This is a genomic window from Pseudomonas sp. IPO3747, assembly GCF_013385245.1.
In the GTDB taxonomy this organism is placed as follows: Bacteria; Pseudomonadota; Gammaproteobacteria; order Pseudomonadales; family Pseudomonadaceae; genus Aquipseudomonas; species Aquipseudomonas edaphica.
Map to the genome: position 1 here is coordinate 1 of NZ_JACAQL010000004.1, position 115,343 is coordinate 115,343.

The following is a 115,343-nucleotide window of genomic DNA, read 5'->3' on the forward strand; positions in this document are numbered from 1 at the left end:
AAGACAGTTGCTCCCACATTGACTGTGCCCACTCTAGATGGAGTGGGTGAACGATCAGATCCGCACGTTACCGCGCGGCCCGGCAATGGCCCAGATAATCAGACCCAGTACCGGCAGCAACAGGATCAGCAGGATCCACAGCACTTTGGCGCCGGTGCTGGCGCCACTTTTGAACACGTTGATGATCGCCCAGATATCCAGCGCCAGGATGATCAGGCCGATAAGACCGTTGAAAGTGGAACCCATGGTGTCGCTCCTAAGTGAGGGCATGCACTTGTAGGATAGTCAGCGTTTGCCTGGGTTCCGTTTTATTTCAGACGTGCACAGCGACTTTCAAGGCTTCCAGTGACGGCTCGGCCTTGATCCCCACTTCGGCGCACAGTTGCAACACGCGCGGCAGGTCATTGCCGTACACCAGCACCGCCTGGATCTCGTCATCGAGCAATTGGCTGAAGTTAAGCAACACATAGCCGCCATCTTCGGGGCTCAACGCGCTCATCTGGATCTGGATGCGGTTCAGCGCGGTGAGGTCTTCGGTCTTGGCCAACTGCTTGGGCTTGAGGTTGAACGCCACGCCCGGGCCGAACGAGGCGACGATCTGCGCGAACAGATCGCCATAGGTGTCGGCCTGGAACAGCACCGTGTCCGGCAGGCTGCCAACCACTACCCACTCACCCAGAGGGATAGGGAACGTGTCGTCGTAGTTGATATCCGGGTTCGCCGCCAGAAACGCCACCGGGTCCGCGTAGGCTTGGGCGGCTTCTGTGGCGATGCGCGCCACCTCGTCCTCGCCCATGACGCCGGCGCTGATTTTGCTGATAAGTTCGACGAGGGCGGTTTGCATGGGAAGGTCCTGTGGCGGGCTGGTTTTTGAGGGCGCGTAGCCTACACTAGTTTCTGCAACCGTGCCGCCGTATCCGCCGCGCCCATGGTTTGCGCGGCAGCCAGCGCGGTCGCGCCCTGGGCATCGACGGCCTTGGGGTTGGCGCCCTGGCCGAGCAGGTAGTCGACCATTTCAACGCGGTTGAACATAGCGGCCAGCATCAGCGCTGTGCGCCCGTCCGGGGAGGTTGCATCCACCGGCGCGCCGCCGTCGATCAACGCCTTCACCACCGGCAGGTTGCCTTTGAAAGCTGCACCGGCGATCGGCAGCTGATTTTTGTCGTTGGCAATCAGTGGGTCGGCTTTGAACTCGAGCAACACTTTTACCGCTTCGACATGGCCGTGGTAGGCAGCGAGCATCAATAAGGTGTCGCCGTTGTGATTACGAAAATTGGCCGGCAAGCCTTTGGCCAGCAGCGCAGCCAGCATCGCTGCATCGCCTTTGCGGGCCACATCAAAAACCTGCTCGGCGAATTCGGCGGCTTCATCGTCGGTCATTTGTTTGGGCTGGTCTGACATGCGGGGGCTCCTTGTCTGCGAATGTGTATAAGGCGCTCAGTGTCGCGAGGGAGTTCCCCGCTGTCATGGCTTTTTTGTCAAAAGCATTCATAGCCAGAATCAATAACGGAACTGCCCGCCCTGGATCTGCGCCAGTAATAGCCCGGTGACCGGTACATAACTGTCGGAGCCGGGCAGCCACGCGTACACCGGGTCGTTACCGGCCTTGTCCGGGTCGAAGGCTTCCTCCTTGAGCTTGACCTTCTGGTATTTGAAGGTGCCGGTGGTTTCCATCTTGACCTTGATGCGCAAAAACAACGGCACCGCATAGTGCGGCAACTGGCCGTGGGCAAACTGCAACAGCTCACGCATGTCCAGGGCCGCCAAGGACTCGCTTGGCGTGATGGCGACCATGCCTGCGCGGCCATTGGTGTTCTCGATCTCGACGCCATAGGCCACCACTTCGGCGATCTGCGGGTGCTGCAGCAACACGTTTTCCACTTCGGTGGTGGAGACGTTTTCGCCCTTCCAACGGTACGTATCGCCCAGTCGGTCGACAAATTGCGCATGGCCAAAGCCAATACTGCGTAGCAAGTCGCCAGTATTGAAGTAGCGGTCACCCTTCTCGAACACGTCCGTGAGCACCACCTTGCGGTTCTTTTCCGGGTCGGTGTAGCCGTCGAACGGCGACTTTTCATCGATCCTGGCCAGCAGCAAGCCCTGCCCGCCAGTTTGCACCTTACGCAGGAAACCATCGCTGCCACGCAGCGGCTCACCGGTTTCGTGGGAGTACTCCACCAGCGCCCAATGCTGCAGGCAAAAGCCGATGGTGTTATCGAAATTCAGCACATTGGTAAAACCGATGTTGCCGTCGCTGGCGGCATACAGCTCGCAGATGTGCTCGACGCCATAACGCTGCTTGAACTGCGCCCAGACACCGGGACGCAAGCCATTGCCGACCATCTTGGTGACTTTATTGTCGCGATCCTGCGCACTGGGCGGCTGGTCCAGCAGGTAGCGGCACAGTTCACCGACATACCCCAGGGTGGTTGCGTTGAATTTGCGCGCATCGTCCCAGAACTGGCTGGCGCTGAATTTACGCCGGATGGCGAAACCCGATGCGCCGATAATCGCCGAACCCCAGCACACGCACAGGCCCGTGGCGTGGTACAGCGGCAAAGTGCAATACAGAACGTCGTGCGGCCCCATGTCGAGGGCGATGCTGCCGAAACTCACCGCCGTCTTGGTCCAGCGCCCGTGCTTCATGATGCCGGCCTTGGGCAAACCGGTAGTGCCGGAGGTGTAGATATAGAAGCACGGGTCGTTGAAGAAGATTTGTCCGCTGCTGGCCGGGTTGTCCACCGGGCTGTCAGCGCTGGCGGCCATCAGGTCGGTGTAGCCCAGCGGCACCGCGTTTGAGGACTGATCCGCCACAAACCAGCTGCGCTCGGCCGCAATCGACACTTGCTCGCGCACCACCGCATAGGCGTCTACCAATTCTGCACCTGCCACGATCGCCGCCGGGTTCACCAGGTGAAGGCTGTGCACCAGCGCCGCCTGGGTTTGCGCGGTGTTGAGCATGGCGCAGATACCGCCCAGCTTGGCCACGGCCAGTACGCTGAGGAGCAGTTCCGGGCGATTTTCAATAAACAGCGCGACCACATCACCTTTGCCGATGCCCTGCTCATGCAGGTAATGCGCGATACGATTGGCGCGCTGGTTGGCTTCGCGGTAGCTGAGCACGCTGTCGCCGTACAACAACGCCGCGCCGTCGGGGTTGCGCAACGCAGCCTGTTCAAAGTGCCAACCGAGGCCACAAGGCTGCGCGGGGTCGGTGACATTCGCGGCGCGCATGCCACGCACTACGCGTGGCAAAGCTCGAACAATCGCAGGCACCTTACGTAAGAGCTTGCCCCACGTGATCATGTCGTCTTGCTGATGGCTCATGGCGGAACGTCCTTTTTCTTATTCTTCGTATGATCCAGACATAGCGGCAGCCCTATAGGCAGATGCCGAATGCCATGCGGGAAAATACGCCTGCCATTCTTTGACTGTACATGCGGGATTTGAAAAGTTTTGTATCCCGAGTCGGCTTCCACCGAAAAGGAATTTTGCCCAACCGAGGCGGTCTTTATCTTCGAGGCTGACCTGAAACAGCTGGCGCGAATAACGCAAAATGCAGGATGCACGATGGCCATTCATGCAAATTGCACGAAACCGAAAATCTGTAAAATTTTTAACTAATTGATTTATAACGACTTTTTCAGATATCCAATACTGGCACAATCACTGCACCTATCTCTCCATGCTTGCCAACTTGAGCCAACGGAGCTGATAGACATGAGCCTGATCCAAGATAAATTCGCTTCTGTATTCTCCCAATACGACGTCACCACTCAGCCACGTCCAGACGGCGGTATCCTGCTGACCCTGCGCAACAGCGAAGGCAAACAGGTCAAGCGTTCGATCTCGTATCAACAGCTGCACACCGCTGACCAACTGACCTGGGTGATCAGCGCCATCCGCCGCGACCTGGCCGAACAAGCCAGTGAGCTGCCACAGATTTCGATGCTGCAAAGCCAGAACCGCTTTGCCCTGCCGACCTACCACTCGGCATAAACCACCGATAACCAAAAAGGGCCGCGACGCTTACAGGCGTCGCGGCCCTTTTTTGTGTGGCTTCAGCACAAGCCTTGTCGGCTGGCCTCATTCATCGCCTGTACGCGGTTGGTGACTTCCAGCTTGCCGTAGATATTGCGCAGATGGAATTTCACCGTGGCTTCAGAGGTTGCCCGGATCTGACTGATTTCCCAGACGGTCTTGCCTTCCGAGGCCCAGCGCAAAATTTCCAGCTCTGTCGGGGTGAGGGGCTTGCCGCCCAGGCTCAGACGTCTTCTAACGGTCATCGGCGCGTCCACCGGCGTGCGACACGACTGTTCTGGGCCACTCATTGTGCTCTCTCCTTTTGTAGTGGATGCCCTATCACCTTTCGGATTCCTGCTATTGACAGGTGATATAAACATCGAGTCTGCAGAGAGTTACATAACGAATGGATTGAAAGCACAGGGCGCAGCAGAAACAGCTACGCCTTACAGATAATCAGGCTTATTCCCACAACAACTTCCAACTTGCCTGGGTTGAACATTTAAATATCTGTGCTTAGTCGTCCAAGCCCGGGAAGCCATCGGCAATAGCATCGCCGGTGAGTTGAGGCTCACAGCCTTTAGCTGTGTTGAACAAACGCAAGGTGACAAAGTGCGGGTTCTCGCCCATGTCAAACCAATGCGGCACGCCGGCCGGAATCACCAGCAGGTCATTTTTCTCACAACGTACGGCATACACATAGTCGCCCACGTGCACGTTGAACAGGCCTTGGCCTGCGACGAAGAAACGCACTTCGTCTTCGCTGTAGCGGCGTTCACTGAGGAATTGCGCACGCAGTTCAATGTTCTGTGCCAGATCGCCCGCCGCCCTAAGCACCTCCACGGCGGCGTAGCCAAGGGCGTCGATCTGCGGCTGGTACGCGGCGATCATGTCTGCGTCGCTGGCGCCCTTCTCAATCGGCGCCGGCTGCCAGCGCGCAAAACGCACACCGTGGTCGGCCAGCGTCGAGACGATATCGTCGAAATGGGTCAGGACCTTGTTCGGGGTATCCGGTGTGGCGGCAGCGTAAACAGCGACATAACTCATTGCTCGGTTCCTGTAGTCGGTTCTTGCAATCGAAGGCCAATGATAATGGCGGCGGCCAGGGCGGCGACGCTGGCGATGCTGAAGGTCAGGGTCGGCCCCAACAGGTTCCAGCTGTAGCCGGCGTAAAGGGCGCCCAACGCGCCCCCGGTGCCGGCCAGCGCGGCATACAGCGCCTGGCCCTGGCCTTGTTGTCTGGCGCCGAAACTGCGTTGTACAAAGGCGATGGCGGCCGCATGAAAGCTGGCGAACGTGGCGGCGTGCAGCACTTGCGCCAGCAGCAATACCCAGAAGATTTCAGCGAATGACCCCAGCAGCAACCAGCGGATAGCCGCCAACACGAAACTGGCCAGCAGCACCCGCCGCACCGAAAAACGCGTCAGGATCCGGCTCATGGCCAGGAACATCAGCACCTCCGCGACCACACCCAGCGCCCACAGCATGCCGATCACGCCACGGCTATAACCCAAATGTTCAAGGTGCAGGGTCAGGAACGTGTAATACGGGCCATGGCTCATTTGCATCAAGGCCACGCAGGCATAAAACGCCAGTACGCCGGGGCTGCGCAATTGCTTGAGGAAACCGTCACCGGCCAGGCGATTGCCCTGGACGGCGGGCTGCGCGTTCGGCACCCACAGGCTGGCGCCAATAATGCCGGCCATGATCACCACGACCACCACCGGGTAAATGTCCAGGCTCAGCCCGTCGAACAGGCGGCCCATGATCACCACGGTGAGGATAAAACCGATGGAGCCCCACAGGCGGATCTGGCTGTAGCGCGCGGTTTGCTTTTGCAGGTGCGCAAGCGTGATCACTTCAAACTGCGGCAACACCGCGTGCCAGAAGAACGCATGCAGTGCCATCACCAGGGCCAGCCAGGCGTAGGTTTTGCTGAAGAAGATCAGCGAGAAACTCGCCAGGGTACACACCGCGCCAAAACGCACGATGGCCAGGCGCCGGCCGGTGTAGTCGCCGAGCCAGCCCCACAGGTTGGGCGCCACGCAGCGCATCAGCATGGGGATGGCCACCAGCTCGCCGATACGCGCGCTGGAGAACCCCAGGTGGTCGAAGTACAGCGCCAGGAACGGCGCCGTCGCCCCGAGCAGGGCGAAGTAGAAGAGGTAGAAGCTGGAGAGGCGCCAGTATGGGAGGCTTTGCGTCATATTGTGGGGGGCTGCTGCGCAGCCCAGCGGGAGCAAGCTCCCTCGCCACAGCAAGCTCGCTCGCCACACACCGTCACAGCTGGCCCAACACCGGCGTACTCACCTGCACATCGGCGTTTTGCCCACGGTTGCGCAGCAGGTGGTCCATCAACACGATGGCCATCATCGCCTCGGCAATCGGCGTGGCGCGGATGCCCACGCACGGGTCGTGGCGGCCCTTGGTGATCACGTCCACCGGGTTGCCATGCACATCGATCGAACGGCCCGGCGTGGTGATGCTCGACGTGGCCTTGAGCGCCAGGTGCGCAACAATCGGCTGGCCGGAGGAAATACCGCCGAGGATGCCGCCCGCGTTATTGCTGAGGAAACCTTGCGGCGTCATTTCATCGCGATGCTCGGTGCCGCGCTGGGCGACACAGGCAAAACCGGCGCCGATCTCCACGCCCTTGACCGCATTGATGCTCATCAGCGCGTGGGCCAGCTCGGCGTCGAGGCGGTCGAAGATCGGCTCGCCCAGGCCCGGTTTGACGCCTTCGGCGACCACGGTAATCCTGGCACCCACCGAATCCTGATCGCGGCGCAACTGGTCCATATAGGCTTCCAGTTCCGGCACCTTGTCCGGGTCGGGGCTGAAGAAGGCGTTGTCGTCGACGCTGTCCCAGGTCTTGAACGGGATCTCAATCGGGCCCAATTGGCTCATGTAGCCACGGATCACGATGCCCTGGGTGGCCAGGTATTTCTTGGCGATGGCACCGGCGGCCACGCGCATGGCGGTTTCACGCGCCGAGCTGCGGCCACCGCCACGGTAGTCGCGCTCACCGTATTTGTGGTGGTAGGTGTAGTCGGCGTGGGCCGGGCGGAACAGGTCCTTGATCGCCGAGTAGTCCTTGGACTTCTGGTCGGTGTTGCGGATCAACAGGCCAATGGCGCAGCCGGTGGTGCGACCTTCGAACACGCCGGAAAGAATCTCGACTTCGTCGGGCTCCTGGCGCTGGGTAGTATGGCGGCTGGTGCCGGGCTTGCGGCGGTCGAGGTCACGCTGCAGGTCTTCCAGAGACAACTCGAGGCCTGGCGGGCAGCCGTCGACAATGGCGACCAACGCCGGGCCATGGCTTTCGCCCGCGGTGGTGACAGTGAACAGCTTGCCGAAGGTATTGCCGGACATGCAGGGCGCTCCGTGAAATCAGTTGAATCAACTCAACCGTAATAACTTAAGGCAGCCAGTATACGCAGGCTAACCGAGTAGTTCATCCTCGAAACCTTACCGGTAGACGTTGGTCCAACCGGCACCTTCCTGATGATGGCGTGATGATGCTGCGAGTTTTGCTTTTGACCCTTACCCTGTTTTCCAGCCTTGGCTTCGCCGCCTCCCCCGTCGTGCTGCAACGGCCGATCAGCCTGGACACCGGCAGCGGCGAGCTGTTTGGTTCGCTGCTGCTGCCAAAATCCGACAAGCCCGTGCCCGTGGTGCTGATCATCGCCGGCTCCGGCCCCACCGACCGCAACGGCAACAGCGCCGATGGTGCGCGCAACGACAGCCTCAAGCGCCTGGCCTGGGTGCTGGCGCGCAATAACATCGCCAGCGTGCGCTACGACAAACGCGGCGTGGCCGCGAGCCTGGCCGCCACCCCCGACGAACGCAACCTCACCCTGGACGCCTATGTGGCCGATGCGGTGGCCTGGGGCAAGCTGCTCAAGGCCGACAGCCGCATGGGCCAGTTGATCGTGCTGGGCCATAGCGAAGGTGCGCTGGTCGCCACCCTCGCCGCGCCGCAACTCGACCCGGCCGGGGTTATTTCGCTGTCCGGCAGCGCCCGGCCGGTGGACCAGGTGATCCGCCAGCAACTGGCCGATCATCTGCCCCCTGCCCTGTTGCTGCGCAGCAATGAAATTCTCGACCACCTTAAGGCCGGCCAAGTGGATGCCGATGTACCGCGCCCGCTGGAAGGCATTTTCCGCCCCAGTGTGCAGCCGTACCTGATCAGCCTGTTTCGTGCCGACCCGTCGGCCGCCTTCGCCAAACTGAACATGCCGGCTCTGATCATCCAGGGCACCAACGATATCCAGGTCGGCGTGGCGGATGCCCAGCAGTTGCAAGCGGCCAAGCCCGACGCGCAACTGAGCGTGATTCAAGGCATGAACCACGTGATGCGCATCGTGCCCAAGGATGTAAAGGAACAGCTTGAGTCGTACAACGACCCCAAACTGCCCCTCGCCGCCGAGCTGGGCCAACGCATCGTGCGCTTTATCGACGGACTTCAACCCCGTTAAGCGATTATTTGCCTCCAGTCCTGAATAAAACGGCCGATAAGCCCAGAGTCGACAGTAAAAAGACTGTCGGCTCGCCGGGCTTGGACAGGATCGCGCCGCATGACTACCACCGAAGCAACACCCGAATCTACCGCCGACACCCCGGCCGAAAAACCCGAGGCTGTCGAGGCCGCGGCCCTGCCGTGGGCGGACGTTCAGGCCGAACACTTCAAGATGCTGCGCCTGGCGCCCCTGGCCACTGATCGTGCCACCGGCGCACGGCCGCTGCGGTTCGTACAGTTTGGCTATACCGAACGCCATGACAAGAAACACAGCCTGTTACGCATGGTGATCCAGTTGCCCGGCCAACGTGTGCGCCGCGAGCAGAACCACCTGGATATCTGGGTCGATCACGAGACGCACCGTGTGCACTTCGGCCCGGGTAACAGCCTGGAAATTGAACCGGCCAACCGTGGCCTGGGACGCTTTCTGGTGGCACAGGCCGCCGCGTGGGCGAAAAAGAAGTGGTCACATTACCGCGTAGACGGCGTGGACCTCGCCAACAAGGATGCACTCAACGAAGCCACGCGCCTGCGTCGCGATCATTTCCTGCGCATCCAGGGTTTTGATGTGGCCTACGCCGATGTGCAGCACCTCAAAGGAACCGTGCAACCCGGCAAAGTCAGCGAAGTGCTGGACAGCTGGAACACCGAGAAGGTGCAGTACGTGGAGATCCTCGAAGCTGCGCAAATGCTGCAGCAGGCCGAGCAGAACCTGGCCGAGCATGAAGTGAAGCTGCGCAAGGAAGAAGAAAAGGTCACCAAGTTCAAGCGCGAGGACAGTGGGCTGCGCTTTACCATTACGTGCCTGGTGGCGTTTACGGTGTTTCAGGCGGGGCTGTTGATCTGGATTGCCACACACCGCTGAAAGGTTGGAATGCATTCCAAATGTGGGAGCTGGCTTGTCGGCTCCCACACTGATCGCGTTCCTATTGCGGAATGAAGTTAAACCCGCGCCGCAAACACCGCCTGATGCGCCCGGCACTGCTCAGCCGTCAGCATGAACACACCGTGCCCGCCGCGCTGGAAGTCCAGCCAGGCAAAGTCGACTTCCGGGTACAGCGCTTCGACGTGCACTTGGCTGTTGCCGACTTCAACAATCAGCAAGCCCTTCTCGGTCAGGTGGTCGGCGGCCTCGGCCAGCATGCGTCGCACCAGGTTCAGACCATCGTCGCCGCAGGCCAGGCCCAGTTCCGGCTCGTGCTGGTACTCATCCGGCATGTCGGCGAAGTCTTCGGCATCCACGTACGGCGGGTTGGACACGATCAAGTCAAAACGCTGGCCCGGCAGGCCATCGAAGCCGTCGCCCTGCACGGTGTAGACGCGTTCATCGACACCATGACGCTCAATGTTCTGGTTAGCCACTTCCAAGGCTTCGAAGGACAAGTCGCCCAGCACCACTTCGGCGTCCTGGAACTCGTAGGCACAGGCGATGCCGATGCAACCGGAGCCGGTGCACAGGTCGAGAATGCGCGCCGGCGGCTGGGCCAGCCATGGCTCGAAGCGGTTTTCGATCAACTCGCCAATCGGTGAACGCGGGATCAACACGCGCTCATCGACAATAAACGACATGCCGCAGAACCAGGCTTCCTTCAACAGGTAGGCGGTAGGGACACGCTCGTGGATACGCTTGTGCAGCAAGCGCTGCACATGGGCGACTTCCTCTTCTTCGAGGTTGCAGTCCAGGTAGCTGTCGGCAATTTCCCAAGGCAGGTGCAAGGCGCCGAGCACCAATTGCCGGGCTTCGTCCCAGGCATTGTCGGTGCCATGCCCGAAAAACAGGTCTTCCCCATGGAAACGGCTGACAGCCCAACGGATGTGGTCGCGCAACGTGCGCAGGCGGGAGGTAATCACGGGGGCAAGCTCCTGGAAAAAACGACTGGCGATTCTAACAGCCTTCGCCTGTACCGACGATGTACGAAAACCCTTCACCATCTGTCGGAAATCATTCAAATTGCCATCATTGCGCTGATCAAGCCCACCTCTTGACATGGCTGCACGTCAACAACGGCGTACCTTACGATGGTAGCGATTCACAGAACCGCTCAGCCAGTGGACAATGTGACAAAAGCCCCCCTCACAGGAGCCCCAGAATGTCCGTTCCAAAGACGATGTTTCAACTCAGCGGTCGCGGTTACGCAGCAGCCAACCTGAACCATGCGACCCTCGTGATCATCGACGCCCAGAAGGAATACCTCAGCGGCCCACTCGCCCTGTCCGGCATGGACGCGGCGGTCGACAACATCAAGCAGCTTGTGACAGCCGCGCGTAATGCCGGGCGCCCGATCGTGCATGTACGTCACCTTGGCACCGTCGGGGGCCTGTTCGACCCGCAGGGCGAGCGCGGCGAGTTTATTCCTGGCCTGGAACCCCAAGGCGATGAAACCATCATCGGCAAACTGCTGCCCAGCGCGTTCCATGGCACCGGCCTGGAGAAACACCTGCAAGACCTCGGCTCCCTGGATTTGATCGTCTGCGGTTTCATGAGCCACTCCAGTGTCAGCACCAGCGTGCGCGCCGCCAAGAACCTGGGCTTTCGCTGCACCCTGGTGGAAGACGCCTGCGCCACCCGTGACCTGCCTTACAAAGGTGGCATCCTGAGCGCCGAGCACGTACAGCAAACTGAAATGGCCATCATGGCTGACAACTTCGCCACCCTCGCGTTGACCAAAGATCTGATCTGATCGCCCTTGAGATGAGCGGCGTATTTATTGCCCCGCTCATCCGCAAAGCCCTCTCATTTGGCGCATTTACCGCTGCTGTCGGAACAACCTGTGTATCTTCCGGTCGAAGGGCCGATACCCTGGAGGAAAGGTCGGAATGAAGATATCCGATGGTTTTGACGCTCGTCGCTTGCGCCCCAAAGGCCCGAGCAATTGGCGTCTGCGCCTGGTAGCCGGCTTTGCCGCGTTGCTGGCCATTGTAGGTTTGCTGTTGGCCGGCGCTGGTGGCGCCGGCCTGTTTGGTCATTCGCCGGCCCTTGGCGAGTTGAATGCCAGCCCCGGCGGTTCGACTATCCTGTTGGTAATCGGACTGCTGGTGCTGTGGTTGGGTGTGTGGTTATGGCGTCGTAGCCGTCGGAAAATGCGTCAGCCGCTGTCACTGAACATCGCTTCGCACTTGATGAAAAAGCACGGCTGATGGCGTTTGGATAGCGTTTCCTGCGCCCTGGCCGCCGCGATTTAGGTAAACTGCCCGCCCTTCGCGGAGGCTCACATGCAAGACGACGATTTTTCCCTGTTCAAAAACGAGCTGCGCGGCGTCAAGCCGATCAAGCATGATCGTGCCGACACCGGTAAACCCAAGGCCGACCGGGCGCAGATCGCCAAGTTGCGCCAGGCCGCGACCGTGCGCACCGACGCCACCACGGTGGATGGCCTGTCCGACCAGTTCGTGATCGATGTAGGCCCCGAAGACGAGCTGATGTGGGCTCGCGACGGCGTGCAGGAAAGCCAGATGCGCAAGCTCAAGATCGGCCAGATCCCGTTCGAAGGCAGCCTCGACCTGCACGGCATGAACGTGGAAAAAGCCCGCGAAACCCTTTGGGCCTTCCTGGCCGAAGCGACCAAATTCGAAATCCGCTGCGTGCGCGTCACCCACGGCAAGGCCGTGCGCCTGGACGGCAAGCGTCCCATGATCAAGAGCCACGTCAATACCTGGCTGCGCCAGCATGCCCAGGTACTCGGTTTTACCTCCTGCCAGGCCCGCCACGGCGGCGCCGGTGCGGTGTATGTGATGCTCAAGCGCACCATGATGGAAGGGCGCGACGAGTAACAAGTGCCATCGTCAGGCTTGCAGCGATGTGCCCGCCACCGTAACCTTGCGCTTTGCGAAAATCCCACAGGTAGTTTCATGTCCCTGGAACAGAATTACACCGCGATCCTCGGCCAGCTCGGCGAGGACGTTTCCCGCGAGGGCCTGCTCGACACGCCAAAGCGTGCCGCCAAGGCGATGCAGTACCTTTGCCGCGGCTATGAACAGACGCTGGAAGAAGTCACCAACGGTGCCTTGTTCAGCTCCGACAACAGCGAAATGGTGCTGGTCAAGGACATCGAGTTGTACTCGCTGTGCGAACACCACCTGCTGCCGTTTATCGGCAAGGCGCATGTGGCGTATATCCCAAGCGGCAAAGTGCTGGGCCTGTCGAAGGTTGCGCGGATTGTCGACATGTATGCGCGCCGCCTGCAGATCCAGGAAAACCTCAGCCGCCAGATCGCCGATGCAGTGATGCAAGTGACTGGCGCCCTGGGCGTGGCGGTGGTGATCGAAGCCAAGCACATGTGCATGATGATGCGCGGTGTGGAGAAACAGAATTCGTCGATGATCACTTCGGTGATGCTGGGTGAGTTCCGCGAAAACGCGGCCACCCGCAGCGAATTCCTCAGCCTGATCAAGTAACAGGCTGCGTAAGGAAAAGCCGGCGTTCATCGCCGGTTTTTTTCCGCCCGCGAAATTCAGGTAAGCTGCGGCCCCTTCTTCATGGGCAAGAGGTTTTCAGCCATGTTCGTCAAAGCACTTCGAGTGGGTCTCGGCCAAATCATCATCGCGGGCGACTTCCTGACCCGCCCGCGCAAAAAGCAGCGTTCTGCCGAGCAACAGGCACAGGTCAACGCGGCGGCCAAGGAACTGACGCTGTATCAGTTTCACGCCTGCCCGTTTTGCGTGAAGACTCGCCGCACCCTGCACCGCCTGAATGTGCCGGTGGCGCTCAAGGACGCGAAAAACAACGAACAGGATCGCCAGACCCTGCTGGAGCAAGGCGGCAAGATCAAAGTGCCGTGCCTGCGTATCGAAGAGAATGGCCAGACCACCTGGATGTATGATTCCAAGGTAATCATTGATTACCTCGACAAGCGGTTTGCCGCGGTCTGACAGCCGCTGAAGACCCCAAGTGGGAGCTGGCTTGTGTGGGAGCTGGCTTGCCTGCGATACAGGCACCTCGGTGATTCAGGTAGACTGAGTTGATGCTATCGCAGGCAAGCCAGCTCCCACATTTGTTTGGCTGTGTAATTAAGTCAGTATTACCAGATCCAATAAGGCCGAGCCCAGGCACTTGCCATGGGCGTCCAGCGCCAGCGAGCGGGTCACGCCGCCGCGCAGGATCCCCGGCAGCACGAAGTTCAGCGCCTGCACGTTGGGCAATTCATAACGCCGCACCGGCGCTGCGCCCGGCTCACGCAAGCCGGCAAAAAACGTGGCGACGCGCTCGGGCGTGAGCTGTTCGCACAGCAACGGATAATCCTCGGCGCGGTAGGCGATGATCGAGATGTTCGAAGTGTCGCCCTTATCGCCGGTACGGGAATGGGCCAGTGTGTGAAGTTTCATGCTTCGATCCTCGGGTTGACCACGCTGCGGGGCAGCAATAACGACGCTACTGCCACCACCTGGCGCACACTTTTACTCGCGCCGCCGCCGCCCGACGGACCATTGGTGTAGAGGGTCTCCACTTCATTGCCAACCCGCACCGCTTCGCTGCGATTTTCACAACGGGCGGCCACGCGCAGACGCACTTCCCAGGGCTCGACGCTGCTGCGTGGGCCGTGCAATGAATCCATGCCAATCAGCTCGGCGCGTAGCTCTTGCATCTTTACGCCCATCAGTTCCAGGCGCTTGAGTACGATATCCCGCGCCAACTCAGCCCGTGCGACCGCGCCTGGGCCGCCGTAGGACATCTGCCCTTCACCGATCCATCCGTCCAGGTAACCCACGCTGACCTTTAACTGTTCAGGCCGAGCGCGACCACTGGCGTTTTGGACACGGACGCGATCCACGCCCTCCTCCACAAAGCTCACTTGGGAAAAGTCTGCCGTCACGTCCGGCGTCAAGTAAGCCGCCGGGTCGTGTACTTCGTAGATCATCTGCTCGGTGCAGGTCGCACGGCTGACCCGCCCGCCGGTGCCTGCCACCTTGGTGATCACAGCTTCGCCATCGGCATCGATTTCAGCCAACGGGAAACCCAGGCGTGCCAGCTCATCCACATCCTTGAAGCCGGGATCGGCAAAATAACCGCCGCTGACCTGGCCCGCACATTCCAGCAAATGCCCGACCAACGTGCCGCGCCCCAGCCGCTGCCAGTCGTCCGCAGCCCAGCCGAACTCAAACATCTGCGGCGCCAAAAACAGCGACGGGTCGGCCACGCGCCCGGTGATCACCACATCGGCATCGGCGCGCAAGGCTTCAAGGATGCCGTCGACGCCCAGGTAGGCGTTAGCGGATATCAGCCGCTCGCCCAAAGAGCCAACGGTCTGGCCGTTATCCAGGCGTTGCTCGGGCTGTAAAACATCCAGCACGTCATCGCCTACCACCGCCACGACCTTGAGGTCCTGGCCCAACTCGTTGGCAATGCGCCGCACTTCAACGGCCGCCGCCACGGGGTTGGCCGCGCCCATATTGGTAATTACCCGCAGGCGACGGTGGCCCTTCAAGCCAACAAATGGCAACACCCGGCGCATACGCTCGCTCAGCAGTGGGTCGTAACCGCCCTGCGGGTCGCTGATACGCGCCTGTTGCGCCAGGGCAATGGTGCGTTCGGCCAGGCATTCGAACACCAGGTAATCCAGGTCGCCCTGTTCGGCCAGTTCCACGGCAGGCTCGATACGGTCGCCGGAGTAGCCGGCGCCGGAACCGATGCGCAAGGTTTTCATCTCAAATCACTCCCAGGAGCAATGCGGTCAGGGTCATCAACACCGACGCAGCAAACAGAAACGGAATAGTGAAGCGCTGGTGATCGGCCAGTTCGATCTTGCACAGGCCCACCAGCAGGAAGGTCGCAGGCGTCAGCGGGCTGACCGGGAAACCGGTGGTGTGTACGCCCAGCAACGAGGCCTGGGCCACTTGCAGCGGGTCGACGCCCAGGGCTTTGCCGACCTCGGCGATCACCGGCATCACGCCGAAATAGTAGGAATCGGGGTCAAACAACATGCTCAACGGCATGGAAATAAAGCCCACCACCGCCGGGATCAACTTGCCGTGGCCGGCGGGAATCTGTGCGACCGCCACCTCGGCAATCGCCTTGAGCATGCCAGTGCCTTGCATGATGCCGGTGAACACGCCAGCGGCGAGCAGGATACTGGCCATGGTCAGGGCGGTTTTCGCATGGGCATCGATGCGCGCCCGTTGGGCATCCACATTCGGGTAGTTGATGCACAGCGCCACCACGGTGCCGAGCATAAACATCACCACCGGGTCGACCCAGCCGGCAATCATCACCACCATTACCAGCACGGTCAGCAACAGGTTGACCCAGAACAGCCGTGGGCGCCGCAGCTTGATGTCCTCGTCGCTGAGCACCCGTTGCGGTACCGCCTCCACCGAGGAACCGGCGCCCAGGCCCAGGCGTTTTTCTTCACGACAGCCCAGCCACCAGGCGCAGGCAAACACGAAGACCAGGCCGACAATCTGCACCGGGATCAGCGGCTGGAACAGGTCGGCCACCGGCACATGCAAGGCCGCCGACGAGCGCAGCACCGGGCCGGTCCACGGCAGGAAATTGACCCCGGCGGCCATGGCACAGACACACGCAAGGATGCGCTTGTCGATGCCCAGCCGCGTATACAGCGGCAGCATCGCCGGCACCGTCACCAGAAACGTCACCGCCCCGGAGCCGTCCAGGTGCACCAGCAGCGCGAGGGTCGCGGTGCCGACCACAATCCGCGTAGGACGCGTACCTACGGTGCGCAGGATGCGATCAATGATGGGATCGAGCATGCCGGCGTCGGTCATGATCCCGAAAAACAGAATCGCGAACACAAACATGCCCACCACTGGGGCGACGTTCTTGATTCCGGTAATGATGAAGGCGCTGGTTTGCAGGCCGAAACCGCCGAGCAGTGCGGCGATGATCGGCAAGGCGATCAGCGCCACCAGTGGCGACAGGCGTTTGCTCATGACGGCAGCGAGCAGGCACAGGATGGTGATGACACCCAGGGTTGCGAGCATGGGTTACTCCAGAGCGGCCTTGGTGGCCGGTTATTGTTTTCCCTGGAGTATTGGAAGCAGGTTAGTCTTTGTAAATTGGAATATTCGGCCTGGCACGTTCGGAAAAACAAAATGAAGAACAGTATCCAACACATACAAGCCTTTTTAGCCGTAGCCCGTACCGGCAGTTTCACCAAGGCCGCCAACGAGTTGCACTTATCGCCCTCAGCCCTGACGGTGCAGGTGCAACAACTCGAAGACTGGCTTGGTGTCGCCCTGCTCGACCGCAGCCCTCGTCATGTGAGCATTACCGCCGCCGGCGAGGACGCACGCGGCCCCATGGAAAAACTGTTGCTGGACCTGGACAACATCGTCACTGGCTCGCGCGACCTCGCCGCCCTGCGCCGCGGCGTGGTCACCATCGCCGCACTGCCCTCGGTGTGCGCCGGCGCCCTGCCGCCGGCCTTGCGCCTGTTTCGCGAACGCTTTGCCGGCATCGAAGTACGTTTGCATGACCTGGTCGCCCATCGCATTCATGCACAGGTGCGCGAAGGCGTGGTGGACTTTGGCATTGGTGTGCGCGCACGGCTGAGCCACGGCCTGGTGTTTTTGCCGGTACTCAATGATCGGTTGTGTGCGTTTGTGCCACTGGAACATCCCCTCGCCCACCATCGCCAACTGACCTTGGAGCAATTGGCGGACCAGCCGATCATCCTCACCGGGCGCGACAGCAGTGTGCGTGAGCAGGTGGACGCGTTGTTTGATCAGACACGGCTGACAATGAATGCCGGCATGGAAGCCAACTACATGTCGACGGTGCTGGCGTTGGTGCGCCAGGGGCTGGGCATCAGCGTGTTGCCGGAGTCGGCGGCGGACAGTTTGCAGGGGTTGAAGCGCATCAATATTGACCATCCCGGCGTGAACCGCGAGATCGGGTTGATCAGTCGCAGCGGGATGGGCCTCAGCCCGGCGGCGCAGCGTTGCTTTGAGCTGCTGAGTGATGAGCTGTCTGGCACAACATCGAACTGAAACTGGACACTATCAATGTCGGAGCCAGCTCCCACACAAGCCAGCTCCCACATTTTTGACCGCGTGAACTCAATCAAGCATCGCTACATGTTTTGGATGGCTCGCCACCCGCGCCAGCCACGCCTGCACACCCGGATAAGCGTCCAGCTCAAACCCACCCTCCTCGGCCACATGGGTATAGGCATACAACGCCACATCGGCGATGGAGAATTGATCGCCCACCAGATACGGGGTCAGTTGCAGTTGGCGCTCCATGACCTTGAGGGCCTTGTAGCCACCTTTGTGCAGCTTCTTGTATTCCTCAAGACGGTCTGCGGGCAAGCCCAGGTAAAACTGGATAAACCGCGCCACCGCAATATACGGTTCATGGCTGTACTGCTCGAAAAACTGCCACTGCAACACTTGCGTGCGCAGGCGTGGCTCGGACGGCAAAAATTCGCTGCCATCGGCCAGGAAGTTGAGAATCGCGTTGGACTCCCACAGGCAAGTGCCGTCTTCAAGTTCCAGCACCGGGATCTTGCCATTGGGGTTCTTGGCCAGGAACTCGGCAGTCTGGGTGTCGCCCTTGAGGATGTCGACATCGATCCATTGGTACGGGATGCCCAGCAGGTTGAGCATCAATTTGACCTTGTAGCAGTTGCCCGACTTGTAATCGCCATAAACCTTGTACATGGGGCTCCCCTTATGCCGCTTGCGCGTGCTGTGCTTGACGGACCACCGCAGCCAGGCGTTTGAGACCTTCGTCCAGACGGGCCGGGTCGATATGGCTGAAATTGAGGCGCAACGAACCCAAGTGTTGATCGGGCTCGGAAAAGAACGGTTCACCGGGCATGAACGCCACGTCCTGATCCAATGCTTGCGCCAACAAGGTGCGGGTGTCGAGGGGTTGTTTCAAGGTCAGCCAGAAGAATAATCCACCTTGAGGCACTTGCCAGTCGGCCAGGTCGCCAAAGTGGCGCTCCAGAGCCGACTGAAAGGCATCGCGACGTTCGCGGTAAAAGTCGCGTAACTGCGCCAGGTGTTGCTGGTATTTTTGCGTGCCGATCCACTGCATCGCTTGCCACTGGCCGATGCGGTTGGTGTGCAGGTCGGCCGATTGCTTGAGCTTGAGCAGGTGCGGGAACAAATCCTCGCTGGCGATCAGGTAACCGACGCGCAACCCCGGCAACAGGGTCTTGGAGACGGTGCCGGTGTAGATCCAGCTGGCTTTTTTCAACCGCCCGGCGATGGGCTGCGCACTGGCGCCGTCGAATGTCAGCTCGCGGTAGGGCTCGTCTTCGATCAGGGTTACGCCGAATTCATCGAGCAAGGCGGCCACGGCTGCGCGCTTGGTCTCGCTGTAGCGCACGGCCGAGGGGTTCTGGAAGGTCGGGATGAGGTAGATGAACGCCGGGCGATGGCGTTCGAGGCTGGCGCGCAGCGCGGCCAGGTTCGGGCCGTCGGCCTCCAGTTGCACGGTGAGGCAATCGGCGCCGAACAATTGGAAAATTTGCAGTGCAGCCAGGTAGGTCGGGCCTTCCAGCAAGACTTCAGTGCCCTTGTCGATGTACAGCTTGGCCGCCAGGTCGAGGGTTTGCTGGGAACCGCTGACCACCAGCACCTGACTGGCCTGGCACGGTAAGCCCAAGGCGCGGGCCTCGGCGGCGAGCAGTTCACGCAATTGCGGCTCGCCTTCGCTCATACCGTATTGGCCGATGTTCAGTGGCAGTTCATCCCAATTCAGTACCGGCAACATGGCTTCGGCGGGCAGGCCACCGGCGAACGACATCACTTGCGGGCGCTGGGCCGCCGCAAGAATTTCACGGATCAAGGAGCTTTTGAGGCGCGTAACACGTTCAGAGAAGGCCATAGGGTCACCGGTAGCGAAGTCGGGGGCAAATACGTCAAACTGGTTGACCGAAATTACGACGACTCGCGTGGATACGTCAATATGCTTGACCTTAAAAACCAGGGCAGCCAACAACAAGCCATGGAAGCCTTTTTCTTCGGCTACCAGGCTTTTACCGCCAAGGCCGACGAAATGCTCGAGCGCCGCGGCCTGAGCCGCGTGCATCAGCGCATCGTATTTTTTATCGCGCGTTACCCCGCCTTGAGCGTGAAGCAGCTGCTGGAGTTGCTTGGGGTGAGCAAGCAGGCGCTGAACATTCCATTGCGCCAATTGCAGGAAATGCACCTGGTCGACAGCGTTGCCTCCGAGGCCGACAAGCGCAAACGCCTGCTGGAACTGACGGAAGAAGGCCAGCGTTTTGAGCAGTCGTTGCGCCGCGAACAGGTGAAGCTGTTGCAGCGTGCTTTCAGTGAAGCCGGTGAAGACGCCGTGGCAGGCTGGCTAGCCGTGAACCAGGCCCTCGCCGGCCAACCTTAACCCTATGCCACAACAAGCCGAAGAAACGCCCGCGCATCAGCCTTTCATCCCCTTTCGCAAACAAAATAGAAAACATTATTTGCTTTATTTGTATACAAAAGCATAATTCGCTTCGTGCGAGTTCCTGACCTATTGGTCAACAAAACCCGCCAGTACCTCAAAGCGCTGCTGCCCACCTCTGTGACCGGCGCTGGAAATAACAATAAAACTCTTGAGGAGTACTTGCTGTGGATAGCCAAAAAACCGAAGCCCCTACGCTGGACCTCGCCCCACCGCAAGGCGGCTGGCTGGAACGCCTGTTCAAACTGCGCTTGCATGGCACCACAGTGAGAACCGAACTGATTGCCGGCCTCACCACCTTTATCACCATGGCCTATATCATCTTCGTCAACCCCAACATCATGGCCGACGCCGGTATCGATCACGGTGCGGCGTTCGTCGCCACCTGCATCGCCGCCGCGCTGGGCTGCCTGCTGATGGGGCTGTACGCCAACTGGCCGGTAGGTTTGGCACCGGGTATGGGCCTGAATGCGTTTTTCACCTACACCGTGGTCGGCACCATGGGCTACCACTGGGAAACCGCGCTGGGCGCAGTGTTTATTTCCGGCGTGCTGTTCATGGGCCTGACACTGTCGCGCGTGCGTGAATGGCTGCTCAACAGCATCCCTGTGAGCTTGCGTCATGCCATGGGCGCAGGCGTCGGTTTGTTCCTTGGGGTGATCGGCCTGAAGACCGCCGGCATTATCGTCGACAGCCCGGCCACCTTGATCAAGCTCGGTTCGCTGCACGAGCCTGCGCCATTGCTGGCGGCCGTGTGCTTCCTGTTGATTGCGATCCTCAGCTATCACCGGGTATTCGGCGCGATCCTGATCAGCATCATCGCCGTGACCCTCGCCGGTTGGGGCCTGGGCCTGGTGCACTACAACGGCATTCTCTCAACCCCACCGAGCCTGGCGCCGACATGGATGGCCATGGACATAAAAGGTGTATTCAATGTAAGTATGATAAGCGTGGTATTTGCTTTTCTCTTTGTACACATGTTCGACACCGCGGGTACACTGATGGGCGTCGCGCAACGGGCCGGACTGGTCAACGCCGATGGCAAGATCGATAACCTGTCCCGTGCGCTGAAGGCCGACAGTGCCTCCAGCGTATTTGGCGCCATGGTCGGTGTGCCGCCGGTGACCAGCTATGTGGAAAGCGCGGCGGGTGTGGCCGCAGGTGGTCGCACCGGGCTGACCGCCGTAACCGTGGGCATCCTGTTCGTGGCCGCGATGTTTTTTGCGCCACTGGCGGGAATGATTCCGGCGTATGCCACCGCCGGTGCGCTGATTTACGTGGCGATGCTGATGATGGCGAGCATGGCCCATATCAACTGGGATGAGGCCACCGACAGCATTCCGGCGATTGTCACCGCGATCATGATGCCGTTGACCTTCTCGGTCGCCGACGGGATTGCCTTGGGCTTTATCACTTACGTGGCGCTCAAGGCAGGCACCGGCAAGTACCGTGAGATTTCTGTCAGCCTGTGGGTGCTGTGCGCGATCTTTATCGCCAAGTTCATCTTCCTGTAGTTCGGGAACGGCTGAAAAACCGCCTCACCTTCGGGTGGGGCTTTTGCATAGAGGGAGAAATGTAGATGAACCTGGATACCTGGCTGTTGTTCAGTGGTGCGGCACTGGTGGTGATCCTGATCCCCGGGCCGTTGTCGCTGTTGATGATCAGCAATAGCCTCAACTACGGCCTGCGCCGTTCGTACCCGGCGTTCCTGGGCGGAGTGTTTGCCTCGATCTGCCTGTTGAGCGCCTCGGCTCTGGGCCTGGGCGCATTGTTGCTGGCCTCCGAGCAGTTGTTCAGCGCCTTGAAAATCATCGGCGCGCTGTACCTGTTCTATCTGGCCTGGCAGAGCTGGCAGCAATCGCGGCTGCCGACCCATGGCGCGCAAGTGCCACAGACACCGGCGGTGCCGCGTTTTCGCGCGCTGTTTGGCCGGGCCTTTGTGCTGGGTGCCAGTAACCCCAAGGACATCCTGTTCTTCGCCGCCTTCCTGCCGCAGTTTCTCAGCAGCCAACAGCCGTTTCTGCCGCAACTGCTGATCATGATCGCGACCTGGACCGTACTCGACTTGCTCTGCAAGCTGGCTTACGGCCTCGGCGCCCACGGTGCCGCGCGTTACCTGCGCAGCGGCGCGGGCCAGAGCTGGTTCAATCGCGTCAGTGCCACGCTATTTGGCGGGGCGGCAACCGCAGCGCTGCTCAAGGGTTAAACGGCGCGACTTTGGCAAAATACACACTGGCAGGCTCTCCATAACGAACTTGCCACTGAATGCCTGCAACGATCCGAACCAGACGGTTTTGTGTCATGGCTTGATCAATGGCGGCAAACTCCGCCGAGAATGGCGACTGCGAACCGATACGCTCGCGAAACCAAGCCTCGGAGAGCTGCGGGGCCACCCTGGAACGCAGGCTGACGTTGCGATTATCGACCCAATTATTCAGCACAAAGTAAACCGAACTCGAATGCGGATGGGTGCAGTAAAAGTCCCTCGTACTGGCCCCGCCATGCCGCCTTGGAATGCTCCTGACGGTGAATCCATATCTTTCGAGTATCTGCCTGACAGCTGTGTGAACAGCTCGCGAACGAAGTACGCCGTTGCCGCGGCTGCGCCTGAGCAACGAGGGATCAAGGTGTAAGGGCGGCGTGAAATCCAGCCGCGTGCCTCCCGGCGCTACCCCATCGATCCCTATGTTAATGGTGAGGGCACCCGGCTCGCCCGCAGGCCGTAGCATTCTCAGCAGATCGGGCAGGCGGTCCGGGTTTCCCGGGGCCGTCCAACGGTCGAGTGTCGCCCTGATATTGAGTAAGTGCGTGGCCGTCACCCTGGGGCCGGTGTCCGCCAACTCAGTGAGCCGGTCGGCGACAAACCGCCTGCTGCCCGGGGTCATAGCAGGAAAAGCCCGCCCCACCGTGACGTCCAGGCGTTCATTAAACAGCACTTGATGGGGCGTCCACAGCCCATTGGCACCCAGGGTCGCCGGTATCGGCTGCTCAGCAGCAGCCACGCCCAGCCAGCGCTCTATATCCACGGATGCCCTGAACGAAACATCCTGGTTTCTCATTATAAAGACGATGCTCGAAGACGACGCGCTTGTACCCTGGGGCAACAACCGATAGTAATCAGGCCCTAGTCGCAAGAGATCAAAGGCCGCCGCACCCGGCGTTGCAGCCACCCGGTATATATTGCGGCCCAGGGGCGGTACTTCGATCAGTGAGTCACTGCGCCGAAAACCCCACGCCTGCCAGGAACTGGTGGGCACAGGCAACGCGCGCAAGTTCGCTTCCAGGCCCGTACGCGAAGGCGGTGACCAATCCGCTGCGCTCCTGGTGGGTGCCCAAGGTTGCCATACGCCTGAACTCGGCCCGGGCACCGGTGCATCGGCCCCTAACTGCCACTCGTGGGGCTGCTCGATGTTTAAAATCAGTTCATCTTGCCCTTCTCCCTGGCTATTTTTCAGTCGCAGTCCCCATTCGTTCTCACGCTGATATACCGGGTAAATATCTTTACCCTCACGAATAAACTGCCGGCCATCTTTCGCGTACCGCCCTTTAGCGCCCGGCCCCGCCAATTCAATGGCCCCATCCAGTCCATCAGGGGACTGGAAGTGCTCCAGCAGGTGACGTGGCTTGATCGGTGACGGTTTCAGGCCTGCGCGGGTACCGAGCGTGACCCCTTGATGGCGATGCAAGCGGCCTAAAGCGACACGCGACACGCGCGCGCCTTTCGCGGAAGGGCCAAAGGATGTCAGCACGTCGAAGAACGCAAGCATCGTCAAGAACGCCACATCCACAGCATCATGGGCAGACCCGCTGTGATGATAGCGCCGCGCTGCAAGCAGCATTTCATACAGGCTGATGCCAACACCCAGTACCGGGACAAAGCCCAGCAGCCCGCGAATCGTCGCGTCGTGCTGCTCGCCCAAACGCTGCTCGCGGTATTGCTCCAGCGCCTGGGAAGACTGGGATTGGGCTTGGGTACGCCGTTGCAGATCGAACACCTTGGCGTGGGCCAACAACGCCATGGCATTGCCACAGGTGGTGGGCGCAGCCGCTAACCAATGTTCAGGCTGCGACTCGATTTGCTCCTTGATCAATGCCTCGATGCTTTCATTGTCCACCGCCGGTTTTTTGTGCGGGGCCAAAAAAAACTCCACAAGCATGGCAACAAAACGATATAGAACGGGTTGACCCGGCTCAAGCGAATGAGGCCTGCGGGGTTGCACCTCTAGGTCTTGACCGGGGTAGCCGGCCAGCGCCTGCGCCTCCCAGCCTGGCGCCACCTGGCGCGCCAACGCCTTCTGGTTTTCGGGGAGTGCGCCGATAAGATTCAACGCCTTTTCTGCTTCGTCCAGACTGGCATACGCAACAATCACCCGGCTTGCCGCAGCCATGGGCCAATACACCACACAGAGCTTTGATAACCTGTCATGAATGAACAATAAGCCAGCAATGTGCCGATCATGTTCTGGGGTTGCGTCCATCAGGCGCAGAACCGCCAACTCTACGTCGAACCCATCTTTTTTCAGGTCACTTGCCGACCCAGCGGCCATCGCCAGGGTAAACAGACGCTGCGCTTTATCACTCAAACCTTGCTGGACCGCAGAGTACAGCTGCATCTGAGCGCGTTGTCGCAAAGCCCTATAGACCAAAGCCTGTGAGAGCCCAGGAGACGTGGCCGGAGTAGACGTCGGCGGATAAAATGCCTTGAGGATCCGCTTGTCGTACTCGCCCCCAAGATCGAGCGATGACAGGGTGTTGATCAGGTAACGCACGCTCAAGCGCTCTTTCCAGGCGGGGTCCAGCCAGCGTGCGCGATTTAATCGCCAGCGGGTCCAGGGTGCCTTGGGGTCAAGGTTATGCAACGCTAATTGCAGCAGGCTGAAAGTGGTGCGCTGCGAGCTGACGACCTTTTTTGTATCGCGATCGCCCACTGCGCACTGACTCGACCAGCCACACAATTGGGAGCTGACATCATCGGGCAAATCTATCACGGGTTTGTCGATATCCAGTCGCGGGTAAAACCCGTCCCGAGTCAATCGCGCAATCAAGCCATTACGGGCGAATGACTCCAAGTCCGGTAAATCCCGCCACAGTTTGTTCTCCACCGCAAAGGCATTCATCAGGTAACGGCGTAACAATCGTTTGTAGTGTCTTCGACTACCGGTTGAGGCAATGCCCAACCACGAGGGGAGTTTTTTCGCCTGAGTGGCTGCCATCTGCAACAGGTTGATATTGGCCAAGGCCAGTGTGCGAGCATCATTGGCGGGTACTTGCAGGCACTCGAACAACTCCTGGGCCAGTAACATTCGGCTCAACTGCGGATCGCTCACCTCACTGAACAACCGAACACCCCTGCCCACACGTTTGTTCAACGCCGCGTAACGTTGCATTAGCTTAATGAACAAGTCTTTGAGCATCGTGCGCTTGATGGCCTCATAACTCACTACCAATGGCGCATCCTTGGGCAACGCCTGGATCCAGCCCCGCGCAGCCACACGGTGATCACGCTCGATGCAGCGCCACAACACGGAGCCATCGCGGCTTTTCAGGCTGGCTTGAAGCCCCTTGGCGAACGCGTTCACGTTGTCAAAGGGCACAAGCCCGCCATACAGACCCGTCACGTATAACAATACTGAGTGTGGGCCACTCGGGTGAGCCAGGGCCTGGAGGGTGGTCACGAGCAGAGCCCCCAGCAGCGGGTACAACTGGCCGGACTCACTGCCGACCGTTACTTGCAATACACAGGTATCAGCAGCACTGTCGCCAGGCACCCAAGACTCACTCAATACCGTATTCAATCGCTCCAGATGCACGGAAGGCATCAGGTTCAACTGTTGCTGCATCTGGGCTTCCAGAAGCAAAGCCCGGCGCAGGGCAGTCCCCACCAATGAGCCGCGATTAGACGTGCCCAAAGGCTGTTCAAGCCAGAACGCCTTTTCAAACATGCGCTCGTGCGGGGCACGGGCCAATTGACTCACGGTGCTCACTTGTTCCTGCCATCGCTGATCGAGGTTCAAAAAGTCTTGATAGGGTGCAGTGCTTTTGCCCACATCCGTCGGATCCAGCAGGGCCATCAAGCCTTTTTCGTAACGTTTGAGTTGCGCTTCACGGGTCTTGAGGGCGAGGTCCGGCGTCAAACTTGCACACACAATCTCACCGCTGCGGCGCTGATGATCCCACTCCGGCAAGGCGTCCAGGCTGTTTCCCAGCAGGAGGCTGCATGCCAGCCGGCGACGGCCTTTTTCGATGAATTTGAGGAAGCGTTTCACCTCAGGAGCGTTGAATTGCCCCACACCTTGAACGCCCACAGCCGCAGGGTTGATTGACAAGGCACAGGCCACCTCGTTATCCCACTGCGCCTCCAGCAGCTCGGTCGCACTGGCAAGCAACACGTCTTCCTGGTGTACACCCATAAGCTGAAGGGTAAACGCCTGAGGCGTAACACTGGGTGTGTTACACAGCTCATGCCAACGGCGCAGTGGCAAACACTGCCATAGCACCTGGCTCAAAGGGCCGTTGACCAGCGCAGGCAGATCACATTGCATTCGATACCAGGAACTGAACTCGTAAAACTCCCGAATCAGACCCGGCAGATAAATCACATGGGGCGTGTCCCCCGCGATGCCTTCACGATAAATATGCAAAGCGCCCGGCACAGGAACCAGTGCCCGATTTGTGCCAGGCCACGCCACCCTGCTCACTTGAATATTCGCCCACTCACCTGCGGCGCGACGGCGCGCATCGGCGCCGGGGATCTCCATGACTTTACGGACCATGGCATAGCCGCGGTCCGAGAGCTGGTAAACGCGATGGGCCAGCAGTGCATGCTCGGCGAACAAGGATTTTCGTAACTGGACCCAACGCTGCTTGCGCGTCAGCCAGGAGCCATAGGCCAGTTGCTGCCAATAGTCTCGTTCAGCCTTCTCAACCTGACCGAGCAGCGCCAACCCCTTCACACGTACCAACGCATCCCAAGCGGTAAACGGCAACGTCCGTGCCGGTTCGTCCTTGATACGCAATGTAGTGAACTGGTTAATGTCCAGCGGCACATCCGGATCAATGAGAAGTGCCAAGCCTTTTTCGGTCAGGCTGTAGACCTTCTGGGGCAAAGGCGGCGGCCGGAACTCGGTGAACAACAGCGTATCGGGGTCCAGCGCAAAGGCCTTGCGTAATACGCCCCGGATAATGCCCAAGACTCTCGGCGCACGCCCAATCAAGTCTTTTAGGAGTTTTACCGCCTCTCTGGCCCTGGCTTGGGCTTCGTACAGGCGATTGATTTCAAGACTGGGCTGCGTGACCGCGTTTAGCCGTCGGGTCAGGAGTGTGCGAATCGCCGCATCACGCTGCGCGTCCGAGGTTTGCGGGTCATCAAAATTAAGCGTTTGCGCCGCAGCAGCCTCAGCGGCCAACCAGGCGGTGGTGTCGGTACTCATGGCGGACTGTTCCATACAGAAAAGCCGAGCCTAGGTACCTCGACCGCCCCAGGTGCGTTACATACTTGGGCGGCCCGTGAGCCATTCAGAATAAAAAAAGCCCGCAGTGTGGGCGGGCAAAAAACCAACGAAGAGCTTTGGGGGTGTGAAGCGAGGTGACGACTCAGCTACCGCGATAGGTGGAGTAGCTGTAAGGCGAAATCAGTAAAGGCACATGGTAGTGATCCTGTTCGGCGCTGATGCCAAAACGCAGCACGACGACGTCGAGAAACGCCGGTTCCGGCAATTGCACACCACGGGCGCGGTAGTAGTCGCCGGCGCTGAATTGCAGTTGGTAAACACCACTGCGGTAGTCGTCACCTTGCAGCAGCGGCGCATCGCAACGGCCGTCGCTGTTGGTGGTGGCAGTGGCAACCCGTTCCAGCTGCGCGCCGTCGACGCGGTACAGCTCGACCTTGATATTGCTACCGGGGCAGCCGTGTGCGGCGTCCAAAACGTGTGTGGTCAAACGTCCCATGGCGTCTTCGCGCCTCCTGAAGTCAGTAAAAGAGAAACCTGCACTTTTTCAGGGCATCGAAAAAGCCGGCGATGGCTGATTAAGACACTTTTTAAAAAAATTGTACACAATAAAAATCACAAAGCTTTGGATCTTCCCGTCGGTGTTGCTCGATGAGTCAATTCGTGAGTAAACCTTGCTTTTAAACGACCTTTTGTCCATTAACTGACCAGTCAGGCAAGTTTCTTGCTACAGCATCTGAACCCGGCGATACAGAAAAAATGCAGAAATGTAGGCTTACAAAGTGACAGATAAGTTGTATACAATCACTCATCGCTGTGACGCCACCCAGTCTTTTCACTGCCCGGCCGCCACACACACTTGCTATCACGAACAAGAAGGAAGACTGCAGTGAGCGCTGACTACCCACGCGACCTGATCGGTTACGGCAGTAACCCTCCTCACCCCCACTGGCCGGGCAAGGCACGCATTGCGCTGTCGTTCGTACTCAACTACGAAGAAGGCGGTGAGCGCAACATTTTGCACGGTGATAAAGAGTCCGAAGCCTTCCTCTCGGAAATGGTCTCGGCCCAGCCGCTGCAAGGCGCCCGCAACATGAGCATGGAGTCGCTGTACGAGTACGGCAGCCGTGCGGGTGTGTGGCGCATCCTCAAGCTGTTTAAAGAATTCGATATCCCGCTGACCATCTTCGCCGTCGCCATGGCCGCCCAGCGCCACCCGGATGTGATCCGCGCAATGGTCGACGCCGGCCACGAGATCTGCAGCCACGGCTACCGCTGGATCGACTACCAGTACATGGACGAGGCCCAGGAGCGCGAGCACATGCTCGAAGCCATCCGCATCCTCACCGAACTCACCGGCGAGCGCCCACTGGGCTGGTACACCGGCCGCACTGGCCCCAATACTCGCCGGCTGGTGATGGAGGAAGGCGGTTTCCTGTACGACTGCGACACCTATGACGACGACCTGCCCTACTGGGAGCCGAACAACCCGACCGGCAAGCCGCATTTGGTGATCCCTTATACCCTGGACACCAACGACATGCGCTTCACCCAGGTGCAGGGTTTCAACAAGGGCGATGACTTTTTCGAGTACCTCAAGGACGCGTTCGACGTGTTGTATGCCGAAGGGGCCGAGGCGCCGAAGATGCTTTCCATCGGCCTGCACTGCCGCCTGATCGGCCGCCCTGCACGCCTGGCTTCGTTGAAACGGTTTATCGAATACGCCAAAGGCCATGAACAGGTGTGGTTCACCCGCCGCGTTGACATCGCCCGTCACTGGCACGAAACCCACCCGTACACGGGAGCGGCGAAATGACTGCGTTCCAGACCCTGAAGCCATCGACCCTGAGCCGCGATGAATTTGTCGCCGCTTTCGCCGATATCTACGAACACTCGCCATGGGTGGCCGAAAAGGCCTTCGACCTGGGCCAGGACAGCTCGGTCGACCAGATCGAAACCCTGCACCAGCGCATGAGCGATATCCTGTTAAGCGCCGATCATGCCAGCCAATTGGCCCTGATCAACGCTCACCCGGACCTGGCCGGCAAAGCTGCCGTCCAGGGCCAACTGACCCAAGCCAGCACCGATGAGCAAGCTGGCGCGGGGATTCACCAATGCACGGCCGAAGAGTTCTCGCGCTTCACCGAGCTGAACGACGCCTACAAGGCCAAGTTCAAGTTTCCCTTCATCATGGCGGTAAAAGGCAGCAACCGGCATCAGATCCTCGCTGCGTTCGAAACGCGCATTCACAATTCGGCAGACGCCGAGTTCAAATGCGCGCTGGCCGAGATCAACAAGATCGCGTTGTTCCGTTTACTGACCCTCTAACAGACCATCCCCAGCCACTCTATCTAAGGCAGACAAGAAGAATGAAAGCTTACGCCGTACCTTTCGAAAAGTTCGTCAACCTGGCCGATGCCCGCCTGGGCACCAAGATCATCTCGGTGACCGATGACTGGTTCGCTGACGCCAACCGCCTGTTCCAGCCGACCCCGGCCGTGTGGAAGGAGGGCGTTTTCGATGACAACGGCAAGTGGATGGACGGCTGGGAGTCACGCCGCAAGCGCTTCGAAGGCTACGACAGCGCGGTGATCCGCCTCGGCGTACCCGGCTCGATCAAGGGCGTGGACATCGACACTTCATTCTTCACCGGCAACTTCCCGCCATCGGCCTCCCTGGAAGCCTGCTTCCTGGCCTCGGGCGAGCCGGACGCCAACACCCAGTGGGTGGAAGTGCTGTCGGCCGTGGAGCTGCAAGGCAACAGCCACCACTACCACGAGATCAACAACGACCAGGCGTTCAGCCACCTGCGTTTCAACATCTACCCGGACGGCGGTGTGGCCCGTCTGCGTGTGTACGGCGTGCCGTTCCGCGACTGGTCCTCGGTGGGCGACAACGAACAGGTCGACCTGGCAGCGGCCCTCAACGGCGGTCGCGCCCTGGCGTGCTCCGACGAACACTTCGGCCGCATGAGCAACATCCTCAACCCGGGCCGTGGCATCAACATGGGCGACGGCTGGGAAACCGCCCGTCGTCGTACGCCAGGCAATGACTGGGTGATCGTCGCCCTGGGCCACCCCGGCGAGATCGAGAAAATCGTGGTCGACACCCTGCACTTCAAGGGCAACTACCCGGACACTTGCTCGATCCAGGGCGCGTTCGTGAAGGGCGGCACCGACAGCCAGATCGAAACCCAATCGCTGTTCTGGCGCGAGCTGCTGCCGGCGCAGAAACTGGAAATGCACGCTGAACACACGTTTGCCGAGCAGATCAAGGCACTGGGGCCGATTACCCACATCCGCCTGAACGTGTTCCCGGATGGTGGTGTGAGCCGCCTGCGGGTCCTCGGTAAAGTCGCTAAATAAGCGGTGAGCCCATCGCAGGCAAGCCAGCTCCCACATTTGAATGTATTCACAGATCAAAATGTGGGAGCCGGGCTTGCCCGCGATAGCAATAGAACAAACAACACAGAATCCGGATAAGAAGACAGCCATGCGCACACTAGTGATCGAACCCCTGACCAAAGAAGCCTTCGCCCCTTTCGGAGACGTTATCGAAACCGATGGCAGCGATCACTTCATGATCAATAACGGGTCGACCATGCGCTTTCACAAGCTGGCCACGGTAGAAACCGCCCAGCCTGAAGACAACGCAATCATTAGCATCTTCCGCGCCGATGCGCAGGACATGCCGCTGACCGTGTGTATGCTGGAAAGACACCCGCTGGGCAGCCAGGCTTTCATCCCGCTGCTCGGCAACCCCTTTCTGATCGTGGTCGCGCCACTTGGCGATGAACCTGTATCGGGCTTGGTCCGCGCCTTCGTCACCAACGGCAGGCAGGGCATTAATTACCATCGCGGCGTCTGGCACCACCCGGTGCTGACGATCGAAAAGCGGGATGACTTCCTGGTGGTTGATCGCAGTGGCACAGGCAATAACTGCGATGAGCATTTTTTCAAAGAGGATGAGCGGTTGATCCTCGCCCCCCACCAATAAGAGAAGGTCTGATCACCCGACAACAAGGGTGACAGGCGAGAGGTAAAGACTGTGGAAGCACATTTGATGGAATGGCTGAACCTTAGCGTGCGCTGGGTTCACATGATCACTGGCGTCGCGTGGATCGGCGCTTCCTTCTATTTTGTCTGGCTGGAAAACAACCTTAATCGCGTCAACCCCAAAGACGGCCTGGCCGGTGACTTATGGGCGATTCACGGTGGCGGTATCTACCACCTGGAAAAATACAAACTGGCCCCGCCGACCATGCCGGACAACCTGCATTGGTTCAAATGGGAAGCCTATTTCACCTGGATGTCGGGCATCGCGCTGCTGTGCGTAGTGTTCTACGCCAACCCGACCTTGTACCTGCTGGCCCCGGGCAGCAGCCTCAGTGGCCCCGAAGGCGTACTGCTGGGCATTGGCTCACTGTTCGTCGGCTGGTTCATCTATTCCTTTCTGTGCGATTCGGCGCTGGGCAAACGCCCTGCCCTGCTCGGCTTTATCCTGTTTGTACTGTTGATTGCGGCCGCTTACGGCTTCAGCAAGGTCTTCAGCGGTCGCGGTGCTTACCTGCACGTAGGTGCGGTGATCGGCACCATCATGGTCGGTAACGTATTCCGCATCATCATGCCCGCCCAGCGCGCGCTGGTAGCGGCCATCGCCGAGAACCGCACACCTGACCCGGCGCTGCCGGCCAAGGGTCTGCTGCGTTCGCGTCACAACAACTACTTCACCTTGCCGGTGCTGTTCATCATGATCAGCAACCACTTCCCGAGCACCTACGGCAGCCAATACAACTGGCTGATCCTGGCGGGTATCGCGGTGGCAGCGGTGTTGGTGCGTCACTACTTCAACACACGGCATAACAGCCAGAAGTATGCGTGGACGTTGCCGGTGGGCGCATTGGCGATGATTTGCCTGGCGTATGTGACCGGTCCTAAACCTGTTTCGACTGCGCCTGACGTGGCCAAGGCACCCGCGGCCATCGAGTACCAGCCATTGCCGGAAACCGCATTGGGCGGTGGCTTGAAACCTGCTGCGCCAGCCGCACCCGCTGCAGAACCTGCTGCGGCACCGGCCCAGGCGACGATTGATTTCGACAAGGTGCATGGCGTGATCCAGGAACGCTGCGCCGTGTGCCATTCGGCCAAGCCCACCAGCCCGCTGTTCAGCACCGCACCGGCAGGCGTGATGTTCGATACCCCGGCGCAGATTCAGCAGCAGGCGGCGCGTATTCAAGCGCAGGCCGTGGCCAGCCAGATCATGCCGCTGGGCAACATCACCCAGATGACCCAGCAGGAGCGGGATTTGATTGGCACCTGGATCAACCAGGGGGCGCGCACTAACTGACAGCCCGAGTAACACAAATCCAAAATGTGGGAGCTGGCTTGCCTGCGATGGCGGTGCATCAGCCACCAGATGAGTTGCTGAGCCACCGCCATCGCAGGCAAGCCAGCTCCCACAAGGATTTGTGGTGATTTACAGAGTGCGTTCCAAACAACACAAAAATAAAAAAGATCCGAGGTGTTGCATGACCGAGTTAGCCGAACCGCAGATTCCCGCCGCACCCGCCATGGTGCGGCTGCCCCTCTTGCAACTGATTCTGGTAGGCCTGCAACACGTCTTGCTGATGTACGGCGGCGCCGTCGCCGTACCCCTGATCATTGGCCAGGCCGCAGGCTTGAGCCGTGAAGAAATCGCCTTTCTGATCAACGCCGATCTGCTCGTGGCTGGCATTGCCACCATGGTGCAGTCATTCGGCATCGGCCCGGTGGGCATTCGCATGCCGGTGATGATGGGCGCCAGTTTCGCCGCCGTCGGCAGCATGGTGGCCATGGCCGGCATGCCTGGCATCGGCCTGCAGGGCATCTTCGGCGCGACCATCGCTGCCGGTTTTTTTGGCATGCTGATCGCGCCGTTCATGTCCAAGGTCGTGCGGTTTTTCCCGCCCTTGGTGACCGGCACCGTGATCACTGCCATCGGCCTGTCGCTGTTCCCCGTGGCCGTGAACTGGGCCGGTGGCGGCAGTGCCGCCGCCACCTTCGGCTCGCCGGTTTACCTGGCGATTGCCGCGCTGGTACTGGCCACCATCTTGCTGATCAACCGTTTCATGCGCGGCTTCTGGGTAAATATCTCGGTGCTGATCGGCATGGCGCTCGGCTATGGCTTGTGCGGCCTGCTCGGCATGGTCGACCTCGGCGGCCTGTCCCAGGCACCGTGGGTGCAAGTGGTGACGCCACTGCATTTCGGCATGCCCAAGTTCGAGTTGGCACCGATCCTGTCGATGTGCCTGGTGGTGGTGATCATCTTCGTCGAGTCCACCGGGATGTTTCTTGCGCTGGGCAAAATCACCGGCCAGGAGGTCACGCCAAGGATGCTGCGCCGTGGCCTGTTGTGTGACGCTGGCGCCTCATTTTTCGCCGGTTTCTTCAATACGTTTACCCACTCCTCATTCGCCCAGAATATCGGCCTGGTGCAGATGACCGGCGTGCGTTGCCGCTCGGTGACGATCATGGCCGGGGCGTTCCTGATTGTGCTGAGCCTGCTGCCCAAAGCCGCCTTTTTGGTGGCATCGATTCCACCGGCAGTATTGGGCGGCGCCGCCATTGCCATGTTCGGCATGGTCGCGGCGACCGGCATCAAGATCCTGCAGGAGGCCGACATTGCCGACCGCCGCAACCAGTTGCTGGTGGCAGTCAGCATCGGCATGGGCCTGATCCCGGTGGTGCGCCCGGAATTTTTCGCGCAGTTGCCCCTGTGGATGAGCCCGATTACCCACAGTGGAATCGCCATGGCCACCCTCAGCGCCTTGTCGCTGAACATCCTGTTCAACATCCTCGGCGGTTCGGAACGCCCCGCGGTCGCCCACACGCATTGATTTGGCCTGTTAGCAAAAAACAACAAAAATAATAACCAACAGGAAATACCCACATGCACCCTATTCACCTGGGGCCGGCCACAAGCCGCGCCCCATTCTCGCCCCCTGCGCTCTCTAACAGCGCACTTGAGCCAAGGCCTGGGAGCCAGTATTCTCCGCGCCCGCTCGAATCGACTCAAAAAAAAACAGCGAATGTAAAAGCTGACTGCAGGGCCAACTTATCCTGGCCCAATGTCTGCGGCCAACGTGCAGAAAAAAACCTCCGGATTCGACTGCATCAAGTGCAGCCGAAGGCCTTTTATTGGCTTTTTAAACACCTTGGCGCAGCTCTTGCTAAAAGCATTAAAGCTGACCAAACAGACGATTTTTGCAGCGAACCAAAAGGCGCCACACCAGAGCGCCTGCGTAGAAAAACAACCATAAAACTTTGACTCGGGAGCAACCGAATGAAACCTATGTTCAAAGGCCTGATGCTGGCAGGATCCCTGCTGGCCGGCGGCCAAGCCGTGGCAGGCGATTTGTTGCAGTGGCAGAACAACAGCCTGACGTACCTGTGGGGCAAGAACTTCACCGTTAACCCGCAGATCCAGCAAACCGTCACCTTCGAGCACGCCGATGCGTGGAAGTACGGCGACAACTTCCTGTTCGTCGACCGCATCTTTTACAACGGCAAGGAAGACGGCAACGTCGGCCCAAGCACTTACTACGGCGAGTTCAGCCCACGCTTGTCGTTCGGCAAGATCTTCGACAAAGACCTCTCGTTCGGCCCGATCAAAGATGTGCTGCTGGCCTTCACTTACGAGTTCGGCGAAGGCGATAACGAGTCGTACCTGCTGGGCCCGGGCTTTGACCTGAACATCCCTGGCTTCGACTACTTCCAGTTGAACTTCTACCAGCGCCAGACCGAAGGCAACCGCCCGGGCGATGGCGTGTGGCAGATCACGCCGGTGTGGTCGTACACCATTCCCGTGGGCAACTCCAACGTGCTGATCGACGGCTTCATGGACTGGGTGGTGGACAACGACAGGAACGCCCGTGGCACTTACCACGCCAACCTGCACTTCAACCCACAGGTCAAGTACGACTTGGGCAAGGCGCTGCATTGGGGCGAGAAGCAGCTGTATGTCGGCTTCGAATATGACTACTGGAAGAACAAGTACGGGATCGAAGATTCCGGCGCGTTCAAGACTAACCAGGACACGGCGAGCTTCCTGGTCAAGTATCACTTCTGATTGAGCAACACCAATCCCCTGTGGGAGCTGGCTTGCCTGCGATAGCGATCTGTCAGCCAACATAATTGGCACAGGAATACCGCTATCGCAGGCAAGCCAGCTCCCACATTTAGTTCACTGTCAGCCCAAGGAATTTGGACAATTCCTCGCGCTTGGCAAGTGCGTCCTTGCGCCCCAGCTCAATCAACTCGCTGCAATACCCCGCCTCGAACAACAAGTAACTCAACACCCCCGCCCCACTGGTCTTGGTCGCCCCCGGACCGCGCAAGAACAGACGCAACGCCGCCGGCAATTCCTGCCGATGCCGCGCCGCGATTTCATCGATCGGCTGGCTGGGCGCAATCACCAGCACCTCTACCGGCGCCAGCCCAGGCGCAACATGGCTGAATTGGTTCAGACGCTCCAACAGCTCAATATCGCTTTCCAGGCTGTCAATAAACGTGCTGTTAAGCATATGCCCACCAATCTGCGCCAAGGTCGGCTCCTGGCCAGTGTAAGTACGTTGCACCGAAGGTTCATTGCCACGCGGGTTGCCGCTCACGCCCACCACCAGCACCCGGCTGGCCCCCAGGTGCAAGGCCGGGCTGATGGGCGCGGATTGGCGCACGGCACCGTCACCAAAATATTCCTGGTCGAGTTTGACCGGCGCAAACAGCAAGGGGATCGCGGAGCTGGCCAGCAAGTGCTCAACCGTCAGTTGGGTCGGCACACCGATGCGCCGATGGCGCAGCCAGGCATCGATCTTGCCGCCGCCCTGATAGAAGGTCACCGCTTGCCCGGACTCATAACCAAAGGCCGTGACCGCGACTGCATGCAGATGCTTGTTGCGGATCGCCTCATCAATGCCGTGCAGGTGCAGTTTGTCGTTGAGCAAGTCGCGCAACGGCGCACTGTTGAGCAACGCCACCGGCACCTGGGCACCCAGGCCCAACAGGCTATGGATAAAGAAACGGCTGGCCTGGTGCACCACGCCCGGCCAATCGCTGCGCAGCACCAGATGGCTGCGAAAGCCCTGCCAAAAGGCGGTAAGGCGTTGGATGGCCGCAGTGAAATCCGTGGCGCCACTGGCCAGGCTCACCGCATTGATTGCGCCGGCGGAGGTGCCGACAATCACCGGAAAAGGATTCGGCGCCCCCGGCGGCAGCAACTCGGCAATCGCCGCCAGTACGCCCACCTGATACGCCGCTCGCGCCCCGCCACCGGAAAGAATCAAGCCTGTGACCGGTTCAGCTGGGCGCATTGCGTCACTCCCTGGAAGAAAAGTAGCGGTTACCGGCGGCGCGGTTCGTACAGCTTAGCCTCGCCGGGCGGGCGGCTCTTGAAGCGCCGGTGCGTCCACAGGTACTGCTCGGGGCATTCGCGCACCGAGGCTTCGACCCACTGGTTGATGCGCAGGCAGTCAACCTCGTCGCTCTCACCGGGGAAGTCGGTCAGCGGCGGGTGGATCACCAGGCGGTAACCGCTGCCATCGGCCAGGCGCTCCTGGGTGAAGGGCATCACCAACGCCTTGCCCAGCCGCGCAAACTTGCTGGTGGCGGTCACTGTAGCGGCCTGGATGCCGAACAGCGGAACAAAAATGCTTTGCTTGGCGCCGTAGTCCTGATCCGGCGCATACCAGATGGCGCGGCCCGAGCGCAGCAGCTTGAGCATGCCGCGCACGTCGTCGCGCTCTACCGCCAGGGAATCGAGGTTGTGCCGCTCACGGCCACGGCGCTGAATGAAGTCGAACAGCGGGTTGCCGTGCTCGCGGTACATGCCATCAATGGTGTGCTTCTGCCCGAGCAGGGCCGCGCCAATTTCCAGGGTGGTGAAGTGCAACGCCATCAGGATCACACCCTTGCCATCCAGATGCGCCTGCTTCAAATGCTCAAGCCCTTCGACATGGGCCAGGCGTGCCAGGCGCGATTTGGGCCACCACCAGCTCATGGCCATCTCGAAGAAGGCGATGCCGGTGGACGCGAAGTTTTCCTTGAGCAGCCGTTTACGCTCCTTGGCGGATTTTTCCGGGAAGCACAGCTCGAGGTTGCGCGCGGCGATGCGGCGGCGATCAGCGGCCACACGGTACATGCCGGCACCAAGTAATCGACCAATGGTCAGCAAGGCACGGTAGGGCAACTGGGTAATCAGCCACAGCAGGCCGAGTCCCAGCCATAACAGCCAAAAGCGCGGGTGAAAAAATACAGCTCGAAAACGCGGGCGATCCATTACAGATTCCGGTAAAGACAAGGGCCGCGCATTCTACAACGTTCGACTCGGCTTGCGGCCCGTGGTTGTTATCGTTATAAGTCTCGACACTTTTCGTGACAAGCCGCTTTTGCCGACCATGAGCCAAACCGAACCGCTAGACCAAGATCCCGTGTTCCAGCTGAAAGGCAGCATGCTCGCCATCACCGTGCTGGAACTGGCCCGCAACGACCTCGACGCCCTGGACCGCCAGCTCGCCGCCAAGGTCGCCCTGGCGCCGAACTTCTTCAACAATGCCCCGCTGGTACTGGCCCTGGACAAACTCCCGGCCGGCCAAGGCGCGATTGATTTGCCCGGCTTGATGCGCGTCTGCCGCTCCCACGGTTTGCGCACCCTGGCCATACGCGCCAGCCGTATCGAAGACATTGCCGCGGCCATCGCAATTGAACTGCCCGTATTGCCACCCTCCGGTGCCCGCGAGCGCCCGCTCGAACCGCTGGAAGGTGAAGTGAAGAAAAAACCGGAAAAACCGCCGGAACCTGCGGTCAAGCCTACAAAGATCATCACCTCCCCCGTACGCGGCGGGCAGCAGATTTACGCCCAGGGTGGCGATCTGGTGGTGATCTCCTCGGTTAGCCCCGGGGCGGAACTTCTGGCCGATGGCAACATCCATGTATACGGCCCCATGCGCGGACGTGCCCTCGCCGGCATCAAGGGCGATACCAAGGCGCGGATTTTTTGCCAGCAGTTGAGCGCTGAGCTAGTGTCCATCGCAGGCCAGTACAAGGTTTCAGAAGATTTGCGCCGTGATCCGCTGTGGGGGGCCGGGGTGCAGGTCAGCCTGTCGGGCGATGTGTTGAACATCATCCGTCTTTAACGGATACTGCCGCATTTTCCAAGCATCTCTAGACTCTGATAGCAAAGCGAAACCGGCAAGACTTGTGTAGGAATAATTGGAAGTTGGCGTTTCCCTGCGGAAATCACATCTTTTTCCTACAAAGGCTGTCCGCCTGCAGCGAGTTCCAAGAGATGTTTTTCAGGGGCTGAAAAGTCCTTTTTCCTTAGGGGTGAAACACCTTGGCCAAGATTCTCGTGGTTACATCCGGCAAGGGTGGTGTGGGTAAGACCACCACCAGCGCCGCTATCGGTACCGGCCTCGCTCTGCGCGGCCACAAAACAGTCATCGTCGACTTCGACGTCGGTTTGCGTAACCTCGACCTGATCATGGGCTGCGAACGCCGCGTGGTGTACGACTTCGTCAACGTGGTGAACGGCGAAGCCAACCTGCAACAGGCCCTGATCAAGGACAAGCGCCTTGAGAACCTGTACGTGCTGGCCGCCAGCCAGACCCGTGACAAAGACGCGCTGACCAAAGAAGGCGTAGGCAAAGTCCTGGCCGAGCTTAAAGAAACCTTCGAATACGTGGTGTGCGACTCACCGGCCGGTATCGAAACCGGTGCTCACCTGGCGATGTACTTCGCCGATGAAGCCATCGTCGTCACCAACCCGGAAGTCTCCTCGGTACGTGACTCGGACCGCATGCTCGGCCTGTTGGCCAGCAAGTCCCAGCGTGCCGAAAAAGGTGAAGACCCGATCAAGGAGCACTTGCTGCTCACCCGTTACAACCCTGAGCGCGTCAGCAACGGCGAAATGCTCGGCGTTGAAGACGTGAAGGAAATCCTCGCAGTGACCCTGCTGGGCGTGATCCCCGAATCCCAGGCGGTCCTCAAGGCTTCCAACCAAGGTGTTCCGGTGATTCTTGATGACCAGAGCGACGCCGGCCAGGCGTACAGCGATGCAGTTGATCGCTTGCTGGGCAAGACCGTGGAACATCGCTTCCTCGATGTTAAGAAGAAGGGATTCTTCGAGCGTATCTTTGGAGGCAACTAAATAATGAAATTTCTCGACTTCTTTCGCGCCAACAAAAAGCCAAGTACCGCGTCGGTAGCGAAAGAGCGTCTACAGATCATCGTGGCGCACGAACGCGGCCAACGCAGTACCCCGGACTACCTGCCAGCCTTGCAGAAGGAACTGGTCGAGGTGATCCGCAAGTACGTCAATATCGGCAACGATGACGTGCATGTCGCCCTGGAAAACGACGGCAGCTGCTCGATTCTGGAACTCAATATCACCCTGCCTGATCGTTAATCGAAAAGGCGGCCGCCACGGCGGCTCGATCACCTTGATCCCGTTTGGGAACCGGGTGGCCGAGCCGCCGTTGGCGTTTGTTACGAGGCTGTTTAATGCCGCTGTCCACTATTCATATCCTGCATCAGGACGCCGCCGTCCTGGTGGTGAACAAGCCGACCCTGTTGCTCTCGGTGCCTGGCCGCGCCGATGACAACAAAGACTGCCTGATCACCCGCCTGCAGGAAAACGGCTACCCCGAAGCCCGCATCGTGCATCGCCTGGACTGGGAAACCTCGGGGATCATCCTGCTCGCGCGGGACGCCGACAGTCACCGCGAACTGTCGCGCCAGTTTCATGACCGCGAAACCGAAAAAGCCTACACCGCCTTGGCCTGGGGTCAGCCGGAGCTGGACAGCGGCAGCATTGACCTGCCTTTGCGCTACGACCCGCCGACCAAGCCGCGCCACGTAGTCGACTATGAGTTTGGCAAAAACGCACTGACCTTCTGGAAAGTGCTGGAGCGTTGTGGCGATTGGTGCCGCGTGGAACTCACGCCGATCACCGGGCGTTCGCACCAGTTGCGGGTGCATATGCTGTCGATCGGCCATCCGCTGCTCGGTGATGGCTTGTACGCCCATGAACAAGCCCTGGCCGCCTGGCCACGCCTGTGCCTGCATGCGAGCATGTTGAGCTTTACGCACCCGCAAAGCGGCGAGCGGCTGCGCTTTGAGTGCCCCGCCCCCTTCTAAACTGAAAACACAGTCAAATGTGGGAGCTGGCTTGCCTGCGATAGCGATCTGTCTGTGCCAAATATATTGGCTTACACACCGCTATCGCAGGCAAGCCAGCTCCCACATTGGCCTTGCAGGGTTTTCAAGCGAGTAGCTTCACTTCAAATGTGGAGCCAATACGGTAAACTCCGCGCATTGCTGTCTGGAGCTATTTATGCGCGAAGCGTTGAATCAAGGCCTGATCGACTTCCTCAAGGCCTCCCCTACTCCTTTTCATGCCACTGCCGCCCTCGCCCAGCGCCTGGAAGCGGCCGGTTACCAGCGTCTCGACGAGCGTGAAACCTGGGCCACCGAGGCCAACGGGCGCTATTACGTCACCCGTAACGATTCCTCGATCATCGCCTTCAAGCTCGGTAAGCATTCGCCGCTGCAAGACGGTATCCGCATGGTCGGCGCCCACACCGACAGCCCGTGCCTGCGGGTCAAACCCCAGCCGGAGCTGCAACGCCAGGGCTTCTGGCAGTTGGGCGTGGAAGTCTACGGCGGCGCGCTGCTGGCGCCGTGGTTCGACCGCGACCTGTCGCTGGCCGGCCGCGTGACCTTCCGCCGCGACGGCAAGGTCGAGAGCCAACTGATCGACTTCAAGTTGCCGATTGCCATCATCCCCAACCTGGCTATTCACCTGAACCGTGAAGCCAACCAGGGCTGGGCGATCAATGCACAGACCGAGCTGCCGCCGATCCTTGCGCAGTTTGCCGGTGACGAGCGGGTGGACTTCCGCGCCGTGCTCACTGAGCAACTCGCCCGCGAACACGGCCTGAACGCCGATGTGGTGCTCGACTACGAGCTGAGTTTCTACGACACGCAAAGCGCTGCGGTGATCGGCCTCAATGGCGATTTCATCGCCGGTGCGCGCCTCGACAACCTGTTGTCGTGCTACGCCGGCCTGCAAGCCTTGCTCACCAGCGAAAACGACGAAACCTGCGTGCTGGTGTGCAACGACCACGAAGAAGTCGGCTCCTGTTCGGCCTGCGGCGCGGATGGCCCGATGCTGGAACAGACCCTGCGCCGTCTTCTACCGGAAGGTGAGGAATTCGTACGCACCATTCAAAAATCACTGTTGGTCTCGGCAGACAATGCCCACGGCGTGCACCCTAACTACGCCGAGAAACACGACGCCAACCACGGCCCCAAACTCAACGCCGGCCCGGTGATCAAGGTCAACAGCAACCAGCGCTACGCCACCAACAGCGAAACCGCCGGGTTCTTCCGCCACCTGTGCATGGCCCAGGAAGTGCCGGTGCAGAGCTTTGTAGTGCGCAGCGACATGGGTTGCGGCTCGACCATCGGCCCGATCACCGCCAGCCACTTGGGCGTGCGCACCGTGGATATCGGCTTGCCGACGTTTGCCATGCACTCGATTCGTGAGCTGTGTGGCAGCCATGATCTGGCGCACCTGGTGAAGGTGTTGGGTGCGTTTTATGCGAGCCGCGATTTGCCCTGACCTCAGGGGCTGAATGCGGTCAAAACTGTGGGAGCGGGCTTGCTCGCGAAAGCGGAGTGTCAGTCAATTCATCTGTAACTGGCACACCGCATTCGCGAGCAAGCCCGCTCCCACAGTTGGTTTTGCATAAACCTGACCCATATCACTCCAACTTCCCACAATCCGGCCTAGACTTGTCAGTATTCCCACTCCGACAAGGCCGTCGCCCCATGATCTCCATGTCTTCGTTCCACGCCATGCTCATTCCCATCATCATCGGCATGATCCTGCTCGCGACCGGCTTCAACTTTCGCGACAAGCCGGTGGGTGTGTTTGGTATGTGGGTCGGTATGCTGTTGATCCTCGGCACTGTGGTTTACAAGATCCTTGCCAAACTGGCGGAATAACAAATGCACTCGCATTGGGCATAGCGGCCTCGTACACTCGGTCAATTCGTCGTTTTCAAGGTTGACCGCCTCGTGCTTTCCCGTCTCTTTGCCCTGCCCTGCTATTTTCTGATCGCCCTGCTCACGCTGCTGCCCCTTGCGCCAGCGCAAGCCGTGAGCCTGCCCGGCCTGCTGGGCAGCACCAACAAGACCCAGCCTCAGGCCGATGTGCCGCTGGGCCAGTCGCTGGACGAGGTGATCAAGACCCTGGAAAACGATCAGCAGCGCACCCAACTGCTGAGCGACCTGAAGAAGCTGCGCGAAGCCACGCAAAAAGCCCAGCCCGCTGCCGAACAAGGCGTGCTCGGCTTGATCGGCAGCACCCTGGCCGAGCTTGAAGCCCAGTTTTCCGGGGCCGACAGCCCGTTGGGGCGCTGGTCCAACGAGATCGACCTGGCCCAGGAAGAACTCACGGCGCTGATGCTGCCGGCCACCGAATGGCTGCCGATCATTTTCGGTTTTGCCGTGATCCTGGCAGTGTGGAGCCTGCTGGCCGCCGCGCTGATCTGGCTCAGCCACCGTGTGCGTGAACGTTTCGGCCTGCCCGAAGAACTGCCGCAACACCCGCGTACCTGGGACATGGTGCGCTTCGCCCTGCGTAAACTGGGGCCGTGGCTGATTGCGTTGATCATCACGGTTTACCTCAGCTATGCACTGCCTTCGTCCCTGGGCAAATCCCTGGCGATGGTGCTGGCTTATGCGTTGGTGATCGGCACGTGTTTCTCGGCGATCTGCGTGATTGCCTTCTCGGTTCTCGACGGCCCACACCGTCACCGGGCCTTGTATATCCTGCGCCACCAGGCCTTCCGTCCGCTGTGGTGGATCGGCAGTTTTGCCGCCTTCGGTGAAGCCTTGAGCGACCCAAGGCTGGTTGCGGCGCTTGGCCAGCATCTGGCCCACACCGCCGCGACCGTCGCCAATGTGATGGCCGCGCTGTCCACCGGCGTGTTTATCCTGCGCTTCCGCCGCCCGATCGCGCACCTGATCCGCAACCAACCGCTGTCGCGCCGCCTTACACGCCGTGCCCTCACCGACACGCTCTCGATCATCGGCTCCTTCTGGTACATCCCGGCGTTGTTGCTGGTGGGCATCTCGCTGTTCGCCACCTTCCTGTCGGCCGGCGACACCAGCACCGCGCTGCGTCAATCGCTGCTGTGCACGGTATTGCTGGTGTTGTGCATGGTGATCAACGGGCTGGTGCGCCGCCATGCGCTCAAGCCGCAACGTGGGCATAAGCGCCACGCGCTGTACTCCGAGCGCCTGAAAAGCTTCGTCTACACCCTGGCCCATCTGGTGGTGTGGCTGGTATTCATCGAGCTGGGCCTGCGCGTGTGGGGCTTGTCGATGATTCGCTTCACCGAAGGTGACGGCCATGAAGTCAGCGTCAAGCTGTTCGGCCTGGGCGGCACGCTGCTGTTTGCCTGGCTGATCTGGATCCTCAGCGACACCGCGATCCACCATGCCCTCACCCGCTCGCGCAAAGGCCTGGCCAATGCGCGTGCGCAGACCATGATGCCGCTGATCCGCAACGTGCTGTTCGTGACCATTTTTATCATCGCCGCCATCGTCGCCCTGGCGAACATGGGCATGAACGTCACGCCGCTGCTGGCCGGTGCCGGTGTGATCGGTATCGCCATCGGTTTTGGCGCACAGTCGCTGGTCGCGGACTTGATCACCGGCCTGTTCATCATCATCGAAGACTCCCTGGCGATTGATGACTACGTGGATGTCGGCGGCCACCTCGGCACTGTCGAAGGCCTGACCATCCGCACCGTGCGCCTGCGCGACATCGACGGCATCGTGCACACCATCCCGTTCAGTGAAATCAAGAGCATCAAGAACTACTCGCGGGAGTTCGGCTACGCGATCTTCCGGGTGGCGATCCCCTTCAACATGGAGATCGACGACGCCATCAAGCTGATGCGTGATGTCGGCCAGAAAATGCGCAACGACCCGCTGCAACGCCGCAACATCTGGTCGCCGCTGGAGATTCAAGGTGTGGAAAGCTTTGAGTCCGGCAGCGCGATCCTGCGGGCGCGCTTCAAGACCGCGCCGATCAAGCAGTGGGAAGTGTCGCGGGCGTTCAACCTGTCACTCAAGCGTCATCTGGATGAAGCCGGGCTGGACCTGGCAACACCGCGCTTGAGCGTGCAGGTGGTGACCGCCGGTACGGTGCAGGAGAAAGATCAACAACAATAAACAAGGAGAGGTCTGTATGCGTTTAAACGGTCTGACACACCAATGGGTTTTCGGCATGCTGTGCGGGCTCGCCAGCAGCGCGGTGATTGCCGCCAGCAGTGGCCAGGGCAATGACCTGGAGAGTGCCCGGGAAGAAATCGCCGCCCAGGCCAAAATCCTCGAACCGGCGTTGCTGCAAACCCGCCGCGATATTCACGCCCACCCCGAGTTGGGCAATACCGAAACCCGCACCGCCGAACTGGTCGCCAAACAACTGCGCGACCTGGGCCTTGACGTCAAAACCGGCGTGGCCCGCACCGGCGTGGTCGCCATCTTGAAAGGCGCGCTGCCCGGCCCGACCGTGGCCCTGCGTGCCGACATGGATGCGCTGCCGGTCAAGGAAGTCGCCGACCTGCCCTTCGCCTCCAAAGCCAAAGGCACTTACCTGGGCAAGGAAGTCGACGTGATGCACGCCTGCGGCCACGATGCTCACACGGCAATCCTACTGAGCACCGCGAAAATCCTCAGCGGCATGCGTGAGCGCCTGCCCGGCACCGTGGTGTTTTATTTCCAGCCGGCCGAAGAAGGCCCGAGCGACTTTATCCCCGACGGCAAAAACACCTGGGGCGCGAAAATGATGGTGCAGGAAGGTGTGATGAAAGCGCCCAAGCCGGACGCGGTGTTCGGCCTGCATGTCTGGGCCGGTGTGCCTGCCGGGCAGATCGCCTATCGCCCCGGCCCGACCCTGGCCAGCTCCGATGACCTGCGCATCAAGATCCTCGGCAAACAGACCCACGCCGGCCGCCCGTGGGACGGCATCGACCCGATCACCGTCGGCGCACAGACCATTGTCGGTTTGCAGACCGTGGTGAGTCGGCGCACCGACATCTCGTCGTTTCCGTCGGTGGTGAGCATCGGCACCATCAACGGCGGCACCCGCTACAACATCATCCCCGAGTCGGTGGACATGAGCGGCACCATTCGCTCCTACGACTACGGCATCCGCCAGAAACTGCACGCGGACGTGCGCCAGACGGTGGAGAAAATCGCCGAAAGCGGTGGCGCCAAGGCCGAAGTCACGATCATCGAAAAATACGACCCGACCATCAACAACCCGGCACTCACCGAAAAAATGCTGCCAAGCCTGCGTTGGGCAGCCAAGGATGATGTGGTGCAAGGCCCACTGGTGGGTGGCGCCGAGGACTTCTCGTTTTACGCCAAGGAAGCGCCGGGGTTGTTTGTGTTTCTGGGGGTGACGCCGAGGGATCAGGATATGAGCAAAGCGGCGCCGAACCATAATCCGGGGTTCTTTGTGGATGAGTCGGCGTTGGTGGTGGGGGTGCGGACGCTGGCGTCGTTGGCGACGGATTATCTGTATACCAACACAAAGCAGTAGCGAAGCGCTTACTGTGGCGAGCGAGCTTGCTCGCGCTGGACCGGGCTGGCGCTCCAGTGCGAAGCACTCCCGTTTTTGGGGCTGCTCCGCAGCCCAGCGGGAGCAAGCTCCCTCGCCACAGGAAGCCCGCTCACAGTGCTCCGACGCATCAGCCAGCCAGCGCAGCGCCATCCATCTTCTGACGCAGGCTCAACGGGCGCATGTCAGTCCAGACTTCCTCAATGTAAGCCAGGCATTCTTTCTTCAGGCCGCTCTTGCCCACGGTGCGCCAGCCTTCGGGCACCACTTTGTAGTCGGGCCAGATGGAATACTGTTCTTCGTGGTTGACCACTACCTGAAACAGGATGTCGTCGCGGTCAAATACTGAGGTCATTGCTGTTCTCCATCGCTAAAAAACTGGCTGCGCACCACGCGCAGCACTGATATCTGTAGAAACGTACCAGGCCCGCTAAAAATTAGAGGCTGGCGACGGCTGCCACCAGCGCGCGCCCGAAGATCTCGGCCACGCGGTCGACTTCGGCGGCGGTGATCACCAGCGGCGGCAGGAAGCGCACCACGCTGCCGTGCCGGCCGCCCAGCTCCAGGATCAGGCCACGCTTGAGGCATTCGCGCTGCACCAGCGGTGCCAGTTGGCGATGCACCGGCGGGTGGCCCTGGATATCGGGCGTGCCGTTGGGGTCGACCAGCTCAACGCCCAGCATCAGCCCACGCCCACGAATATCGCCCAGGTGCGGGAAGTCGCGCTGCAGGATGCGCAGGTGCTCAGCCAGGCGCTCGCCCATGGCCGCCGCGTGGCCGGCCAGGTCGTGTTCCTTGAGGTAGCGCATCACCGCCGAGCCCGCCGCCATCGCCATTTGATTACCCCGGAACGTTCCGGCATGCGCGCCCGGCAACCAGGTGTCGAGCCAGTCGCGATACACCACCACCGCCAGCGGCAAGCTGCCGCCAATGGCCTTGGACATCACCACAACATCCGGGATGATGCCGGCGTGTTCAAAGGCAAACATCTTGCCGGTACGACCGAAACCGCTCTGGATTTCATCCACGATCAAGGCCACACCGGCCTGCTCGGTGATGCGTCGCAGGCCGCGCAACCAGTCGAGATCGGCCGGGATCACACCGCCCTCGCCCTGCACCACCTCGACAATCACCGCCGCCGGCAACAGCACGCCGGCTTCCGGGTCGTTGAGCAGGTTTTCCAGGTAATGCAGGTTGACCCGCACGCCTTCTGCGCCGCCCAGCCCGAATGGGCAGCGGTAGTCATAGGGGTACGGCAAGAATTGCACGCCATTACCCAGCAGAGCGCCCAAGGGCTTTTTCGGCCCCAGGCTGCCCATCAGGCTCAGCGCGCCCTGGCTCATGCCGTGGTAACCGCCCTGGAACGACAGCACCGTGCTGCGACCCGTGGCAGTGCGCACCAGCTTCAGCGCGGCTTCCACCGCGTCAGTGCCGGTGGGGCCGCAAAACTGGATTTTCGCTTCTTGCGCAAGCTTTGCCGGCAGCAGGCCGAACAGGTCTTGGACGAACTGGTCCTTGACCGGCGTAGTGAGGTCGAGCGTATGCAGTGGCAGCTCGTCACTCAGCACCTGCTGGATGGCTGCGATCACCACCGGATGGTTGTGACCCAATGCCAAGGTGCCAGCACCGGCCAGGCAGTCGATAAAGCTACGGCCTTCGACGTCTTCCACGTAGATGCCCTTGGCCCGCTTGAGCGCCAGCGGGATACGCCGAGGGTAGCTGCGGGCATTGGATTCCTGCTGACGCTGGCGGGCCAGCAGTGGGGTTTCTTCGAAGTGGTAGAGCGTTTCCACCGGTGGTGCGTCTTCGATACGGCTGGTAGCGACTGACATCTCTCGATCCCTCAATACGCGGGTGGGGTGACCAAACGGGCGATCCGCGTATGTGCGGATTTCATGTTCTGGAGACGCACCAGCGCTGGGGGGATTTAGGGGGGTTGTGGTTTTTTGATGGGGGGCATATCCGTTTTTAGGTAACGGCGGCCTAGGGTTCCGCCCTTACGGCGGGTCACTTTTGCAAGGACCGGAATGCCGGCCCAGTCAAAAGTAACCAAAAGGTCCTCGCCCCAACACTCGGTGCCTCGCTATGGCTCGGCATGCCCGCAATCCGCCAGTGATTTGGGGGGCCGCCGCGATGGGCCATCCTTGGCCCAGCGCGGCTAAACCGGCATCCCTGCCGGTTTACCCCCCAAATCCCTGTCAGATTCCGGCCATCGTGTTTNNGCCAGAGCAACAGCAACAGCAAAGCCATGCTCGGTCTAATGTGGGAGCTGGCTTGCCTGCGATGGCATCAACTCGGTGTGCCTGATGTACCGAGGTGTCTGAATCGCAGGCAAGCCAGCTCCCACAGAAAAGCAGCTCTTCAGTGTATGCGGACCCGCTTTTGCTTTTGATTCAACCACTCAGGTCGGCTTTCAGGCCGCCGTGCTGTAGATCTTGATCTTGATCTGAGACGCCCCGTTAACCACGATGGCCGAACGCAGGCTTGAATCCGTGGGTAACCCGGCAGGACGCCGGGTTACCCACGGATTCAAGCCGGAGTGAGGGCACACCGAGCCCAAGCGAGGTGCCGAGTGGTGGGGCACAGACCTTTTGGTTACTTTTGCCTGGGCCGGCATTCCGGGCGTTTGCCAAAAGTGACCCGCTGTAAGAGCGGAACCATAAGCGGCCGTTACCGCAGCAACGGATATGTACCCCACCAAACAACCACTCAAATCCCTCGATAGCGATCATTCAACGCATACAAAATCGCACACGTCTCCCCATCCAGCACCCCGCAATAATCGCGCGGCCGAAAGTGCATCTGAAACGCCCGCGTCCTCCATTCAAACGCCTGCCGGTTCCAGGCCGGTTTATACCCGCACCGCTGAAATGCCCGCTCCACCTCTACTTCCGGCGGCAACCCAAGACAAAACCGTCGCTGGTACATCCTGCGCGTAGTCTCATCAAACCAGGCGCCGATCCCGGCCTCGAACAAGTACCGCCAAGGCAACCGAGGCCCCGGATCACTCTTGCGCCAATACGCCACATCCGAATGCCCGAGCACATCCAGAGGCCCCACCTGCGGATAACGCCCAAGCATGTCGCGAACCAACGCGATCAACGTATCAACCTGCTCCCGGCCATATTCGGGGAAGGTAAAGACCCCGGCATCATCGCGCGCCAAATTGACGATCTCGATGCCGATCGCACGGCTGTTGAGGTTATCCAGCCCGCCCCAATGGCTAACCCCGGCATGCCAGGCCCGTTTGTCCTCGTCCACCAGGCGAAACACCCGCAGTTCGTCATAACCGGCAGCGCCATAGCTGGGCTCATCAGGGTCAGGAAGCAAATAGTGAGCGCTGACGCCACCTTGTGTCAGGGTACGCAAAGACGACGCAAAGGGCGCCGCGGTGTAATGCAGGATCACCTGCCGCACAGCCTCGCCATTGCGTTGATTAAAATCTTTAGCGGGGAAACTGCTGTCGATCACCAACATAAGAACCGTCCTTTTCAATACAGGCTGAGTCATTCAGCCCGTTCAAACGCAAAAAAATTACCGCCATCCTGAAGGGATCAATGTCAGGCTGGCGGTAATTATTCAGTGCTTGAAGAAAAGTCCTCAGCGTCGCAACGGCATCCCCAGATCGACCCGCAGGCCATCCGGTTGGCTGTCGAATTTCAGCGAGCAGGAGCAGCGCTGCACGATGGCCTGCACGATCGCCAGGCCCAAGCCACAACCCTCGCTGCTGCCATTGCGCCAGAAACGTTGGGTCAGGTATTGCAAGTCTTCGGCAGAAATCTGCTTGCCATGGTCGCGCACGCGAAATACCACGGTGTCGGCGCTGGTGAACACGCTCAGCTCAACGCGAGTGTCACCCGGCGTATGGCGCAGCGCGTTATCCAACAGGTTACGCAAGGCCGCTACCGCCAGGGCCACCGGCATTTCCACCGGCGCTTGCGTGAGGTTGTCCGCCAGGATCAGGTCGATGCGGCGGTTATCGCCGGCATTGGCATCCTGAATCGCCAGCCGCGCCACTTGTTCGGCACTTGATTGCAAGCCATCGTCAAACGACAAGCTGCCCTCGACCCGCGCCAGCAGCAGCAATTGCTCCAGGGTGCGATGCAAGCGGTCGGCGCCCTCTTCGGCGTGGGCCAGGGACTGGTCGCGGGCGGCGCCGTCGGTCATGCGGGCCACTTGCAGGTGGGTCTTGATCGCCGTCAGCGGGCTGCGCAGTTCGTGGGCGGCATCGCCGGTGAGTCGGCGCTCGCGCTCGATGGTCTTGGCAATGCGCTGCAACAGTTGGTTCTGGGTGTCGAGCAGCGGCTTCAACTCGCTGGGCAGTGGGTGAATCTGCAGCGGTTCGAGGGAGTCGGCACTGCGGCGCATCAGGGCATCGCGCATGCGGTTAAGTGGCAACAGGCTTTGGCCGATGCCCAGCCACAGCAGGCACAGGCAGCCCAGCAGGGCTACGCCCACCGGCACCGAGGCCGCCAACAGGATCGACAGGTTCAGCGCCTCACGCTCCACCTGGCGGTCAGCGGTGGTGATCAGCAGGTCGCCACGGGACAACGTGAAGCTGCGCCAGCCCACACCGTCGATAATCTGGTCGCGAAAGCCACTTTTGCGCGACTCCAGGCCTTCATCCGGGGTCATGTGGCTGCGCGCCAGGATTTCCCCGCGCAGGGAGCTGACCTGGCAGGCCATGCCGCCTGGCACGTTCAGTTGTTCAGTGCGCAAATGCGTAGGCGCGCCGCTCACACTGGCCAGGCCCGGCATCTGCTCGGTCAGCCCGGCCACCATGCGCGCCGATGCCACCAGACGCTGGTCGAGGGAAAACATCATCTGGTTGCGCAGATCGTTGAGCATCCAGGCGGCTGCCAGAATCCAGATCAGCACAAAAGCGGCGCCCAACTTGAACGTCAGGCGCAGGCGCAAACTCATCACGACGCGTCCTCTCCCCCATCCGCCGTGCCCAGGCGATAACCCAGGCCGCGCACGGTTTCGACGATGCCGTTGCCCAATTTGCGCCGCAGGTGGTGGATATGCACGTTGAGAGCGTTGCTTTCCAGTTCGTCGTTGAAGCCGTAGACGCTGTCTTTAAGCTGTTCGCTGGACAGCACACGGCCCTTGTTATGCAACAGGGCTTGCAACAAGGCTTGCTCGCGGCGCGACAGGTCGACCGGCTGGCCGGCCAGGAAGGTCTCGCGGCTGCTGGGGTCGTAGGCCAGTTGGCCATGTTCGATCAGGTTGACCCGGCGCCCCGCCACGCGGCGCAACAGGGTTTGCAGGCGTGCGGCAAGTTCACGCAGGTCGAAGGGTTTGAGCAGGTAGTCGTCGGCACCGGCTTGCAGGCCGTCGACACGGTTGGTGACTGAATCGCGCGCGGTAAGGATCAGCACCGGGATTTCCAGGCCCTGGCTGCGCTGTTGTTGCAACAACTTGAGGCCGTCTTCATCGGGCAGGCCAAGGTCGAGCACCATGATGTCGAACGTGGCGGCCTTGAGCATCGCGCGTGCAGCGGCGGCCGAGGCCACGCGCTCGACGGTAAAACCCTGGGCGCCAAGCCCGGCCACGATGCCGCTGGCGATCAGTTCGTCGTCTTCACAGACCAGTACGTGCATGGTTAACCCTTCATGAAAGATGGGGGAATTAAAGGTTGGGCGGATTAAGCGCCGATTATGCCGTGAAAACCGGCAGGCTCAGTTTAGAATAGCGCCCGGTTAATCATCGGTTAATCAACGCCACACATTGTGTGCCTAACTTGCATCAAACTAAGGCTTGACCATGCGGTATCTGTTTACCTTTCTGCTGGTGTTATTCGCAGGGTTCGCCCAGGCCGCGCCGGGCAATCCATTCGAGAGCAAACCCGACTTCCTGCCGGTGGGCAAAGCGTTCACCTTTACCTCCGAGCGCCTTGAAAGCGGCGAAACCCAGCTGTATTGGCAGATTGCCGATGGTTATTACCTTTATCAGCAACGCATGAAGTTCGACGGGCTGGCGGAAAAACCCGTGCTGCCGCAAGGCGAAGCCCACAGCGATGAATTCTTCGGCGAACAGCAAGTGTACCGCCAGGGCCTGGAAGTGAAGATCCCGGCGGGCGCCACCGGCCAGCTCAAGCTCGGCTGGCAGGGCTGCGCCGATGCCGGCCTGTGCTACCCGCCGCAATCGATCACTGTAGACCTGGGCGGCAACCCGGCTGTTGCGGCGACCGCACAAGCCCAGGACCAAAGCCTGGCCAGCGGCCTGCAACAGCGCAGCCTGGGTTGGAGCCTGCTGGTGTTCTTCGGCCTGGGCCTGCTGCTGGCATTTGCCCCGTGCTCGCTGCCGATGCTGCCGATCCTCGCGGGTTTGGTGGTCGGCAGCGGCGCCAGCCCCCGCCGTGGCTTTGCCCTGGCCAGCAGCTATGTGGTGTGCATGGCGCTGGTGTATGCGGCGCTCGGCGTACTGGCCGCGCTGCTGGGCGGCAACCTTGCCGCCCTCCTGCAAACGCCGTGGATCCTTGGCAGCTTCGCCGCGCTGTTTGTGATCCTGGCCCTACCGATGTTCGGCTTCTTTGAACTGCAACTGCCGACCTTCCTGCGTGATCGCCTGGACAACGTCAGCCGCCAGCAAAGCGGTGGCAGCCTGGTCGGCGCCGGTATTCTCGGTGCGCTGTCCGGCCTGTTGGTCGGCCCGTGCATGACCGCGCCACTGGCGGGTGCCCTGCTGTATATCGCCCAGAGCGGCAACGCGCTGCACGGCGGCCTGATCCTGTTCGCCATGGGCATCGGCATCGGTATTCCGCTGTTGCTGCTGGTGACCGTAGGCAACCGTTTCCTGCCCAAGCCGGGCACCTGGATGAACGTGCTCAAGGGCATCTTCGGCTTCCTGTTCCTCGGCACTGCCGTGCTGATGATCCGCCCGGTGGTCGGCGAAAGCCTGTGGCTCGGCCTGTGGGGCGCCTTGGCGCTGGTGATGGCCTACTGCGGCTGGACACTTGCCCGCGAATACGGGCTGGCGGCCAAGGTATTCGGCGCAGGCTCGCTGGTGCTGGGCCTGTGGGGTGCGCTGCTGGTAGTGGGCGCGGCCGGTGGCAGTGACGACCTGTGGCAACCGTTGAAGGTTTACAGCGGCTCCAAGGTTGGCGCTGCACCCAGCGCCCACGATGCGTTCATGACCATCAACGACCCAGCCGTGCTGCAAAGCCAGCTCGACAGCGCCAAGGCCCAGGGCCAGTGGGTGCTGGTGGACTACTACGCCGACTGGTGCGTGTCATGCAAGATCATGGAAAAACAAGTTTTCGGCCAACCCCAGGTGATGGACGCGCTTAAAGACGTGCGCCTGTTGCGCCTGGACGTCACCGCCGACAACGCCGCCAGCCGCGAGCTGCTCGGGCGCTACAAGGTGCCGGGGCCACCGAGCTTCGTGTGGATCGGCCCGGACGGTGAAGAACGTCGCGCCCAACGCATCACCGGCGAAGTGGATGCCGCCGCCTTCCTGCAACGCTGGACGCAAACCCGAGACGCGCGCTGATGCTGACCCTGACCATCGGTACGTTCGCCATCGCCCTGAATCACATCCTGCTGATCAGCGCGCTGATTCTCGCCACGCTGGTGGGTTGGCGCGTGGCCAAGCGTGGCGGTGAAAACCCCGAATCGGTGCTGTTCAGCCTGTTTTTGCTGGGCATGCTGGTGGCACGCTTAAGCTTTGTACTGATGTACTGGAGCGACTACAGCCACGACCCATTGCAGATAGTCGACCTGCGCGACGGCGGCTTCCTGCCCTGGCCCGGCGTGATTGCACTGGTGCTGGGCGCCGTGTTCTACGGCTGGCGCCGCCCGGCCATGCGCACACCGCTGAGTGCCGGGGTAGTCACGGGCCTGGTGTTCTGGGGCCTGACCAGTGTGTCCCTGAGCCTCTACGACAAGGGCGCACAATTGCCGGACATTACCTTGCGCAACGCCAATGGCGACGTGGTGCAACTGGCCGACTACAAAGGCGGGCCGCTGGTGATCAACCTCTGGGCCACCTGGTGCCCGCCGTGCCGCCGTGAAATGCCGGTGCTGGAGCGTGCGCAACACCAACGCCCGGACGTGACCTTCCTGTTCGTCAACCAGGCCGAAAGCATGCAAAGCGTCAGCACCTTTCTCGCCACCCAGGGCCTGACCCTCGACAACGTGCTGTTTGATGCGAGTGGCCGCCTTGGCCAGGCCGTGGGTTCGATGGCCTTGCCGACTACCCTGTTCTACCAAGCCGATGGGCGTCTGATCAACAGCCACCTGGGCGAGTTGTCCCAGGCCAGCCTGGCCCGAGCCATGGAACCCTTCGACACTGCCCCTGCTGCCACAAGGAAACCGACATGCCAAGACTCCGCCACCTGCTGACCCTGCTGCCGCTGACGCTTGCGGCCACACTGGCCCAGGCCGAAGACTGGCCGGCGCCGATCAAACAGATCGAAGCCAAGGGTGCCAAGATCCTCGGCAAGTTCGACGCGCCCAGCGGCCTCACCGGCTACGCCGCGCAATACCAGAACCGTGGCATGGCGCTGTACCTGACCGCGGACGGCAAAAGTGTGCTGGCCGGCAACCTGTACGACGCCCAGGGCAATGACCTGAGCAACGCGCCACTGGAGAAACTGGTGTACGCGCCGATGGCCAAGGAAGTCTGGGCCAAGATGGAACACAGCAACTGGATCCAGGACGGCGACAAAAACGCGCCGCGCACCGTCTACCTGTTCAGTGACCCCAACTGCCCGTACTGCAACATGTTCTGGGAACAGGCACGCCCGTGGGTCAAGGCCGGCAAGGTGCAATTGCGCCACATCATGGTCGGCATCATTCGCGAAGACAGCCCAGGCAAATCCGCCGCGCTGCTGGCCGCCAAAGACCCGCAAAAAGCCCTGGAAGAACACGAAGCCGCCGGCAAGGGCAGCAAATTGCAGGCATTGGACAAGATTCCGGCGGATATCGAAGCCAAGCTCGATGCCAACATGAAGTTGATGGAAGAGCTGGAACTGTCGGCAACGCCAGCGATTTTCTATCTGGATGACAAGGGTGGCTTGCAGCAACAGCAAGGCGCGCCGTCGCCGGACAAGCTGGTGAAGATTCTCGGCCCTAAATAGCCCATCAGATCGTTCCCTACGCTCTGCGTGGGAATGCCTCAGGTGACGCTCTGCGTCACGCTTTGGGACGCAGAGCGTCCTGGGCTGCATTCACACGCAGAGCGTGGGAACGATCAGTTACAAACCCTCCAGCTCCGCCATCAGATCACTCAACCGATCGACCTTCTCTGCACTGATCTCATTGGCCGCCAGGCCGTCGATATACTCGGCCAACTCCGCCACCGTGCCGCATTCGAACATCGCCCGCAGCGGCACATCCCGTTGCAGGGTTTTCTGCACCCGCGAAGCAATCTGCGTGGCCAGCAATGAATGCCCCCCCAGCTCGAAGAAGTTGTCCTGCACGCCTACCCTTTCGACCTTCAACACCTCAGCCCAAATCGCTGCCAGGGTAGCTTCCAGTTCGTTGCGTGGCGCCAGGTAATCCTGACTGTGCAACTGGCCAATCTCCAGGGCCGGCAGAGCGTTGCGGTCCAGCTTGCCGTTGGCGTTCAGCGGCAGGCGGTCAAGCCATAACCAGTGCAGCGGCACCATGTATTCCGGCAGCTCCGCGCGCAGGCGTTGCTTGATGCGGTCCAGGCGCTCGCCTGGATTCAGCGCTGCATCCGTCGCCACCAGGTAACCCACCAAATGCTTGCCGTTGACGCCTTCCTGCACACTCACCGCCGCATCCCGCACATCCGGCTGCTCATGCAGGCGCGCTTCGATTTCACCCAGTTCGATGCGGTAACCACGAATCTTCACCTGATGGTCGATACGCCCGACATATTCCAGCACACCATCACTGCGCCGACGCGCCAGGTCGCCGGTGCGGTATAGCCGCTCGCCCGGCGCGCCGAACGGGTTCGGTACAAACACCTGGGCGGTGCGCAATGGGTCGCTGACATAACCACGCCCTACGCCCGTGCCTGCCACACACAACTCGCCCACCGCACCTTGCGGCACCAGCGCCAGCGCACCATCAAGCAGATACAAGCGGTTGTTATCGGTTGGCGTGCCAATCGGCAGGTACGTGCCACGGGTCGACGCCAGGTCAACACGGAAGAACGCCACATCATCCGAGCACTCCGCCGGGCCATAAGCGTTGACCAAGCCGATCTCGGGGTAACGCAGCAACCACTGGTGCGCCAGCTCCGGCGGCATGGCTTCACCCGTCGGCAGCATCCAGCGCAAGTCGTCCAGGCTCATGCGTTCTTGAGCGAGCATGCCCTGGATCAGCGACGGCACGCTCTCCAGCACGGTAATACCTTGGGCCTGCACGTGCGCCAACAAACCCTGCGGGTCATGGGCGATGGTGTTCGGCACAATATCCACCCGCGCGCCAAACAGCGGCGCGGTGAGGAACTGCCACACAGAAATATCGAAACTCTGCGAAGCGGTCTGCGCGATCACATCTGTCTCGCTCAGTTGCAGATACGGCACCTTGCTCAACTGGTTATTGAGCATGCCGCGCTGTTCCACCATCACACCTTTGGGCAACCCCGTGGAGCCGGAGGTGTAGATCACATAGGCGAGGTTATCCGGCGTGCTGTAGATGCCGGGGTTTTCGCCACGGCCGGGCACTTCTTCCCATACCAGCAACTGGCAGTCAGTGCCGTCCAGCAATTCAATCGCCTGCTCGCGGCACGCCTCGGTGCACACCAGCAACGGTGTGCGGCTCAGGTCGATGATGCGGTTCAGCCGCTGGCTTGGCAGGCCTGGGTCCAGCGGCAGGTAACCGGCACCGGCCTTGAAGCTGCCGATGATCATGCCGAGCAAATCCAGGTTACGCTCGGCCAGCAGCGCCACCGGCTGATCCAGCCCGACACCGGCCTCGATCAGCGCGTAGCCCAGGCCGTTGCTGCGGCGGTTCAATTCATCGTAGGTCCATTGCTGGTCGAGGCAACTGGCGGCGATGCGCTGCGGATGTTGCGCCACCTGCACTTCGAACAACTCGACATAGCTGCGTTCCAGCGGGTAGTCATGCTCACTCTGGTTACAGCCGTCGACCAGAAACGCCCGCTCCTGCTCGCCGATCAGCGGCAAGTCCGCCATGTCGCCATGGAAGCCCTGCACCAACGCCAGCAGCAGGCGCTTGAACTCGCCCAGCATGCCTTGCACGGTGGTTTCATCGAAATAACGCTGGTCGTAGGACAGGTGCAAGCCGAGGTCATCGCCCGGATAACACACGGCCGTCAGCGGGAAGTTGGTGTGGGTGCGGCCGGAGTCCGAGGTGGCATTCAGGCTTTGCGCACGGTCCAGCACCGAGACTTCCACCGGTGCGTTTTCAAACACGAACAGGCTGTCGAACAGCGGCTGGCCTTTAGGCAATTCGCTGTGTTCCTGGATAGTCACCAGCGGCAGGTATTCGTATTCGCGCAGTTGCATATTGCTGTCGAGCAAGCCGCTCAGCCACTGACGCACACTGCAAGTCTGGTCGTCTTCCGGCAGTTTCACCCGCAGCGCGATGCTGTTGATGAACAGGCCGACAGTGCGTTGCATCTCGGGCATCTCCACCGGCCGCCCGGCGACGGTGACGCCAAACAGCACGTCACGATCACCGCTCAAACGCCGCAGCACCAAGGCCCACGCCGCTTGGGCGAAGGTGTTGACGGTGAGTTGATGGGCCTGGGCCAATTCGCGCAATTGCGCACCGTCGCGGGCATCCAGGCGGGTGTAGCAATCGCCTACCACCATGCCGCCGCTGTGGCCTGCGTGTTCACGCAGGAATGGCCGGTCGCTCGGGATCGGCGTGGTGCGCTCGAACCCTTGCAGGTTCTGTTGCCACCACTGGCGCGCTTCATTGAGGTTCTGGCGTTGCAGCCAGGCGATGTAATCGCGGTAGCGCGGCGGCGTGGCCAATTGCGCATCGCGGCCCTCGCCCAGGGCCATGTAGATGTCGAAGAAATCATTCATCAGCAACGAGCGGCACCAGGCATCGATCAGGATGTGGTGGTTGCTCATCATGAACCAGTAGCGCGCCTCGCCCACGCGGATCAGCCGCAGGTGGAACGGCGCCTGGTTGAGCAGATCAAAACCGGCCTCGCGTTCGGCCTTCAGTAAGGCTTGCAGGCGCGGCTCCTGCTCGGCTTCGGGGTCATGGCTCCAATCCAGATACTCAATCGGCGTGCTGCCCGGCTTGTGGATCACCTGCAGCATGTCCTCGCCGACGTTCCAGCAGAACGACGCACGCAAGGCTTCATGCCGGGCGATCACCGCCTGCCAGGCCTGGGCGAAACGCTCGGGGTCGAGGGCGCTGTTGATGCGGTAGCGGTCCTGCATGTAGTAGAGGCCGGTGCCCGGCTCCAGCAAGGTGTGCAGCAGCAGGCCTTCCTGCATTGGCGTCAGCGGGTAGACGTCTTCGATGACGTTTGCCGGCACCGGCAGGCTGTCGAGCTGCGATTGAGTCAGGTGCGCCAACGGGAAGTCGGACGGCGTAAGGCCACCCGCCTCGTCGTTGAGGCAATGCGCGATCAGGCTTTGCAGCTCGCTCAAGTACCCATCCGCCAGTTCACGGATGGTCTGTGGCTCATGGCGCTCACGGCTGAAGGTCCAGCGCAGCACCAATTCGCCGCCGTACACTTGGCTGTCGACACTCAGCTCGTTGGGCAGCGGCGCATCCGGGTCATGGGCCAGGCCCGCCGATTCATCCAGCGGGTGGAACAGTGCATCGGCGCCGAAACTCTGGTCGAACTGGCCGAGGTAGTTGAAGGTGATCTGCGCCGTTGGCAATGCGGCCATGGCCTGCTTGCACTGATCGTCCGCCAGGTAACGCAGCACGCCATAACCCAGGCCTTTGTGCGGCACGCCGCGCAGTTGTTCCTTGATGGCCTTGATCGAGTCGCCCTGCCCGGCTTGCGGTGTCAGGCGCAACGGGTAAGCACTGGTGAACCAGCCGACGCTGCGGGTCAGGTCGATTTCATCGAACAGGGTTTCACGGCCATGGCCTTCCAGTTGGATCAAGGTCGAGGCGTGCCCCGTCCAGCGGCACAGCACGCGGGCCAAGGCGGTCAGCAGCAGGTCGTTGACTTGGGTGCGATACGCGCTCGGCGCCTGTTGCAGCAACTGTCGGGTATGGTCGGCACCCAGGCGCACGCTGACGGTCTCAGCCTCGCCATTGCGCAGTGAACCCTGTGGACGCGCCACTGGCAATTCCACCGCAGGACCGGCCAGTTGGTCTTGCCACAGGCTCAACTCTTCGCGCAGGGATTCGCTGCCGGCATAAGCGCGCAGACGCGCGGCCCAATCGCGCAATGCGCTGGTCTTGGCGGGCAGGCTGACGGACTGGCCGTCGCTCAACTGGCGGTAAACCGTTTGCAGGTCCTCCAGCAGTACGCGCCACGACACGCCGTCTACCACCAGGTGATGAATCACAATCAGCAGGCGTTGCTGGCCTTGCGGGCCGTCCACCAGCAAGGCGCGCAACAGCGGGCCATGCTCAAGGTCGAGGCTGCGTTGGGTGTCAGTGAACAGCTCAGTGCAGGCCTGCATATCGCGCACTTGCGCCTGCATCAGCACACCGCCTTGGGGCACGGCCAGGTGCTCGGCATGCCAGTGTGCGTCGCGCGTGGAGAAGCTCAGGCGCAAGGCGTCGTGATGCTCCAGCACCGCCAGCAGTGCTTGCTCCAGGCGATGGGGCTCCAGCAATTGCAGCGGCTTGAGCAGCAATGCCTGGTTCCAGTGCTGACGGTTGGGGATCTCGGTATCAAAGAACCAATGCTGGATCGGCGTCAGGCCCGAGCTGCCGGTGAGCAGCCCCTGCTCGGCTGTCACTTGCTCGGAGCGCGTAGCCACGGCGGCCAGGGTTTGCACGGTCTGGTGCTGGAACAAATCCCGTGGGCTGAAATGAATCCCGGCCTGCCGCGCACGGCTGACCACCTGGATCGACAGGATCGAGTCACCGCCCAGCTCAAAGAAGTTATCGTCCAGGCCGACTTGCTGCACGTTCAACACCGCGCACCAAATGGCCGCCAGGCTTTGCTCCAACTCATTGCGTGGCGCCACGTAGGTTTGGCGATTGGCCGTAGGATCCGGCTGCGGCAAGGCGCGGCGGTCGAGCTTGCCGTTGGCGGTCAGCGGCATGCTGTCGAGCACGATCAGGTGCGCGGGCACCATGTAGTCCGGCAGTTGCGCCTTGAGGTGCGCCTTGAGTGCATCACGCAAGGCGGCAGGGTCGGCGTCGCTGACCAGATACGCCGCCAGCTGTTTACCACTGGGTGAATCCAGCGCCAGCACCACTGCTTCGCGCACGGCTGCGTGCTCCAGCAGGCGCGTTTCGATTTCACCCAGCTCGATGCGGAAACCGCGAATCTTCACTTGATGGTCGATACGGCCCAGGTACTCCACCAGGCCGTCGGCGCGTTGGCGCACCAGGTCGCCGGTGCGGTACAAACGGCCGCCATCGGCAGCAAACGGATCGGCGACAAACCGCTCGGCCGTCATGCCAGGACGTTCGTGATAACCCTGGGCCAGACCGGCGCCGCCCACATACAACTCACCGGTCGCGCCTTGGGGCACCAGCGCCAGGTCGGCATCGAGGATATAGGCCACGCGAGCGCCGATGATGCTGCCGATCGGCACGCTGGCGGCGCCTTCTTCCAACACGTGCGGCGCCAGGCTGGCCAGCGGCATCACCACGGTTTCGGTCGGGCCATAGGCGTTGAAAAATAGCTCGGGCTGGAACACCGCACGAATCCGCTGCAAGTGTTCGCCGGTCAGCGCCTCGCCGCCGGTGATGCACATGCGCACCGGCAAAGTCTGTTGCCGGGTCGCCAGCCATTGCGCCAATTGGCTGCCGTAGCTTGGGGTAAAGCCGAGGATAGTGATGCCATGGGCACGGATCAGTGCGCAGATTTCTTCGGCATCCCATTGGCCTTGGGCGCGCAATACCACCTGCGCACCGCTGAGCAGCGGCACCAGTAGACGCTCGGTGGCGGCGTCGAAGTTGATGGAGTAGAAGTGCAGCTCGCAATCATCCGCGCGCATGCCAAAGCGCTCGATCACCGCCTGGCAATGCATGGCGATTTCGCCGTGGGACACCACCACGCCCTTCGGCTTGCCAGTGGAGCCGGAGGTGTAGATCAGGTACGCCTGATGTTGCGGCAGGCTGATAAAGGGCGGCTCGGCGGCAGGGTAATTGGCCAACACCGGCAAGTCATCTTCCAGGCACCAGCACGCGACCGTCGCCGGCAATTCGCCGAGGGCTTCGAACATCGCCGCATCACTGAGCAGCAGGCCGATGCCACTGTCTTCAATCATGTAGTGCAGGCGGTCGAGCGGGTATTCCGGGTCCAGCGGCACATAAGCGCCGCCGGCCTTGAGGATCGCCAGCAGGCCGATGACCATTTCCAGCGAGCGCGGCAGCGCCAGGCCGACCCGCACCTGCGGGCCAACGCCGCGCTCACGCAGCATCCAGGCCAGGCGGTTGGCGCGCTCATCCAGTTCGCGATAACTGAGCGTGACCCCGGCAAAGGTCAACGCCGCTGCATCGGGGCGGGCCAATGCTTGTTGGCTGAACAGCGGGTGAATGCACTGATCCAGGCGGTGTTCACCCGCCTCGATACCCAGGCTGCTCTGCAAGGCGCGCTGCTCAGTGGCCGTCAGCAAGGGCAACTCGCTCAGACGCTGTTGCGGGTTGGCGATCAACGCTTCCAACAGGTTTTTCCAATGTGCGGCCATCCGCGCAATACGCGTCTCGTCGAACAGATCGGTGCTGTAGGTCAGGCAGCAACCCAGCCGATGGTCGAGGTCGGTGACTTCCAGGTTGAGATCGAACTTGGTCGCCCGCGCATCGTTGACCAGGTATTCGACGGTCATGCCCGCCAGTTGGCGGCTCTGCTGGAATTCCCAGCGCTGCACGTTGCACATCACCTGGAACAGCGGGTTATATGCCGCGCTGCGCGATGGTTGCAGGGCTTCCACCAGATGATCGAATGGCAGGTCCTGGTGAGACTGGCCTTCGATCACGGTATGGCGCACCTGCTCTAACAACTCGGCCACATTCATCTGCCCATTGAGCTGGCAACGCAGCACCTGGGTGTTGAGGAATGCGCCGATCAGCCCTTCGCTTTCCGGGCGAATGCGGTTGGCCACCGGCGCGCCGATGCGCAGGTCGGTCTGGCCGCTGTAGCGGTAGAGCAGCACCGCCAGGGTGGCGGTCATGGTCATGAACAACGTCAGGCCACGTTCGGCGTTAAAGGCGCGCACGCGAGCGGCCAAGTCATCGCTCAGATCAAAACGGTACAACTCGCCCTGATGGCTTTGCACCGGTGGCCGTGGGCGGTCGGCGGGCAGTTCGAGCAAAGGATGCTCATGGCCCAGTTGCGCAGTCCAGTAGTCCAGTTGGCGTTGGCGCTCGCCAGCCTCCAGCCACTGGCGCTGCCACACGCTGTAGTCGAGGTATTGCACCGCCAGCGGCGCCAGCGGCGAGTCGCGTTCGTCGATAAACGCCTCGTACAGCGCGCCGAGCTCACGGGCGAAGATGTCCATGGCCCAGCCTTCGGTGACGATATGGTGCAGGGTCAGCACGAAGTAGTGCTCTTGCTCGCCGGCCTTGACCACGCAGGCCCGCAACAGCGGCCCGGTTTCCAGGTTGAACGGCGTGTGAGCTTCCTGATCGGCGAAATCTTGCAGGCGCTGCTGACGCTCGGTTTCATTGAGCGCGGAGAAATCCTGCCAGCCCATGCGCATACCGGTTTGCGGTGAGACCTTTTGGTACGCCACGCCATCGACGCTCGGGAAGGTGGTGCGCAGGGTTTCGTGACGCATGATCAAGGCTTGCAACGCCGCCTCAAAACGCCCTACATCCAGTATGCCGCACAGACGCGCCATGCCACCGACGTTGTAGGCCGGGCTGTCGGGCTCCATCTGCCAGAGGAACCACATGCGCTGCTGGGAATAAGACAGCGGCACCCGCGCGCTGCGGTCGACCCGGGCGATAGCGGTTTGCTGATTGCGTTGGCCCGAAGCCTGGATCGCGCCCACTTGCTCGGCAAACGCACCCAGCTCGCTGGCTTCGAACAGGCTGCGCAACGGCAACTCGACGTCGCAGGCCTGACGGGTGCGGGAGATGATTTGCGTGGCCAGCAACGAGTGGCCGCCGAGGGCAAAAAAGTCGTCGCGCAGGCCGATACGTGGCAAGCCCAGCACTTCGCGCCAGATCGCGGCAATCTGCTGCTGCAACGGCGTTGCAGGCTCGATGTGCTCGCGGGTTTGCCACACAGGCTCTGGTAATGCGCGGCGGTCGAGTTTGCCGCTGGGGCTCAGGGGCATGGCGTCCAGACGCATCAGCAAGGTGGGCACCATGTACTCCGGCAGCTCGGCGGCCAGGGCGGTTTTTACCTCCTGCTCGGTAAGCTTCGCAGGCGCGGTGTAGTAACCGATCAACTGCGCATCACGCACCAGCACCACGGCTTGGGCGATGCCGTCCAGCGCCAGCATCCGTGCTTCGATTTCTTCAGGCTCCACACGGAACCCACGCAGCTTGACCTGCTGATCAAGGCGGCCCAGGTATTCGAGCACGCCATCTGCGCCCCAACGCACACGGTCACCGGTGCGATACAGGCGTGTGCCGGGTGCGCCCAACGGGTCAGCCACAAATCGCTCGGCGGTCAGCCCGGCGCGACCAAGATAACCGCGCGCCAGGCCGATGCCGCCGATGCACAGTTCGCCCGGCACACCGGCCGGTAATGGGTTGAGTTGCTCATCCAGCACGCGGCAGATCACATTGCCCAGCGGCCGGCCGATGGGCGAGCGTTCGCCATCCGCAACCTGGCAATGCCAGTGGGTCACGTTGATCGCGGTTTCAGTCGGGCCATACCGGTTGTGCAGTTGCACCGCCGGCAGCTGCGCCAATACGCGGTTACGCAGCTCGGCAGGCAAGGCTTCACCGCCGGAGAACAGACGCCGCAGGCTGGTGCACTCAGTCACCAACGGCTCATCGATAAACAGCTGCAGCAGCGGCGGCACAAAGTGCAGCGTGGTCACGCCGTGTTCCTGTACCAGCTGCGCAATGCGGTGCGGATCGCGATGTTCGCCAGGGCCGGCCAGCACCAGGCGGCAGCCGCTGATCAGTGGCCAGAAGCACTCCCACACCGATACGTCAAAGCTGATCGGCGCCTTTTGCATCAGCACATCGGTGTCGTTGAGTTGATAGGTGGCCTGCATCCACTGCAAGCGCTCGGCCAGGGCCGCATGGGTATTGCCCACGCCTTTGGGCTGGCCGGTGGAGCCGGAGGTGTAGATCACGTAGGCGAGGTTGTCTCCATTCAAGTGCAGGCCCGGCGCCTGGGTCGGCCAGCTGTCCAGGTGCAGGCTGTCCATGGCGATCACGCACACGCCCTCGGTGGCCGGCAGCAGTTCAAGCACTGCGGTTTGGCTCAGCAACAGGTGTACGCCGCTGTCCTTGAGCATGTAGGCCAGGCGGTCGGCGGGGTAATCCGGATCGAGCGGCACATAGGCGCCACCGGCCTTGATGATTGCCAGCAGACCGATCAGCAGCTGCGGCGAACGCTCGGCGGCGATGGCCACGCACACATCCGGGCCGACGCCCTTGTCACGCAGGTAGTGGGCCAGGCGGTTGGCCTGGGTGTGCAGTTGGGCGAAGGTCAGGCTGCCGCCTTGCCAGACCAGTGCGGTGTTGTCAGAGATCTGTTGGCTGAGCAGCTCGGGCAGCCACTGCCGGGCCGGGGCACACGGGGCTTCGCTCCATGGCTGCTGCTCGTCTGTGTGCATCAGCTTGAGGTCGCCGATGGCGTGCTCCGGCTGCTCGCACACCGCGTGCAGCAGGTTGATGAAGTGCTCGGCGAGGCGCTGGATGGTCGCGCTGTCGAACAGCTCATCGGCGTAGTCGAACGCCAGGCTCAAACGCCCGTTGCGGTCTTCTTCAGTGTGCAGTTGCAGGTCGAACTTGGCTTCGCGACTGTGCCATGGCAGCTCATCGGCAAGCATGCCCGGCAAGCGGCGCAAGGCGCTCAAGTCGCGCTGCTGGTGGTTGAACATAACCTGGAACAGGCCTTGTTCGCGGGCCTGGGGGAAGGCTTCCAGCAATTGTTCGAAGGGCAGGTCCTGGTGAGCCTGAGCGCCCAGCGCAGCCTGGCGCGTGGCAGCCAACAGCTGATTGAATGGCAGGCGCCCGTCCAGCTCAACGCGCAACACCAAGGTGTTGATGAAGAAGCCAATCAGGCCTTGGGTTTCCTGGCGTGGGCGATTGGCGTTGGGCACGCCGATACGGATATCGCGCTGGCCGCTGTAGCGGTAGAGCAGGCTCTGGAACGCCGCCAGCAACAACATGAACGGTGTGGACTCATGGGCTTGAGCGGCATGGCAAATGGCTTCGCTGAGCGCTGCGTTCAAGCGCACGCTATGGCGCGAGGCACTGTGGGTGTGCTGCGCAGCGCGTGGATGGTCGGTGGCCAGGCTCAGGGCCGGGTGCTCATCACCCAATTGCGCCTGCCAATAGGCCAATTGCCGCTGGCCTTCGCCTTCGGCCAGCCATTGACGCTGCCAACTGCCGTAGTCGGCGTATTGCAGGGCCAGTGGCGGCAGTTCCAGGGTTTGGCCTTGGGTTGCGGCGGCATACAGACGCGAGAATTCGTCGATCAGAATGTTCAGCGACCAACCGTCGGCGATGATGTGATGCAAGGTCACCAGCAGTTGGTGATCTTCATCGTCCAGGCGCACCAGCGTCACCCACAGCAACGGGCCTTTTTCCAGGTCGAACCGGGTGCGCGCTTCGTCTTCGCGGATCTGCTGCGCGCGGGCTTCGCGTTCGGCGCTTGGCAGGTCGCTGAGGTCGATCACTTGCAGCTCGAAACCGGTGTTGGCCTCGACGCGCTGGAAGGCTTGGCCATCGCGTTCATAGAAGCGCGTGCGCAGGGCTTCGTGGCGCTGGATCAACTGCTGGAAGCTCGTGCGCACGGCATCTTCGTCCAGCTCGCCGCGCAACCGCAGGGCGCCGGGGATGGTGTAGGCGCTGCTGTGCGGGTCCAGTTGCCAGGTGATCCACAGGCGGTTCTGTGCCAGGGATTGCGGCAAGTCTGCCTGGCGTGACAAGGCCTGGATCGCGCCTTGGGCAACGCCGCCGTCTTGCTGCAATTGCGCCACATTGGCGGCGAACGCCGAAAGCGTCGGCGCCTCGAACAGCAGGCGCAGGTTCAGCTCCAGGCCCAGGCTTTCACGCAGGCGCGCGACCACCTGGGTGGCGGTGATGGAGTTGCCGCCGAGCAGGAAGAAGTGGTCATCGGCCGCCACGGTTGCGACCTGCAACTGCTCGCACCAGATCGCTGCAATCTGTTTTTGCAGCTCGGATTCAAGCAGCGCATCACTGGCCTGGGCTTGCAGACTCGGGAACTGCGCATAGCTGTCGAGGCTGCCATCGGCATAACGAAGCGCGCACGCCGAACGCTGCACCTTGCCGCTGGAGGTCTTGGGCAAGCCACCGGGGTTGAGCAGTACCACCACGCTCGGGGCTTCTTGATAAGCCTCGGCCACCGCCTGGCGAATCGCCTTGATCAAGGCCTCCGGCGGCAGGATTTTCTGCACGCTGCGGCTGATTTCTGCGGCGATGCCGATGCCTTCCAGGCCTTGGTGATTCACGGCAAACGCCGCTACCCGACCCTTGCGCACCACTTCGACTTCGCGCTCGACGGTCTGCTCGATGTCCTGCGGATACAGGTTGTGGCCGCGCACGATCAGCAGGTCTTTGAGGCGACCGGTGATGTACACCTCGCCGTCGCGGATAAAGCCCAGGTCGCCGGTGCGCAGCCAGGTGCGCCCCGCGTGTTGTACAAAGGTTTTGGCGCTGGCCTCGGGGTTGCGCCAGTAGCCGTGGGCGATGCTGGGGCCGGCGGCCCAGAGTTCGCCGACACGGTTGTCGGGCAATTCGGTGAGGGTGTGCGGATCGGCGATCAGCACCGCGTGTTCCGGCTGGCTCGTGCCGCAACTCATGATCGCGCTGCCCTGCCCCGGTTCAGCGCGGTTGGCGGCCAGCGCCTGTTCATCCACACGCAACGCGGGGATGCCTTGACCACGGGTGCCACCGGCGACAAACAACGTCGCCTCGGCCAGCCCGTAGGAGGCGAAGAAATTATTCGAGGTGAAACCACAAACGGCAAACTTCTCGGCGAAACGTTCCAGGGTGTCGAGGCGGATCGGCTCGGAGCCCGAATACGCCACGCGCCACTTGCTCAAATCCAGGCGTTCCAGCGCGGTTTCACTGACCCGCTCGCTGCACAGGCGATAGGCGAAATCCGGCCCGCCGCTGATGGTGCCACCGTATTCGCTGATCGCTTCCAGCCAGCGCAATGGGCGGCCGAGGAAGTACGCCGGCGACATCAACACACAGGGCACGCCACTGAAGATCGGTTGCAGCAAGCCGCCGATCAGGCCCATGTCGTGGTACAGCGGCAGCCAGCTGACGATTACATCATCCGGGTGCAGATCAATGCCGAAGCCGCGACGGATCAGCACTTCGTTGGCCACCAGGTTGCCGTGGCTGACTTGCACGCCCTTGGGTAGCGCGGTGGAGCCGGAGGTGTATTGCAGGAAGGCGATGTCGTCCGCTTGCAGCGCGGGCTCGACCCAATTGCCAGCGCTCTGCAGGGTATCGACGCTCAATACCGGCGGCGCGTTCTCGATCTGCGCCAGGCCGTCGGCGAGGCAGGCGATGGTCAGCAGCAGGCGCGGCTCGGCATCGCTGATGATCGACAGCAGCCGCTCCTGATGATGGCGCTTGGTCGACTCCGGCGGATAGGCCGGCACCGCGATGACCCCAGCGTACAGGCAACCAAAGAACGCCGCGACGTAATCCGGGCCGCTGGGGAACAACAGCACCGCACGGTCGCCCAATGCCGCATTGGCCTGCAAGGCGGCGGCGATGGTGCGGGCGCGCTGGTCTAGGTCGCGGTAACTGAGCACAACGCTGTCGGCGGCGGATTCGGCCAGGAAGCGCAGGGCCACCTGGTCCGGGGTCTGCGCGGCGCGGTGTTGAAGGGACTGGACCAGGGTGCGGGGAAGTTCGAAGGCGTCCATCATGGGGTTCCTGCCTGAAATCGGCTTACGGGAAAATCGGGAATTAGGGCCGTGCTAAACGGCAGCCAGTTGGCGCGCCGCATCATTGCGCCAGCGGGCCAAGTGCTCGTCGGCATAGCGGCGCAAGCAGCGCAGCACCGCGCTTTCGTGCTGCACGAGGAAGAAGTGGTGGCCGTCGAACATATCCAGGGAGAAGCCGCTGGCGGCATCCAGTTGCCAGTCGAGCAACTGGTCGGCGCGCACACTGTCCTGCTTGCCGCCAAACACATGGATCGGCATGCCCAGTGGCGCGCGCTCGCCATAGGTGAAGCTGCCGCACAGCAGGAAGTCGGCGCGCAGAATCGGCAGCATCAACTGCATCAATTCCGGGTTGGCCAGCGCCTCTTCGGCGGTGCCCTGCAGTTCGCGCAGGCGGGCGATCAGTTGTTCATCGGTCTTTTCGATGGCGTATTCGCTCACATCGCGGCGCGCCGGGCCGGCGGTACCCGAAGCAAATAACGCCAGCGGCGCAGGCAGATTGCGTGCCTTCAGTGCATGCGCCAGTTCAAATGCCAGCAGGCCGCCCAGGCTGTGGCCGAACAAGGCATAGGGGCTGCCCAGGTCACGACCGATCTCGTCGGCAAGCTGCGCGGCCAAGGTTTTGATATCGCGCTGCAACGGCTCATCCATGCGCATGCCGCGACCCGGCAATTCCAGCGGGCACACCTGCAACCAGTCAGGCAGAGCCCGGCGCCAGCGTGCATAGACCATCGCGCTGGCCCCCGAATAGGGCAGGCAGAACAGGCGCAATCGCGTGGAAACGCTCATTGATCGCGGTCTCCAAACTGAAAAACGCTGCCTGCACGATAAAAACCCATTTCGCCCTCCTGCGGGTGCTGATCCTTGGCCGTTGGCTAACGGGCCTGTCACCCAGAAGAACGGACGGCCCGGGCAAATAATTAGTCGCCGGGAGCGAGGGAGGCGTAGTTCACAGCGAACAAGAAAGCATAAGATTAGTTCGTCTTCTCATTTGACAATCATTATCATTAAGCATAATTTGTTGCCCGATGTGTAGGAGGCCTCAGCAAGGACGCCCTCCCCTAACTCTTTCGCGACAAGGTGATTTCCATGACGGAACAAGTATCCACAGGCAGGTGCGACTCACCCCTTTTGCAGGCATTCGTCGACAATCGACTTATTTTGGTGAAGATCGCCGCCCGGATTACCGGTTGCCGCTCGCGCGCCGAAGACGTCGTGCAGGACGCCTACTTTCGGCTGCAATCAGCGCCGACCATCACCTCGTCGTTCAAGGCTCAATTGAGTTATCTGTTCCAGATCGTGCGCAACCTGGCGATCGACCACTACCGCAAGCAGGCCCTGGAGCTCAAATATTCGGGGACGGAAGAGGAAGGCTTGAATGTGGTCATTCACGGCGCTTCACCGGAAACTTCGCATATCAACTTCAACACCCTGGAAAACATCGCTGACGCCCTGACGGAGTTGCCCCAGCGCACCCGCTATGCGTTCGAGATGTACCGTCTGCACGGCGTGCCGCAAAAGGACATCGCCAAGGAGTTGGGCGTATCGCCAACCCTGGTGAACTTCATGATTCGTGATGCGCTGGTGCATTGCCGCAAGGTGTCGGGCAGCCATAGCGATACGTTTGCACGCAGGGTGTGAAGCTGTAGAGATATGTGGCGAGCAGGCTTGCCCTGCGTTGGGGCGCGAAGCGGCCCTAAAACCGGACACTCGGTACTAATTGGAAGAGCGCGGTGGCCTTACTGGGGCCGCTTCGCAGCCCAACGCAGGGCAAGCCTGCTCGCCACAACAAGCCTGCTCGCCACAGCAAGCCTGCTTGCCACAACAAGCCAGGTGGCCACAACAGGCCTGCTCAACGCAGATAATCAGGGCACCGGCCTCACATCAATGCGATACGGCTCGAAGATCTTCAACATCTCCCCGCTCTCACGCAGGTGCTTGAGCAGCTCGGCGAACGCCGCGCCGGTGATCGGCGCTTTGGGCCGTACCAGCGCGTAGTGGTGATACACCTGGTCAATCCGCTCCGAGACCAGGAACTGCCCGGCCATGTCCGCATTACGCACCATGAAGTCGCTCAGGTACGAACGCGTGACCAGCGCAATATCGGCACGCCCGCGCGCCACCATCAGCAGGTTGCTGTCATGGGAGTAGGTCAATGTGGCGTTGAAGTGTTCGGCCATGTTCTTGGGGTCGGGGTTGAAACCGGCAAAGGCGTAGTGATAACCGCTGAACACTGCCAGGCGCTTACCGGCGAGGTCGGTGAAATAGCTTTGGTCCCGGCCGGGCTTACGTTGGGCGACGAAGATTTCTGCATCTTCCAACCCCATGTCGACACTGGTGTGGGGAATATCCTGCCAACCCCAGTCGGGGTTTTCGAAGATGGCCATGTCGACCCGACCTTGCTCGAAATCACGAAAGCGCCGTGGAATCGAAGTCGGCACCAACACAAACTGGTAGTCGGTTTGCGCAGCGTTCAGGGCTTCGACCAGTTGCGGCAACAAACCGGTATCGGCGCCCTGCTCGGGCCGAACGGTGTAGGGCGGGAAGTGCGCGGCGCCGATCCTGACCAATTGCGCGGCCGACGCCGGCAGCCACCACGCGGTGCCCAGTGCCCATATAGTCAGTCCTGCAGCCAGCCGCCATGGCGAAAACATTGAGGCACACACCGTTTAACACTCTGATGGCAATAAGCTAGGCGTTTTTGTCAGGGGAGACAACTTTCCGTCGGCAAATTAATAGCTTGCGCCTCAATCAGCTTTAAGCACCATCAACAGCGCCTCCTCGGCCAACTGCTCGAGGGTCAGGCTGCCTTCGGCGCGAAACCAGGTGGTGGTCCAGGACAAGGCGCCGGTCAGGAAGCGTCGAGTGATAAACACATCGCCCCGGATGTAACCCGCCGCCTTGGCCTCGCCCAGCACCTGCAGCCAGATGTCCTCATACACATCGCGCAGCGCCAGCACCTGAGCCTGGCCCTCGGCCGACAGCGAACGCCACTCGTAAACCAACACCGCCATCGCCTCGCCACTGCCGCCCATGATCGACTGCAACTCGCAGCGGATCAGCGCCAGCACGCGCTCACGCACGTTGCTGGCCTCTTCAAGTGAAGCGCGCATCATCGCGGTGTTGTAGTGGATGGTTTCCTCCATCACGGCACGCAGGATCTCGTCCTTGCTCTTGAAGTGATGAAAGATGCTGCCGGACTGAATGCCCACGGCACTGGCCAAATCACGCACGGTCGTGCGCTCGAAACCCTTGTTGCGAAACAGGTGAGCCGCGGTTTGCAGCAACTTGCCCCGGGCACTGTCGGGGTCGGTCAACTGGCCGCCGTCGACCATGGTGCGCATCACCCGCAGGGCTTTTTGCTCATCCATGCTGCTCTCCTTCATCTCTACTGACGTCTTGGGCGGCAATTTAGGCCGTGGCCGCCAGCCAAGCAAGCGCTTGGGCAAAACTTATATCAACCGTTTACAAACCAAGCGCTTGCTTGGTAGTCTCGACACCAGCCATCGGAGGAAGGATTTCTCATGAGCAAGACGGTTCGTATTGGCTGCGCCAGCGCCTTCTGGGGCGACACCTGCACGGCCGCCGCCCAATTGGTGCACGGCGGCGCCCTGGATTACCTGGTGTTCGACTACCTGGCGGAAGTCACCATGTCGATCCTCGCCGGTGCGCGGATGAAAGATCCCCAGGCCGGTTACGCCACGGATTTTGTCGAGGTGCTCACGCCGTTGCTGGGGGAGATCCAGCGCCAGGGCATCCGTGTGATCAGCAACGCCGGAGGCATCCACCCGCACGCCTGCGCCGCCGCCCTGCAAGCGGCCTGCGACAAGGCCAGTGTGCCGCTGAAAATCGCCGTACTGCTGGGCGACGACCTGCAACCTCAACTCAAGCAATTGCACAACATTACCGATATGTTCAACGGCGCGCCCCTGCCGCCGATGTGCGTTTCGGCCAACGCCTACCTCGGTGCACCCGGCATTGCCCAGGCACTGGCGCTGGGCGCCGATATTGTGATTACCGGGCGCGTGGTCGACAGCGCCGTGGTCAGCGCCGCGTTGGTGCATGAGTTCAACTGGTCGTGGCAGGACTACGACCGCCTCGCTCAAGCTGCGCTCGCCGGTCATATCATCGAATGCGGCGCGCAGTGCAGCGGCGGTAACTTCACTGATTGGCGTGATGTACCGGACTACGAGCACATCGGCTTTCCCATCGTCGAAGTCAGCGCCGACGGCCAATTTACCGTGAATAAAGTCGCCGGCACCGGTGGGCTGATCAGCGAACTCAGCGTAGCCGAACAGTTGCTGTATGAAATCGGCGACCCGCGCGCGTATTTACTGCCCGATGTGATCTGCGATTTCAGCCAGGTCAAGCTGCAGCAGCAAGGCCAAAACTGCGTGCGCCTGCACGGCGCCAAGGGTTTACCGCCCACCGACCAGTACAAGGTCAGCGCCACTTACCCCGACGGTTTCCGCTGCACCGCCAGCTGCCTGATCGCCGGGATCGACGCGGTGGCCAAGGCCGAGCGAGTCAGCCAGGCGATCATCAACAAGACCTCGGAACTGTTCAGCCAACGCGGCTGGGCGCCTTACACCGAGGTAAACATTGAACTGCTCGGCAGCGAAGCCACCTACGGTGCCCACGCCCAGCGCCAGGATTGCCGCGAGGTGGTGGTGAAATTGGCGGTACGCCACCCCAGCAAGCAGGCCTTGGTGCTGTTCGCCCGCGAGATCGCCCAGGCGGCGACCGGCATGGCACCCGGCTTGACCGGCATTGTCGGCGGGCGACCGACCGTGTACCCGCTGATCCGGCTGTTTTCATTCCTGATCGACAAATCATCCTGCGCACCGCAGGTCGACTTCCAAGGCGCGCGTCACGCCGTTGCATTGCCTTCATCAGCGCCGATGCGCACACCCGCCGCGCCGATTGATCCACCCAAACCCGAAGGCCGCGCGGACGCCAGTGTGCCCCTGGTGAAACTGGCCGTGGCGCGCTCCGGCGACAAGGGCAACCACAGCAATATCGGCGTAATCGCCCGCCACCCCGACTACCTGCCTTGGATCGCCGAAGCGCTGACCCCGGAGGTGATCGTCGACTGGATGAGCCACGTGCTCGACCCACTTCACGGCCGTGTCGAGCGCTGGTACTTGCCCGGCAGCCACAGCTTGAATTTCCTGCTGGAAAACGCCTTGGGCGGCGGCGGCATCGCCAGCCTGCGCATCGACCCGCAAGGCAAGGCCTTCGCCCAACAGTTGCTGGAAATCCCCATCGCCGTGCCGCAACACATAGCCGATCAACTCTCCTAAAGGACCGTCGCCGTGGCCTTCGACTCGATCTTCAAAGCCGACCTGTTCCAGGGGCAAACCGTGATAGTCACCGGCGGCGGCAGTGGCATTGGCCGCTGCACCGCCCATGAACTGGCGGCCCTTGGTGCCAGTGTGATACTGGTGGGGCGCAAGCCGCAAAAGCTGCAACAGGTGGCCGCCGAAATCGCCGAAGACGGCGGCACCGCGCATTGGCAGGCCTGTGATATTCGCGATGAAGAAGCAGTGACAGCGCTGGTCACGCAGATCATCCGCGAGCATGGGCCGATCCATGGGTTGGTGAACAACGCCGGCGGTCAATACCCGTCGCCACTGGCTTCGATCAATCAAAAAGGCTTTGAAACCGTACTGCGCACCAACCTGGTCGGCGGTTTCCTGATGGCCCGTGAAGTGTTCAACCAGTCGATGAACAAGCACGGCGGCGCCATCGTCAACATGCTCGCCGACATGTGGGGCGGCATGCCCGGCATGGGCCACTCGGGTGCTGCACGCTCAGGCATGGACAACTTTACCAAGACCGCCGCTTTCGAATGGGGTTACGCCGGTGTACGCGTCAACGCCGTGGCGCCGGGCTGGATTGCGTCCAGCGGCATGGACACCTACGAAGGCGCGTTCAAGGCAGTGATCCCCACCCTGCGTGAGCACGTGCCGCTCAAGCGCATCGGCACCGAATCGGAAGTCAGCGCGGCCATCGTGTTTTTGCTCAGCCCCGCCGCCGCGTTTATCAGCGGTAGCACCTTGCGCATCGACGGCGCTGCCAGCCTGGGCAGCCGCGCCTGGCCGCTGCACAAGGCGCAGCCGCCGAGCGAGCCGTTCAACGGTTTCCACCGCGCCTATTTACCCGATGTGCTGAAGACGGAGCACTGAACCATGCCGGTGATTGAAAGCCTGATCGACGCCCACAGCCCACAGTTCGCGCACAACCGTGAAGCCATGCTGGCAAGCATCCAACAGTTGCGCCAACTGGAGCACAACCTGCTCGCCAAAGCACAGGAAGCCAAACCCAAGTTCGACAAACGCGGCCAGTTGTTGCCCCGCGAGCGCCTCAACCTGCTGCTGGACCCCGGCGCGCCGTTTCTGGAATTGGCCAGCCTGGCCGGCTACAAACTCCACGATGACAAAGACGGCAGCGCGGCCGGAGGCGGCTTGATCGCCGGTATCGGCTACGTCAGCGGCGTACGCATGCTGGTGGTGGCCAACAACAGCGCGATCAAGGGCGGCACCATTTCGCCGTCCGGCCTGAAAAAATCCCTGCGTCTGCAACAGATCGCCATGGAAAACAAACTGCCGGTGGTGACCCTGGCGGAAAGCGGCGGTGCCAACCTCAATTACGCCGCCGAGATTTTCGTCGAAGGCGCACGCAGCTTCGCCAACCAGGCGCGCATGTCGGCCATGGGCTTGCCGCAGATCACCGTGGTACACGGCTCGGCCACGGCGGGCGGCGCGTATCAACCGGGGCTGTCGGATTACGTGGTGGTGGTGCGCGGCAAGGCCAAGCTGTTTTTGGCCGGGCCGCCGCTGCTCAAGGCCGCCACCGGCGAAGTCGCGACTGATGAAGAGCTGGGCGGCGCCGAGATGCACGCGCAAACCGCCGGCACGGCCGAGTACCTGGCGGAAAACGATGCCGATGGCGTGCGCATCGTGCGCGAAATCGTCAGCCTGCTGCCGTGGGATGATCGCCTGCCACCCGCTCCACAACGGGCTTACAAGGAGCCGCTGTATCCTATCGACGAGTTGCTGGGGTTGATCCCCGATGACCCGAAAAAACCCTACGACGTGCGCGAAATCCTCGCACGCCTGGCCGACGGCTCGCACTTTCTGGAGTTCAAAGGCGAGTTCGACGCCCACACCGTCTGCGGCCACTTGCATATCCAGGGCCGCGCCGTCGGTGTGATCGGCAACAACGGCCCCATCACCCCCAAGGGTGCGAGCAAGGCGGCGCAATTTATCCAACTGTGCGACCAGAGCCGCACGCCGCTGCTGTTCCTGCACAACACCACCGGCTTTATGGTCGGCACCGAGTCGGAGCAACAAGGCGTGATCAAGCACGGCGCGAAGATGATCCAGGCGGTGGCCAATGCGCGGGTGCCTAAACTCACGGTGGTGGTCGGCGGCTCTTATGGCGCGGGCAACTATGCAATGTGCGGCCGTGGCCTGGACCCGCGTTTTATCTTCGCCTGGCCCAACAGCCGCACGGCGGTGATGGGCGGCGCGCAGGCGGGCAAGGTGCTGCGCATCGTGACTGAGGCCAAGCAATTGAAGGACGGTCTGGTGCCCGACCCCAAGGTGCTGGACATGCTCGAACAGGTCACCGCGCAGAAACTCGACAGCCAGTCCATCGCCCTCTATGGCAGCGCCAACCTGTGGGACGACGGGCTGATAGATCCACGCGATACCCGCACGCTATTGGGGTTCTTGCTGGATATCTGCCACGAGGCCGAGGTGCGCCAACTGCAGCCCAACAGCTTTGGTGTAGCGCGCTGATCGTTCCCACGCTCCGCGTGGTAACGCAGCCAAGGACGCTCCGCGTCCCAACAAGGAGAACAACAACAATGATCTTCACCCAGGAACACCAGGAACTGCGCCGCACCGTGCGTGCCTTCGTCGACCGCGAGATCAACCCGCACGTGGACGAGTGGGAAAAAGCCGGGCGCTTCCCCATTCACGAAATTTTCCGCAAGGCCGGCGACCTCGGCCTGCTGGGCATTTCCAAGCCGGAACAATTCGGCGGCATGGGCCTGGACTACAGCTACTCCATTGTCGCCGCTGAAGAATTCGGCACCATCCGCTGCGGCGGCATCCCCATGTCCATCGGCGTGCAAACCGACATGTGCACGCCCGCCCTCGCCCGCTTCGGCTCCGATGAACTGCGCGACGAATTCCTGCGCCCGGCCATCAGCGGCGAGCAAGTGGGTTGCATCGGCGTCTCGGAAACCGGCGCCGGCTCCGACGTGGCGGGGCTTAAAACCCACGCGCGCAAGGACGGCGGCGACTACGTGATCAACGGCAGCAAAATGTGGATCACCAACTCGCCCAGCGCCGACTTTATCTGCCTGCTGGCCAACACCTCCGACGACAAGCCGCATATCAACAAATCACTGATCATGGTGCCAATGACCACCCCTGGCATCAGCGTCAGCCCGCCGCTGGAAAAGCTCGGCATGCACAGCTCCGAGACCGCCCAAGTATTTTTCGACGGTGTGCGCGTGCCGCAACGCAACCGCATCGGCCACGAAGGCGCAGGGTTCATGATGCAAATGCTGCAGTTCCAGGAAGAACGCCTGTTCGGCGCGGCCAATATGATCAAGGGCCTGGAGCACTGTATCGACAGCACCATCGAATACTGCAAAGAGCGCCAGACCTTCGGCAAGGCGCTGATCGACAACCAGGTGATCCACTTTCGCCTGGCCGAGCTGTCCACCGAAATCGAATGCCTGCGCGCGCTGGTCTACCAGGCCACCGAGCAATACATCAAAGGCCAGGATGTGACCCGCCTGGCCTCCATGGCCAAACTCAAGGCCGGGCGCCTGGGCCGTGAGGTCAGCGACAGCTGCCTGCAATACTGGGGCGGCATGGGCTTTATGTGGGACAACCCGGTGGCCCGCGCCTACCGTGATGTGCGGCTGGTGTCGATTGGCGGCGGCGCCGACGAAATCATGCTGGGCATCATCTGCAAATTGATGGGCACCCTGCCCGGGAAAAAATCATGAACACCCTGCTGCTCGAGCCGCACAACGGCGTGCTGCACATCACCCTTAACCGCCCCGCCAGCCGCAATGCGATGAGCCTGGAGATGGTCAACGAACTGCGGTCGGTATTGGCACAATTGGACAGCCAGGTGCGCGCCGTGGTGATCAGCGGCGCCGGTGGGCACTTCTGTGCCGGGGCGGATGTGAAAGACATGGTCATGGCGGGCGGGCAGTTGCCGGCGCTGAACCGCGCCTTCGGCACCCTGCTGCAAGCTGTCGAAGCCGTGCCGCAAGTGGTGATCGTGGTGCTGCAAGGCGCGGTGCTGGGCGGCGGCTTTGGGCTGGCGTGCGTGAGTGATATCGCGATTGCCGACCACCAGGCGCAGTTCGGGCTACCTGAGACCAGCCTGGGCTTGTTGCCGGCGCAGATTGCGCCGTTTGTGGTCAAGCGCATTGGCTTGACCCAGGCACGCCGACTGGCGCTGACGGCGGCGCGGTTTGATGGGGTTGAGGCTGAGCGGTTGGGCGTGGTGCATTACGTCGAGCGCGATGCACAAGCATTGGCGGAACGATTGGATGAGGTGCTGGGGCAGGTGTTGCGCTGTGCGCCGGGGGCGAATGCGCGGACTAAAGCGCTGTTGCTCGCCAGTGTGGAACAACCGGTGGGCCCGCTGTTGGATCAGGCCGCAGAATGGTTTGCCGAGGCGGTGACGAGTGAAGAAGGGATTGAGGGGACGCAGGCGTTTGTGCAGAAGCGTAAGCCTGGGTGGTCTCGATGACGCCATCGCAGGCAAGCCAGCTCCCACAAGGGGAATGCATTTCAAACTGTGGGAGCTGGCTTGTCGGGTCGCCGCATCGCTGCGATAGGGGCCGAACATTCACCCAATGTGCCAAGGGATAAACCCATGCCTGCATTCACCAAAATCCTGATCGCCAACCGCGGCGAAATCGCCTGCCGCATCCAACGCACCGCCCAAGCCCTGGGCTACCGCACCGTCGCCGTCTACAGCGACGCCGACGCCCAGGCCCTGCACGTGCAAATGGCCGACGAAGCCGTCCACATCGGCCCCGCGCCGGTTAACCAGTCGTACCTCAACATCCCGGCCATCCTCGACGCCGCCAGACGCACAGGCGCCGACGCCATCCACCCCGGCTACGGCTTCCTCTCCGAAAACGCTGGATTCGCCCAAGCCTGCCTGGACGCCCGCCTCACCTTCATCGGCCCCAGCGTTGCCGCCATCGAGCTGATGGGCAGCAAACGCCAGTCCAAACTCGCCATGCTCGACGCGGGTGTGCCGTGCATCGCCGGTTACCAAGGCAATGCCCAGGATGACGCGACCTTGCAGCAAGAAGCCAACCGTATCGGCTACCCGCTGATGATCAAAGCCAGTGCCGGCGGTGGCGGGCGTGGCATGCGCCTGGTCCACGACGGCAGCCAACTGCTCGATCAACTGCGTACCGCACGCTCCGAAGCCCTCAACGCGTTTGGCAGCGACGAACTGATCCTCGAACAAGCTTTGATCGACCCGCGCCACGTTGAAATCCAACTGTTCGGCGACAGCCACAACAACCTCATTTACCTGGGCGAACGCGACTGCTCGATCCAGCGCCGCCACCAGAAAGTCATCGAAGAAGCGCCCTGCCCGGTGATGACACCTGCGCTGCGCCAAGCCATGGGCGAAGCTGCGCTGAAGGCTGGGCGTGCGGTCAATTACGTCGGCGCCGGCACCGTCGAATTTCTGCTCGACCGCAACGGCCACTTCTACTTCCTGGAGATGAACACCCGCCTGCAAGTGGAGCACCCGGTCACCGAACTGATCACGGGGTTGGACTTGGTTGAGTTGCAACTGAACATCGCCGCTGGCGAACCGCTGCCCTTGCAACAGGCCGACGTGACCCTGACCGGCCACGCCATGGAAGTGCGCCTGTACGCCGAAGACCCGGCCCAGGGCTTTTTGCCGCAAACCGGCGACGTGCTGCGCTGGGAGCCGGCTGCCCGGGTACGCATCGACCACGGCGTGCTTGAGGGCCAGCGCATCAGCCCGTTCTATGACGCCATGCTGGGCAAAATCATCGCCCACGGCGCCACCCGCGAAGAGGCCCGGCGCAAATTGCTGCGCGCAGTGCAAGACACCGTGTTACTGGGCGTCACCACCAACCAGGGTTTGCTGGTGGACCTGCTCGGGCAAGCGGACTTTATCGCAGGCGAGTTCAGTACCGGGTTTATCGCCAAACACTTCAATGACATCCCACGTCACGCCGCGACAAAGGAGCAGGTCGCGCTGGCCGCCGCACTGTTTTACCAACACAGCGCCAACACCCACCGCCAAGGCTTGTCGGGATGGCGCAACAAGGCCGCCTGGCGCTATCGCCTGGCGGTGAACGACGAGGTGCAGGACCTCGACGTCAACGTATTGGACGGCAACCATCTGCAAGCCAACGGCATCGAGATCCATGACCTGACCACCGACGGCCGCTGGGCCACACTGGTGATCGACGGCATTCGCCGTCGCCTGCCCTACCATCTGGACGACACTCAGCTCTGGCTGCCGGGCGTGAAGATCATCAACCGCACCCAACACGTCGCCAGCCGCCAGGCCGACGCCAGCACCGGCATCGTCAAGGCACCGATGGACGGCGCGATTGTCGATATCCGCGTGAGCGCCGGTGAAAGCGTCAGCAAAGGCCAACTGCTGCTGGTGCTCGAAGCCATGAAAATGGAACATCCGCTGACGGCCGGCATCGACGGTGTGATCAAGGGTGTGCAGGTCGTCGCAGGTGATCAAGTGCGCAATCGCCAGGTTTTGCTGGAGATCGAATAACACCCTAGGCGGAACTACACGGCCCAGCTACGCTCTATCCCCATCAGGAAAGGACGAGTACGGGAACCTGCACGATGCCCCATTGGCTGATTATTGACCTTGAAGCCACAACGGATGAAGGCGGCTGGCCCGTGACGGAGATGGAAGTCATCGAGATCGGCGCCAGCCTCGTGAACCGCCAGGGCCGCGAACTGGATCACTTCCAGCGCTTTGTGCGGCCGCTGCGTCGCCCCTTGCTGACGCCGTTCTGTCGCCAACTCACGCATATCACCCAGGCCAACATCGACGCGGCGGCGCCGATCACCGAGGTGTGGCCCTTGTTTGAGCGTTGGCTGGGCCAACATCAAGCGCGCCTGGAAGGCTGGGCCAGCTGGGGCGACTACGACCGCGCGCAGCTTGAACTTGAATGGCAACGCCATGGCCTGACCAGCGCGCTCGCCCAGACCGCGCATGTGAACCTCAAGCAGCGTTTCGCCAAGGCCCGGCGGCTGGACAAGCCCTTGGGGCTCAACGGTGCGCTGCAATTGGCGGGGATGCAGTTCCATGGCCAGCAACATCGGGCATTGGAAGACGCGCGCAACACCGCACGCCTGCTGCCGTTGATTTTGCCGGTCTAGGCAGCACCCCCGGCCTTGGGCATACTGGCCGACCTTTCCAGACCCTTTTCCGAGGATTCACCCATGTTCAAAGTCAACGAGTACTTCGACGGCACCGTCAAGTCGATCGCTTTCGGCACCGCAGAGGGCCCTGCGACCATCGGCGTGATGGCACCGGGTGAATACGAATTCGGCACCGCCCAGCGTGAAATCATGCACGTGGTGTCCGGCGCCCTGTCCGTCAAGCTGCCAGATGCCAACGCCTGGGAAACCTTCGCGGCCGGCAGCCAGTTCAACGTGCCGGCCAACAGCAAGTTCCAACTGAAGGTTGCCGTAGACACCGCTTACCTGTGCGAATACCGCGGCTAAGGGTTACAGCGCAAAAAAATGCCCGTCTCGCAGGAGACGGGCATTTTTTATTCCAGGATCGTCACGGGCATTCCGACGGCTAATTCACCGCTGCCATCGTTGACCAGGTTCTGGCCGAACATCACGTCACCGCCCTGCTCACGGTAGGTCTTGAGTGTCGCCAGCGGCTCACGGTCGGCGCTGCGCTCGCCGCTGGCCGGGTCGATGGTGGTGAGGATGCAGCGCGAGCACGACTTGACCACGCGAAACTCCACGTCGCCGATACGCACGCGCTTCCAACCGTCTTCGGCGAAGGCCTCGCTGCCTTCAATCACTAGATTGGGACGGAAACGCAGCATTTCCATCGGCCGGCCGATGCGCTGGGACAGGTCGTCCAACGAGGCCTGGCCGATCAGCAGCAAGGGGAAACCATCGGCAAAACCGACCTGATCGTCGTCCTTGCCATAACCGGCCTCGGTAGTACGTGCACGTGCCAGCGGCACCTGCACCAGCCGCGTGGGCTTGCCGATAAAGTCGCTGACCCAGGCCGCCGCCGCATCGCCGGCATCCGGCACACGCAGTGTGTCGCGCCATATCGTCACGCCGCGCAACTCGGCATCGCTGCCCGGCAGCGCCACGTCCAGCGTGGCAAAGCCAGGCGAATTAAGGGTCAGGCCACCGGCGCTGTTCCACAACGCCGACAACTGGCTCATCTTCGCCACCGCCCGCTGGGTCAGGAATCGGCCACTGGCTTCGTCCACCAGCATCCAGCGTCGATCCCCATCCAGCCCGAGTTTATCCAGGCCGATGTGCTGCAAGGCTTCGGCCTTGCCAGACTTCAAGGGGTAACGGTACAGCGCGCTGAGACGAAGCATGGGCCTGCATTCCTGAGGGGGACAAAGCGCCACCCTATAGGACGGGACTTCCAGAATCAAAGGTCGCTGGAGCTCTTGTGACCGGTAAGCTTACTGTGGCGAACAGGCTTGCCCGGCGTTGGGGGGCGAAGCGGCCCTGAAACCAGGCGCTTTGGTTTTGCCTGGAAGTACGCGGCGCCTTTATAGGGGCTGCTTCGCAGCCCAACGCAGGGCAAGCCTGCTCGCCACAACAAGCCTGCTTGCCACAGCAAGCCTGCCTGCCATCACGAGACTGCCTGCCACAATAGGCCGCCTGCTCAGGCGGGCACTTCGTCCAACATCAAGCGTTGGCGCACCACATCCACCAGCTTGTCGGGCTGGAATTTGGACAGGAAGTTGTCGCAACCGACCTTCTTGACCATTGAGTCGTTGAAGCTGCCCGACAGCGAGGTGTGCAGCACCACATAAAGGCCACGCAGGCGCGGGTCGTTGCGGATTTCGGTGGTCAGGCGGTAGCCGTCCATCTCGGGCATTTCGGCGTCGGTGAAGATCATCAGCAATTTGTCGGTCATGACCTGGCCGCTGTCGGCCCAGGCCTTGAGCATGTTCAGCGCCTTGAGGCCGTCGCTGGCAATGTGCATCTTCACGCCGAGTTGCCCCAGGGTGTCGCGCAGTTGCGAGAGGGCCACGTTGGAATCGTCCACCAGCAGCACTTCGCGGCCACGGGCACGTTCCAGCACCGGGTCTTCGAGTTTTTCGCGGGAGACTTTGGCGTTATAGGGCACGATTTCGGCGAGGACTTTTTCCACGTCGATGATTTCCACCAACTGGTCATCGACCTTGCTGATGGCCGTGAGGTAATGCTGGCGCCCGGCGCTGGCCGGTGGCGGCAGGATGGCTTCCCAGTTCATGTTGACGATACGGTCCACACCGCCCACCAGGAAGGCCTGCACCGAGCGGTTGTACTCGGTGACGATAATCGTGCTGTTCGGCCCCGGCACCAGCGGGCGCATGCCGATGGCCTGTGACAGGTCGATGACCGGCAGGGTCTGGCCACGCAGGTTGACCACGCCGCATACAAACGGGTGACGCTGGGGCATCAGGGTCAACTTGGGCAGTTGCAGGACTTCCTGAACCTTGAACACGTTGATCGCAAACAATTGCCGCCCGGCCAGGCGAAACATGAGGATCTCCAGGCGATTCTCACCCACCAGTTGCGTGCGTTGATCTACCGTGTCGAGAATGCCGGCCATTAAAAGCTCCTGATGTGGGATTGTGCAGCTCACTTAAGGGTGGTTATCGGCGGCAAGCGCCAGACCTTGACCCCGGTAAAATGCCATGTAAATACATTGATGTCACACTGACATCATGGTTTACTGCAATCCGCTCTCCAGACGGCAGTACAGCGACCTTGCGCGACATTCAAATCGACGTAGGGTTCCGCTGTGTAAGGGATTCCCCTATGCACAATCAGGCCCGACCTGATATTCGCGATATCTAATAGCCATTAATGTGACGCCATTCTCATTGCATGAATGGAGTCAGGCTTTTGTTTGCCATCCCAAGCCCTCGGCCCACGGGTCTTCCAGACTTATACGTGGCGGCAACCAAAGTTGTGCAAATGACCCGAATGACCAGGGCCTTCCACGGCTACTCTGATCATTCAAGTAACGGTCCTACTGAAATTTCAGAAGCAGGCTACAGATCTCAGTCATATTTCAGCGGTAGTTTTACGCCATTCACCCGGTGCGACATCTCATCACCCGACCTTATGTTGCGGAGACTTGCATGATGAATAGCGCAAACGAATGGCAGACTGCACTTCCCGAGTTTCTGCTGGAAGCCGAAAAGCTTTTGGCCAAGTCAGAAGAGTGCCTGCACCATTTACATCTGATTCGCAACGACAGCGATGCCATCGACTGCATGAAAACCAGCCTGGCCAAGCTGGCGGAAAAAGCCGAAGGCCTGGCCCTGCAGGCGATCAGCGAGTTTTCCCGACATATCCAATACCTGATCGCCAACGCCGCAAGCCCCATGGAGCTGCACGACCAGGCGCTGAGTGCCCTGCATGACTGCCTGACGCTGCTGGCCTGGCAACTGGAGCTGATCGACATCCGCACCGGCGAACTGACGCTGGACGACAGCGAACAAACCACACTGATCGCGACCGTCACTTTGCACATCCCGCAGAAAGACTTCACGCATAAACCACAACAGCGCGTACATCACGCGTCCTGAGTACTGACAGGTCGTATTTGATCGTCGAGTTATCTAAAAACGACCGTACATTAAACGGTCGACAATGATGCGTGGGCGATATATATCAATTAGCCATCAACGCAATATCGATACAAACAAACCAAATTAATATAACTATGCTGAGTAAACCGCTGGCTCTTTGAACTACGGAGTCAGGTTCCTCGGCGTTTGGCGCAGATTAGGCGGCACCGGGTAAGGCGCCAGGCGACCGACGGTAATAGTGGTGGTACTATGCCCCGTTCGAAGTGACTCAACTTCATCATGTATAAAAAAACGTTCCAGCACCGTATTCTACACAGAGCCCTGTCAGCCGCAGTGACCGGTCTTCCCGCAGCGAACCTTCATTGGCTCCATCCGCTATGTACGCCAGCCTAAAGTCACTCATCGCAAGGTCCGTGTCCCGCAGCAATGCTCGCCGCCTGGCCCTCGCCCTGTGCCTTTGCTCGCTGTTGGTCAGTCTGTGGGCCTACACACGCTCAGCTCCCCTGCCTTTGTTGATAGTGCTGCTCAACCTGGCCACCCTGGTGGTGGTGGGGCTGCAGCAGTGGCGCTCGCGCAAGTCGATAAAATTCCAGCCGCAGGAACTGGCCGACCGCCTGCTACAGGTCCAGGAAAACGAACGCCACCGCCTCAGCCGCGAACTGCATGACGATATCGGCCAACTGCTGACCGCCGCCAAACTGCAAAGCGAATGGCTCAAGCGTCGCCTGCCCGACGACCTGCAAAGCCAATGCACGGTGTTATGCAATACCTTGAACGAAACCCTGGCCAAAGTGCGCGACGTGTCCGCCATCCTCAACCCCCGCCAGTTGGCCAGCCTGGGCCTTGAGGCGAGCCTGCGCGCGCACTTGCTCAAGACCCTGGAAAACACCTCGGTGCACTGGAGCCTGGAATGCCAGCAGCGCCTGACCGGCATCCCGGAAGAAATGGCCGTGGCCGCCTTTCGCATCACCCAGGAAGCGGTGACCAATATGTTGCGCCATGCCCAGGCGCAGAATTTGCTGGTACGCCTGCAACGCCTGCCCGAAGGCCTGTCGCTGATGATCTGCGATGACGGCCTGGGCTTTTCACCGGCGACCAACCCAGGCCTTGAAGGCCAACGAGGCATGGCCGGCATGACCGAGCGCATCGACCAACTGGGCGGTGCATTGTCTGTCAGCAGCCAGCCAGGCAAAGGCACGCGCATCGACGCGCTTTTTCCCTGGGCGCCCCGCGCCCTCGAACGGGCCAATTCCCCTAAGGTTCTCGAGTGACTTGCAACTTACTCCTGGTGGATGACCACGCACTGATCCGGGCCGGCGTACGCGCGCTGATCCAGGATATCCAAGGCTACAGCGTGATCGGCGAGGCCAGCGATGGCGCGCAATTGCTGGAGACATTCAGCGCGCTGCAGCCAGATATCGTGCTGCTCGACCTGTCGATGAAATACACCGGCGGCCTCGACGCCCTTCAGCAACTCAAGGCGGCCTACCCCAAAAGCAAGGTGCTGATCCTGTCGATGCACACCGACCCGGAGCTGATCATGCGCGCGCTGGAGTCCGGCGCCCATGGCTACCTGCTCAAGGACACCACCGCCAGCGAGCTGGAACATGCCCTGCTGGCCTTGCGTAACAACGAGCGCTACCTGAGCCCTGCGATTGCCCACACGGTGATCAACCAGGCGCTGATCCGCAGCCAGGGGCCTGTCTCCTCCGCCGCCGACAGCCATAACCTTACGGCGCGCCAGCTGGAGATCCTGCGTTTGATCGTGCGCGGCAAGTCCACCCGGGAAATCGCCCATGGCCTGGGCTTGAGTATCAAGACAGTGGAAGCGCATCGCTCGCAGATCATGAAACGCCTGCAGATCTTCGACGTGGCGGGCCTGGTGTTATTCGCCGTTCGCGAGCAGATCATCAGCCTGGACGACTAACGGCGAGCCCGCCGGCAAGTGCACGCGCAGGGCCTTGGGCAGCGCGGAAAAACGCAGGTCATCGCCTTTCAATGGCTCGCCATCAAGGTTGATATACAGCCCTTCGGCCACTTTGATCTCGACCCATGGCAGGCGCGCGCGGACAAACATATTGTCCAGGCCCCAGCCGTCACTCATCAGGGTCATCAGCGTGCCGACCACTTCCTGGGGCGCCGGCAAAATACTGATATCAAGCAAGCCATCATCGGCCAGCGCGCCAGGGCACAGCACATGCCCACCGCCCGCCTGGCGGCCGTTGCCGATGCCCAGTGCAAGCAAATCGCCCTTCCAGTGAAAGCCAGGCCCTTCCAGCTCGCCATACGCCGCCTTCAACTCGCTGAAACGCGACAGCCCGGTGAACAGATACGCCGCGCCGCCCAGCACTTTTTTCAGGTCTTCAGAGGTATTTGCGGTGACCTGGCTGCCAAAGCCGCCGGTGGCCATATTGAGGAACATCTGCCCACCGGCCTGACCGAGGTCGATGGCCCTGGGCGGCACATCCAGCAGCGCCAGCGCGCGTTCAGGCTCCAGCGGCACACCGGCGGCGCGGGCAAAGTCGTTGGCGGTGCCCAGCGGCATCAACACCAGGCTGGCGTCGGTCTTGGCCAAGGCCATGGCCTCGGCTACATCACGCAACGTGCCGTCGCCACCACCGGCGATCAAGTGGGTATAACCGTCGGCCAAGGCTTCATTGACCAGGCGCTGGGCATCGCCGCCCTCCCACGTCACCCGTACCGCCAGCTCCCAACCCTGCTCGCGCCGGGCCTGCACGGCAGCGCGCACGTCCTCATTGAGGGCTTGCTTGCCGTGCAGGATCAACAGTGCTTTGGGGGTGGTCATGGGGGCATTCTCCTGGGTTCAAGGGTTCCTGAAGGATGTGGACCTTTGAGGAGGAGAAAAAAGCCATCCGCTTGAAAATTAATTCGTCGCCGGGTTACATCAATTTCAAAGCCTGCGATTAAAAACCGACTACATTAAAACCCATGGTGCAGCGTTAACCGCTGGTGAGTCGCCAAAATTTTTGCTCAGGAGAGCCAGAATGAAAGACGACTCAACAGACGATAAACCCGCAATCGCCGCGCCCCTGGCTCGCCGGGACTTCCTCGGCAAAACCAGCCTGCTGGTTGGCAGCGCCGCGCTCGGGGTTGCTTTTGGCCCGTTGGCGCGCGCGGCACAGTCTCCCGGATCAGCCGATGAACAACTGGAAGTGCCGGCCTGGACAAAAACCTTGGGCGGTCCCACCGGTGTGCCCTACGGTAAACCGTCCAGCTTTGAGACGGATGCGGTGCGCAATCTCTACCCCGGGCTTACCGAGCGCATGTCGGCCTACAGTACTTCGCCCCTGCAGGAACTGGACGGCATCATTACGCCCAACGGGCTGTTTTTTGAACGCCATCACGCCGGCGTGCCAGCGATTGATCCGGCCAGGCACTTCCTGGTGATTCATGGGCTGACCGACACAGCCTTGCTATTCACCCTCGATGAGCTACGCCAGTTTCCCGCCGTCTCGCGCATCCACTTCATCGAATGCTCGGGCAACCCTTCATTCCTGCCGCCCTGGGGCAAAACCGCCGCTGAAGTCGCGGGCCTGGTCAGCTGTGCCGAGTGGATCGGCGTGCCGCTGAAAACCTTGCTGCACGCGGCTGGCCTTAAGCCAGGGGCGAAATGGGTTGTGGCTGAAGGCGCCGATGGCGCCGCCATGACCCGCAGCCTGCCGCTCGAAAAATGCCTGGATGACGTGTTGGTCGCCTACAGCCAAAACGGCGAAAGGCTGCGCCCCGAGCAAGGTTACCCCCTGCGTCTTATCGTTCCGGGTTATGAAGGCAATACCCACATCAAGTGGCTGCGCCGCCTGCATGTCACCGATGCCCCGGCGTACAGCCGTGAAGAAACGGCCAAATACACCGACTTGATGCCAGATGGGCGAGCCAGGAAGTTCTCCTTCGTGATGGAGTGCAAGTCACTCATCACGGCCCCGTCCGGCACCCAGACACTCACCCGCAAAGGCCCGCATGAAATACGCGGGATCGCCTGGAGCGGCAACGGCAAAATCACCCGCGTGGACGTGTCCGTCGACGGCGGGAACAACTGGTATGCGGCCACGCTGCAGGAGCCGGTGCTGAACAAATGCCTGACGGTGTTTCGCGCGCCCTTCCAATGGCAGGGCAAAGAAATGCTCATCATGAGCCGCGCCATCGACGAGACCGGCTACGTGCAACCCAGCCTGGAACAACTGAAAGCCGTGCGCGGGGACTTCTCGTTCTACCACAACAATGCAGTCCAGCCCTGGCGCATCAACGCCAATGGGGAGGTGAGCAATGGCCGTGCATAACCTTACCGCCATGGCATTGGGGCTACTGAGCATGGGCGTGGTCGCATGCGCATCGACGGCTGCGCAATCCGGCTTGGGGCAGCCGGTGACAGAGCACTACATCGCCCGCTGGAACATCGACGTCGCTCCCGATGGCAAGAGCCTGCCCGCCGGACAAGGCACGGTCATGGAAGGCGAAAAGGTCTATCAAACCAGCTGCCTTGGCTGCCACGGCGCCAACCTGGAGGGCGGCACCGGCCCGGCACTAATGGGCGGCGCAGGCTCGCTCCCCACATCCAAACCGGTCAAAACTGTCGGCAGTTATTGGCCCTACGCAACCACCCTGTTCGACTATGTCAGGCGCACCATGCCCTTCCAGCAACCACAGTCGTTGAGCAATGATCAGGTGTACGCAGTGGTGGGTTATATCCTGAACAAAAACGAGATAGTGGAAGCGAACGCCACGGTGGATGCTGCCACCCTCACTCATCTGAAAATGCCCAATCGCGACGGCTTCTACGTCGACGACAGGCCGGATGTGCGTGTGGAGCCTTGCTATAAGGAATGTATCGGCAGCCCGAAAGCACATTGATGCGCTTTTGATCCAACCACTCCGGTCGGCTTTCGATCTCAAGCGCAGATCAAAAGACCGCTGATTTTGCCAGCGAAAAGGATGTAATGGCCAGAGCAACAGAACAATACTCGGTCAACTGTGGGAGCTGGCTTGCCTGCGATGCAGGCACTTGGGTACATCAGGTACACCGAGTTGATGCCATCGCAGGCAAGCCAGCTCCCACATTTCGACCGCGGTGTCTCAGAGGATCGCCGCAATCAGCTCTTGTGCAACTTGCTCATCAACTGCGCCTCAGCCTGGGTCAACCCACACGACTGCGTCAGCTCATCCACCGTCGCCCCCATGCCGACCAATTTGGCCGCCTGGGCAAACGACAGGCTTGAAGGATCACGCTGCTCAATCTGCGCCAACTTATCCGGCAACGGCCCAAGAATCGCGCGCAGTTCATGCACTTCATCCCCGACCTTCACCGCACTCTGCTGGAAGTGATCCACACGCTTGACCAAATCCAGAATCCGTCGGTCACGCACAGCATCGCGCTCGGCCTGCTGCACGGCCAGTTCCCGTTGCTGGCGCATATAGCGCAGCAGGAATGCCAACGTCCCGGCCCACAACAGGGCCAGGACAATCACCGCCGCATCAAGGAACAATCAGATGCTCTCCAGTTCCGACCATTCTTCTTCGCTCATCATCTTGTCCAGCTCAACCAGAATCAACAGCTCGTTGTTCTTGTTGCACACGCCCTGGATGAACTTGGCCGACTCTTCGTTACCGACGTTCGGCGCGGTTTCCACTTCCGATTGGCGCAGGTAAACCACTTCAGCCACGCTGTCGACCATGATACCGACCACTTGCTTGTCGGCTTCGATGATCACGATACGCGTGTTGTCGTTGACTTCAGTAGGCATCAGGCCAAAACGCTGGCGGGTATCGATCACCGTCACCACGTTGCCACGCAGGTTGATGATGCCCAGCACGTAGCTCGGCGCGCCTGGAACCGGGGCGATTTCGGTGTAGCGCAGCACTTCCTGCACGCGCATCACGTTAATGCCGTAGGTTTCATTGTCCAGTTTGAAGGTAACCCATTGCAGGATCGGATCATCCAAACCTTGTGCGGATGCTGACTTGTTCATACCCCTGACCCCTTCAGTGTGTGCTTCTTCGACCGCGCAACCGCACGGCCCTTATTGTTCAATCAACTGCGTTTGTTCTGTGGCATCGTCTTGACCGCCCCACTGGCGATCAACTCGGCCAGTTCGGCGACGTCGAGCAACGCGCACATATGTTCAATCACGGTGCCCGCCAGCCAAGGCCGCTGGCCCCGGTGGCTGCGCCACTTGATTTCATTCGGGTCCAGGCGCAACGAGCGGCTGACTTGATGCACCGCCAGCCCCCACTCGTAGCCCTGCACCGAGATCACGTATTGCAAGCCCTGGCGAAAATCATCGCGGTAGCGGTCGGGCATCACCCAGCGCGCCGTATCCAGCACCTTGAGGTTGCCGGCCTGGCTGGGCAGGATGCCGAGGAACCACTCCGGTTGCCCGAACAGCGGCGTCAGCTCCTGGCCTTCCAGCGAGTAGATCGACCCCAGGCACACCAGCGGCACCGCCAGGGTCAACCCGGCGACGTCGAACAGCAGGCACTCGAACGGCTCGGCCGCCCACGATGGGCGACCGTCACCCGTGACCGGCGGCGGCGTGATGCTCGGCGGCAGGTGCACATCGACCACCGGTTCAACCACCACGGGCGTGACCACCACGGGCGCAGGCACAATCGGCACCACCACGTGGGCATCACGAGCCTGTTCTTCCAGCACCGCTAACTGAAATTCATCCAGGGTGCTTTCGGGTTCGACTACGACCGGTTCAAGGACCAGAATCGGCTCGGGCAATTCTTCTGCCGTCGCATCCTGCAACAAGGCGTCCAGGTAGGATTCCAGTGCCAGTTGCGGCCGGGTCTTAAGCTCAACGGGACGGTTCATCACGCCACCTGCGCCACAAGTTGCTGGGACAGCAGATGTTTAAGCAACGCACGGTAAGCCAGTACGCCACGGCTCTTGCCGTCGAACTGCGACGGCGTGAGCCCGGCGCGGCTGGCGTCACGCAAGCGCGTGTCCACCGGAATGTAGCCGTTCCAGATCGTTTCCGGGTAAGCATCGCGCAACACCCGCAAGGTGCCCAGCGACGCTTGGGTACGACGGTCGAACAGTGTAGGCACGATGCTGAACGGCAGCGCCTGTTTGCGCGAACGGTTGATCATCGCCAAGGTGCTGACCATACGCTCCAGGCCTTTGACCGCCAGGTGTTCGGTCTGTACCGGGATCACCAACTGCTGGCTGGCCGCCAAGGCATTGACCATCAGCACGCCCAGCAACGGTGGGCTGTCGATGATCGCGTAGTCGAAGTCCTGCCACAGTTGCGCCAGGGTCTTGGCGATCACCAGGCCCAGGCCGCTCTGCCCCGGCGACTGGCGCTCAAGGGTCGCCAGCGCGGTACTCGACGGCAACAGCGAAATGCTCTCGTTGCTGGTGGGCAGCAGCAATTGCCCGGGCAAATCTGCCGGTACGCTGCCCTTGTGCAGGAACAGGTCGTAACAGCTGTGCTCCAGCGCATCCGGGTCATAGCCGAAATAACTGGTCATCGAGCCGTGCGGGTCCAGGTCGACCACGACCACACGCTTGCCCGCCTCGGCCAGCAAGCCGGCCAAGGCGATGGACGTGGTGGTCTTGCCGACTCCACCCTTTTGATTGGCAACTGCCCAGACTCTCATTCAGTTGGTTCCTCCCGGTAGGCTAAGGCGCGACCGAGACATTACATAACATTATTGAGCCGGTGACGGAGAATTGACGGCGCTCTGACGAACCGGCGGCTTAACGGTTGGCGGTGCAGTTTGTGTGCCAGCCCGCTTCAAGGCTGCATCCGGTGTTGCGTTGGCAGTACCGGTGCCGGTCAGGCTGCGGCGCACATCCAGGTTACGTGACACCACCAGCACCACACGGCGGTTGCGCGCGCGGCCTTCGGCAGTGGCGTTATTGGCCACCGGTTGGAACTCACCGTAACCCACCGACGCCAGGCGCCCAGGGTTCACGCCCTGCATCGCGAGCATGCGCACGATGCTTGAGGCCCGTGCCGATGACAGCTCCCAATTGGTCGGGTATTGCGCGGTGCTGATCGGGAAATTATCGGTAAAGCCTTCGACGTGGATCGGGTTCTCAAACGGTTTGAGAATCGCCGCCACCTTGTCGATGATGGTGAACGCCTGATCGCTCGGCAACGCATCGGCGCTGGCGAACAGCAGGCTGGAATTAAGCTCGATCTCCACCCACAACTCATTGCCGCGCACGGTCATCTGGTTGGATTTGATCAAGTCGCCAAACGCGGCACTGATGTCATCGGCGATGCTTTTGAGCGGGTCGCTGGTGCCACCGATGCCGGCGGCGGTTTCGTCACTGTCATTGACCAGCGGCTTGGCCGGCGTCACGGTCTTGGGCCGCTCCTCGCCAATCGGGATCGGCTTGAGCGAGCGGTCGGTGTCGTTGAATACGCCCACCAGCGCCTGGGAAATAATCTTGTACTTGCCCTCGTTGATCGACGAGATGGAGTACATCACCACAAAAAACGCGAACAGCAAGGTGATGAAGTCGGCGTAAGACACCAGCCAGCGTTCATGGTTGACGTGCTCTTCAGGCTCGCGGCGGCGACGGCTCACAGGCAGATACCTCCCTGACCCCTATTGAGCGCTTCACGGTGGGCCACTTCACGGGTGCCCGCTTCACTGTGGCGAGCGAGCTTGCTCGCGCTGGGGCGTGAAGCGGCCCCACTCCGGGCAATGCGTTTGTTCAGGCAGGTTGCGGTGTATGGTTTTGGGGCTGCTTCGCAGCCCAGCGTGAGCAAGCTCACTCGCCACAACAAGCTCGCTCGCCACATCGAGTTCGCTCGCCACATAACGCTCACTGGCCACAGGTCGATGTGCATGGGCATTAATCCATGAAGCCCTGGAGCTTCAATTCGATGGAGCGCGGGTTCTCGCCCTCGGCAATCGACAAGATGCCCTCCAGCAGCATTTCGCGGTAACGCGATTGGCGCATGGCGATCGACTTGAGCTTGCTGGCCACCGGCAACAACACCAGGTTGGCACTCGCCACGCCGTAAATGGTGGCGACAAACGCCACGGCAATGCCGCTGCCCAGCTGCGACGGGTCGGCCAGGTTGCCCATCACGTGGATCAGGCCCATCACGGCACCGATGATGCCGATGGTCGGCGCGTAGCCGCCCATGCTTTCAAAGACTTTGGCGGCGTTGATGTCGCGGCTTTCCTGGGTGTAGAAATCCACCTCAAGGATGCTGCGAATCGCCTCGGGTTCGGCGCCGTCGACCAGCAATTGCAGGCCTTTGCGTGCGTAACTGTCGGGCTCGGCATCGGCCACGCCTTCCAGGCCCAGCAGGCCTTCCTTGCGCGCGGTGAGGCTCCAGTTGACCACACGGTCGATGCCGCCGGGCAGGTCCACGCGCGGCGGGAAGATAATCCACACCAGAATCTGCATGGCGCGCTTGAACGAACTCAGCGGCGACTGCAACAGCGCCGCGCCCACAGTACCGCCAATCACGATCAGCGCCGCCGGGCCATTGGCCAAGGCGCCGAGGTGGCCGCCTTCCAGGTAGTTGCCGCCGATAATCGCGACAAACGCCATGGTGATGCCAATCAGGCTCAAGACATCCATCAGAGGCAGGCCTCCACCAGATGTTTGCCAATGTCGTCCAGGCTATAAACCGCGTCAGCCAGGTCCGCCTTGACGATGGCCATGGGCATGCCATAAATCACGCAGCTGGCTTCGTCCTGCGCCCAGATCGCGCTGCCACCCTGCTTGAGCAGGCGTGCGCCTTCACGGCCGTCGGCGCCCATGCCGGTGAGTACCACCGCCAGAACTTTGTCGCCGTAGGACTTGGCCGCCGAGCCGAAGGTGATATCCACGCACGGCTTGTAGTTCAAGCGCTCGTCGCCCGGCAGGATTTTGATCGCGCCACGGCCGTCGACCATCATCTGCTTGCCGCCCGGTGCCAGCAGTGCCAGGCCAGGACGCAGGATGTCACCATCCTCGGCTTCCTTGACGCTGATGCGGCACAGCTTGTCCAGGCGCTCGGCAAAGGCCTTGGTGAAGGCGGCGGGCATGTGCTGGATCAACACGATCGGCGCCGGAAAGTTGGCCGGCAGTTGGGTCAATACGCGCTGCAAGGCCACCGGGCCGCCGGTAGACGTACCAATGGCGACCAGCTTGTAGGCTTTGCGCTTGGGCGCAGGCGAATGCGCGCTCGGTGCCGGGGCCCGCACCGGCGCCACTGCGGGCCGGGCTATCGGGGCCGGGGCCGGGCGAGCAAACGTCGAGGTGCTAGGCGTCGGCGCGGCAACTGGCGCAGGCGCAGGCGCACTGAACAGGCTGCGACGGTTACTGCGCGAAATGCTGTGCACCTTCTCGCACAGCATCTGCTTGACCTTGTCGGGGTTGCGCGAGATGTCTTCGAAATTCTTCGGCAGGAAGTCCACCGCACCCGCGTCCAGCGCGTCGAGGGTCACCCGGGCGCCTTCGTGGGTCAGCGAGGAGAACATCAACACCGGGGTCGGGCAGCGCTGCATGATGTGCCGGACTGCGGTGATGCCATCCATCATCGGCATCTCGTAGTCCATGGTGATCACGTCCGGTTTCAACGCAATGGCTTGATCAATCGCCTCTTTACCGTTGGTGGCCGTGCCGACCACCTGGATGGTTGGATCGGCGGAAAGAATTTCCGAGACGCGGCGGCGGAAGAAACCCGAATCGTCCACCACCAGGACCTTGACTGCCATAAACACTCCGTTAGGCGGGGCGGGCACTACCGCCCTGCCCCACCAGAATCAAATACGCCGAGCGGCGTAACGCTTGAGCATGCTCGGAACATCAAGAATCAGCGCGATCCGACCGTCACCGGTGATGGTCGCACCCGACATGCCTGGGGTTCCCTGCAGCATTTTGCCCAAAGGCTTGATGACCACTTCTTCCTGGCCCACCAGTTGATCGACCACAAAGCCGATGCGCTGGGTGCCCACGGACAGAATCACCACATGGCCCTCGCGCTGCTCTTCATGCTTGGCCGAAGCCACCAGCCAGCGCTTGAGGTAGAACAGTGGCAACGCCTTGTCGCGCACGATCACCACTTCCTGGCCGTCCACCACGTTGGTGCGTGACAGGTCGAGGTGGAAGATCTCGTTGACGTTGACCAGCGGGAAGGCGAACGCCTGGTTGCCCAGCATCACCATCAGGGTCGGCATGATCGCCAAGGTCAACGGCACCTTGATCACGATCTTGGAGCCCTGGCCCTTGGTCGAGTAAATATTGATCGAGCCGTTGAGCTGGCTGATCTTGGTCTTCACCACGTCCATGCCCACGCCACGGCCGGACACATCGGAAATCTCGGTTTTGGTCGAGAAGCCCGGCGCGAAGATCAGGTTGTAGCATTCGGTGTCGGTCAGGCGGTCGGCGGCGTCCTTGTCCATCACGCCGCGCTTGACCGCGATATTACGCAGAATCGCCGGGTCCATGCCTTTGCCGTCATCGGTGATCGACAGCAGGATATGGTCGCCTTCCTGCTCGGCCGCCAGAATCACCTTGCCGTTACGCGACTTGCCCGAGGCTTCGCGTTCTTCCGGGGTTTCGACGCCATGGTCGACGGCGTTGCGCACCAAGTGGACCAGCGGGTCGGCCAGGGCCTCGACAAGGTTTTTGTCGAGGTCGGTTTCTTCACCCACCAGTTCCAGGTTGATTTCTTTCTTGAGCTGGCGCGCGAGGTCGCGAACCAGGCGCGGGAAACGGCCGAAGACTTTCTTGATCGGCTGCATGCGCGTTTTCATTACGGCGGTCTGCAAGTCTGCGGTGACCACGTCGAGGTTCGACACGGCCTTTTGCATGGCTTCATCGCCGCTGTTCAGGCCCAGGCGCACCAGGCGGTTACGCACCAGCACCAGTTCGCCGACCATGTTCATGATGTCGTCCAGGCGCGCGGTATCAACCCGCACGGTGGTTTCGGCTTCACTGGCAGGCTTTTCGGCTACCGGCGCCGCTGCGGCACGCGCAGGTGCGGCAGCCGGTGCCGGTGCGGGCTTGGCAGCCACAGGCGCGGCGGCTTTGGCTGGCGCAGGTTTGGCAGCCACAGGCGTTGCAGTCGCTGCTGCAGCCGGGGCCACTTCAGAGAACTTGCCTTTGCCATGCAACTCGTCGAGCAGCGCTTCGAATTCGTGATCGGAGATCAGGCCGTCAGCGCCAGGCTCAACGCTGGCAGGCGCGGCGCTGGCGGCAGGTGCGGCCGCGATGGCGGCGACTTCCGGCAAGGCTTCGGCGGCAAACGTGCCCTTGCCATGCAGTTGGTCGAGCAGTGCTTCGAATTCGTCGTCGGTAATGTCGGTGGCGCTTGTAGATGTGGCAGACGCAGCAGGCGCTGCCGACTCAGCAGCAGGTGCCACGGCGTCCGGCGCAAACTGGCCTTTACCGTGCAACTGGTCGAGCAGGGATTCGAACTCTGCGTCGGTAATGTCTTCGCTGGTCGGCACGGCAGGCGCAGCCACCGCTTGCGGTGCTTCAGCTTCGGCTTTCACCGCGCTCAGGGAGTTGAGCAGCTGTTCGAACTCGCTGTCGGTCACATCCGGCTCGGCTTCAACCTCAGGCTCAGGCGCGGCGACCGGCGCAACCGAGGTATCGGCAGGTTCGGCCAGGCGTGCCAGCGCAGCCAGCAACTCCGGCGTGGCAGCCGTGATCGGCGCACGTTCACGCACCTCGCTGAACATGCCGTTGACCGCATCCAATGCTTCGAGAATCACGTCCATCAGTTCCGAGTCGACGTGACGCTCACCCTTGCGCAGGATGTCGAACACGTTCTCGGCGATGTGACAGCACTCCACCAGCTCATGGAGCTGGAGGAAGCCGGCGCCCCCTTTTACAGTGTGAAAACCGCGAAAAATTGCATTGAGCAGGTTCGCATCATCCGGTCGGCTTTCCAGCTCGACCAGTTGTTCGGACAGTTGCTCTAAAATTTCGCCGGCCTCTACAAGGAAATCCTGAAGGATTTCTTCATCGGCGCCGAAGCTCATGTGGGTGCTCCTTAGAAGCCTAAACTGGATAACAGGTCATCTACGTCATCCTGACCTGACACAACGTCTTCACGTTTATCGGCATGAATCTGCGGACCTTCACCCTTGGCGAGATGTTTTTGTGGATCTTTTTCCGAGAGGATCGCTGCGCGGTCATGTTCGATGCCGGCAAAACGGTCGACCTGGCCGGCCATCAGCACCAATTTGAGCAAGTTGCTTTCCACTTCGGTGACCAATTGGGTCACGCGCTTGATCACTTGACCGGTGAGGTCCTGGTAATCCTGGGCCAGCAGAATGTCATTGAGGTTGCTGGCCACCGTGCGGTTTTCCTGTTCGGTGCGCGACAGAAAAGCCTCGACCCGACGCGCCAACTCACGAAACTCCTCAGCCCCCACTTCCCGGCGCATGAAGCGGCCCCAGTCAACGCTGAGCGCCTGAGCTTCGGTGGCCATGCCATTGACCAAGGGCGTGGCGTTTTCCACCAGATCCATGGTGCGGTTGGCCGCCGCCTCAGTCAGCCGGACCACATAGGACAGGCGTTCGGTGGCATCGGTGATCTGCGAGATTTCTTCGGCCTGGGGCATGTGCGGGTCAATCTGAAAATTGACGATTGCACTGTGCAGCTCGCGTGTGAGCTTGCCCACTTCCTGATACAGGCCGCGGTCACGGGTCTGGTTAAGCTCATGGATCAACTGCACCGCGTCGCCGAACTGGCCTTTTTCAAGGCTGTCGACCAACTGGTGAGCATGCTTTTTCAGGGTCGATTCAAAATCGCCCTGTGACGTTTCTTTATGCTCCATAGCTCCCCCGTGGTGACATCAGCCGTGGATGCGTTCGAAGATTTTTTCGATCTTCTCTTTCAAGGCCAATGCAGTGAATGGCTTGACCACGTAACCGTTAACCCCGGCCTGGGCGGCTTCGATGATCTGTTCACGCTTGGCTTCGGCGGTCACCATCAACACAGGCAAGCTGCGCAGTTTTTCATCGGCGCGCACGTGACGCAGCAAGTCGATACCGGTCATGCCCGGCATGTTCCAGTCGGTTACCAGAAAGTCGATGCTCCCGCTGTTGAGGATCGGAATCGCCGTCAGGCCGTCATCCGCCTCGACCGTGTTGGTGAACCCAAGGTCACGCAACAGGTTTTTTATGATCCGCCGCATCGTTGAGAAGTCATCAACGATGAGGATTTTCATGTTCTTGTCCAATTCGACCTCCAAGCAGTCTTAAACGCGCCCAGCACCTGGACGCGCCATTTCAATCAACAGGCGTTACACAAAAAGGACTGCCCAGGGCACCACGGCACGAACCCGCAAAAGCGTAGAGCCTTTGCGGTAGCGTCTGCAGTGTCCCCACACTGCCTGTCAGCGCGCGCGCCACTCTCCCAATCGCCCCCGCAAGCGGGCGGCGCACTGGCTATGCAGCTGGCTGACACGCGATTCGCTGACCCCCAGGACCTCACCGATTTCCTTGAGGTTCAGCTCTTCGTCGTAGTACAGCGCCAACACCAGTCGCTCACGCTCCGGCAAATTGGCAATCGCCTCCGCCAACGCGCTCTGGAAACGTTCGTCTTCCAGGTCGCGCGACGGTTCCAGATGTGCACTCGCGCCGTCCTCGTGCAGCCCTTCGTGTTCGCCGTCCTGCAAAAGGTCGTCGAAACTGAACAGGCGGCTGCCCAAGGTATCGTTCAAAATCCCGTAGTAATCGTCGAGACTCAATTGGAGTTCGGCCGCAACTTCATGATCTTTAGCGTCACGACCGGTTTTTGCTTCAATTGCACGAATTGCGTCACTGACCATACGCGTATTGCGGTGTACCGAACGCGGCGCCCAATCCCCTTTACGCACTTCATCGAGCATCGCACCGCGTATGCGAATACCCGCATACGTCTCGAAACTCGCGCCCTTGCTCGCGTCGTATTTGGTCGACACTTCGAGCAGGCCGATCATGCCGGCCTGGATCAAGTCCTCAACCTGCACACTGGCAGGCAGGCGTGCCAGCAAGTGATAGGCAATGCGCTTGACCAAGGGCGCATAGCGCTCGATCAGTTCGCCCTGACTGTCACGTGCCGACTTTTTGTAAAGGTTGTAGCCGCTGGATGTCATAGCACAGGTCCCGCGCTCGTCTGATGCACCAATCGCTCGACGAAAAACTCCAGATGCCCCCGAGGGTTGGCAGGCAACGGCCAAGTATCGACCTTCTGAGCAATAGCCTTGAACGCCAATGCGCACTTCGAACGAGGGAACGCTTCATAGACTGCACGCTGCTTTTGCACAGCCTTGCGCACACACTCGTCATAAGGAACTGCGCCCACGTATTGTAAGGCGACATCGAGGAAGCGATCCGTGACCTTGGTCAACTTGGCAAACAGATTTCGCCCTTCCTGCGGGCTTTGGGCCATGTTGGCCAGCACGCGGAAGCGGTTCATGCCGTAGTCACGGTTAAGCAGTTTGATCAGGGCATAGGCGTCGGTGATCGACGTGGGTTCGTCGCACACCACCAGCAGCACTTCTTGCGCGGCGCGCACGAAGCTGACCACGGACTCGCCGATCCCGGCGGCGGTGTCGATCACCAGCACATCGAGGTTGTCGCCGATGTCGCTGAACGCCTGAATCAGGCCGGCATGCTGCGCCGGGCTCAGGTGCACCATGCTCTGGGTGCCTGAGGCAGCCGGCACGATGCGAATGCCACCGGGACCTTGCAGCAGCACATCGCGCAGCTCACAACGGCCTTCGATCACATCGGCAAGGGTGTGTTTGGGTGTCAGCCCCAGCAGAACGTCCACGTTCGCCAGGCCCAGGTCAGCATCCAGCAGCATGACGCGACGGCCAAGCTCTGCCAGGGCCAGGGACAAATTCACTGACACGTTAGTTTTCCCGACGCCACCTTTGCCGCCGGTCACCGCGATCACCTGTACGGGATGCATGCTGCCCATTTTATTTCTTTACCTTGTCTTGCTTAGACGCAGGCTACATGGCTTGGCCGCGTGAATCGCTTGCAGACCATCGATGTAGATACATTTCACGGTGTTCATCCTGCCTCACCCCACCCGCTTAGCCGGGTTGTGGTAAAGGTCGGCGAACATATCGGCCATCGCTTCCTCGCTAGGCTCTTCTTGCATTTGCACGCTGACAGCACGGCTGACCAACTGATGACGGCGCGGCAGATGCAAATCATCCGGGATCCGCGGCCCGTCGGTCAGGTAGGCAACCGGTAACTCATGACTGATAGCCAGGCTCAACACCTCGCCCAGGCTCGCAGTTTCGTCGAGCTTGGTGAGGATGCAACCGGCCAGGCCACAGCGTTTGTAGCTGTGGTAGGCAGCGGTAAGAACCTGTTTCTGGCTGGTGGTTGCAAGCACCAGGTAATTTTTCGACTTGATGCCACGCCCGGCCAGGCTTTCAAGCTGCATGCGCAGTGCCGGGTCGCTGGCTTGCAGGCCGGCCGTGTCGATCAACACCACGCGCTTGCGCAGCAGTGGGTCGAGTGCATTGGCCAGCGACTGGCCCGGGTCGACGTGGGTCACCGTCACATTGAGGATGCGCCCCAAGGTCTTGAGCTGCTCCTGGGCGCCGATGCGATAGCTGTCCATGCTCACCAGCGCGATGTTCTGCGCGCCGTACTTGAGCACATAACGCGCGGCCAGCTTGGCCAGGGTGGTGGTCTTGCCCATGCCGGCGGGGCCGACCATGGCAATCACACCGCCCTCTTCCAGCGGTTCGATTTCCGGCGTGGCGATCATGCGCGCCAGGTGCGCCAGCAACATGCGCCAGGCTTGGCGCGGTTCTTCGACTTCAGCCGTCAGTGCAAGCAAATCGCGCGACAACGGGCCGGACAGGCCGATGCGTTGCAGGCGACGCCACAGGTTGGCCTGGTGCGGTTTACTGCCTTGCAGCTGCGTCCACGCCAACGAGCCCAACTGCACTTCGAGCAACTCACGCAGGCCATTGAGTTCAAAACGCATCGAGTCGAGCGCGCGCTGGTCGACAGCGGCGGCCGGGGCTGGCGCTGCAGGGCGTGGCGGTTCTTTGAAGGTCGGTTCTACCAACGGCTCGGCGGCGGTCAGCGGCAAGCCGGCGAACAATTGGCGATTGGTGCTGGCATCGCTGTCGCCACGCATGCTCAATTCAGCCTGGGCCGAGACAATGCGCGAAGCGGTCTTGCGCAGTTCGTCTTCGAGTTCCATGTTCGGCACGCGCGGCGCCAGCGCCGACGGGGTGTAATCCAGGGCAGCCGTCAGCTCGACACCGCCGGCAATGCGACGGTTTCCAATAATCGCGGCATCGGCGCCCAGCTCATCACGTACCAGTTTCATGGCCTGACGCATATCGGCGGCGAAAAAACGCTTAACTTGCATAACCCACTACCTCAGCCGTTGGGCCCTACTGTCGCGACGATAGTCACTTGCTTATTGTCAGGAATTTCCTGATAAGCCAAAACGTGCAAATTCGGAACTGCCAGGCGACCAAACCGCGACAACATCGCTCGAACCGGGCCTGCCACCAGCAGAATCACCGGGTGGCCCGCCATTTCCTGACGCTGGGCGGCTTCGATCAACGAACGCTGCAGTTTCTCAGCCATGCTTGGCTCCAGCAGAACGCCCTCTTCCTGGCCAAGTCCGGCCTTCTGAATACTATTGAGCAATATTTGTTCCAACCTTGGTTCCAAGGTGATCACAGGCAGCTCAGACTCAATACCTACAATGCTTTGCACGATGGCGCGGGACAACCCGACACGCACCGCGGCCACCAAAGCGGCAGTATCTTGACTCTTGGCGGCATTGTTGGCGATGGCCTCGGCAATGCTGCGAATGTCGCGCACCGGCACCTGTTCGGCGAGCAAGGCTTGCAGCACCTTGAGCAACTGCGACAGCGACAGCACGCCGGGTACCAGTTCTTCGGCCAGTTTCGGCGAGGCTTTGGCCAGCAAACCCATCAATTGCTGGACTTCCTCGTGGCCGATCAGCTCATGGGAGTGCTTGTAGAGGATCTGGTTGAGGTGGGTGGCGACCACGGTGCTGGCGTCGACCACGGTGTAACCGAGCGATTGTGCCTGGCTGCGCTGGCTGACTTCGATCCATACCGCTTCCAGGCCAAAAGCCGGATCTTTGGCGGTAATGCCATTAAGCGTGCCGAACACCTGGCCAGGGTTGATCGCCAACTCACGATCCGGGTAGATCTCGGCTTCGGCCAGGATCACGCCCATCAGGGTCAGGCGGTAGGCGCTGGGGGCCAAATCAAGGTTGTCGCGGATGTGCACGGTGGGCATCAAGAAGCCCAGGTCCTGGGACAGCTTCTTGCGCACACCCTTGATCCGCGCGAGCAGTTGGCCACCCTGGTTGCGGTCCACCAGCGGAATCAGGCGGTAGCCGACTTCCAGGCCGATCATGTCGATCGGGGTCACGTCATCCCAGCCCAGCTCCTTGGTTTCCTGGGCGCGGGCCGGGGATGGCAGCAAGTCTTGCTGGCGGGCGATTTCCTGCTGGGCCTGGACCTTGACCGCATTTTGCTTGCGCCAGAACAGGTAGGCACCACCGGCGGCCATGGCCGCCATGCTCAGGAACGACACGTGCGGCATGCCCGGCACGATGCCCATGATCGCCATGATGCCGGCGGCTACGGCCAGCGCCTTGGGCGAGGCGAACATCTGGCGGCTGATCTGCTTGCCCATGTCTTCGGAGCCCGAAGCACGGGTGACCATGATGGCTGCAGCTGTGGATAACAACAGTGATGGCAATTGCGCCACTAAACCGTCACCAATGGTCAGCAAAGCGTAGACCTTGCCCGCATCGCCGAAGGTCATGCCGTGCTGGAAGATCCCGACCGCGATGCCACCGATCAGGTTGATAAACAGGATCAACAGGCCAGCGATGGCGTCGCCGCGCACGAATTTACTCGCGCCGTCCATGGAGCCATAGAATTCGGCTTCCTGGGCGACTTCCAGGCGGCGGGATTTAGCTTGGTTCTGGTCGATCAGGCCGGCGTTGAGGTCAGCGTCGATCGCCATTTGCTTGCCGGGCATGGCGTCGAGGGTAAACCGCGCGCTCACCTCGGAAATCCGCCCGGCGCCCTTGGTCACCACCACGAAGTTGATGATCATCAAAATCGCGAACACCACGATACCGACCACATAGTTACCGCCGATCACCACCTCACCAAAGGCCTGGATCACCTTACCGGCGGCGGCGTGGCCGTCCTGGCCGTGGAGCATCACCACTCGTGTGGATGCCACGTTCAGCGCCAGGCGCAGCAGGGTCGCGATCAGCAAAATGGTCGGGAATACGGCGAAATCCAGCGGCCGCAGGGCATACACGCAGACCAGCAGCACCACCACCGACAGCGCAATGTTGAAGGTGAAAAACACGTCGAGCAGGAACGGCGGCATTGGCAACATCATCATTGCCAGCATCACCAGCAACAACAACGGCACACCCAGGTTGCCCCGCGACAAATCAGTCAGGGTGCCACGGGCCGTGTTGAGCATTTGAGAGCGATCTACCACCGGTATTCCTCGTGTTCCTTGAAGCAAAGTTTTGACGCGGGAGAGCGTCCTGGAGGCGGTATTGCAAGAAGCCTTCCAACTTTGGTTTCAGGGCGACGATCGTCGAGCGGTCACCGGTTCAACTGTGGGAGCTGGATGGGGGTGTGATGATCGTTCCCACGCGCAGCAAAGGAATGCAGCCAGGGACGCTCCGCGCCCCGACTTGAGCCTTGCGCAACGGTGACGCAGAGCGTCACGGGAGGCATTCCCACGCGGGAGCGTGGGAACGATCTTCAGCGGGCTTGCTCGCGAAGGCGGTGGTTCAGTTAGAACAGTTTTGGCTGACACACCGCTTTCGCGAGCAAGCCCGCTCCCACAGCTGGATGGGGGTGTACCTGTTGTAAAGATCGTTCCCACGCTCTGCGTGGGAATGCAGCCAGGGACGCTCCGCGTCCCGACTTGAGCCTTGCGCAACGGTGACGCAGAGCGTCACAGGAGGCATTCCCACGCGGGAGCGTGGGAACGATCTTCATAAGGGTTGGATGTTGGACGCTTGCTTGCCTTTGGGCCCTGTCGTTACGTCATAGCTGACTTTTTGGTTCTCTTGCAGAGATTTGAACCCAGCACTCTGAATCGCTGAAAAATGTGCAAAAAGATCCGGGCTACCATCATCTGGAGTAATAAAACCGAACCCTTTTGTTTCGTTAAACCACTTCACAGTACCCGTCGCCATAACCCTTCTCCTGACATTGCGCGCAAAAAATCCCGCTAGATAAGCCTGATACAAAACGCAAACACACCCTTTGGCCGGTGAATCCTGGCGAACTGTACCCGCTGGCCTTCTCTCCACCGGGTACACGCTGAACTCAAGCGGTCCAAACACACCGGTTCATCATCGCCATCCAACGCAATCAGCCCTTCACCGGTCTTGCGGTTATAAACCTTGATCGTCCCCGTCACCGCTTCCATCACCCTTCCCCTGCATCTCGTTACTACTTGCGTACAGTGCCTGGCACCATCAAACCGCGAGAACGCAGAGCTGACTACTGTCAGAGTTGACAGGTAGACGGGGATTAACGACCAGTGGTAGTGATTGTTTGCTGAGCAGGCGGGGGGTTATTTTTTTCGTTTGCGGGATTTGCGCGCCTTGGGCGGCGCATCGATTTCGCTGCAGGGATTGCCCGTTGCCTGAACGGGTACTGCATTGCCTTCGCGGTCGCGGGCGACAAAACCAATGCCCTTGACGGCGTCAAACCACCTGACCGTAGCCCTGTCCATGACCGCTCTCCCGAGCCGCGCATGACGGCGCACCTCGCCGCTCTATGTAACAGTGAAGGCGGTGCAATGGATACTGTCAAAGTTGACAGGTAACGCTGAACTTTAGACAGATGGCAGCGCTGGTTGTTATGCCGCCAAGGGCTCCGCCCGCCGTGCCTGCACCGCAGCCAGTCCGGCAAGTTCGGACAAGGGAGCAACCGAAGGGGTTGCCCAAGCAGGGTGCGGAGCTTCAAGGCTGGTGTTCAAACGTTCCGATTCTCACCTACGAGGTGTCAGCGCTTGGTAGGTCGTATCAGTTTGAAGTAGTCATGGTCTTGTTCCAGAACAGCTTTGTAACCGGCGCCTGCTTTGAGGGGAATCCTTACACTTTTGAAAATGTCATCCCATTGGGCAAATGCGGCTAGCGTTTGCTCAATGTAGTCGTTCGGCTTGAGGTACTTGTAGTCTGCGCACAGCTCCTGAATCAGCCTCCGGGTTGCCTTCCCTCGACCGTTATATGCCGTTGTGTGTTCACCCCGAGCCTCCGAGAAAGTCAGGTCGTATGCCGGCGCGAGCGTCCACCTTGCTTCGTCGCCAGGCTTCTCTGGCTCACGCCCGATGAACGCGAAGTTCTTGGTGTGATCGTCGTAGTTGTGAAACAGTGCATTGAAAACCATCACCCTGGCCATTTTTTCGACCTCTGCGGCACTACGCGTCAGCATGTTTGTGAGCTTCAGTAGCCCGCTGTAGTCCATGGATGGCAGTTTGTACGCAGCGTACATAAGCGCAGAAACCGTGATCATGTGAAGCTTTTTATCGCCCTGCCGGTCAAAGCGCTTTGTTGCGAAGAAGCCCTCGCGACTACCGTCATGCATGGTCATGTTCAGGACAGTCGACTCAGCCATTTCGACACCTGCGTCCCTGGCCATCAGGTAGTAAGCATACTCAATTGCGCCGGTTTCAACCGGCTCATCTGGTGCCCTGAATTTGACTATCCAGTGATCATAGCCCGGCAGAATTGGCCCAAAAGCGGACGTTGCATGCTGCCCATCAGGAGACATTGCGACAATCGCTTTAGGGCGGGCACCACCAGGCGATCCCCCTGCAAGCCTGAGCTTGGTAAGCACTGCCGAAGTGTCTCCTGACAGGACTTCCACGGAATTCTCGAAGAGCTCTGCAAGGTTAATTGTCCCCCTCAGCTCTCCTCTTTCCGCTTTTGGATGGTACTCAAACGCTCCCATGGCTCTGTCGCCCATGTAAGCGAGCCGATCCAGGGCAGTAACTGTGTAAGCAGTTCCCTCACCGAATGTGGCATTAAGGAATCTGTCCATCAGCAGCATGCCCCAGCCGTCTGGAAGAGAGTCCGCAAAGGGGCCGTGCAATCCTTCGAACAGTTCAGGAGCACGAGCAAGCTGGGGTTTGTCGTCAAACTTCATCGTGAACGGCGACAGGTTGAAGCCTGTAGCGAGCCATACCGGGTCGTAAGTGAAAAAAATCCCAACCCCCTCCTCCCTGTACAGATCACCGACTTTCACACCGCTTTTGGTGACCTCAAGGGATTCGAAACGCTTCAGCTTCGGATAATCCTGGCGCGGTTTCATTTAGAACCCCGTTTGCGCTTTGAGTTTTTCAGCTCTGTGAGGGAGTTCGGCTGCGAAGGTTTAAACAGAGTCGTTAGCGGAGTCAGCTCATCGAGCGCGGTGGCGAGCAGAATCATCGATTCGAGAGTAATAGAACCTGCAGTCTCGAACCGCTGGATCGACGACTCCGATACCCCTGAAAGCTCTGCCAAGGTCTTCCTCGTGAGGTTTTTCGATAGCCGTAGCTTTTTTGCATTTTTCCCCACATCGCGAGCGATCTCTGCGGGGGAGTTGAGCAAATGCATGAAGGACATGGCAGGCCTCGTTTAATTTTTCCTAATGGCTAAATCTGACTTATTAATGGCGTAAAATCAGCATTATTAGTCAGTTTTGACCATTATAGTGCTATTGGCGTGCGCGAGGAAAAATCATATACCTTGCTAACAGTCAGATATGACTATTTATATGGAAAAATTCGCTTTAATAGGTCAGTTATGACTAATTATATCTTCCATGCGCACAACTCAAACTTTGGTTGTCCGTCAGGCTCTGTATCCATTGGGGTTTAGATCATGCGCCGAACGGCGCGCTGCAAGCTCGGCGCACGGGCAGGAAAAAACGCGAGGTCGGAGCCGGGCTTGCCTGCGATGGCGTCGGTGCAGGACGACTCAGGAATCGCGGCGCAGCTCCGGCGGAATCGGCAGGTCCTTGAGCGGGTCTGGCCGCTTGCCCTTGCCCGCGCGGTATTGGCGGATCTGGTACACGTAGGCCAACACCTGCGCCACGGCCAGGTACAGGCCAGCGGGGATCTCCTGGTCGAGGTCGGTGGAGTAGAAGATCGACCGCGCCAGCTCCGGCGATTCCAGCAGCAGAATGTCGTTGGCCACGGCGATTTCGCGAATCTTCAGCGCGGTAAAGTCGCTGCCCTTGGCCAGCAACATCGGCGCGCCGCCCTTCTCCGGGTCGTACTTGAGCGCCACGGCGTAGTGGGTCGGGTTGGTGATGACCACGTCGGCATCCGGCACCGCCGCCATCATCTTGCGCTGGGACATTTCGCGTTGCAGTTGGCGAATCCGCTGTTTGACCTCGGGGCGACCTTCCTGGTCCTTGTGCTCGTCACGCACTTCCTGCTTGGTCATCAGCAGTTTCTTGTGGCTTTCCCACAGCTGAATCGGCGCGTCCACGGCGGCGATGATGATCAGCCCGCAGGCCATCCACAGCGCACTCCAGCCCACCACCTGCACGCTGTGAATAATCGCGGATTCCAGCGGTTCATGGGCGATGCGCAGCAAATCGTCGATGTCGGAGGACAACACCGTCAACGCCACAAACAGGATCAGGATAAATTTCGCCAGCGCCTTGAGCAGTTCCACCAGCGCCTTGGTGGAAAACATACGCTTAAGCCCAGGCCCAGGGTTCATGCGGCTGAACTTGGGCGCCATGCTGCCGGCGGCAAACAGCCAGCCGCCGAGGGACACCGGCCCGATCAGCGCCGCCAGCAACAGGGTGATAAGCACCGGCTGCACCGCCAGAATCGCGATCTTGCCCGAGTGCAACAGGTACTGGCCCATGGCGCCGGGGCTCAGCAGCACTTCGCGCGGCAGCGAAAAGTTGAGCTTCATCAGCTCCATCAGGTCCAGCGCCAGGCCACCGCCGTAGATCAGCAGGCCCCCGGCACCGGCGAGCATCACCGCCAGGGTATTGAGTTCTTTGGAGCGGGCAATCTCGCCCTTTTCCCTGGAGTCCTTTTTACGTTTCTCCGTGGGGTCTTCTGTTTTGTCCTGGCCACTCTCGCTCTCGGCCATGGCTCAACGCGCCCGTGCCAGATCACGTAAAAACTGCAAGGCGTCGGTGGCCAGCGGTTGATACTGATTGAGAATGTCGGCCATGCCGATCCAGAAAATCCCCATGCCCAACACCAGGGTCAGCGGGAAACCAATCGAGAAAATGTTCAGCTGCGGCGCCGCGCGAGTCATCACGCCAAACGCGATGTTGACCACCAGCAGCGCAGTAATCGCCGGCAACACCAGCAACAACGAGGCGCCCAATACCCAACTCATGCGGCCGACCAATTCCCAGAAGTGATTGACCACCAGCCCCGAGCCCACCGGCAAGGTGGTGAAGCTTTCGGTCATGACCTCGAACACCACCAGATGGCCGTTCATCGCCAGGAAAATCAAGGTCACCAGCATGGTCAGGAACTGCCCGATCACCGCCACCGACACACCATTGGTGGGGTCGACCATGGACGCGAAGCCCATGCCCATCTGGATCGAGATAATTTGCCCGGCGATCACAAAGGCCTGGAAGAACAAGGTGAGGGAAAAGCCCATCAGCGCACCGATCAGGATCTGCTCGGCAATCAGCAACAACGCACTGAGGTCCAGGGCATTCACCGGCGGCATCGGCGGCAAACCGGGCACGATGACCACGGTAATGGCGAAGGCAAAATACAGGCGGATGCGCCTCGGCACCAAGGTGGTCCCGAACACCGGCATGGTCATCAGCACTGCCGTGACGCGAAACATCGGCAAAATGAAAGACGCCACCCAGGTGCTGATCTGGGTGTCGGTCAAGGCCAGCACAGATTGCATCGGTCAGCCGATCAACTGCGGAATACTGCCGTACAGCTGCAGGATGTATTCCATAAAGGTTTGCACCAGCCACGGGCCGGCGACGATCAGGGTGATCAGCATCACCAGCAAACGCGGGAGGAAGCTCAAGGTTTGTTCGTTGATCTGGGTCGCGGCCTGGAACATCGCCACCAGCAGGCCCACCAACAGGCTCGGCACCACCAGCACGGCGACCATCATGGTGGTCAGCCACAGCGCTTCACGGAACAGGTCGACCGCTACTTCTGGCGTCATGTCACTACACCCCGCCGAAACTGCTGGCCAGGGTGCCGATAATCAGCGCCCAGCCGTCCACCAGCACAAACAGCATGATCTTGAACGGCAACGAAATAATCAGCGGCGACAGCATCATCATGCCCATGGCCATCAGCACGCTCGCCACCACCAGGTCGATGATCAGGAACGGGATAAAGATCATGAAGCCGATCTGGAACGCGGTTTTCAATTCGGAAGTGACGAAGGCCGGCACCAGGATGGTCAGCGGCGCCTGATCCGGCGTGGCAATGTCGGTGCGCTTGGACAGGCGCATAAACAGCTCCAGGTCGCTGGAACGGGTTTGCGAGAGCATGAAGTCCTTGATCGGGCCTTGGGCTTTGTCGATCGCATCCTGGGCCGTAAGTTTCTCGGCCAGATAGGGCTGCAAGGCTTGCTGGTTCACCTTGTCGAACACCGGCGCCATGATGAACAAGGTCAAAAACAGCGCCATGCCGGTGAGGATCTGGTTCGACGGCGTCTGCTGCAGGCCCAGGGCCTGACGCAAAATCGAGAACACGATGATGATCCGCGTAAAGCTGGTCATCAGCATGACAAACGCCGGGATAAAACTCAGCGCAGTCATGATCAGCAAAATCTGCAGGCTGACCGAGTATTCCTGCGCGCCGGCCGCGTTGGTGCCCAGGGTGATCGCCGGGATCGACAACGGGTCGGCTGCCAACGCCAGCGGCGCGGCCAGCAACAGCATGAGCGTCAATAAAACGCGCATTACTTCTTATCCTTCTGATCCTTGCCCAGCAACTCCATCAGGCGCTGGGCGAATTCCGGCGTGGCGGTCTCGGTCCTGGTTGCTTCCACCGGCGTCTTGAGTACGTGCAACGGGGTGATGCGGCCGGGCGTGATACCCAGCAGGATTTGCTCTTCGCCCACCTGCACCAGCACCAGCCGATCACGCGGGCCGAGGGCGCGCGAGCCGATCATCTCGATCACCTGGGCATTGCCCGGCCCGATGCGCTGCACGCGGCGCATCAGCCAGGCGAGCACGAAGATCAGACCGACTACCAGCAACAACCCAAGCACCAGCTGGGTCAACTGGCCGCCGATACCACTGCTGACCACAGGTGCCGCAGCCGCCACTTGGGCGACCGGCTCAGCCGCCAGGGCGCTCAATGGCAGCGCCAGAAACAGTCCCGCCATCGAATACTTCATCTCAGCGCAACTTCTTGATGCGTTCGCTTGGGCTGATCACGTCCGTCAGGCGGATGCCGAACTTCTCGTTGACCACCACCACCTCGCCATGGGCGATCAGAGTGCCGTTGACCAGCACGTCCAGCGGCTCACCGGCCAGGCGGTCGAGCTCGATCACCGAACCCTGGTTGAGTTGCAGCAGGTTGCGGATGTTGATTTCGGTGCTGCCGACTTCCATGGAGATCGACACCGGAATGTCGAGAATCACATCCAGGTTCGGGCCGTCGAGGGTCACCGGGTCGTTGTTTTTCGGCACGCTGCCGAATTCTTCCATCGGCAGGCGTTTGCCGGCCGGCGCCATGGCGGCGTCGGCGGCCAGCAGCGCGTCGATGTCGTCCTGGCCGACATCGCCGGTTTCTTCCAGGGCCGCAGCCCATTCGTCAGCCAGGGCCTGGTCTTCGGCGGAAGTGTTTTCGTGTTCGGTAGCCATTACATGTCCTCGGCGCAGCAAAAATTCATCGATAGAAGGGGCAGATCAGCGACGGTTGATCGGTTCGATCACTTGCAACGCCAGGTTGCCCTTGTGGGAACCGAGCTTGACCTTGAACGACGGCACGCCATTGGCGCGCATGATCAGCTCTTCCGGCAACTCCACGGGGATCACGTCCCCCGGTTGCATGTGCAAAATATCGCGCAAACGCAGCTGGCGACGGGCCACAGTGGCGCTCAAAGGCACGTCGACGTCCAGCAGGTCTTCGCGCAGGGCCTTGACCCAGCGTTCGTCCTGGTCGTCGAGGTCGGACTGGAAACCGGCGTCGAGCATTTCGCGCACCGGCTCGATCATCGAGTACGGCATGGTCACGTGCAGGTCGCCGCCACCGCCATCAAGCTCGATGTGGAAGGTGGAGACCACAATGGCTTCGCTGGGGCCGACGATGTTGGCCATGGCCGGGTTCACTTCCGAGTTGATGTACTCGAAATTGACTTCCATGATCGCCTGCCAGGCTTCCTTCAAGTCGATGAAGGCTTGCTCCAGCACCATGCGCACCACACGCAATTCGGTAGGGGTGAATTCACGCCCTTCGATCTTGGCGTGGCGGCCGTCGCCGCCGAAGAAGTTGTCCACCAGCTTGAACACCAGCTTGGCGTCGAGGATGAACAGCGCGGTACCGCGCAACGGTTTGATCTTGACCAGGTTGAGGCTGGTGGGCACATACAGCGAATGCACGTACTCGCCGAACTTCATCACCTGCACGCCGCCTACCGCTACGTCTGCCGAGCGGCGCAGCATGTTGAACATGCTGATACGGGTGTAACGGGCGAAACGCTCATTGATCATCTCCAGGGTCGGCATGCGCCCACGGACGATGCGATCCTGGCTGGTGAGGTCATAACTTTTGACGCTGCCGGGTTCGGCAGCCATTTCGGTCTGTACCAGACCATCGTCGACGCCATGCAACAGCGCGTCGATTTCATCCTGGGACAGCAGGTCTTGCACGGCCATGTCGTGATCCTACTGCAATACGAAGTTAGTGAAGAGCGCCTGCTCGACCACGACTTTGCCGAGCTCTTTCTGGGCCACTTCCTGCACGCTGGCAGTGACCTTCTGGCGCAGCATTTCCTGGCCGACCGGGGTGGCCAGACTGTCGAAGCTCTGCCCGGAGAACAGCATCACCAGGTTGTTGCGGATCACCGGCATATGCACTTTAAGCGCATCCAGGTCCGCCTGGTTACGCGCCAGCAAGGTGATGCTCACCTGCAGGTAGCGTTGGCGACCGTTCTGATTGTAGTTGGCGACAAAGGCCGGCAGCATCGGCTCGAAGATTGCCGGTTGCTTGACGTTAGTGGCGGTTTCGGCGGCGGGAGCCGGTTTGCTCGCGCTGCTGTGCATGATGTACCACGTGCCGCCAATCGAGGCGCCAATGGCCAGGAGCAGGCCCAGCACAATCAGCAGGATCAGCTTGAGCTTGCCTTTGCCTGCGGGTGGGGTTGCTGCTGCGTCGTCACTCTTCGCCATGCCAATAATCCGTCACTATTCGGGGATTCATAGATCTACGGGAAGGCAAGAGCAAGTGTTATGCCAGAGTTGTCTGACTAACCGGGGAACGGCGAACACCCAAAATCAAATGTGGGAGCTGGCTTGCCTGCGATAGCGGTGGATCAGCTCACATCTCTGTGCCTGATACAGCGCCATCGCAGGCAAGCCAGCTCCCACATTGACCGCGTTTTTTGGCTCAAGTCAGGCGTAGTAATCGACGGCGCTGGAGCCGATCACGGTCTGGCTCACCGGCGCGACCGCCGCCGCCACTTCAGCAGCGTCACCCGCATCGCCGCCATCACCACGCCCACCACTGCCGCTTATGCCGCGGGCCTGATTCTGCTGCTGTTGCTCCTGGCCCTGACCCTGCCAGCCACGCGACTGGTCGGAGACGTTGACGTCGACCTGCCCCATGCCTTGCTGGGCAAACATCTCGCGCAAACGGCCGGACTGGCTTTCCAGCGCTTCACGTACCACGGCGTGGCCGCTCATGAAGTTGACCTGGGCTTGCTGGTCGGCGGTCATATTGACCTTGATATCCAGGCGCCCCAGTTCAGCCGGCTGCAACTGAATCTCCGCCGACTTGAGGTTGGCGCTGGACAGGTACATCACGCGGTTGACCACCTCTTCGGTCCAGCCGCTCTGGTGCATGGCCAATGGCGCATTGGCCACGGGCGGCAAGGCGTTCGCGGTTTTCGGCGTGGCAGCCTGGGTCAGCGCGGCCAGGCGGTTGGCGAAATCATCCACCCGCGTGTCGCTGCCGGCGTCTTTCAAATCCTTGAGGCCACCTTCGATCAGCCCACTGAAGGCCTTGTCGCCGCCCTGGTCAGTGCTGTCTTTGGTGGCTTGCTGGTCGACCATGTTGGCAAGACCTGCGGCAAAGTTCTGCGCGGCGGTTGGCTGGTCCTGAGCGGTGGTCGGCGCGGCTTTCTGTGGCGTCTGGCTGCTGGCCGACACATGGCCGCCCTGCTCCATGGCCAAGCGCACGGCCGGCATCGAATCCAGCGGATCGGCTTCGGGGTCGAAGGCCGGTTGCTTGGCGTCATCGGTGGCTGCAAGCGGCGCCGCGACCACCGGCTGGGCCGTGTCGTCATGGGTGGCTACCGGCGCGGGCGCTGGCACCGGAACAGGCACCGGCGTAACAACGGCGACCAATGCCGGGTCGACCACCGGATCAGCCGGGGGCTGCTGCGCCACGGCCGGGTCGGCGGGCTTGTCGTCATCACTGCTGGCGCTGTCGTCAGCCTTGGCCGGCTTGGCAGGCAAGGGATTGCCGCTATCGGCAACCGCTGGCGTGCTGGCGGCAGGCTTGTCGTTGTTGGCGACCGGCTTGGTGTTGGTATCCGAAGGCTTGTCACGCGAGATTTTGACCGGAGTGTCATCGGTCTTCAGCGTGGGCTTGGGGCTTTGGTTGGCAAACACTTGAGCGAAACCAGGGCCCTTGTCCCGTGGGTCCGCGGCCGCTACAGGCGGTGTGGCGGCCGGCGCTTGAGGCTTGGGCGCAGCGGCAGCCTGAAGGAGCGAATTGGGGGCGACTGGCATAGTTAAAGGTCTCCACTGCATTGGGGGTCGGGGATGCAGTATCGGGAGATAGAGCAAGAGTCGGGCCAGGTTTGGTTTTTTGACGGTAGATCCATTGTGCTCTGTGGGAGCTGGCTTGCCTGCGATGCAGACACCTCGGTGTATCAGGCAAAACCAGTCGATGCCATCGCAGGCAAGCCAGCTCCCACATTTGGCCGAGACCGGCTTGGCGACTCAATTCAAAGCTGAAAGCGCTGCCTTTCCGACTCATACAGCGGCCGCACCAACGCAAACTCATGATCAATCTGATCAACCAGCGCACCCAAGTCCGCCGACAACTCGACGGACTCCACCTCCAGCCGCTGACACAACTGCGCCAACCGCACCGCCCCAAGGTTGCCACTGCTGCCCTTGAAGCTATGCGCAATCCGGCCCAACGCCTTGGCGTCACCACGCGACTTGCGCAACGCATCGATACGCTTTTGCGAATCGTCCAGAAAGGTATCCAGCAATTTCGGATATTCGCTTTCCATCACTTCCTGCAGGCCCGTCAGCACATCAGGGTCCAGATGAATCTCAAGCACTTGTTCGCTCCTTGATCAAGAATCGGCGGATTATGCCAGAGCCCCCCAGCAAAACTCCACGCACACACTGCGCCCGCCATCGGTCCAGCGTACATCGCTGCTCAGTTGCCGTACCAGGCTCAGCCCCCGGCCAGACAAACGGTCGATATCCAGCGGCCGCGCCAGCACCTGTTCCACGTCAAACCCTGGGCCACTGTCTTCGATGCGCAGCGTCATTTTGCCGCCCGTGGCAGTCGGCACCACCTGCACATGTACCCGCACATAACCGCTGTTCAACTGCGACAGGCGCTCGTTGCGCTGGCGGTAATACTCGGCAAATCCTTGGGCATCGCGCTTGAGTCGCGAATCCAGGCCCAGCACGCCATGCTCCAGCGCATTGGAATACAACTCGGCCATCACGCTGTACAGCGCCCCGCTTTGCCCACGCAGGCCATGAATCTCCAGCAGCAATTGCAACAGGTACGGCAACGGGTTGTAGCTTTTGAGCGTTCGCGCACGAAACTCGAAGCTCACCGACCAATCCAACGGGCACGACTGGCCACTGTCGGCATACAGCGGCTCAGCCGCCCGCGACGGCTGGCCAGGCTGCAAGGTGATCTCCACCATGCTGACATCATCGCGCGCCTCACCCCGGAACGCCGCCAGGGCCTGCTCAATCTCCTCAAACAAGCGGTCAGGCTTGCGATTGCTGGCAAATACCTGCTGCAAACGCGCCGCGCCAAATAACTGTTCACTGGCGTTGGCGGTATCCAGCACCCCATCGGACAACAAGAACACCCGGTCGCCCAAGGCCATGGGCCAGACTTCGGTGCTGTCATCAAACGCCTGTGCCGAAAGCACACCCAGCGGCAGGTGCCGGGATAACAAAGGCGTACGCTTG

At 60.9% G+C, this 115,343-nt stretch carries 103 protein-coding genes (1 of these 103 running past the window's edge); 44 read left to right on the top strand and 59 right to left on the bottom strand.

Annotated elements, in window-relative coordinates:
- Positions 1-54: 54 nt before the first annotated feature.
- From HX790_RS06990 to HX790_RS07005, 4 genes are all read right to left on the bottom strand, one after another.
- A complete protein-coding gene (locus tag HX790_RS06990; RefSeq protein ID WP_003172956.1) occupies positions 55-246 on the bottom strand; it encodes a PLDc N-terminal domain-containing protein in 192 nt (63 codons plus the stop codon).
- 67 nt (positions 247-313) lie between these two features.
- On the bottom strand, positions 314-844 hold the full coding sequence (locus HX790_RS06995; RefSeq protein WP_017137821.1) for a hypothetical protein: 531 nt from the start codon (positions 842-844) through the stop codon (positions 314-316).
- A gap of 41 nt (positions 845-885) precedes the next feature.
- Complete coding sequence (locus HX790_RS07000) at positions 886-1,401, bottom strand: ankyrin repeat domain-containing protein (protein ID WP_017137822.1); 516 nt, start codon at positions 1,399-1,401, stop codon at positions 886-888.
- A 99-nt stretch (positions 1,402-1,500) separates the two neighbouring features.
- Positions 1,501-3,327 (bottom strand): long-chain-acyl-CoA synthetase, encoded by a 1,827-nt coding sequence (locus HX790_RS07005; protein WP_176991387.1) that lies wholly within the window; start codon positions 3,325-3,327, stop codon positions 1,501-1,503.
- A 393-nt stretch (positions 3,328-3,720) separates the two neighbouring features.
- Here HX790_RS07005 and HX790_RS07010 point away from each other — a divergent pair, with 393 nt between their 5' ends.
- Entirely contained in the window at positions 3,721-3,999 is a 279-nt protein-coding gene (locus HX790_RS07010; protein ID WP_016970113.1) for a DUF3509 domain-containing protein, read from the top strand.
- Between the two features lie 62 nt (positions 4,000-4,061).
- Here HX790_RS07010 and HX790_RS07015 read toward each other — a convergent pair whose 3' ends face one another.
- From HX790_RS07015 to aroC, 4 genes are all read right to left on the bottom strand, one after another.
- A complete protein-coding gene (locus tag HX790_RS07015) occupies positions 4,062-4,331 on the bottom strand; it encodes a response regulator transcription factor (protein WP_017137824.1) in 270 nt (89 codons plus the stop codon).
- 208 nt (positions 4,332-4,539) lie between these two features.
- Positions 4,540-5,070 carry an acireductone dioxygenase gene (locus tag HX790_RS07020; protein WP_138454054.1) on the bottom strand — a complete coding sequence of 177 codons (531 nt, stop codon included), beginning with the start codon at positions 5,068-5,070 and terminating at the stop codon, positions 4,540-4,542.
- Positions 5,067-6,230 (bottom strand): MFS transporter, encoded by a 1,164-nt coding sequence (locus tag HX790_RS07025; protein ID WP_017137826.1) that lies wholly within the window; start codon positions 6,228-6,230, stop codon positions 5,067-5,069. The genes HX790_RS07020 and HX790_RS07025 overlap by 4 nt, the downstream gene beginning before the upstream one ends.
- Before the next feature lie 73 nt (positions 6,231-6,303).
- Positions 6,304-7,395 (bottom strand): chorismate synthase, encoded by a 1,092-nt coding sequence (aroC, locus tag HX790_RS07030; RefSeq protein ID WP_099548922.1) that lies wholly within the window; start codon positions 7,393-7,395, stop codon positions 6,304-6,306.
- Positions 7,396-7,538: 143 nt separating this feature from the next.
- Between aroC and HX790_RS07035 the strand changes: the two genes are divergently transcribed.
- Together HX790_RS07035 and HX790_RS07040 are read left to right on the top strand one after the other, a co-directional pair.
- Complete coding sequence (locus tag HX790_RS07035) at positions 7,539-8,501, top strand: alpha/beta hydrolase (protein ID WP_099548921.1); 963 nt, start codon at positions 7,539-7,541, stop codon at positions 8,499-8,501.
- 99 nt (positions 8,502-8,600) lie between these two features.
- Complete coding sequence (locus HX790_RS07040) at positions 8,601-9,407, top strand: hypothetical protein (RefSeq protein WP_099548920.1); 807 nt, start codon at positions 8,601-8,603, stop codon at positions 9,405-9,407.
- A 77-nt stretch (positions 9,408-9,484) separates the two neighbouring features.
- Here the strand turns inward: HX790_RS07040 and prmB are convergent, their stop codons facing one another.
- Positions 9,485-10,393: a 50S ribosomal protein L3 N(5)-glutamine methyltransferase gene (gene prmB, locus HX790_RS07045; protein ID WP_058420625.1), complete on the bottom strand. Its 909-nt coding sequence runs from the start codon at positions 10,391-10,393 to the stop codon at positions 9,485-9,487.
- Between the two features lie 239 nt (positions 10,394-10,632).
- On the opposite strand from prmB, the gene HX790_RS07050 reads away from it, so the two are divergent.
- From HX790_RS07050 to HX790_RS07070, 5 genes are all read left to right on the top strand, one after another.
- A complete protein-coding gene (locus HX790_RS07050; RefSeq protein WP_017137831.1) occupies positions 10,633-11,223 on the top strand; it encodes a cysteine hydrolase family protein in 591 nt (196 codons plus the stop codon).
- 136 nt (positions 11,224-11,359) lie between these two features.
- Positions 11,360-11,680, top strand: a complete 321-nt coding sequence (locus HX790_RS07055) for a hypothetical protein (RefSeq protein WP_017137832.1) — start codon at positions 11,360-11,362, stop codon at positions 11,678-11,680.
- Positions 11,681-11,755: 75 nt separating this feature from the next.
- Positions 11,756-12,313 (top strand): Smr/MutS family protein, encoded by a 558-nt coding sequence (locus HX790_RS07060; RefSeq protein ID WP_017137833.1) that lies wholly within the window; start codon positions 11,756-11,758, stop codon positions 12,311-12,313.
- Between the two features lie 78 nt (positions 12,314-12,391).
- The gene (gene folE / locus HX790_RS07065) at positions 12,392-12,937 is read left to right on the top strand and encodes a GTP cyclohydrolase I FolE (protein ID WP_003442011.1); all 546 of its coding nucleotides are present in this window, start codon (positions 12,392-12,394) and stop codon (positions 12,935-12,937) included.
- 102 nt (positions 12,938-13,039) lie between these two features.
- Positions 13,040-13,411 carry a glutathione S-transferase N-terminal domain-containing protein gene (locus HX790_RS07070; RefSeq protein WP_017137834.1) on the top strand — a complete coding sequence of 124 codons (372 nt, stop codon included), beginning with the start codon at positions 13,040-13,042 and terminating at the stop codon, positions 13,409-13,411.
- A 138-nt stretch (positions 13,412-13,549) separates the two neighbouring features.
- On the opposite strand, the gene HX790_RS07075 is transcribed toward HX790_RS07070, so the two are convergent.
- The 3 genes from HX790_RS07075 to HX790_RS07085 are packed head-to-tail and all read right to left on the bottom strand — an operon-like array spanning position 13,550 to position 16,477.
- Positions 13,550-13,864, bottom strand: coding sequence for a hypothetical protein (locus HX790_RS07075; protein ID WP_017137835.1), 315 nt, complete (start codon positions 13,862-13,864; stop codon positions 13,550-13,552).
- On the bottom strand, positions 13,861-15,183 hold the full coding sequence (locus HX790_RS07080) for an acyclic terpene utilization AtuA family protein (RefSeq protein ID WP_017137836.1): 1,323 nt from the start codon (positions 15,181-15,183) through the stop codon (positions 13,861-13,863). The genes HX790_RS07075 and HX790_RS07080 overlap by 4 nt, the downstream gene beginning before the upstream one ends.
- Before the next feature lies 1 nt (position 15,184).
- Positions 15,185-16,477 carry a CitMHS family transporter gene (locus HX790_RS07085; protein WP_017137837.1) on the bottom strand — a complete coding sequence of 431 codons (1,293 nt, stop codon included), beginning with the start codon at positions 16,475-16,477 and terminating at the stop codon, positions 15,185-15,187.
- Positions 16,478-16,588: 111 nt separating this feature from the next.
- Between HX790_RS07085 and HX790_RS07090 the strand changes: the two genes are divergently transcribed.
- Positions 16,589-17,485: a LysR family transcriptional regulator gene (locus HX790_RS07090; RefSeq protein WP_017137838.1), complete on the top strand. Its 897-nt coding sequence runs from the start codon at positions 16,589-16,591 to the stop codon at positions 17,483-17,485.
- A 69-nt stretch (positions 17,486-17,554) separates the two neighbouring features.
- On the opposite strand, the gene HX790_RS07095 is transcribed toward HX790_RS07090, so the two are convergent.
- Both HX790_RS07095 and HX790_RS07100 read right to left on the bottom strand, forming a co-directional pair.
- Positions 17,555-18,157 carry a glutathione S-transferase family protein gene (locus HX790_RS07095; protein WP_017137839.1) on the bottom strand — a complete coding sequence of 201 codons (603 nt, stop codon included), beginning with the start codon at positions 18,155-18,157 and terminating at the stop codon, positions 17,555-17,557.
- A gap of 10 nt (positions 18,158-18,167) precedes the next feature.
- Complete coding sequence (locus HX790_RS07100) at positions 18,168-19,334, bottom strand: PLP-dependent aminotransferase family protein (protein WP_026013765.1); 1,167 nt, start codon at positions 19,332-19,334, stop codon at positions 18,168-18,170.
- Positions 19,335-19,415: 81 nt separating this feature from the next.
- On the opposite strand from HX790_RS07100, the gene HX790_RS07105 reads away from it, so the two are divergent.
- The 3 genes from HX790_RS07105 (at position 19,416) to HX790_RS07115 (ending at position 22,116) form a co-directional block, all read left to right on the top strand.
- Positions 19,416-19,850, top strand: a complete 435-nt coding sequence (locus HX790_RS07105; RefSeq protein ID WP_017137841.1) for a MarR family winged helix-turn-helix transcriptional regulator — start codon at positions 19,416-19,418, stop codon at positions 19,848-19,850.
- A 227-nt stretch (positions 19,851-20,077) separates the two neighbouring features.
- Complete coding sequence (locus HX790_RS07110; RefSeq protein ID WP_017137842.1) at positions 20,078-21,424, top strand: NCS2 family permease; 1,347 nt, start codon at positions 20,078-20,080, stop codon at positions 21,422-21,424.
- Positions 21,425-21,489: 65 nt separating this feature from the next.
- Positions 21,490-22,116 carry a LysE family translocator gene (locus tag HX790_RS07115; protein WP_017137843.1) on the top strand — a complete coding sequence of 209 codons (627 nt, stop codon included), beginning with the start codon at positions 21,490-21,492 and terminating at the stop codon, positions 22,114-22,116.
- Here the strand turns inward: HX790_RS07115 and HX790_RS07120 are convergent.
- A complete protein-coding gene (locus HX790_RS07120) occupies positions 22,106-27,340 on the bottom strand; it encodes a dermonecrotic toxin domain-containing protein (RefSeq protein WP_176991388.1) in 5,235 nt (1,744 codons plus the stop codon). The genes HX790_RS07115 and HX790_RS07120 overlap by 11 nt on opposite strands.
- A gap of 163 nt (positions 27,341-27,503) precedes the next feature.
- A complete protein-coding gene (gene uraH, locus HX790_RS07125; RefSeq protein WP_017137845.1) occupies positions 27,504-27,857 on the bottom strand; it encodes a hydroxyisourate hydrolase in 354 nt (117 codons plus the stop codon).
- Between the two features lie 390 nt (positions 27,858-28,247).
- Between uraH and puuE the strand changes: the two genes are divergently transcribed.
- The 7 genes from puuE to HX790_RS07165 all read left to right on the top strand — a co-directional run bounded on the left by puuE (position 28,248) and on the right by HX790_RS07165 (position 35,464).
- The gene (gene puuE / locus HX790_RS07130; RefSeq protein WP_017137846.1) at positions 28,248-29,174 is read left to right on the top strand and encodes an allantoinase PuuE; all 927 of its coding nucleotides are present in this window, start codon (positions 28,248-28,250) and stop codon (positions 29,172-29,174) included.
- Entirely contained in the window at positions 29,171-29,686 is a 516-nt protein-coding gene (uraD, locus tag HX790_RS07135) for a 2-oxo-4-hydroxy-4-carboxy-5-ureidoimidazoline decarboxylase (RefSeq protein ID WP_017137847.1), read from the top strand. Before puuE ends, uraD begins: the two co-directional genes overlap by 4 nt.
- A gap of 41 nt (positions 29,687-29,727) precedes the next feature.
- The gene (alc, locus tag HX790_RS07140) at positions 29,728-30,723 is read left to right on the top strand and encodes an allantoicase (RefSeq protein ID WP_017137848.1); all 996 of its coding nucleotides are present in this window, start codon (positions 29,728-29,730) and stop codon (positions 30,721-30,723) included.
- Positions 30,724-30,850: 127 nt separating this feature from the next.
- Positions 30,851-31,354, top strand: coding sequence for an ureidoglycolate lyase (locus HX790_RS07145; RefSeq protein WP_056861103.1), 504 nt, complete (start codon positions 30,851-30,853; stop codon positions 31,352-31,354).
- A 51-nt stretch (positions 31,355-31,405) separates the two neighbouring features.
- Positions 31,406-32,704: a urate hydroxylase PuuD gene (locus tag HX790_RS07150; protein ID WP_017137850.1), complete on the top strand. Its 1,299-nt coding sequence runs from the start codon at positions 31,406-31,408 to the stop codon at positions 32,702-32,704.
- A 181-nt stretch (positions 32,705-32,885) separates the two neighbouring features.
- Complete coding sequence (locus HX790_RS07155; protein ID WP_017137851.1) at positions 32,886-34,232, top strand: nucleobase:cation symporter-2 family protein; 1,347 nt, start codon at positions 32,886-32,888, stop codon at positions 34,230-34,232.
- Positions 34,233-34,678: 446 nt separating this feature from the next.
- Entirely contained in the window at positions 34,679-35,464 is a 786-nt protein-coding gene (locus HX790_RS07165; RefSeq protein WP_017137852.1) for an outer membrane protein OmpK, read from the top strand.
- 109 nt (positions 35,465-35,573) lie between these two features.
- On the opposite strand, the gene HX790_RS07170 is transcribed toward HX790_RS07165, so the two are convergent.
- Together HX790_RS07170 and HX790_RS07175 are read right to left on the bottom strand one after the other, a co-directional pair.
- Positions 35,574-36,704, bottom strand: coding sequence for a patatin-like phospholipase family protein (locus tag HX790_RS07170; RefSeq protein WP_017137853.1), 1,131 nt, complete (start codon positions 36,702-36,704; stop codon positions 35,574-35,576).
- Positions 36,705-36,733: 29 nt separating this feature from the next.
- Positions 36,734-37,669 (bottom strand): lipid A biosynthesis lauroyl acyltransferase, encoded by a 936-nt coding sequence (locus tag HX790_RS07175; RefSeq protein ID WP_017137854.1) that lies wholly within the window; start codon positions 37,667-37,669, stop codon positions 36,734-36,736.
- 118 nt (positions 37,670-37,787) lie between these two features.
- On the opposite strand from HX790_RS07175, the gene minC reads away from it, so the two are divergent.
- The 8 genes from minC to HX790_RS07215 all read left to right on the top strand — a co-directional run bounded on the left by minC (position 37,788) and on the right by HX790_RS07215 (position 46,012).
- On the top strand, positions 37,788-38,525 hold the full coding sequence (minC, locus tag HX790_RS07180) for a septum site-determining protein MinC (RefSeq protein WP_017137855.1): 738 nt from the start codon (positions 37,788-37,790) through the stop codon (positions 38,523-38,525).
- Between the two features lie 200 nt (positions 38,526-38,725).
- Positions 38,726-39,538: a septum site-determining protein MinD gene (gene minD / locus HX790_RS07185; RefSeq protein WP_003209098.1), complete on the top strand. Its 813-nt coding sequence runs from the start codon at positions 38,726-38,728 to the stop codon at positions 39,536-39,538.
- Between the two features lie 3 nt (positions 39,539-39,541).
- Positions 39,542-39,796, top strand: coding sequence for a cell division topological specificity factor MinE (gene minE / locus HX790_RS07190; protein ID WP_003175252.1), 255 nt, complete (start codon positions 39,542-39,544; stop codon positions 39,794-39,796).
- 95 nt (positions 39,797-39,891) lie between these two features.
- The gene (locus HX790_RS07195) at positions 39,892-40,527 is read left to right on the top strand and encodes a pseudouridine synthase (RefSeq protein ID WP_099487231.1); all 636 of its coding nucleotides are present in this window, start codon (positions 39,892-39,894) and stop codon (positions 40,525-40,527) included.
- A gap of 196 nt (positions 40,528-40,723) precedes the next feature.
- Entirely contained in the window at positions 40,724-42,013 is a 1,290-nt protein-coding gene (locus HX790_RS07200) for a M18 family aminopeptidase (RefSeq protein WP_017137857.1), read from the top strand.
- A 209-nt stretch (positions 42,014-42,222) separates the two neighbouring features.
- Positions 42,223-42,399, top strand: a complete 177-nt coding sequence (locus tag HX790_RS07205) for a hypothetical protein (RefSeq protein WP_017137858.1) — start codon at positions 42,223-42,225, stop codon at positions 42,397-42,399.
- 72 nt (positions 42,400-42,471) lie between these two features.
- Entirely contained in the window at positions 42,472-44,637 is a 2,166-nt protein-coding gene (locus HX790_RS07210; protein WP_017137859.1) for a mechanosensitive ion channel family protein, read from the top strand.
- A gap of 16 nt (positions 44,638-44,653) precedes the next feature.
- A complete protein-coding gene (locus HX790_RS07215) occupies positions 44,654-46,012 on the top strand; it encodes an amidohydrolase (RefSeq protein ID WP_176991389.1) in 1,359 nt (452 codons plus the stop codon).
- A gap of 148 nt (positions 46,013-46,160) precedes the next feature.
- On the opposite strand, the gene HX790_RS07220 is transcribed toward HX790_RS07215, so the two are convergent.
- The 5 genes from HX790_RS07220 to HX790_RS07240 form a co-directional block, all read right to left on the bottom strand.
- Entirely contained in the window at positions 46,161-46,385 is a 225-nt protein-coding gene (locus tag HX790_RS07220; RefSeq protein WP_017137860.1) for an MbtH family protein, read from the bottom strand.
- Positions 46,386-46,467: 82 nt separating this feature from the next.
- On the bottom strand, positions 46,468-47,862 hold the full coding sequence (locus HX790_RS07225) for an aspartate aminotransferase family protein (protein WP_017137861.1): 1,395 nt from the start codon (positions 47,860-47,862) through the stop codon (positions 46,468-46,470).
- Positions 47,863-48,739: 877 nt separating this feature from the next.
- Positions 48,740-49,507, bottom strand: coding sequence for an N-acetylmuramoyl-L-alanine amidase (locus tag HX790_RS07230; protein WP_017134989.1), 768 nt, complete (start codon positions 49,505-49,507; stop codon positions 48,740-48,742).
- 123 nt (positions 49,508-49,630) lie between these two features.
- Positions 49,631-50,953, bottom strand: a complete 1,323-nt coding sequence (locus HX790_RS07235; RefSeq protein WP_017134988.1) for an ATP-binding protein — start codon at positions 50,951-50,953, stop codon at positions 49,631-49,633.
- Entirely contained in the window at positions 50,953-51,633 is a 681-nt protein-coding gene (locus HX790_RS07240; protein ID WP_017134987.1) for a response regulator transcription factor, read from the bottom strand. The genes HX790_RS07235 and HX790_RS07240 overlap by 1 nt, the downstream gene beginning before the upstream one ends.
- 163 nt (positions 51,634-51,796) lie before the next feature.
- Here HX790_RS07240 and dsbD point away from each other — a divergent pair, with 163 nt between their 5' ends.
- From dsbD to dsbG, 3 genes are read left to right on the top strand one after another with little or no spacing between them, the layout of a single operon-like run.
- Positions 51,797-53,524, top strand: coding sequence for a protein-disulfide reductase DsbD (gene dsbD / locus HX790_RS07245; RefSeq protein ID WP_169984801.1), 1,728 nt, complete (start codon positions 51,797-51,799; stop codon positions 53,522-53,524).
- Positions 53,524-54,375: a TlpA disulfide reductase family protein gene (locus tag HX790_RS07250; protein WP_017134985.1), complete on the top strand. Its 852-nt coding sequence runs from the start codon at positions 53,524-53,526 to the stop codon at positions 54,373-54,375. The genes dsbD and HX790_RS07250 overlap by 1 nt, the downstream gene beginning before the upstream one ends.
- Positions 54,351-55,112 carry a thiol:disulfide interchange protein DsbG gene (gene dsbG / locus HX790_RS07255; protein WP_017134984.1) on the top strand — a complete coding sequence of 254 codons (762 nt, stop codon included), beginning with the start codon at positions 54,351-54,353 and terminating at the stop codon, positions 55,110-55,112. Before HX790_RS07250 ends, dsbG begins: the two co-directional genes overlap by 25 nt.
- Before the next feature lie 117 nt (positions 55,113-55,229).
- Here the strand turns inward: dsbG and HX790_RS07260 are convergent, their stop codons facing one another.
- Together HX790_RS07260 and HX790_RS07265 are read right to left on the bottom strand one after the other, a co-directional pair.
- On the bottom strand, positions 55,230-68,120 hold the full coding sequence (locus HX790_RS07260; RefSeq protein ID WP_176991390.1) for a non-ribosomal peptide synthetase: 12,891 nt from the start codon (positions 68,118-68,120) through the stop codon (positions 55,230-55,232).
- Positions 68,121-68,171: 51 nt separating this feature from the next.
- Complete coding sequence (locus tag HX790_RS07265) at positions 68,172-68,924, bottom strand: thioesterase II family protein (protein WP_176991391.1); 753 nt, start codon at positions 68,922-68,924, stop codon at positions 68,172-68,174.
- 300 nt (positions 68,925-69,224) lie between these two features.
- On the opposite strand from HX790_RS07265, the gene HX790_RS07270 reads away from it, so the two are divergent.
- On the top strand, positions 69,225-69,776 hold the full coding sequence (locus tag HX790_RS07270) for an RNA polymerase factor sigma-70 (RefSeq protein WP_005789991.1): 552 nt from the start codon (positions 69,225-69,227) through the stop codon (positions 69,774-69,776).
- Positions 69,777-70,000: 224 nt separating this feature from the next.
- Here the strand turns inward: HX790_RS07270 and HX790_RS07275 are convergent, their stop codons facing one another.
- Entirely contained in the window at positions 70,001-70,789 is a 789-nt protein-coding gene (locus HX790_RS07275) for an ABC transporter substrate-binding protein (RefSeq protein WP_176991392.1), read from the bottom strand.
- Between the two features lie 93 nt (positions 70,790-70,882).
- The gene (locus tag HX790_RS07280; RefSeq protein WP_017134980.1) at positions 70,883-71,506 is read right to left on the bottom strand and encodes a TetR/AcrR family transcriptional regulator; all 624 of its coding nucleotides are present in this window, start codon (positions 71,504-71,506) and stop codon (positions 70,883-70,885) included.
- Between the two features lie 153 nt (positions 71,507-71,659).
- Here HX790_RS07280 and HX790_RS07285 point away from each other — a divergent pair, with 153 nt between their 5' ends.
- The 8 genes from HX790_RS07285 to HX790_RS07320 all read left to right on the top strand — a co-directional run bounded on the left by HX790_RS07285 (position 71,660) and on the right by HX790_RS07320 (position 80,932).
- Positions 71,660-73,438, top strand: a complete 1,779-nt coding sequence (locus tag HX790_RS07285; RefSeq protein ID WP_176991393.1) for an acyclic terpene utilization AtuA family protein — start codon at positions 71,660-71,662, stop codon at positions 73,436-73,438.
- Positions 73,439-73,450: 12 nt separating this feature from the next.
- The gene (locus tag HX790_RS07290) at positions 73,451-74,323 is read left to right on the top strand and encodes an SDR family oxidoreductase (protein WP_017134978.1); all 873 of its coding nucleotides are present in this window, start codon (positions 73,451-73,453) and stop codon (positions 74,321-74,323) included.
- 3 nt (positions 74,324-74,326) lie between these two features.
- Positions 74,327-75,940, top strand: a complete 1,614-nt coding sequence (atuC, locus tag HX790_RS07295) for a geranyl-CoA carboxylase subunit beta (RefSeq protein ID WP_176991394.1) — start codon at positions 74,327-74,329, stop codon at positions 75,938-75,940.
- Between the two features lie 68 nt (positions 75,941-76,008).
- On the top strand, positions 76,009-77,166 hold the full coding sequence (gene atuD / locus HX790_RS07300; RefSeq protein ID WP_017134976.1) for a citronellyl-CoA dehydrogenase: 1,158 nt from the start codon (positions 76,009-76,011) through the stop codon (positions 77,164-77,166).
- Positions 77,163-77,924 carry an enoyl-CoA hydratase/isomerase family protein gene (locus tag HX790_RS07305; RefSeq protein ID WP_138448967.1) on the top strand — a complete coding sequence of 254 codons (762 nt, stop codon included), beginning with the start codon at positions 77,163-77,165 and terminating at the stop codon, positions 77,922-77,924. Before atuD ends, HX790_RS07305 begins: the two co-directional genes overlap by 4 nt.
- Positions 77,925-78,050: 126 nt before the next feature.
- Positions 78,051-79,967, top strand: coding sequence for an acetyl/propionyl/methylcrotonyl-CoA carboxylase subunit alpha (locus HX790_RS07310; RefSeq protein WP_017134974.1), 1,917 nt, complete (start codon positions 78,051-78,053; stop codon positions 79,965-79,967).
- 74 nt (positions 79,968-80,041) lie between these two features.
- On the top strand, positions 80,042-80,584 hold the full coding sequence (locus HX790_RS07315) for an exonuclease domain-containing protein (RefSeq protein WP_017134973.1): 543 nt from the start codon (positions 80,042-80,044) through the stop codon (positions 80,582-80,584).
- 63 nt (positions 80,585-80,647) lie between these two features.
- Positions 80,648-80,932, top strand: a complete 285-nt coding sequence (locus HX790_RS07320) for a pyrimidine/purine nucleoside phosphorylase (RefSeq protein ID WP_010566373.1) — start codon at positions 80,648-80,650, stop codon at positions 80,930-80,932.
- Positions 80,933-80,979: 47 nt separating this feature from the next.
- Here HX790_RS07320 and HX790_RS07325 read toward each other — a convergent pair whose 3' ends face one another.
- Both HX790_RS07325 and HX790_RS07330 read right to left on the bottom strand, forming a co-directional pair.
- The gene (locus HX790_RS07325; protein ID WP_017134972.1) at positions 80,980-81,786 is read right to left on the bottom strand and encodes an MOSC domain-containing protein; all 807 of its coding nucleotides are present in this window, start codon (positions 81,784-81,786) and stop codon (positions 80,980-80,982) included.
- Positions 81,787-82,082: 296 nt separating this feature from the next.
- Complete coding sequence (locus HX790_RS07330) at positions 82,083-83,018, bottom strand: chemotaxis protein CheV (RefSeq protein WP_017134971.1); 936 nt, start codon at positions 83,016-83,018, stop codon at positions 82,083-82,085.
- A 535-nt stretch (positions 83,019-83,553) separates the two neighbouring features.
- On the opposite strand from HX790_RS07330, the gene HX790_RS07335 reads away from it, so the two are divergent.
- From HX790_RS07335 to HX790_RS07345, 3 genes are all read left to right on the top strand, one after another.
- Entirely contained in the window at positions 83,554-84,003 is a 450-nt protein-coding gene (locus tag HX790_RS07335; RefSeq protein ID WP_017134970.1) for a hypothetical protein, read from the top strand.
- A gap of 380 nt (positions 84,004-84,383) precedes the next feature.
- A complete protein-coding gene (locus HX790_RS07340; protein WP_026013517.1) occupies positions 84,384-85,277 on the top strand; it encodes a sensor histidine kinase in 894 nt (297 codons plus the stop codon).
- Positions 85,274-85,933, top strand: coding sequence for a response regulator transcription factor (locus HX790_RS07345; protein ID WP_017134968.1), 660 nt, complete (start codon positions 85,274-85,276; stop codon positions 85,931-85,933). Before HX790_RS07340 ends, HX790_RS07345 begins: the two co-directional genes overlap by 4 nt.
- On the opposite strand, the gene yegS is transcribed toward HX790_RS07345, so the two are convergent.
- Positions 85,892-86,812, bottom strand: coding sequence for a lipid kinase YegS (gene yegS / locus HX790_RS07350; protein ID WP_017134967.1), 921 nt, complete (start codon positions 86,810-86,812; stop codon positions 85,892-85,894). The genes HX790_RS07345 and yegS overlap by 42 nt on opposite strands.
- Before the next feature lie 199 nt (positions 86,813-87,011).
- Here yegS and soxC point away from each other — a divergent pair, with 199 nt between their 5' ends.
- The gene (soxC, locus tag HX790_RS07355; protein ID WP_017134966.1) at positions 87,012-88,304 is read left to right on the top strand and encodes a sulfite dehydrogenase; all 1,293 of its coding nucleotides are present in this window, start codon (positions 87,012-87,014) and stop codon (positions 88,302-88,304) included.
- Complete coding sequence (locus HX790_RS07360; RefSeq protein ID WP_017134965.1) at positions 88,291-88,875, top strand: c-type cytochrome; 585 nt, start codon at positions 88,291-88,293, stop codon at positions 88,873-88,875. The genes soxC and HX790_RS07360 overlap by 14 nt, the downstream gene beginning before the upstream one ends.
- 239 nt (positions 88,876-89,114) lie before the next feature.
- Here HX790_RS07360 and HX790_RS07365 read toward each other — a convergent pair whose 3' ends face one another.
- The 29 genes from HX790_RS07365 to HX790_RS07505 form a co-directional block, all read right to left on the bottom strand.
- Positions 89,115-89,507, bottom strand: coding sequence for a DUF2802 domain-containing protein (locus HX790_RS07365; protein WP_017134964.1), 393 nt, complete (start codon positions 89,505-89,507; stop codon positions 89,115-89,117).
- The gene (locus HX790_RS07370) at positions 89,508-89,990 is read right to left on the bottom strand and encodes a chemotaxis protein CheW (protein WP_017134963.1); all 483 of its coding nucleotides are present in this window, start codon (positions 89,988-89,990) and stop codon (positions 89,508-89,510) included. It abuts the gene before it with no gap.
- Positions 89,991-90,052: 62 nt separating this feature from the next.
- A complete protein-coding gene (locus tag HX790_RS07375) occupies positions 90,053-90,838 on the bottom strand; it encodes a CheW domain-containing protein (protein ID WP_017134962.1) in 786 nt (261 codons plus the stop codon).
- Positions 90,838-91,626, bottom strand: coding sequence for a ParA family protein (locus HX790_RS07380; protein ID WP_017134961.1), 789 nt, complete (start codon positions 91,624-91,626; stop codon positions 90,838-90,840). Before HX790_RS07380 ends, HX790_RS07375 begins: the two co-directional genes overlap by 1 nt.
- Before the next feature lie 51 nt (positions 91,627-91,677).
- Positions 91,678-92,565: a flagellar motor protein MotD gene (motD, locus tag HX790_RS07385; protein WP_017134960.1), complete on the bottom strand. Its 888-nt coding sequence runs from the start codon at positions 92,563-92,565 to the stop codon at positions 91,678-91,680.
- Between the two features lie 271 nt (positions 92,566-92,836).
- On the bottom strand, positions 92,837-93,577 hold the full coding sequence (locus tag HX790_RS07390) for a flagellar motor protein (RefSeq protein WP_005790033.1): 741 nt from the start codon (positions 93,575-93,577) through the stop codon (positions 92,837-92,839).
- Positions 93,577-94,698: a chemotaxis response regulator protein-glutamate methylesterase gene (locus HX790_RS07395; protein ID WP_169984811.1), complete on the bottom strand. Its 1,122-nt coding sequence runs from the start codon at positions 94,696-94,698 to the stop codon at positions 93,577-93,579. The genes HX790_RS07390 and HX790_RS07395 overlap by 1 nt, the downstream gene beginning before the upstream one ends.
- Before the next feature lie 48 nt (positions 94,699-94,746).
- Positions 94,747-96,972, bottom strand: coding sequence for a chemotaxis protein CheA (locus HX790_RS07400; protein ID WP_017134959.1), 2,226 nt, complete (start codon positions 96,970-96,972; stop codon positions 94,747-94,749).
- An 11-nt stretch (positions 96,973-96,983) separates the two neighbouring features.
- The gene (locus HX790_RS07405; RefSeq protein ID WP_017134958.1) at positions 96,984-97,772 is read right to left on the bottom strand and encodes a protein phosphatase CheZ; all 789 of its coding nucleotides are present in this window, start codon (positions 97,770-97,772) and stop codon (positions 96,984-96,986) included.
- A gap of 18 nt (positions 97,773-97,790) precedes the next feature.
- Complete coding sequence (locus HX790_RS07410) at positions 97,791-98,165, bottom strand: chemotaxis response regulator CheY (RefSeq protein ID WP_003192908.1); 375 nt, start codon at positions 98,163-98,165, stop codon at positions 97,791-97,793.
- A gap of 168 nt (positions 98,166-98,333) precedes the next feature.
- On the bottom strand, positions 98,334-99,074 hold the full coding sequence (gene fliA, locus HX790_RS07415; RefSeq protein WP_017134957.1) for an RNA polymerase sigma factor FliA: 741 nt from the start codon (positions 99,072-99,074) through the stop codon (positions 98,334-98,336).
- Positions 99,071-99,904: a flagellar synthesis regulator FleN gene (gene fleN / locus HX790_RS07420; protein ID WP_003192912.1), complete on the bottom strand. Its 834-nt coding sequence runs from the start codon at positions 99,902-99,904 to the stop codon at positions 99,071-99,073. The genes fliA and fleN overlap by 4 nt, the downstream gene beginning before the upstream one ends.
- Before the next feature lie 105 nt (positions 99,905-100,009).
- Positions 100,010-101,326, bottom strand: coding sequence for a flagellar biosynthesis protein FlhF (gene flhF, locus HX790_RS07425; protein ID WP_017134956.1), 1,317 nt, complete (start codon positions 101,324-101,326; stop codon positions 100,010-100,012).
- Between the two features lie 11 nt (positions 101,327-101,337).
- On the bottom strand, positions 101,338-103,452 hold the full coding sequence (gene flhA / locus HX790_RS07430) for a flagellar biosynthesis protein FlhA (RefSeq protein ID WP_032865399.1): 2,115 nt from the start codon (positions 103,450-103,452) through the stop codon (positions 101,338-101,340).
- A 526-nt stretch (positions 103,453-103,978) separates the two neighbouring features.
- Positions 103,979-104,182: a cold-shock protein gene (locus tag HX790_RS07435; protein WP_017134954.1), complete on the bottom strand. Its 204-nt coding sequence runs from the start codon at positions 104,180-104,182 to the stop codon at positions 103,979-103,981.
- Positions 104,183-104,565: 383 nt separating this feature from the next.
- Positions 104,566-104,727 (bottom strand): hypothetical protein, encoded by a 162-nt coding sequence (locus HX790_RS07440; RefSeq protein WP_017134952.1) that lies wholly within the window; start codon positions 104,725-104,727, stop codon positions 104,566-104,568.
- A 272-nt stretch (positions 104,728-104,999) separates the two neighbouring features.
- Positions 105,000-106,307 (bottom strand): type II toxin-antitoxin system HipA family toxin, encoded by a 1,308-nt coding sequence (locus tag HX790_RS07445; RefSeq protein ID WP_017134951.1) that lies wholly within the window; start codon positions 106,305-106,307, stop codon positions 105,000-105,002.
- Positions 106,304-106,600 carry a helix-turn-helix domain-containing protein gene (locus HX790_RS07450; protein ID WP_017134950.1) on the bottom strand — a complete coding sequence of 99 codons (297 nt, stop codon included), beginning with the start codon at positions 106,598-106,600 and terminating at the stop codon, positions 106,304-106,306. Before HX790_RS07450 ends, HX790_RS07445 begins: the two co-directional genes overlap by 4 nt.
- Positions 106,601-106,954: 354 nt before the next feature.
- Entirely contained in the window at positions 106,955-108,091 is a 1,137-nt protein-coding gene (gene flhB, locus HX790_RS07455) for a flagellar biosynthesis protein FlhB (RefSeq protein WP_056859763.1), read from the bottom strand.
- A 3-nt stretch (positions 108,092-108,094) separates the two neighbouring features.
- The gene (gene fliR / locus HX790_RS07460) at positions 108,095-108,880 is read right to left on the bottom strand and encodes a flagellar biosynthetic protein FliR (protein WP_017134949.1); all 786 of its coding nucleotides are present in this window, start codon (positions 108,878-108,880) and stop codon (positions 108,095-108,097) included.
- 3 nt (positions 108,881-108,883) lie between these two features.
- Positions 108,884-109,153 (bottom strand): flagellar biosynthesis protein FliQ, encoded by a 270-nt coding sequence (fliQ, locus tag HX790_RS07465; protein WP_003214552.1) that lies wholly within the window; start codon positions 109,151-109,153, stop codon positions 108,884-108,886.
- A 4-nt stretch (positions 109,154-109,157) separates the two neighbouring features.
- A complete protein-coding gene (gene fliP / locus HX790_RS07470) occupies positions 109,158-109,901 on the bottom strand; it encodes a flagellar type III secretion system pore protein FliP (protein ID WP_017134948.1) in 744 nt (247 codons plus the stop codon).
- The gene (fliO, locus tag HX790_RS07475; protein WP_017134947.1) at positions 109,901-110,341 is read right to left on the bottom strand and encodes a flagellar biosynthetic protein FliO; all 441 of its coding nucleotides are present in this window, start codon (positions 110,339-110,341) and stop codon (positions 109,901-109,903) included. Before fliO ends, fliP begins: the two co-directional genes overlap by 1 nt.
- Before the next feature lies 1 nt (position 110,342).
- Complete coding sequence (gene fliN, locus HX790_RS07480) at positions 110,343-110,810, bottom strand: flagellar motor switch protein FliN (RefSeq protein ID WP_017134946.1); 468 nt, start codon at positions 110,808-110,810, stop codon at positions 110,343-110,345.
- Between the two features lie 45 nt (positions 110,811-110,855).
- Positions 110,856-111,824, bottom strand: a complete 969-nt coding sequence (gene fliM, locus HX790_RS07485) for a flagellar motor switch protein FliM (RefSeq protein WP_010166091.1) — start codon at positions 111,822-111,824, stop codon at positions 110,856-110,858.
- 9 nt (positions 111,825-111,833) lie between these two features.
- On the bottom strand, positions 111,834-112,337 hold the full coding sequence (fliL, locus tag HX790_RS07490; RefSeq protein WP_017134945.1) for a flagellar basal body-associated protein FliL: 504 nt from the start codon (positions 112,335-112,337) through the stop codon (positions 111,834-111,836).
- Positions 112,338-112,559: 222 nt separating this feature from the next.
- Complete coding sequence (locus tag HX790_RS07495; protein WP_017134944.1) at positions 112,560-113,900, bottom strand: flagellar hook-length control protein FliK; 1,341 nt, start codon at positions 113,898-113,900, stop codon at positions 112,560-112,562.
- Positions 113,901-114,118: 218 nt separating this feature from the next.
- Positions 114,119-114,463 carry an Hpt domain-containing protein gene (locus HX790_RS07500; protein ID WP_099548879.1) on the bottom strand — a complete coding sequence of 115 codons (345 nt, stop codon included), beginning with the start codon at positions 114,461-114,463 and terminating at the stop codon, positions 114,119-114,121.
- Between the two features lie 30 nt (positions 114,464-114,493).
- Positions 114,494-115,343, bottom strand: the end of a protein-coding gene (locus HX790_RS07505) for a fused response regulator/phosphatase (protein WP_017134942.1). Its footprint extends 869 nt past the window's final position; the window shows 850 of its 1,719 coding nt (coding positions 870-1,719); its start codon lies off the right edge, out of view — the gene reads right to left on this strand; its stop codon occupies positions 114,494-114,496.

What these genes read in the sequence shown, in the direction of transcription:
- HX790_RS07440 (WP_017134952.1), bottom strand. Translation starts at nt 104,727, where the DNA reads ATGGACAGGGCTACGGTCAGGTGGTTTGACGCCGTCAAGGGCATTGGT.
- HX790_RS07215 (WP_176991389.1), top strand. Translation starts at nt 44,654, where the DNA reads ATGCGTTTAAACGGTCTGACACACCAATGGGTTTTCGGCATGCTGTGC.
- HX790_RS07320 (WP_010566373.1), top strand. Translation starts at nt 80,648, where the DNA reads ATGTTCAAAGTCAACGAGTACTTCGACGGCACCGTCAAGTCGATCGCT.
- aroC (WP_099548922.1), bottom strand. Translation starts at nt 7,395, where the DNA reads ATGTCCGGCAATACCTTCGGCAAGCTGTTCACTGTCACCACCGCGGGC.
- HX790_RS07230 (WP_017134989.1), bottom strand. Translation starts at nt 49,507, where the DNA reads ATGTTGGTGATCGACAGCAGTTTCCCCGCTAAAGATTTTAATCAACGC.
- fliL (WP_017134945.1), bottom strand. Translation starts at nt 112,337, where the DNA reads ATGGCGAAGAGTGACGACGCAGCAGCAACCCCACCCGCAGGCAAAGGC.
- fliN (WP_017134946.1), bottom strand. Translation starts at nt 110,810, where the DNA reads ATGGCTACCGAACACGAAAACACTTCCGCCGAAGACCAGGCCCTGGCT.
- uraD (WP_017137847.1), top strand. Translation starts at nt 29,171, where the DNA reads ATGACTGCGTTCCAGACCCTGAAGCCATCGACCCTGAGCCGCGATGAA.
- HX790_RS07050 (WP_017137831.1), top strand. Translation starts at nt 10,633, where the DNA reads ATGTCCGTTCCAAAGACGATGTTTCAACTCAGCGGTCGCGGTTACGCA.
- HX790_RS07090 (WP_017137838.1), top strand. Translation starts at nt 16,589, where the DNA reads ATGAAGAACAGTATCCAACACATACAAGCCTTTTTAGCCGTAGCCCGT.
- HX790_RS07115 (WP_017137843.1), top strand. Translation starts at nt 21,490, where the DNA reads ATGAACCTGGATACCTGGCTGTTGTTCAGTGGTGCGGCACTGGTGGTG.
- HX790_RS07100 (WP_026013765.1), bottom strand. Translation starts at nt 19,334, where the DNA reads ATGGCCTTCTCTGAACGTGTTACGCGCCTCAAAAGCTCCTTGATCCGT.
- HX790_RS07280 (WP_017134980.1), bottom strand. Translation starts at nt 71,506, where the DNA reads ATGGATGAGCAAAAAGCCCTGCGGGTGATGCGCACCATGGTCGACGGC.
- HX790_RS07315 (WP_017134973.1), top strand. Translation starts at nt 80,042, where the DNA reads ATGCCCCATTGGCTGATTATTGACCTTGAAGCCACAACGGATGAAGGC.
- HX790_RS07435 (WP_017134954.1), bottom strand. Translation starts at nt 104,182, where the DNA reads ATGGCGACGGGTACTGTGAAGTGGTTTAACGAAACAAAAGGGTTCGGT.
- fliM (WP_010166091.1), bottom strand. Translation starts at nt 111,824, where the DNA reads ATGGCCGTGCAAGACCTGCTGTCCCAGGATGAAATCGACGCGCTGTTG.
- dsbD (WP_169984801.1), top strand. Translation starts at nt 51,797, where the DNA reads ATGCGGTATCTGTTTACCTTTCTGCTGGTGTTATTCGCAGGGTTCGCC.
- flhF (WP_017134956.1), bottom strand. Translation starts at nt 101,326, where the DNA reads ATGCAAGTTAAGCGTTTTTTCGCCGCCGATATGCGTCAGGCCATGAAA.
- HX790_RS07075 (WP_017137835.1), bottom strand. Translation starts at nt 13,864, where the DNA reads ATGAAACTTCACACACTGGCCCATTCCCGTACCGGCGATAAGGGCGAC.
- HX790_RS07390 (WP_005790033.1), bottom strand. Translation starts at nt 93,577, where the DNA reads ATGGATGTCTTGAGCCTGATTGGCATCACCATGGCGTTTGTCGCGATT.
- HX790_RS07410 (WP_003192908.1), bottom strand. Translation starts at nt 98,165, where the DNA reads ATGAAAATCCTCATCGTTGATGACTTCTCAACGATGCGGCGGATCATA.
- HX790_RS07400 (WP_017134959.1), bottom strand. Translation starts at nt 96,972, where the DNA reads ATGAGCTTCGGCGCCGATGAAGAAATCCTTCAGGATTTCCTTGTAGAG.
- HX790_RS07010 (WP_016970113.1), top strand. Translation starts at nt 3,721, where the DNA reads ATGAGCCTGATCCAAGATAAATTCGCTTCTGTATTCTCCCAATACGAC.
- HX790_RS07340 (WP_026013517.1), top strand. Translation starts at nt 84,384, where the DNA reads ATGTACGCCAGCCTAAAGTCACTCATCGCAAGGTCCGTGTCCCGCAGC.
- HX790_RS07105 (WP_017137841.1), top strand. Translation starts at nt 19,416, where the DNA reads ATGCTTGACCTTAAAAACCAGGGCAGCCAACAACAAGCCATGGAAGCC.
- HX790_RS07170 (WP_017137853.1), bottom strand. Translation starts at nt 36,704, where the DNA reads ATGCGCCCAGCTGAACCGGTCACAGGCTTGATTCTTTCCGGTGGCGGG.
- uraH (WP_017137845.1), bottom strand. Translation starts at nt 27,857, where the DNA reads ATGGGACGTTTGACCACACACGTTTTGGACGCCGCACACGGCTGCCCC.
- HX790_RS07040 (WP_099548920.1), top strand. Translation starts at nt 8,601, where the DNA reads ATGACTACCACCGAAGCAACACCCGAATCTACCGCCGACACCCCGGCC.
- HX790_RS07445 (WP_017134951.1), bottom strand. Translation starts at nt 106,307, where the DNA reads ATGAAACCGCGCCAGGATTATCCGAAGCTGAAGCGTTTCGAATCCCTT.
- fliP (WP_017134948.1), bottom strand. Translation starts at nt 109,901, where the DNA reads ATGCGCGTTTTATTGACGCTCATGCTGTTGCTGGCCGCGCCGCTGGCG.
- HX790_RS06995 (WP_017137821.1), bottom strand. Translation starts at nt 844, where the DNA reads ATGCAAACCGCCCTCGTCGAACTTATCAGCAAAATCAGCGCCGGCGTC.
- HX790_RS07305 (WP_138448967.1), top strand. Translation starts at nt 77,163, where the DNA reads ATGAACACCCTGCTGCTCGAGCCGCACAACGGCGTGCTGCACATCACC.
- HX790_RS07310 (WP_017134974.1), top strand. Translation starts at nt 78,051, where the DNA reads ATGCCTGCATTCACCAAAATCCTGATCGCCAACCGCGGCGAAATCGCC.
- fliO (WP_017134947.1), bottom strand. Translation starts at nt 110,341, where the DNA reads ATGAAGTATTCGATGGCGGGACTGTTTCTGGCGCTGCCATTGAGCGCC.
- HX790_RS07195 (WP_099487231.1), top strand. Translation starts at nt 39,892, where the DNA reads ATGCCGCTGTCCACTATTCATATCCTGCATCAGGACGCCGCCGTCCTG.
- HX790_RS07495 (WP_017134944.1), bottom strand. Translation starts at nt 113,900, where the DNA reads ATGCCAGTCGCCCCCAATTCGCTCCTTCAGGCTGCCGCTGCGCCCAAG.
- HX790_RS06990 (WP_003172956.1), bottom strand. Translation starts at nt 246, where the DNA reads ATGGGTTCCACTTTCAACGGTCTTATCGGCCTGATCATCCTGGCGCTG.
- HX790_RS07375 (WP_017134962.1), bottom strand. Translation starts at nt 90,838, where the DNA reads ATGAACCGTCCCGTTGAGCTTAAGACCCGGCCGCAACTGGCACTGGAA.
- flhB (WP_056859763.1), bottom strand. Translation starts at nt 108,091, where the DNA reads ATGGCCGAGAGCGAGAGTGGCCAGGACAAAACAGAAGACCCCACGGAG.
- HX790_RS07240 (WP_017134987.1), bottom strand. Translation starts at nt 51,633, where the DNA reads ATGCACGTACTGGTCTGTGAAGACGACGAACTGATCGCCAGCGGCATC.
- HX790_RS07370 (WP_017134963.1), bottom strand. Translation starts at nt 89,990, where the DNA reads ATGAACAAGTCAGCATCCGCACAAGGTTTGGATGATCCGATCCTGCAA.
- HX790_RS07265 (WP_176991391.1), bottom strand. Translation starts at nt 68,924, where the DNA reads ATGAGCGTTTCCACGCGATTGCGCCTGTTCTGCCTGCCCTATTCGGGG.
- HX790_RS07070 (WP_017137834.1), top strand. Translation starts at nt 13,040, where the DNA reads ATGTTCGTCAAAGCACTTCGAGTGGGTCTCGGCCAAATCATCATCGCG.
- HX790_RS07330 (WP_017134971.1), bottom strand. Translation starts at nt 83,018, where the DNA reads ATGGCCGGCATTCTCGACACGGTAGATCAACGCACGCAACTGGTGGGT.
- HX790_RS07060 (WP_017137833.1), top strand. Translation starts at nt 11,756, where the DNA reads ATGCAAGACGACGATTTTTCCCTGTTCAAAAACGAGCTGCGCGGCGTC.
- HX790_RS07250 (WP_017134985.1), top strand. Translation starts at nt 53,524, where the DNA reads ATGCTGACCCTGACCATCGGTACGTTCGCCATCGCCCTGAATCACATC.
- HX790_RS07360 (WP_017134965.1), top strand. Translation starts at nt 88,291, where the DNA reads ATGGCCGTGCATAACCTTACCGCCATGGCATTGGGGCTACTGAGCATG.
- HX790_RS07095 (WP_017137839.1), bottom strand. Translation starts at nt 18,157, where the DNA reads ATGTACAAGGTTTATGGCGATTACAAGTCGGGCAACTGCTACAAGGTC.
- fliA (WP_017134957.1), bottom strand. Translation starts at nt 99,074, where the DNA reads ATGACATCCAGCGGCTACAACCTTTACAAAAAGTCGGCACGTGACAGT.
- atuC (WP_176991394.1), top strand. Translation starts at nt 74,327, where the DNA reads ATGCCGGTGATTGAAAGCCTGATCGACGCCCACAGCCCACAGTTCGCG.
- HX790_RS07235 (WP_017134988.1), bottom strand. Translation starts at nt 50,953, where the DNA reads ATGAGTTTGCGCCTGCGCCTGACGTTCAAGTTGGGCGCCGCTTTTGTG.
- flhA (WP_032865399.1), bottom strand. Translation starts at nt 103,452, where the DNA reads ATGCTCAACACGGCCCGTGGCACCCTGACTGATTTGTCGCGGGGCAAC.
- fliR (WP_017134949.1), bottom strand. Translation starts at nt 108,880, where the DNA reads ATGCAATCTGTGCTGGCCTTGACCGACACCCAGATCAGCACCTGGGTG.
- HX790_RS07205 (WP_017137858.1), top strand. Translation starts at nt 42,223, where the DNA reads ATGATCTCCATGTCTTCGTTCCACGCCATGCTCATTCCCATCATCATC.
- HX790_RS07220 (WP_017137860.1), bottom strand. Translation starts at nt 46,385, where the DNA reads ATGACCTCAGTATTTGACCGCGACGACATCCTGTTTCAGGTAGTGGTC.
- HX790_RS07450 (WP_017134950.1), bottom strand. Translation starts at nt 106,600, where the DNA reads ATGTCCTTCATGCATTTGCTCAACTCCCCCGCAGAGATCGCTCGCGAT.
- HX790_RS07120 (WP_176991388.1), bottom strand. Translation starts at nt 27,340, where the DNA reads ATGAGTACCGACACCACCGCCTGGTTGGCCGCTGAGGCTGCTGCGGCG.
- HX790_RS07335 (WP_017134970.1), top strand. Translation starts at nt 83,554, where the DNA reads ATGATGAATAGCGCAAACGAATGGCAGACTGCACTTCCCGAGTTTCTG.
- HX790_RS07405 (WP_017134958.1), bottom strand. Translation starts at nt 97,772, where the DNA reads ATGGAGCATAAAGAAACGTCACAGGGCGATTTTGAATCGACCCTGAAA.
- HX790_RS07260 (WP_176991390.1), bottom strand. Translation starts at nt 68,120, where the DNA reads ATGATGGACGCCTTCGAACTTCCCCGCACCCTGGTCCAGTCCCTTCAA.
- fleN (WP_003192912.1), bottom strand. Translation starts at nt 99,904, where the DNA reads ATGGGCAGCATGCATCCCGTACAGGTGATCGCGGTGACCGGCGGCAAA.
- fliQ (WP_003214552.1), bottom strand. Translation starts at nt 109,153, where the DNA reads ATGACGCCAGAAGTAGCGGTCGACCTGTTCCGTGAAGCGCTGTGGCTG.
- HX790_RS07325 (WP_017134972.1), bottom strand. Translation starts at nt 81,786, where the DNA reads ATGCTTCGTCTCAGCGCGCTGTACCGTTACCCCTTGAAGTCTGGCAAG.
- HX790_RS07025 (WP_017137826.1), bottom strand. Translation starts at nt 6,230, where the DNA reads ATGACGCAAAGCCTCCCATACTGGCGCCTCTCCAGCTTCTACCTCTTC.
- HX790_RS07380 (WP_017134961.1), bottom strand. Translation starts at nt 91,626, where the DNA reads ATGAGAGTCTGGGCAGTTGCCAATCAAAAGGGTGGAGTCGGCAAGACC.
- HX790_RS07020 (WP_138454054.1), bottom strand. Translation starts at nt 5,070, where the DNA reads ATGAGTTATGTCGCTGTTTACGCTGCCGCCACACCGGATACCCCGAAC.
- alc (WP_017137848.1), top strand. Translation starts at nt 29,728, where the DNA reads ATGAAAGCTTACGCCGTACCTTTCGAAAAGTTCGTCAACCTGGCCGAT.
- HX790_RS07085 (WP_017137837.1), bottom strand. Translation starts at nt 16,477, where the DNA reads ATGCTCGCAACCCTGGGTGTCATCACCATCCTGTGCCTGCTCGCTGCC.
- HX790_RS07275 (WP_176991392.1), bottom strand. Translation starts at nt 70,789, where the DNA reads ATGTTTTCGCCATGGCGGCTGGCTGCAGGACTGACTATATGGGCACTG.
- HX790_RS07055 (WP_017137832.1), top strand. Translation starts at nt 11,360, where the DNA reads ATGAAGATATCCGATGGTTTTGACGCTCGTCGCTTGCGCCCCAAAGGC.
- minC (WP_017137855.1), top strand. Translation starts at nt 37,788, where the DNA reads ATGAGCCAAACCGAACCGCTAGACCAAGATCCCGTGTTCCAGCTGAAA.
- folE (WP_003442011.1), top strand. Translation starts at nt 12,392, where the DNA reads ATGTCCCTGGAACAGAATTACACCGCGATCCTCGGCCAGCTCGGCGAG.
- dsbG (WP_017134984.1), top strand. Translation starts at nt 54,351, where the DNA reads ATGCCAAGACTCCGCCACCTGCTGACCCTGCTGCCGCTGACGCTTGCG.
- minE (WP_003175252.1), top strand. Translation starts at nt 39,542, where the DNA reads ATGAAATTTCTCGACTTCTTTCGCGCCAACAAAAAGCCAAGTACCGCG.
- HX790_RS07035 (WP_099548921.1), top strand. Translation starts at nt 7,539, where the DNA reads ATGATGCTGCGAGTTTTGCTTTTGACCCTTACCCTGTTTTCCAGCCTT.
- atuD (WP_017134976.1), top strand. Translation starts at nt 76,009, where the DNA reads ATGATCTTCACCCAGGAACACCAGGAACTGCGCCGCACCGTGCGTGCC.
- HX790_RS07155 (WP_017137851.1), top strand. Translation starts at nt 32,886, where the DNA reads ATGACCGAGTTAGCCGAACCGCAGATTCCCGCCGCACCCGCCATGGTG.
- HX790_RS07000 (WP_017137822.1), bottom strand. Translation starts at nt 1,401, where the DNA reads ATGTCAGACCAGCCCAAACAAATGACCGACGATGAAGCCGCCGAATTC.
- HX790_RS07145 (WP_056861103.1), top strand. Translation starts at nt 30,851, where the DNA reads ATGCGCACACTAGTGATCGAACCCCTGACCAAAGAAGCCTTCGCCCCT.
- HX790_RS07285 (WP_176991393.1), top strand. Translation starts at nt 71,660, where the DNA reads ATGAGCAAGACGGTTCGTATTGGCTGCGCCAGCGCCTTCTGGGGCGAC.
- yegS (WP_017134967.1), bottom strand. Translation starts at nt 86,812, where the DNA reads ATGACCACCCCCAAAGCACTGTTGATCCTGCACGGCAAGCAAGCCCTC.
- soxC (WP_017134966.1), top strand. Translation starts at nt 87,012, where the DNA reads ATGAAAGACGACTCAACAGACGATAAACCCGCAATCGCCGCGCCCCTG.
- HX790_RS07080 (WP_017137836.1), bottom strand. Translation starts at nt 15,183, where the DNA reads ATGAAAACCTTGCGCATCGGTTCCGGCGCCGGCTACTCCGGCGACCGT.
- HX790_RS07270 (WP_005789991.1), top strand. Translation starts at nt 69,225, where the DNA reads ATGACGGAACAAGTATCCACAGGCAGGTGCGACTCACCCCTTTTGCAG.
- HX790_RS07005 (WP_176991387.1), bottom strand. Translation starts at nt 3,327, where the DNA reads ATGAGCCATCAGCAAGACGACATGATCACGTGGGGCAAGCTCTTACGT.
- HX790_RS07395 (WP_169984811.1), bottom strand. Translation starts at nt 94,698, where the DNA reads ATGGCAGTCAAGGTCCTGGTGGTGGACGATTCGGGTTTCTTCCGCCGC.
- HX790_RS07225 (WP_017137861.1), bottom strand. Translation starts at nt 47,862, where the DNA reads ATGTCAGTCGCTACCAGCCGTATCGAAGACGCACCACCGGTGGAAACG.
- HX790_RS07200 (WP_017137857.1), top strand. Translation starts at nt 40,724, where the DNA reads ATGCGCGAAGCGTTGAATCAAGGCCTGATCGACTTCCTCAAGGCCTCC.
- HX790_RS07175 (WP_017137854.1), bottom strand. Translation starts at nt 37,669, where the DNA reads ATGGATCGCCCGCGTTTTCGAGCTGTATTTTTTCACCCGCGCTTTTGG.
- HX790_RS07015 (WP_017137824.1), bottom strand. Translation starts at nt 4,331, where the DNA reads ATGAGTGGCCCAGAACAGTCGTGTCGCACGCCGGTGGACGCGCCGATG.
- HX790_RS07165 (WP_017137852.1), top strand. Translation starts at nt 34,679, where the DNA reads ATGAAACCTATGTTCAAAGGCCTGATGCTGGCAGGATCCCTGCTGGCC.